The organism is Myxococcales bacterium, assembly GCA_016716835.1.
Taxonomy (GTDB): Bacteria; Myxococcota_A; Polyangia; order Haliangiales; family Haliangiaceae; genus JADJUW01.
In genome coordinates this window covers 57,672-173,014 of sequence record JADJUW010000003.1, presented here as the reverse complement: position 1 = coordinate 173,014, position 115,343 = coordinate 57,672, and the positions used below count along the sequence as shown (strand labels likewise).

The window sequence follows — 115,343 nt, the reverse complement described above, 5'->3', positions numbered from 1 at the left end:
GCCGAGGCGGTCGCGCTCGCGGGGGGCTTTACGCGTTTTGCCGATCGCAACAAGATGACGTTGATGCGGCGCGACGCCAAGTCTGGCAAGGTGCGCAATATTCCGCTCGTCTACGACTTGCTCGCGACCGGCGACCGACCCGACATGAACTTATTTTTGCTCGCCGGCGACTCGCTCTTCGTGCCGTAGCGCCCCTAAAACTCCGTCGACGTGCGCGCGCCATCTACCCCGAGCGCGCCAACGCCATCGGAGGTTTCCGTGGGCGCGGTGAGCCCCAACAACCACACCTCGCGACCTATCACGCCCGCCCCGGCTAACAACCCGGTCTCGGGATCGATGCGGTAGCGTGCGACGCCAGGCGGCGATGCCCCCAAAATGGCATCGCGCGACGCCGCCGGGGGCGACCACGCAGCCAGGCGCAGCCAAAGCGGCAAGGCGGCATGAGCGCCGTCCTGCCTCGCCGCCAACGTTTGCGCGGCATCGTCGTAGCCAATCCATACGCCGCTCGCCTCACGCTGGGTAAAGCCGAGAAACCACGCATCGGTGTTGTCGTTGGTGGTGCCGGTCTTGCCCGCGAAGACCGCGCCGTGATGGGGCACCGCGGCGGCGGTGCCGTGGGCCGCTACCGCAATCAATAGGCTTCGCATGAGAAAGGCCGTCTGGGGCGACATCACCTGGGCCCGCGATGGCGGCTGCGCCAAGGCGTCCAAGCGCCGCGAGATGGGCGTCCACGGGTCAAAGGCCGAGGTAACGTCGTGGAGGCGCTCGTCACCACGGCTGACCTCAACTACCAGGCTCGGGGTAAAGCGGGCGCCATCGCGTGCGATGGCGGCGTAGACCGCGAGCAGCTCGTGCATGCGCACGCACGACGCGCCGAGCGCCATCGGGCGCAAGGGCGAAATCTCGCTGGTTAGGCCCCAGTGCCGCGCGTAGTCAATAATGACTTGGCCGCCGACGCGGTCAAAGACGTCGATCGCGGGCGCATTAAGCGACCACGCGAACGCGTCGCGTGCCAGCGCCACGCCGCGATACGTCGAGCCCGAGGCCGGCTTCCACGCCTGCTGGGCATCGGCGTCATACGACGTAATCGGCGCGTCGCGCAGCGGCGTCGCGGGGGTGATCGCGCCGCGCTCGAGCGCCGCCGCATAGGTAACCGTTTTCCACGCGCTGCCCGGTTGGCGACACGCCATCGAGGTCCGATCGAATTCGCTGGCAGAAAAATTGGTGCCACCAATTTGCGCTTCGACATAGCCGGTCGTGAGATTCCACGCCAACGCCGCGGCCTGCGGCGGGTCGGCCTGATCGGGTTGGCGAGACGCCGCAGCGAGGCCGCGCATGTACTGCACGACCGTCTGTTGCGCGACAAGTTCGCGTGCAGGCGAAACCGAAACAATGGCCACCAGCCCGCCGCGAGCCACCGCCTCGGCGTGATTTGCCATGAGCCACTTGCGCGCAAGCTCGCTCGCCCATGGGGCCGCCTCGCCCGCCGCTCGCGGCACCAACCGCAGCCCCAGCGGCGCCGCCTGCAGCGCCATGAGTGCGTCCGACGGCAGCGTACCAAGCTCGGCCATGCGCCGCAGGACCTCGTTGCGCCTCGCCAGCGCGGCGGCGGGATGCTGCGTCGGATCGAGCCGACTTGGCGCTTGCACCAACCCCGCCAGGAGCGCCGCATCGGTCACGCTGAGCGCCGCGAGGGGCTTGTTGAAATAGGTTCGCGCCGCCGCCGCGACGCCATACGAGCGCGCGCCGAGAAACACGTAGTTGGCATACACGGCGAAGATGGTCTCCTTGCTCGCAACGCGCTCGAGGCGCCGCGCCATCAAGATTTCTTTGACCTTGCGCGCTAGGCTGCGCTCGCGCCCGAGCTCGGGGATTAGATTGCGAGCCACTTGCTGCGTGATCGTTGAGGCCCCCGAGACCACGCGCTGGGCCTGATAGTTGTCCCACCCCGCGCGCGCAATCGCGGTGAAGTCAGCGCCGCGATGGCTAAAGAAGCGCTGATCTTCGGCGGCCAATAGCGCATCGCGCAGGCTGGTTGGAATGTCCGAATAACGGACTACTGTGCGAAAGCCAATCTCCCCCGCGACATCAAATGGCAGCTCCATCAGCTCGGTCCCGTCGCGCGCGCGCAGGTGCGACGTCTGTGGCGCCTGCGCCACCCACCTCGCCAAATCGGGCGGCTGGGGCAGCTCTCGTGCCTGCCCGCGCAGCCACGCGATGGCGACCGCCGCGCTCCCCAGCGGCGCCGCCCACGACAGCCAGATGAGCAAGCAGAGCGGCACGCGCCACGCCAGGCCCAGCGCGCCCTCGGCGCGCCGATTGGCGACTCTTACATAACGCGCCATGGCTTACAAACGTAGGCTCATCTGCCACGGCGGCGCAAGCACCGTCGACGACCTCGCGCCCAACAGGCCAACGGTCGCATGTGCCGCCATGGCGCCCGCGCCGGTTAAATACAACTCGCGCGGACGCGCGCGCTCGACCATCGCGACGAGTTCATCGCGGGTTAGGGCCTCGGTCCAGCGCCAAGGCGCAGCGCCATGGCCGGTCCCTGGGCCCACATGAAACCTCGGGCGCTTGTCGTGCGCCTGGGCGCGTGAGGCCAACGCCATTGCGACTTGGGGCTGCGCGCCCGTCACCGTGCCAGGCGTTGCCAACGTCAAGCCCGACCGCCGCAACGCCTTGGGCATAACCACCGTCATCCCGAGCGCGCTCAAGCCATTTGCCACCTCGTACGCGATCAGCAACGTGGCACACACGACGACGACCTCGTGCGCGGCGCTATCTGCGATCGCCTGCGCCAAATTCGCCAAGCACGCGCCAATCGGCGGCGAGGCCACCTCCGCCAGCCCTTCGCCAACATCGAGGCACAAGGCGTCGACAGGCCGTATCTCCGCCTCCTCGCCCCACCAATTTGGCGTTGCGCGTGGTCGTCCGAGATAGAGCGCGCGGCGCGTCGGCGCGGTCGCATACAGCGCCGCGGTACCAAACCCATGACCGTTAGGCACCAGCTCTAGCTGCAGGGTGCCGAGCGTGAATCGTTTTCGATACGGCACCGCGAGGTGCCCATCGCCCAGCACCTCAGCGCCACCAAGCAAGGCCAAGGTCGTCGGCGTCGCGATGAGCTGTTGGTGCGCAGGTTGGCGGCCCACGCTCGCATGGGAGAGAAAACAGATCGCCTGCGCGCGCCGCGCGTCGCACCAAAGCGCGGTGTCCGCGAGCTGCACGCCCTTGCGCCACACAAACGCCGACGCCTCGGCGGCCGCGACCCGTCGGCTCGGGCGCGGACGCCTTTTCTCAGTAGTATTCGTCGGCAAGGCTGCCTTCGTGCAGGGCCTTTTCGACGCATGCAATCTGCGTCGGCAACACCTCGCTCGCGGCTGGCGTCGTGAGTTCGAAGCGGAGGCCCATGCCCGGTTGAGCCTCGCGTTCTGGCCGCACCACGTAGACCACGAAGGCGTCGAGGATGGCCTCGCCGCCGTCCGGAAACCGTACTTGCAGCTGGAGCTTGGTTTTTTCCGGCAACAGGCTCTGCGAATACACGAACATGCCCTCTTCGCTGATATCTCGCGAGAACGTTTCGACCAGCCCGTCGATGCCGCGAAATACCACCGGCAACCTAACCATCACACGCCGCCGCCGCCGCAGGTTGAGCAAGGCGCCACGCAAAAACGCGCGGAGGTGGCTTACCTTATCGCGATCGATGGGCGAAATTTCGAGAATCGTGTAGGTGACGGGCGCCAAGGCCTCCGCGGCGACCGCATCGCCACCCGCGGGCGCGGGCATGCCGAGCGGCGCGGTATCCGGGCTCGCGCCGTCTTGGACGATGCCGCCGACGGGATCGAGGGGAGCCTCTTCCGTCACCTCTTCGATCACAAGCCCGCGCAAAACGACCACGGTGCCGCTCGTCCCCAATTCAATGTCGAGGCGCATCGCCTGGCCAAATTGCACGGCCTCGCCGGTTTGGGCCAGGCTTGGCACACGGACGCGCTTGAGCCGTGCGTCGTACATCGCGGCCCATTGAGATTCGCGTTCGAGTCGAAGCGAGATGCGGCGCATCATCTACGAGCTTACGCGACTCGCTTTAAAAACTCTACTGGTGACGCAGATTTGCCCAGGCGCTGGGGCGCGCATACCTGAGACCACATCGGCCCGACGTGCCGGCCGCGCGCTTACATAGGTAGCAGGCATGGCGAGGCGCCACGCGAGCCGCCCATTAACCATCCTGCTGCTTGCGCGACGCGGCGCGCAGCCTCGCCTGCTGCCACTGCTCGCGATTCGCCGCCACCGCATCCACCGCGCCGTTGGCGCGCGCAAGGCGTTGTCCCGCGGCGATCAAATGCTCGCGGTGCGTTGCGCTCTCAGCCGACGCCAGGCGGCGGCCGGCCTCAGCTTGCGCCATCGCCTCGGCCGCGTGCGCGCGCGTGACGGCGGCAAGCGCTAGCTGCCAAGCGCGCGTCGCGATGGCTTGTCGCGATTTATACGCCTGCGTCGCTTGCAGCCAGGTTGTTTGCCTCCGCGCCATCACCTCGGCTTGTGCCGCGAGCGCGCCCTCTCCCCTCGTCGTGACCTCCGCTAGGTGCGCCACGCCCTGCCTTGCCTTGGCCCTCTGCGCGGTGACGCGCGCGTGCCATGCCGCCGCGGGATAGCGGGGATTTCCTGGCCCTGCAAAACTTCGGTCGGCCACGCAACGATGGTACATTATCCGCTGTTCATGGCCAATCCAGTGATGCCGCCCGGCGCCTACCAAGACCGCTACGAGGTCCAAGAATTCTTGTCCGAAGGCGGCATGGGCGCGATCTACCGCGGGGTCAAGCGCGGCGCCGGCGGCTTTGATCGCCCGGTGGTGCTAAAGCAATTGCTGCCCGAATACACCGAACAGCCCGAGTTTATTGATCTGTTTTTGCGAGAGGCCAAGCTCACCGCGGGGCTTGATCACGCCAATATTGTCCAGACCATCGACCTCGTAAACGCCGGCCGCGAATATTTCATCGTCATGGAATACGTTGCCGGCGCTGATGTGCGCACGCTGCTTAAAAAGGCCAAGCGTCGCCGCAGCCGCCTGTCGGTAGGCGCCTCGCTACAAATCGCGCGCGAGGTGCTCTCGGCGCTCGCCTATGCCCACGACAAGCGCGATCCCGAGGGCAAACCGCTCGGCATCATTCATCGCGATATCTCGCCGTCAAACATCCTCGTGTCGGCCTCAGGCGAGGTCAAGGTCACGGATTTCGGGATTGCCAAGGCGGCGTCGCACAACAGCGTGTTCTATCGCGTCAAGGGCAAGATTGGCTACATGTCGCCCGAGCAGGCGCGTTCGGCACCTATCGACCGCCGCAGCGATCTGTATGCGGTCGCGGTCTGTCTCTATGAAATGCTTGCGGGCGAGAAGCTTTTTGTCAACACCGCGCTCACCGCGAGCGTCGACGATATGTATGCGCAGCCGATTCCGCTGGTTTCGCGCAAGGCCAGCGGCCTGCCCGCCGATCTCGACAAGCTCATGCTCAAGGCGCTCAGCCTCGATCCAGATGCGAGGTTTCAGACCGCCTCGGAATTCCAAGAGGCCTTGCTCAAGGTCGCGCATCGCCATGGCTTTATGATGTCCGCGAGCGACCTCGCGCCACACCTCGAGGTAGTTTGCGGGCCGGCGGGCAAATGGCGCGATCTTAATGACAATGGCGACTTGCCCGAGAAAACCGCGGCCCATCAGTCGGGGACGGATCTCTATGCCTTTGCCGACCGCGACGATGACGACGACCGGGTGCTGCAAACCGATTCCGCGCTGATTGCCGCCCGTCCACCGCCTCGCCGCGAGGGCAATCCCTTCGCCGGCGTCGAGCTCACCTCGCTGTTGCCGTCCGATAGCGCCAAGGCGCCGCCGCGGGGCCGCGTCTCCGCACCGCCGCCCATCCCCGCGGGTGCGAGCTTCCCAATTGGGGAGGACACCGGCATCCTGATTGCGCCGCCCGCAGCGAGCAGTGGTGGTAGCCGTGGTGACGCCGCGAGCTCCGACGGCGGCCGCCATGAGCCCTCGCCCAAGGGCCCCAATCCGCGCACCACCGCGCCACCCCCAAACAGTGCCAGCGCAAGTGGCGCGCCGCGTGGCGAACCATCGAGGTCGCTCGCGGGCGTTAGCCACAGCATGATGACTGGGGCCGTCGTCGTGCGGCGTTCGATCGCGACGCGCCTTGCCTCGGCGCCGCGATGGGCGTTGGCACTGTTGGTGGCCGCGCTCTTTCTTGCGATCGCCGCCGCGATTGGGTTTTCCGGTCCAAGCTTTGACGTGCAGATTCCGACGCTGCCCAAAGCGCCTTAGCCGCGACCGCGCTCGTAGATTTGGTGCCGTTGCCGATGTAGGACAATCGGTGCAGCGCCGACGTGGCACGCTGACCACGACGCGAACGCCGAGATTCGGTGCGCACCGGCCACTATCGCCGCCCGGCGTCATGGACACGCTAAACCGGGCAACGCTAAGATGCTGAGACCAGGAGCCTATGTCAATCGAGCGAACCGAAGCGACCTCCGTCATTTTAGACGGCGACATGACGTTTACGCGCCAACACAAGGGCGGCGTGTTTTTGGTCATCAAGGGCCCCGATCGCGGCGATCAGATTCAGCTCGGGGACTCGCCGGTGACCATTGGCAAGTCCTCGGAGTGCGAGCTCGTGCTCAGCGATGAAACCGTGTCGCGCCGCCACCTCACCGCCGAGATGGTGAACGAAGAAGTCATTGTCACCGATTGCGGCTCGAGCAACGGCAGCTTTCTCAGCGGCTCGCGCATAGAAAAGATCGCTATCGGCTTTGGTGCCGAGATCAAGCTCGGCAAGACCGTGATCAAATTTCTGCCGGTCGAAGAGGCGGTCAAGCCTGAGCCTTCGGCCAAGCAGTCGTTTGGCTCGATCGTCGGCGGCGAGACCAAGATGCGCCAGATGTTTGGCCTGCTCGAAGACATCGCGCCGACCAACGCCACCGTGCTAATCGAAGGTGAGACCGGCACCGGCAAAGAGCTTATTGCCGAGGAGATCCACAATCACTCGTCGCGGAAGAATGGCCCCTTTGTGGTGTTCGACTGCGGCTCGGTGCCGCGCGAACTCATCGAGAGCATGCTCTTTGGCCACATCAAGGGCTCGTTTACCGGGGCGATTGCCGATCGCAAGGGCGCCTTCTTAGAGGCCAACGGCGGCACGATCTTTCTCGACGAAATCGGCGAGATGGCGATCGACATGCAGCCTTCCTTGCTGCGCGCGCTCGACAAGCGCCAGGTCAAAAAAGTCGGCGCCAGCACCTACGAGAAAATCGACGTGCGCGTCGTCGCGGCGACCAATCGCGACCTGCGCGCCGAGGTCATGAAGAAGCAGTTTCGCGAAGACCTCTATTACCGGCTCGCGGTGGTTAAGGTGGGCGTGCCGCCGCTGCGCGACCGCGGCGCCGACATCGAGCTCATCATCAACCATTTTATCCAGCAGATCCGCCCGGGCCTGGGGGTCGCACCCGAAGACATGGCCAAGCTCAAGCGCCACAATTGGCCGGGCAACGTGCGCGAGCTGCGCAACGCCATCGAGCGCGCGTGTTTGCTGGCGCGTGGCCCCACCATCCATGTCGATGACGAGGTGTTAAACCAAGGCGTCGCCCAGGGCGGCGGAGCCGGGGTCGGCATCCGCACCGACCTGCCGTTCAAAGAGGCCAAGGGCCAACTCGTCGAGCACTTCGAGCGCGAATACATCGAAGACCTATTTCGCCGCCATGCCGGTAACTTGTCGGCCGCGGCGCGCGAGGCTCAGATCGACCGCAAGCACTTGCGCGAGCTGCTGCGCAAATACGACTTAGTGCCGCGCGGCAAAGACGACGATTTAGAATAGCGTGCCGCCGGTGGCCGCCGCCCTACGGCGCGGGACACGGCGTTTGAAGGCCTAAGGCCCCGAGGGCTGCATCCTCGGGATCTAGCAGGTTGGCCAGCCCGTACATCGACGTGGTAAGGGTGCGACTGTCAGGAGACGAGTTGCCGCGGTCGATGGCCTCGAGCGCGCGCACGCCCTCCTTTTTATTCATGTAGAGGGGCACGTACTTGACGCCGGTAACCACGGTGCCCATCGCGGATTTGTGGATGCCCACGTAGGCCAGCAAGGTCGACTTGCGCGCCAAGGCGGTTTGCCCCGAGACAAAATTTCCTAGGGAATAGATAACAAACACCTCGCGGCCGTCGGCAGCGATGAGCTTGGCCCAGGGCTGCGTAACATGTGGGTGCGAGCCGAAGATGATCGACGCGCCAGCGTCGGCGAACTTTTTGGCCAAGCGTTTTTGCGCGGTGTTAGGGTTGGCATTGTACTCGTCGCCCCAGTGCGGCGTCACCGCCACCAAATCGATCGCGGGATCAGCGGCCAGTTCGCCAATGAGCGCCAAGACCTCGGCCTCATCGTCCCAGCAGTGCAATACCTTTTGATCGCGATCCGGGATGCCGTTGGTGCCATAGGTACACGCGAGCCAGGCAATATTGATCCCCTTGGCCGAGGTCACGGTGTGCCACGCCCCATCCGTGGTCTTGCGCGTACCGGTGTAGGGCAGGCCCACCGCGTGCAGCGCGTCGATGGTGCGATCGACGCCAAGCTCGCGCCGATCGAGCGAGTGATTATTGGCGGTTGAGACGACGTCGACGCCCGACCCCTGCAGATCGGCGAGCAGGTAGGGATGATAGTTAAATTGCGGATAGCTGGTGTAAATGGCGTTGTCGAAGACGAAGCCCGGGTCTGTGGCATTGCGGCCCGTCGCCCGCACGCCCACCGCGGTCGGTCCCTCCAAATTTGCATAGGTGATATCCGCGATCGTTAGCAAGTCTGCGATGGGTTGCCAAAGGCTAGCAAATCGCGCCTCATGGCCAACCGCTTGCACTTGCAGGGGCCCGTGCAGCAAGACGTCGCCCACCGCGGCGATCGAGATATCGACACCGGGCTCGCAAGTGCCTGTGAACACCAACGGAGCGCCTGCCTTGGCATCGTCGGCGAGCGGGATATAGGTTTCGTCGGTCGTGTCGTCGTCGTCGGTCACTGGCTCAGGTGAGTCGGCAAGACATCCAACCGCCAAGCATAGGCTGGCGCCCACCCCGAGGCTCAGCGGATAGTTATGCCTTCGCGCGGGCTTGGTCTTCATCTACAGACCTGGTGCAAGTCCTATACCTAGCCGCGGCGAACGCGGCCGTAGGTTAGGCGAGACCGGACAAGTGGCTAGCGCCGTTGCTATGGGGTCTTCTGGCGCTTGCTCGCTGCCAATGAGCCCAGGCCGTCAACCGGAGCCCGCGCAGTCCATTGGCCTGCTGAAGAAAATATGTCAGCCCGGCACGGATAATGCAGTCTTATTTTGCATGCAAAACACATCCAAACTATTCGCCTGTTTAGCCCTCGCCTCTTGCGGTCTGTTTGCCCCAGCGGAGGCCTCGAGGCGGCCAACGGGGGCGCCGGCAGCGCAAAGCTCAAAAAAGCAGGCAGCGAATGCCTCGGAGCGCATTTGGCAACGCGAAAGCACCAAGCAAGATGCTGACACGACGACCACTCACAATTTCAAAACGCCAAAGGGAGCGTCGGTCGCACTCTCGACGACAAAAAAACGTTTCATATCATCAGATGGCGCCGTCTGGCTGGTTCGAACCGAGACGTCAAAGGCGGTGCAGCAAGGCAACAAGACACTCACCACTAAAATCAGCCGCCAAGTGACCGACCCTGCGGGCGATGGCAGTTACGAGAACACCAGATTCTCGCGGCAGATTGCGCCCGGCGTGACCTATAGCGTCCACGTGATCCGTAAAAACGGCCAAGAAATCCGCCGCGAGCACACGCTTGAAGATGGCGGTTCCGGATCGATCACGATTGATCAAATGCCTGACGGACGCGTCGCTGGCATTAAGAATTACGTCCCGAGCCATGGGCCGCTAATGCAAGCCATGCCGCTGATCAAGCGCATGATGCCATCCGCGATGAAGAAGATGCTTCATCCGTACGCCTATATGTTGCCTGAATTAGCCGACTAGCAAAGCCGCGCGCCTAACGATACTGGCACGAAAAATCGAAGGCGTGAACGTCGTTGGAGTCGTCCATGTCAGGCACGCCGAGATTTGCATCGATGATGATGGGTTCTTTGCAGAAAATCCGATCATCTTCAACGTTCGCTGGGGCATCGTTGCACTCCAAATCGCCGGTTTCGTCGGCGACGATTTCACTTTCTGAGAACATGACGTAGATCAAGTCCTCGTAGCGGCGCAGCGAAATCCAATATTTGCCCAGGTAAGCCTGAACGCCTTCTTGCGGTTCGGCCCCCTCCTCGGTCATTAGCATGAGGACGTCTTGCGAGGCTGGGCCGGCCTCGGCGGCGGTGAAGATCTCCCCGTCTTCTTCGTATTGCACGGGGACGCCGGCGCGCCGGGTCAAGGTGCAAACCACCTTGGGCGCAGGCGTCAGCTGGCGCAGCAGCGCGTTGGCCGCCTCCTTGCCCGCGTTGAGATCTTGGTAGCTGCTAAAAGGTTGGCCGTACGCCAGCACGGACGAACCATCTTTGACCACGAAGTAGGTTTGACCGTTTTGCGCCTCTTGCGCCACAAATGCCGAAGAATCGACGCCCACTTCATAGAGCTTGTCGATGGCATTGTTGGCCGAGGCCTTGGTGGCGTACGCCTTGGAGCGCAACATGACGTCGCCGTAGGCGCCGACGAGTTGCGTGTAGTACTTGCCATCCAGCGCCTTAAACGTGACAAAGCGCGGCTGCATGGAGGTGAAAATTTCGGGACCATCAACCCACGCCAAGATCGCCGCAGCCGTCTTCATGCCCCGCTTGGCGTTCGACTTGCTGCTGTAGATCTCGCTGGTGGCGATGATCTTGTTGTTGCCTGCACGCAGGTTGAAATACCACTTACCGTTGGTGGTTTGCAGCAACACATACTGCTCGAGGTCGGCGCCATTGGTCTTGACCGATTCGACGCCGTTGGTCGCGCCGGCAAGCGTTTGATAGCTTTGCGAGCGGAGGACGACCTCGCCGTTGTTGGCCTTGACGTTAAAGCGATACTGGCCGCTCGCGTTGCGAATGATCTCGATCTTGGGAATGCCCTTGTCGAGGTCCGCGCCATCGATCTCGTCCTGGGCATCCTGGCTAAGACAGCCAGGGATGGCAGCTACGGTTAGGCCTGACATAAGGAGGGTTGATAAAATAGGCAAATAGGTTTTTCGCTTCATGACGCTGCGCTGTGCATGCAGCGTGCCATGCAGGCACGCCGCGCGAGGCACCTCCGCGGTTACGCGGCCGCAGACGTGATCTTCGCTCGCGCCGAGGTGACTCAAACTCATAATTTTTAAAGCCTCACCCGCATCCGAAAACGTAACGTCCACGTTACGCGCCAGGATACTTAAGCCACCACGCCCGTGGATAGTTAAGTTGTCAGGCGGCACTCACGTCCGCGAACGGCCCCAGCAACCACAAAGGGGACCCACCCTCGCCGCCATTTTGCCAAGCGGCGGGCCCAGGGGCGCTCAACTTGAGGTAAGCCTAGCGGCATGGAATGGATCGAAGTTGTCATTCCCGTCGATGTCGATCTGATCGACGACGTCGCGGCGATCATGGTCGATAGCTGCGCCGAGACCAAGTATGGCGTGCAGCTGCGTGGCGACGAAATCGTTTTTTGGGCGCCGACGCAGGAGGCCGAGCACATCGTCGCCGGCGTGCGCGCCGCGCTGACCGATATCGCGGCGCTCGGCATGGACGTCGACCCCGCGGCAGTGCGCCTTGAGCGCTCGGGCCCCGAAGAAGAATGGCGCGACGCGTGGAAGAAGCATTTTCATGTCACGCGCATCGGCCAGCGGATGGTGATCCAGCCGAGCTGGGAGCCGTTTAATCCGACCGCGAACGACATCGTCATCAAGCTCGATCCGGGCATGGCGTTTGGCACCGGGACCCATGCCTCGACGCGGCTGGTGATGCAAGAAATCGAGCGCCTCGCCGCGGCGGGCGTTGCGCCAACCCGCGTGCTCGACGTCGGCGCCGGCTCGGGCATTTTATCGATTGCCGCGGTGAAGCTGTGGCCCGGCGCCACGGCGCTGGCCATCGACAACGATCCGATCGCGGTGGACGCCTGCCGCGATAACGTCGCGGTCAATGACGCCGCGGCGCTCATCGTGTCGTCGATCGACGCCCTGCCCGCCATTGGCGAACAATTTCCGCTAGTGCTCGCCAACATCCAGGCGCACGTGCTGCTGGCGCTGAAGGACGAGCTCGTCGCCAAGGTCGCCCCCGGCGGCTGGCTGATCATGTCGGGCCTGCTCTCGACCCAGGCCGCGGGCGTCACCGAGCAATTCGTCGCGGCCGGCTTTGTCGTCGACGCCTCTCGCCCCGATAGCGAAGATCCGCAATGGACGGCGGTCGTGCTGCGGCGCGCGGCATAACCCTAGGCTTATGCTGCGCGTATTTTTTTCAACTTTGTCTGATGTCCGTGAACCGGACACAAAAGTCGTTCTGCAAGGCGAAGAGCTGCGCTATCTCATGCTGGCGCGCCGCAGCCGCGTCGGCGATGCCTGCGAGCTTTTTGACGGTGGCGGCCTGGTCGCCGCCGCCACCATGGTGGCCATCGCGCCAACCCAGGCGGAGCTGCGCGTCGCGCTGCCACGCCACACGCCCGCGCTGCGGCCGCGCCTTGTCGTGCTGCAAAGCCTGATCAAGGGCGATCGCATGGACGTCTGCCTTGAGAAGCTGGTGGAAACCGGCGCCGATGATATCTTGCTCGTCAACGCCGAGCGCGCCGTCGTCAAGATGGCCGCGGACAAGTCGGCGGCCCGGCACGGGCGATGGGCGGCGCAAGTGCTCGCGGCCGCGCGCCAAAGTGAGCGGGCGTATCTGCCCACCATCGACGGTCCGTTCGAGCTCGCCGAGGCCATCGGCAAGTTACCCACGGATGCGTTCAAGTGCGCCACCGACCCTACGGGCACGCCATGGCCCACGGCGGCGACCAACGCCGCGATCAGCGCAGCCGCCACGCTCGCCATTGCCGTCGGCCCCGAGGGCGGGTTTTCGCCACAAGAGTACGCGCAGCTCCACGCGGCGGGCTTTGTCAGCCATGCCATCTCGCCGCATATTTTGCGCGCCGAAACTGCGGGGCCGATTGCAGTCGCTTTGGCGCGCGCCACGGCGCTCCAATAGCGCAGGTCGGCGCGCCGTGCTATATGCCTAGCATGGGCACTTCTAGCGCGACCGGCAAAGTAACCCTGACAAACGACGTTCAGTTCAACGGCGTCCGCGTGTTCTCGGCGACCATGATGGCCGAGCGCGAGCAGCTCGGCGAGCGCGTCACTGATTGGCTTAGGCAACATCCCGAAGTTAAGCCCGTCGACGTGGTGGTGACGCAATCGAGCGATCAGCAGTTCCACTGCGTGGCAATTACCGTGTTTTACCGCACGCCGTAGGCCGCCGCTGGGGCTATAATATAGCTGCGTATGCCGCACTATAACTTTTCGGCCGGCCCGTCATCCCTGCCCGCGGTCGTCGCTGATCGCGTCGCCGTTTCGTTTCGCGATTTTCGCGGCACCGGCATCGGCATCGCCGAGCATTCGCACCGAGGCGCCGCCTTCGAGGGCCTGCTGCGCGAAACGGAAGGCCTCGTGCGCCGGCTCGCCGACGTGCCCAGTGACTATGCGGTGATGTTTATGCCGGGCGGCGGCTCGCTGCAGTTTTACGGCGTGCCGCTTAACTTCCTCGTGCCCGGACGAACCGCTGATTATTGCGTTACCGGCCACTGGTCCAAAAAGGCCTACTACGACGCGGTGGCGATCGGCCAAACGCATGTCGCCTGCTCCAGTGAAGACGTGCGGCACGTGCGCATCCCGGCGCAGGTGACCACCTCGGCGAACCCGGTGTATTTGCACTACTGCACCAACAACACCATCTACGGCACGCAGTGGCAGGCGCCGCCCACCGTGCCAAGTGATGTCCCCTTGGTAGCAGATATCTCGAGCGATATGTTTAGCCGGCCGCCGCGGGTCGCCGAGCACGCCATGGTCTATGCCTGCGCGCAAAAAAACCTCGGCATCGCCGGCGTTACCTTGGTCATTGCCAAGCGCGATTTTATTGCCACCGGCCGCCGCGACCTGCCGGCCATGTTGCAATACCGCACGTTTGACGAACAGGGCTCGATGCCCAACACGCCGCCGACGTTTGCCATCTACGTGATGTACGAGATGCTGACGTGGATCGCCGAGCAAGGCGGGGTTGTCGGCTTGCAGGCGCGCGCGCAGCAAAAGTCGTCGTTGCTCTACAGCTTCATCGATGCCACGCCGTTTTACACCGGCCACGCCGAAGCTGGCAGCCGCTCACAAATGAACGTGACGTTTCGTTGCGCCACGCCCGAGCTCGACGCCAAGCTTCTCGCGGAGGCGACCGCCGCCGGATTTGTGTATCTCGCAGGCCATCGCTCAGCCGGTGGCATGCGCGCCAGCATCTACAACGCCATGCCGCTCGAAACCGTAGCTACGCTGGTGCAGTTTCTCGCCGACTTTGCGCGGAAGAACTGAGGAGCGTTGGCCCGCGGCTACGCCTTAACGAGCGCGAGGACTTCGTCGTTGGTGAGCACGCGGTTGCCGCGCTTGGCCTCGGCTAAGACCGTGGCAACGAGCGCCGGTGTCGCCGCGAAGCCGCGCTTTTTGAGCCAATACACGACGTTGGATTCGCCGGAATAGTGGCCGATTTCAATTTCTTGTTCTTTGCCAAAAAGCCCGGCGGGCACGCCGGAATAGATGCGGTCGGCCAACCACGCGTCGCCCTTGGTTTCGGCCTTGATGATGGCGGCGGCATGGACGCCGGTGGCGGTGCGAAAGGCGTCGGCGCCGGCCAGTGGATATTGCGGGTGGATCGGCACATGGGTCGCCGTCGACGCCAGCTTGCACCAAAGCAGCAACTTGGAGAGATCGTGTTCCGGCAGCTCCCCGAGCAGCTTGAGGTTGAGCAGCACCTGATCGAGCGCGGCATTGCCAACGCGCTCGCCGATGCCAAGCGCAGTGCCATGGACGCGGCTCGCGCCGTACTCAATCGCAAAAATCGTATTGACCACACCGAGGCCGCGGTCGTTATGGCCGTGCCAGTCGATGCCGACGTCGCTGCGGCCCATGCCATCGAGTAAATTTTGCGTGAACTTGAGCAAATTCTTGATGCCGTCGGGCGTGGCGTGGCCGACGGTGTCACATACCACCAAGCGCGACGCGCCATGTTCGACCGCATTGGTGAACAGCTTCCCGAGCACGTCGGGCCGCGACCGCGTGGTGTCCTCGGTGACATAGCCAACCGGCAGGTTGTAGCGCCGCGCCAAATCGATGGCATCGGCCGAAAGCTTGAGCATGCGCTCAACATCCCAATTTTCCGCATACTGGCGAATTGGCGACGAGCCGATGAAGCACAAGACCTCGATCTCGATGCCCACCGCCTGCGAGATGTCGATGACGGCCTGAATGTCGTTGGCGTGGGTGCGCGCGGCGCAGGCCGGCCTCACCGCGAGCTTGGCATCTTTGATATGCTGGGCGATCACCGTGCAATCTTCGACCGCGCGTCGGCCCGCGCCGGGTAGGCCGATGTCCATAAAGTCGATGCCGAGCGCCGCGGTCAGCTCGACAAAGCGCACCTTGTCGTCGATGCTGGGATCGACCACCGAGGGCGACTGAATGCCGTCGCGCAGGGTTTCGTCGAGAAATGAAATGGTATGGCGCGGTGACAGCGACGCGTGTTTTTCCGCCGCATTCCAGTCGTAGATGAACTTGGCTTCTTCCGTGTCGGTTCCGGGGCGGCTTGATGCGGTCATAGCTAGAACACCTCGTGAAGTATGGCTAGGGCGATAAAAAAACCAAGCAGGATCCCGACCACAATTAGTACCCAGCCGAGCACCATGGCGCTGCCGGCAACGGCGAACGCGGCAACCGCAAATTGCCAACGCGGCTCGCGCCGCAAGATGGCCGCCATGCCGGCCAACACCGCCAGCGCCGCGGGCGGCGCGACGTAGCGCCAATCAGGCGACTGCCAAATGCCCGGCTGCACGATGATGGCGACCAGGAGCGCGACGAGCGCAAGGGCAAGTGCACCCGCACCCCAGCGGTTCTTGCGCAGCGCGTACCCGAGGTCAAACGCCTGGTCCCGCACGACGTCTCGCGGCAGCGGCGACGAGCCATCTCGCGGCGCCTCGGGGCTCGGTGCGTCTGGGCCGGGGACCGTCATCGCACCAACCCTAGCATACTCACGGCCCGCCACATCGTAGCCAAAAACGCACAATCTAAGACCCAAAGGGCGGAGAACAGAACGCAGTGGGTGGAGGAGATTGCGGTGCACGCCTGCAGCGATGCCGAGGCGCATCCGTCTGGATGTAACGAGGCTCGCGAAGCCGTACACCGCAAGATACCCACTCAATGCGTTTCTGTTTAGCCATCAATGCTCAGGCCGAGTTCGGCGCGCAACGCCAGGTGTTCTGGAGACAGCCAAAACTGCAACAAATCCGGCAACTCAGCCGCCGGCACCACGGCCTTGGCGACGTGGAGGTCGCCGCAGGCGATGACGCCAATGCGGTTGGCGGTGTGGCTGAGCGATTTCGACCAAGCCGACATGTTGAGGGTTTCGTTCTGAGCGATCAGGCGCGTCGCGAGGTTGCCGGCATCTCGCTGCAAGGCCGGCGCGAGCACGCCCATGGCCGTCGCCAACACCTGCGCCCGCTGCGGCGTCACGCCAAGCGCGTCGATGAGCGAGGGTTCGCCGATCAGCAGGGCGGCGATCAGCGCCTCGCGCAACACGCGACCGCTGCGCGATCCCCCCACGTGCCGCGCCGGCGAGCGGTACGAAAGCGCGCGCGCAAAGCGAAAGACCAGCTCATATCGATCGGCCTCGTCGCTGTTTGAAGCCGGCCCAACCAGCAAGGCCGGTCGATGCAGTCCAGCCATGATAATCTCGCGTCCGAGCGACGGCACGATAAATATTGGCATCGCCCCGGCGCCCATCCAGCCGGCGACGTAATCGCGCACGCGCAGCAAGTTGGCGGATAGGCCCTGCTCGGTGGCTGGCTCCGAGCCCGCGATGCCGAGATCTTTGGGGGTTAGCGGCGCCAAGGCCTCGACCACTGGCGCGAGCAGGTTCATCAACTCATCTAGCTGCAGCGTGTCGTCGCCGTGTGCCAGGCGCCGTACGTGCGACTCCCCGAGCTCCGCATTGGCGCGGATAATGTATTTCGGGCGCAGCCGCTGCAAGGCGGCCCCCACGTCGGCCTCGTCATTGCCGACCACCGAGGCCGCGGCCGCGGCAAGAAAAGTGGCATCGTGTTGCTCATGCGAGGCGGCGACCGCGACCAGGCGCTTGGCGGTGGCAGCGGCAAACCCTTGTGCGGCCCACGTCTCGCGCGCCTCGCGCCAGGTGGCGACAAACCCTGCCCCACCCTCTTTCTCGATCTGCGCGATCAGCGCCTGCGCCATGCCATGGTTGGGCACGAGCGTCAGCGCCGAGGTAAATGAGGCCCGCGCACCATCGACATCCATGCCAACATCGAGCTGCCATGAACCCAGCGCCGCCCACACCTCGGCGGCCGACACAGGCGCGCCGACCGCCAGCTGGCCCGCCAACGCGGTCAGCCGCAGCGGGATCGACGTTTTTTCAAACTGCGAGACGATGGCATGCGCAAGCCACGTCGCGGCGGGATGAAACGTCGGCGCAATAGTCAGCGAGCGCTCAAAGTGAAAAATCGAAACCAGTAAATCGCCACCGATGACCTGCAACATGCGCCCCAGCCAGGCATGGGCCCGCGCGTGATCCGGCGCGATCGAGAGCGCCTGCTCGAGGTGCGGCCGCGCCAAGGCCGCCGCGGCGCTCGACTCGCCGCCCGCTTCAAAATAGGCATGTCCGAGCTCGGCATGATAGTCCGCCTCGACCGGCGCCAGCGCGATCGCCTCGGTCAACTTCTCGATGGCCGCCGGCCACTGCCTGCGACCTATCAGCGCGATGGCGTCGCGATAGATTTGCTCGGCAGCGACCGAGGGCTTCTCGGGCGAAAACGTGCTCTGGCTGAGCTTGCCGATGTATTGCTCGCGCATGCGCGGATCGAGCAAGACCTGCTCCGCGCGGTCATAAATGCGCACCAGCGTATCGAGCTTGCCTTGATCAGCACCAAGTGGCACCGCGCGATAGCGCAGCCGCGAAAACTGCTTGCGCTTGGTTGCCAGCGCGGCCACCAGCTCGTCTTGGCTGGCGTTCCACGGCAATTCCACGACATGAAAAAAGTCCAGGCCCGCGGTGCGGCGCACCTCTTCGTGCAGCTCGCGCCGCATTTGTTCGTCGGCCAGCGCCGAACGCTTGGCGGTGGGCTCCGCATGGATGACGCCGGCCTCTTCGCTGCCCAGGCGGACATTAAGCGTGGACTGGTTGTCTTCCCAGCCCTTGTCGACCGCATCGTTGGGCGCGGTTATCTTGGGCAACGTGCGCCCTGGGACGCTGCTCGGCGGATTAAACGCCTGCGGCGACGCCACCATCAGCGGCGGATCACTATGCGCGCGCGTGCGTCCGGCGCTGGCGGCAAGCGAGCGCAAGGCCATCAGCTCCAGCGGCTGCGCCACTTGCAAGCCATCGACCATGACCAAGGCATCGATCGCCTGCGCGCCTGGCTCGCCACGCTTGGCAAGCACCTCGCCAATCACGAACGGCTTGGCCAAGGCATCGGCGAGCGCAAAGCCAAACGTGCCGCCGATTTCAGACAAGAGGCTTCGCCCGCGTTCATTGATGTCGCAGGCGACGTTGGCTTTTTGCGACATGCGTTCCAGCACGCCGCTGGCCGTGTCGCGCAAGGCGCGCATCACCGCGCCCGCCAAGCCAACGCGCATGCCATCGCCATCGTCGACCGGGGCATTGGCGTCAAAGCGCCATTGTGCCTGCGGCCAGCGCATAACCTGGGCCAGCTTGAAATGCAATTGTTGTAGGAGCTGGTCGGTCAGCTGCTCGAGGCTAAGGATGCCGAGCGCGACCAACACCTCACCGGCGCGCCGCTGCGTCTTGGCGATGTCGGCGAGCGTCTTTTTGTATTGCGTCTCGTTGATGACGTTGCGGTCGAGCAAGAACTGGCCAAGCGTCTCCTCCCGCGACGAGGAGTGAATCGCGACGATCTGCCCGCCCGAAAGATCGATGCTCTTGACTTGCGCGCCCCGCCGCAGCGACAACCTGCCGGTGGCCTTGCGGTCCGAGAGATCGAGTAAGATGCTCGGCAGGCCGCGATCCGAAAGATCGCCCGAGCTCACGTCTTTGTCCTTGGTCGAGCGCGCGGCGGCGGCGGCGGCGGCGATCACCGCCGGCGAGGCGCGCCCTACCATGGTGGGCGGCTGCATCGCATGCATCACGGCCGGTGAGGCGGACGCCGGCTTGGAGCCGCTGGCGCCCCCGGCAGCGCCGCGACTCGCCACACCATGAAAGCGAGTCGCCGCCTCAAGCACGGCCTTGGTCAGCTCACGCAGCTCGGCCGGCTTGGCAAAAAATGATGCCTGATAATCTCGGTTTACCTTTTCGCGCACCGCATTGGTACGGTAAATGCCGGACACCGCGAACAGCTCGATCTCGGCACCGCTCGACATCGCGCGCAGCCCCTTGCAAACGCGAAAGCCATCGAAGCGCGGCATCAGCAAGTCAGTGATAACGATGTGCGGCGGTTCCTCGGCCGCGGCGGCTAGGCCCGCCTCGCCGTCGGTAAATGCGCGCAAGACGTGGCTGATGTTGGCGCTCGCCAGCGCCTCTGCGAGCAAATCCTTGAGCGCGTCGAGGCTCGCCACCTCATCGTCAATGACGTAAATACGGACGCTCACTTAGCTATTTTAGCCTAAATCACCTCACGGCATTAGCGCGCGACGTGACAAGCGACCGCGTGTTTGCCCTCAATGAGCCGCAGCGGAGGTACTACATTGTAGCACTCGGGCGGCTTGTTCGGCACCTGGCATCGCGGGTGGAACGGGCATCCAGGCGGTGGCGCCAAGGGACTCGGCACGTCGCCACCCAGCACCACGCGCTGACGCTTGCTAGCCACATCAATAACTGGCACCGCCGACAGCAGGGCCTGCGTATAGGGGTGCAGTGGCGCGCCATAGAGCGCCTTGGCGTCGGCGAGCTCGACGATGCGGCCGAGATACATCACCGCGACGCGATCGGAGATGTGCTGCACAATCTTGAGATCATGCGAGATGAACAAATACGTCAGATGCTCGCTGCGCTGCAGGTCGACCAAAAGGTTGACGATCTGCGCCTGAATCGAGACATCCAGCGCCGAGATGGGCTCATCGCAGACGATAAACTTGGGGCCCAGCGCTAGCGCGCGGGCGATGCCAATGCGTTGGCGTTGACCACCCGAAAACTCGTGTGGATACCGACTCGCCGCGTCCGGACGCAGCCCCACCTTGGTCAGCAGCTCGACAACTTTTTCGCGCCGCGCCTTGGCGCCGGGCACAACGCCATGAATGAGCAGCGGCTCGCCGATGGCGTCACCCACCGTCATCCGCGGATTGAGCGAGGCATACGGATCTTGAAATACGATTTGCATCTCGCGGCGCAAAGGCCGCAGCTCCGCCGCGGAGGCGCGCGTGATGTCGCGACCGGCAAACTGCAGCGTGCCGGCGGTTGGCGCCAGCAGCCGCACCACCGCGCGGCCCAACGTTGATTTGCCGCAACCTGATTCGCCAACGAGCCCAAGCGTCTCCCCGGGCATGATCGAGAGGGTGACGCCGTCGACCGCAAACACCTTGGCGGCGCGGCGCGAAAATTGGCGCTTTACCCACCCCAGCGCGCCTGGCGTCTCGGCGGGCTTCCACGCCACTTGGGCGGGAAAATGCATCTTGAGATCGACCATGCTGACCAGCGCCTCGGCAGACGGCGGCGGGGTGTCGACGGCTTGGCTCATGATGGGACTCCTGCGTCGGTGCGCTCGGCGGTGGGGCCGGCGGCGGAACTCGTGACGTTGGCGGGAAAGTGACACCTCACCGTGCGCTCGACGCCGATAGCCACGAGGGCAGGTTCCCCCACCCGACACACCTCTTGCACGGCCGGGCAACGATCGGCAAATTTGCAGCCGACCGGCAGATCCCATAGCGGCGGCACCATGCCGACGATTTCTTGCAAGCGGCCTTTGTGCGCGGTACCGGCGCTGCCATCAGCGCTATAGCGCGGCACGCTGCGCACGAGGCCCGCCGTATAGTGATGGTGCGGCGCCGCGAATAACGCCGCCGCCGGCGCGGTCTCGACGACGCGGCCGGCATACATGACGATGACGCGCTCGCAGGTTTCTGCCACCACGCCAAGGTCATGCGTAATCAGCATGATGCTCATCCCTAGCTCCGCCTGCAGCGAACGCAGCAGCTCGAGAATCTGCGCTTGGATCGTTACGTCGAGCGCGGTGGTCGGTTCGTCGGCAATCAAGATATCTGGCTTGCACGCCAGCGCCATCGCGATCATCACCCGTTGCCGCATGCCGCCAGATAGCTCGTGCGGGTATTGCCGCGCCCGCTCACGGGGTGCCGGGATGCCGACTTTTTGCAGCATCTCGATGGCGCGCTCCATGGCCGCTTTACGCCCAAGTTTTTGGTGCAGGCGCACCGATTCGGCCACCTGCTCGCCAACCGTGATCACGGGGTTAAGCGCCGTCATGGGCTCTTGAAAAATCATCGCGATGCGGTTGCCGCGCAGGCCCTGCATTTCGTGCTCAGGCAGCGCCAAGATGTCCTTGGCCGCCGCGCCCTGGCCATACATGATTTTGCCCGCCGCGACCCGCCCCGGCGGATTGGCCACCAGGCGCATGATCGAGAGCGCGGTGACCGACTTACCGCAGCCCGACTCGCCGACGATGCCGAGCGTCTGGCCCGCCTGCAGCGAAAATGACACGTCGTCTACCGCGCGCACCGTGCCGCGATCGGTGCGAAATTCGGTTACCAGCCCGTCAACGGTAAGAAGGTCGCCAGCCACGCCCCACGCTAACGTTGCGGCGGCCGCTTAGACAAGCCAATTCCTCAAGTCATTTCGCAGGGGTCGACGGCCCGGCTGCGGTGCCGCACATGGGCACGTCGGGGATCTCGAACGTGAACTTGTCGTCGGGAATTTCCACGTTCACCTGGCGGCTCTCCCATTGAATCAGGAGATCAGACTTTTCACTCGGCGCGCGAAACCAGCTCTTGGCGGGGACATAAAACGTTTGCGAACCCGCCGTCAGCTTCGAGAAGTCTTTGTTGTCGAGCCGCCATTGCAGCTTGCCTGCGGCGTCACTGACCTCGGTGCGCACGACCGCCCAGCCATGCGCCCGGCCGCCAAGCCATACCGTTTGCTTGGTGGTTGGTGATGTCAATTCAAGCCGTTCGGCGCCCTGCTTGCCATCCCACGGCGAAACCGCGGTGGCATCCGCCACCTCGCCCAGAATCGGCGCGCCACCGGTCGCGACGTCAATAAACGCATCGGGCTCAATCGCGATGCGGAAAAATTGCTCGACCGACGTGGCGTCGCACGGACCGGTTAGCTGGCAGTCCTTGATGAAGTCGACCATCTGAAAATTTGTGCCATCGCAGGCAAAATCCATCGCCGGGCTGTCGCCGGCAGGGTTAAGCGCGTTGATGCGCATTTTTTTGCCGCGCTCGGCCATGATCTTGACGGTGCCTTTTTGGCGGTCATCGCCCAGCCAATAGTCCATCACCGTCTCGGCGCGAAACGATTGTGCCCGCCCTTGCAACCCCTGCAGCACCGTAAACATCTCTCCCTCGGTAGGCGCCTCGTAGCCGCGCCGCACCCGCTTTTTGTCACAGCCTGCACCGAGGCTTGCCGCGACCAACGCCGCGAGCACCACATACCTAACCAGAAACGCATAGTCTAAGATCCAAAAGAGCGGAGAACAGAACGCAGTGAGTGGCGGAAATTGGGGTGCACGCCTGCAGCGATGCCGGGGCGCATCCGTCTGGATGTAACGAGGCTCGCGAAGCCGTACACCCCAAGATCCCCACCCAATGCGTTTCTGTTTAGCGCGGCGCAAGCTGGCTCCAAAAAAATGCAAGCGTATCGGCGCTGCGCTCAACCTTTGACTTCACCATATCAGCGCCACCATGGCCCGAGTTGGCCTCGACGCGCAAGATGGCCGGCGCATTCGAGGTAGAGGCTGCCTGCACGGCCGCAATAAATTTGCGTGCGTGCATCGGGTCGACGCGATCGTCGCTATCGGCGGCGTCCATCAGCAGCGCGGGATACTTGGCGCCTTGGCGCACGTTGGTGTACGGCGAGTAAGCCACGATCGCAGCAAATTGCGCCGCATCCTCGACGCTGCCGTACTCGGGCACCCAGGTCTTGCCCGAGCCGAACAGGTGATAGCGGACCATATCGAGCAAGGGCACCGCGCACACCACGGCGTTAAAGAGCTCGGGTGCCTGCACCATGGCCGCGCCAACCAGCAGCCCGCCATTGGAGCCGCCTTGAATGCCGAGATGGCGTGGCGACGTCCATTTTTCGGCGATCAGATATTTCGCCGCCCAAATGAAATCGTCAAAGACGTTTTGCTTTTGCAGCAACATGCCGGCCTTGTGCCATTCCTCGCCGTACTCGCCGCCGCCGCGCAGGTTCGGAATTGCGAGCATGCCGCCTTTTTCGAGCCACGCGATGCGGGCGCCTGAAAACTCCGGCGTCAGGCTGACGCTAAAGCCGACGTACCCATACAAAATGGTCGGCGTGGTGCCATCGCGCTTGGCATCGCGGCGATGGATAAGAAACATCGTAATTAGCGTGCCATCCTTGGATGGGTAGCTCACTTGCTCCGCCACCACATCGCCGAGCTCGACGGGCAAACTTACGCGCGCCCATTCGTTGGTCGCGCCGGATTTCACTGAGGTCTTGAAAATAACGTTGGGCTCGGTAAACGACGTAAAGCTAAAATACGCCTCGTCTTCGTCGGGGTTGCCGGTAAGGCCGTCCGTGGTGCCAATGCCCGGCAGCGCCACCTTGCGCACCACGGCACCTTCTAAGGTGCGTACCTCGACATCGCTCGCGGCCTTCCGCAAGTACGTCAAGGCCAGATGCCCACCGACGATCCGCATGCTCTCGAGCGTCGCCTCGCCCTGTGGTACAAGCTCTTGCCACTGCTCGCGCGCGAGGTGCCCAGGCCGGACCTTGAAGATGCGAAAGCGCGGCGCGCCGTCGTTCGTTTGAACATAAAAGGCATCGCGCCATGCGACGACGTCGTAGTTATGCGGTGTTCCGGCCACCAGCGTCTGCCATGGCGCACCCGCTTTTTTCGCGTCGCGCACGTAGACATCGGTGGAATTCCACCCGTGCGAAACCGTCGCGATGAGCCACTTGCCATCGTGCGAAATGCCGCCGCTGAGAAAGGTCGCGGCATCGCCGGTTGCAGGGCGCACCACCTCATCGCGCGCAGGGTCGGCGCCGAGCACGTGATAGCGCAGCTCGGCAAAGCCAGGGCGATTTGCCACCGTCACCGCGCCACCAACCGGCGGCAGCCACGTGTAGTAAAATCCTTTGCCATCGGGCCGCCATGAGATGTTGGCGTATTTTGTGCCGGCAATCACATCCGGCAGCTTGCGGCCGGAAGCGACCTCCACAAGGTGGGTCGTCGACTCATCTGAATTGTTTTCGCTCACCTGATAGGCGAGCAGCTTGCCATCATAGGACGCCTTCACGGCCTTGAGCCCCACCGAGCCATCGGTGCTCCAGCCATTGGGATCGAGCAGCACCTGCTCCTCGCCAAAGGCGCCCTGTTTCCACAGCAGGCGCGACTTCTCGAGCTTGGCGGACTTGCGCCAAAAGAAGTACCTGCCCTTGCGATGCACTGGCGCCGAGATGCTGTCGTAGTAAAACAGCTCCGTCAGGCGCGCCGCGAAGGCGTCGCGTTCGGGCAGGCCGGCTAGATGCTGGCGCGCGAACTCATCTTGCTGCTGCGTCCACGTCTTGACCTCCGGCACGCTGGGATCTTCGAGCCAACGATACGGGTCGGGTACCACCACGCCGTGCAGCGTGTCGCTGGCGTCGACCTGTCGCGTGGCGGGATAGTTCCATACCGTGAGAACCGCGCTCGAAGACGCGGCCGCGGTACCTGCTGATGAGGGGGTGTTGGCCATTGGTGTTCCTTCGCGCTTGGCGCAGCTTGCCGCGAGCAACGCGAACGCGCTGGCGCCCAGCCACGGCAATATATTTTTCCGACGATGAGCCATGCGGCGACGCTACCGCGGTCGGCGCGGCGTTGCCAGCCCCTGCTAGCCGTGTCTTTGATCGCGGCGTCGGCGCGCGAGCACCATCACAAGCGCAAACGACAGCAACCAACCAAAGGCCCAGCCATCCGCGGCCTGCTCGCCGCCGACGGCGCATCCCGCTGCGTCGTCGCCCGGTTCCACGCCTGGATCGGTCGGGCAGCCATTGCCTTGGCACGGTTGGCCGGTGCAATCGGCGTCGGCCGGCAGGTCAAAATCTTCGCAGAAGCCATTGCACACGCCATCGGCATCGCACTGCCACGCCGCCAACTCGCCATCGATGAAGGCGAGCTCGGAGGCCACCTCGGCATCAATGCTGTAGTACTCGCACGTCGCGTCGCTTTGCGAGGCAACGCCAATGATCGTCAGGGCGCCGGCGACGTCGACGAGGGTTGGCCCGCCGCTATCGCCGCGACACTTGCCAATGCCTTCGAGCCGCTCCCAACACACAAAGCTCGCCTCGGCATAACTCGCCACCGCGCCGCCCGTCACCTCGGCGATGATTTCTTCAACCCGATCGCAGGTTGCGATGGGACGGTCGTAGGCGGCGCGCAGCACCCCCGAGGTGCCTTCGATGTTGGGTCGGCCATAGCCGACCATGGTGCCAGTCTCGGCCGGGGTAGCCAGTTCCGCCGCGCGGGCAAGCGCGACGGGCGTGACGCCTGGCACGGGTGTTGTTAAAAACACCAACGCCACGTCATGCGCGATCGAAAAGCTGGTTAGTTGATAATTTGGGTGAACCACCCAATGGTCGATCTCAAAGGTGTCGCCGCCGCTGACCGCCGAGTTTGTAACGCCGACGCGCACCTCGACGTTGTTGGAGAGGTAGTCGTCAAAGCAATGACCCGCCGTCAGCACGACGTCCGGCGCGATCAGCGTGCCGGTGCACATCTGGGAGACGTCGAGCAGGCGCACCAAGACCACCGCAGGGAATTCCGAGCTATTTACCTCGACGCCGCCGGTAATGGCCTGCGCGGTGCGTTCCAAGGTCGCGCCCGAGGGCGCCTCGGTGCACGCTAGCAAGAGGCCAGGCAGGATGGCCGCGATGCACGCGACTGGGGTGGTGAGGTTGTGGGGCACCGGGGCACGCTAAACAATTGTTCCGGCAAGCTCAACACCTTCTTGTCGGGACGGCGCCAGGTGGCCTGCACCTCCGGCGAACATAAGTGATTTACATGGCGAACTAAGGGGCGGGCACCGCAGGGGTTGGCTGCCCTGCCGCAGCCAAAAACGCCCCATACTGCGCCTTGAGGTCGGCGCGTTGGCGCCAGATATAATGGGCATCGAGCAGGCCATCGCTGGTGTACTGCACCACGACGCCGGTATAGGCTTCGCCTCGGCGATTTGTCCGATTGCCGGACAATGGCAGGGCGGCAACGTCATCAAGGCCAGCCAAGGCGAGCGCCGCGGTCATGCTGTCCCACACCGGCGTGCCGGCGAGCTGATTGCCGTAGGCCAGCGCCGCGGCATCGTAGATATCTGGCGAAAAAAACGAATCGTCATAACCCACGGGCTCAAAGATGTGGCGCACCGGCATTTGCGGCAGCGGATCGTAGGCCACCCGCGCCATGTAGGCCATCGGCTCGACCCGGGCCCAACTCAGCGCCAACAGGCCCATGGCGGGATGCAAGAACGACAAGAACTCCGGCTGGGTGCGAATGACGTTGGCGAGCAACGCGCGGCCGCCGGGAATTTCTTGCGACTGCAGCGCCATCTTATGCCACAAACCACCGGCCCCGGTTGGCACGATCGCGACGATGCGCTCGTCGACCGCGGCGAGCATGTTGGTGTAAACGCCACCCATCGACTGCCCACCCGCCGTTAGGTGCGCAGCGTCAAAGCCGTGGGTCGTCACGCCAAGTGGCAAGGCCACGCCGTCACAAGCGGCCACGAGCTTCGGGGACAATTGCAACGCCACGATCGCGTCGAGCAAGAGGCCCTGCTCAAACACCCCTTGCGCAAACACGCTCGGCATGGCCGCGAGATTCGACAGATTCAGATATTCATAGTCGCTGGCGCCTGGCAAGCGCTCGGGATTCAGCGGCAGCGCCGTGCCAAGCGCCGCCATGCCGTGCAGCCCCACCACATAACTTGGGCCCTTGCCCGCCACCGGCTCGCCATCGGCGGTTAGCGAGGGCCCCGCATCGATCACCGCGGTGCTGCGGCTGCCCGAGCCGTGCATAAAATGCTGCAGCGGCCAGCCCGCCTCGGGCATGGTTTGCTTGGGCAAGGTAAGCGTAAAGGGCGCGTCCTGGGTGCCGGTTTGTATCGGCATGCCCGCGGCGTCGAGGGCGACGTCCCCTTCGCTCGAGAACGGCGGCGTGCCATTTTGAAACTGCGGCAGCCGCACCATACCGACCAATTCGCAGATGCCGTCGTGACCCGCGCCATCGGCGGCGACCTCAAGCGAGAGGATTTCTGCCGTAAAATGTTGGCGCACGTGCGCGTGTTGCGCCGCCAATTCGCCCACCACATCGCCTGTCTTAAATACGGTGGCGACGACGACGTCGCCGCGATCGATCTGTTTGGCCGCAAGCGCCGGCCACAGCGGCGCCAAGGCGTCCGCGATCGCCGGCGGCGGCTTGCGAAACGACGCGGCCGCGTCGAGGCCGCCAATGGATCGGAGCACCGCCACCGCATAGGTGGTGTCGGCAAGCAGGACGATGCCGGGGGCCGGCGCCACCGCCAACACGAAATCGGGCGCAAAGTTGTCGCGCGGCAAGACCATCGCCACGCTTGGCACGACGCGCCCCAACTCGGGCGAGGCGGCATCGACATTGATAAAGACGATCGGCGCGGCCGTCGTGGTCATCACCGGCGAGAGCTCATTTTGCGTCGCCAGCGCGTCCGCCGTCGGCATCGCCTGCAAGCGAAAATACACATTGGCGATGACCGGCACGCCGCGCAGGGCGCTCACGTTTTGCGCCAGATTTGCCAATGCGTCGGAGCCACCTAGCGGATACCCTGTGAGGTCAGGCGTGCCCGCTTCGGTCATGCGCCACGCCGCGGGGAATGGCGCGTTCCAAAACGTTGCGGGCGTCGCGTGATCGGCGGCCTCGGTGGCGAAATAGGCGACCGGACCGGGCGCGCCGTCATCACATCCGGCGCTGCAGCCTAGCGCCGCGGCAAGCGCTCCATACGTGACCGCCACTTTGAAAGTCTTCCCTAACGCCGCCATCGTGGCGCGGACTATAGGGCCATCGCCCTAGCTTGCCAATGGCGCTAGCGTTTAGCAACGTCGCTATCGCTCGCGGCCTGGCGCGACGTCGTGCGCAGAAACGCCGCCAGCCGCTTTTTTGCAATATCGTGCCCCAGCGCGCGCACGCACTCGGCGGTGGCCTGGGCCCGCGTGCCCGTCGAATCGATCTTCGCGGAGCCCGTGATGCGCGCCGTATCCGACGCGCTCCACCGCTCCTGCGCGGCGACGCCATACCACGGCGCGACGGCCATCGACACCGAGCACTGCAAGGAGACGCCCCCGCGCGTGCCCTTGCGCACATCGATGCGGGCGGCGGCGACATCGACGCGATAGGCGCGGCGCGACTTGCGCGCGGCATCGGCTTGCTGCGGCGTCTTGGACGCCCAGTCGACCGAAAACATCGACGAGGATTCGGCGAGCCCCGCGCCGATCGCGGACACCAACTGCGCGTGCTCCGAGGTCCGCGTGGTCATGGGAATATAGACATAGAGTCCTGCGCTCAGCGGTGCGGTTGGCGGGTTGGCGGGCGCGCGCGCCGCGGTCAAGGCGAGCTTCTTAACCTTTTTATCTTCGTCTCGCCGCGCCACAATCAGCGCGTCGCAGGCGGCGGTTTGGGTGCGCGGGCTAAGACCTTGTGACGCACATGCCTTGGCCACCGCGATCACCGCGATCCGGCGGACCACGGCCTCCTTATCGGAGATGAGCGCGAGCGTCAGCGCGGCGGTATTTTCCTCCGTGAGATTGCGGCTAAGCGAGATCGCCGCCGCGACGCGCAACTTAAAGCCGCGTTCGTTGCCTAGCACCTGCCGCTGCTTGGCGTCACGCGCCGCGGCGTCCCCGGCGTCGCGTGCCTGGGCGATCGCCTGCATCGGTGCAACGAACGCAAGCGCGAAAGCGGCAACGCAAATCACGCCACACGCGATCGCAACGCGAGGCGGCGCTGCCGAAGTCGTCACGTTTAATTGTGGAACGCGTGGTGGTCCCATTGCCTCTCCCGCTTTAAGGGTAACATGGCGCGCGATCACGCCGCGGCTATTTGTCGGAGGGCGCGCGCGTTTTGTCGCGAATTAAGTGCGCACATCGCGAGCCGCTCACATACGCTAACTACATGGACGAAAATCGCTCACCGAGCCAGGCTGTCGCTGCGGCGCTGCGCTCCATGCGCATCATCGGCTCGATGGGTCGCGTGACCGCCAAGATACTCGCAGACTTAGCGCGCCACGGCGACGTGGCCCGCGCCGAGGTCGATGCGCAAGCGCGGTGGTTTGCCACGCGCTTGATCCGTGAGTTAGATATCGACCTACATGTAACCGGCCGCGAACAGCTCGAGGCCGCTTCGCCACAAACCTACCTTTTCGTCGGCAACCACCAAAGCCTGCTCGATCCGCCGATCGTGTATGCGGCGCTGCCTGACATGACCTTGCGCATGGTTGGCAAGCGCGAGCTGTTTGCGATCCCTCTATGGGGGCGTGCGCTGCGCGCCGCGGAATATATTGAGATCAACCGTTCCAATCATGCACAGGCCCGCGCCTCGATCGAGCGCGCCGCCACGCTCTTGCGCAGCGGCGTCAATATCTTTATGGCACCGGAGGGCACCCGCTCGCGCGATGGGCGGATTGGCCCGCTAAAGAAAGGCGCGTTTCACCTCGCCAAAGATACGGTTACCTCGGTGGTGCCGATCGCGATCGACGGCACCGGGGCCATTCTGCCACGCGATGGGTTTCTGATGCAGCAACATCGTACGGTGCGCATCACCATCGGTCGGCCCTTGCCGCCGCCTACCGATGCCACCATGGCGACATGCATGCAAAGCGTGCGAGATTTCTTTATCGCGCATGTGCCACCTCACTTGCCGGCGGCTTGAAGGCCAAGCGTAAGGCACGCAGCGGCAAGTGAACCCAAAACGGCGCCGGTGGGGCGCCTCGCGGGGCGTTGCCTTAGCTTGGGTTGGTGCCTGGATCGGTCACGCCGGTAGCGATCCACTGAAAGTTATCGATGACGACGCTCGAGTCAAGGACGTGATCCGTGACGTCACCGATGATGAAGTCGATCACGATGATTTCGCCGGCCACCGCAGGGGCCTGCGTGCGTAGCCATCCGGTGCCGCCGTCTTGCTCAAACCCTGTGCCCGCGAGATTGCTGGCATCGCCACACGAGGCGCGCACGTTGTCGACCCACCCGGACTGGTCGCCCGAGGTCGAACACTCGCTCATAAACGCCGCATTGACCGAAATCGGATTATTCTCGGCGTCGAACGAGACGTTGCCGTTAAACGCCTGCGACGTCAGATTCACCATGAAGCGGTCGTTGAATTCCGAGCCGACATAATAGGCAAACTCGACGGTGAAAAACGAGAAGTCAAACGAGAAGCCGCTGGCGTTGACCGGCACCTTGAGCGTCAGCCGCAAGACGACCGGGTCGTTCACGTTGTCGCCATGGACCTCGTCGTAGCCGGGATAGGTAATGTTGCCACCGGCGGTAAAGCCTTGCAGCGGCGCGGTCGCCAACCCGCTCGATAGCAGCACCATCTTGTCGCCGTTGGCCGGGCTGTAGTAGCTGCCAAATGTGCTGGTGATGCTGCGCTGGCCGGCGGTGCCCGCTAGCCATTCGGCGGCTTGTACCCACTGACAGAGCTCGAGCGCCTTTGCGAAATCCATGGCGCTGTCGCCCGAGAGCGCGTTGTCGCACGGCTCGGTGCCTTCATCGATCTGACCGTCGCAGTCATTATCGACGCCCTCGGGCACAAGATTGCCCTCAGCGTCGGCTATCAAATTAACTTCGGCGGCGTCAGGACCGATGAGCGGGTTTTGGTCATCGCAATCGCCTTGCGCGCCCGAGTAGCCATCGCCATCGTTGTCTATGTTGTACAAATTATTGTCGACGATGCCGTCGCAATCGTTGTCGACGCCATCCTCATACTCGGGCGCGTCGGGGTAGATTTGCGGATTGCTATCGTCGCAATCGCCTTGCGCTGGGGTGCGGCCATCGCCGTCGGCATCGACAAAGTCGTTCGCGCCGCCGGGTCCGCACGCGCCGGCGCCCAATAACGCGAGCGCCGAAGCGACCGCAAACACATTTCGAAACGTCGATTTCACTTGATTTGCCACGCGAGACCTCACTATTGGGGGTAGTGGTAACGCGAGCCTCGCGCTAGGTGCAACTCTAATCGCCACCTGGAATTTCGTTCAGCAAGAGCACCCCCTGTGACGTCATCCTCGCCGCTCCCCGTGCATGCCGTCTTGGCGGACGTTATGGCTGCGCAGGCCACAGGCGCCGTGGTGGTCGTCGCGCCGCCGGGATCGGGCAAGACAACCGTGATCCCGCGCGCGCTCGCCGAGCACTACGAACGTCGCGAGGGCGCGCGGGACGTCGTGGTCTTGCAGCCGCGACGTTTGGCGGCACGGCTGACGGCGACCTACGTCGCGCAGCAGCGCGGCGAGGCGATTGGCGAATTTGTCGGCTACGAGGTGCGCTTTGATCGCGCCGTGAGCGAGCGCACACGCCTGCGCTTTATCACCGAGGGCGTCCTGTCGCGGCGCCTGCTGCGAGACCCTCAATTGCGCGGGACGGCGTGCATTGTGCTCGATGAGTTTCACGAGCGCCACGTCCACGGCGACGTCGCGCTCGCCCACGTGCGCCGCCTGCAGGCCACGACGCGGCCCGATCTGGTGGTGGTGGTGATGTCCGCCACGCTCGATCCTGGACCCCTGGCGGCCTATCTCGGGGGCGCGCCGATCATTACCTCGCACGGCCGCGCCTACCCGGTCGAGATCGAGCATTTGCCTCCGCCCGACGATCGGCCGCTGGGACGGCAGGTGGCCGCGGCGGTGCATGCGCTCATGCGCCGTGAGGTGAAGGGTGACACCTTGGTCTTCTTGCCGGGCATGGCCGAGATCTCGCGCGCGGCTGGCGACCTAAAAGAGCTCGCGGCGCGGCATGATTTGCGCGTGCTGCCGCTGCATGGCGAGCTGACCGTTGCGCAACAAAACGCCGCGATTGGCAAATCGGCGCAGCGCAAGATCATCCTGTCCACCAACGTCGCCGAAACGTCTATCACGATTGACGGCGTCGTCGCGGTCATTGACAGCGGCCTAGCGCGCATCCTGCGCCAACGCAGCGATGGCATGAGCTCGCTGCTGGTAGAGCCCATCAGCCAGGCAAGCGCGGTGCAACGCGCAGGCCGCGCTGGGCGAACGCAGCCTGGCGTCTGCATTCGGCTTTACAGCGCGCACGATTTCCAAATGCGGCGGGCCTTCGAGGCGCCCGAGATTGCACGCGTCGACTTGGCAGAGTTGGTGCTCGAACTGGCGGGCATGGGTCTGAGCGTCAATTCGCTGCCATGGTTTGAGGCGCCGCCGGCTGCGAGCGTGCAAGCGGCGATCGAGCTGCTGACGCGGCTGGGAGCGGTGCAGGCCGCCGCCGGCACGCCGGATGAGGTGTCGCTTACCACGCTGGGCAACGAGATGCTGCCCCTGCCCGCTCATCCACGCCAATCGCGTTTGGCCATTGCGGCGCAGGGCGCAGGGCTAGCCGCGCAAGGCGCGATGCTGGCGGCGCTGCTCGGTGCGCGCGATTTGCGGCGCGAACGCGGGCGGGCGCAGGTGGCGTCGAATTCTGATCTGCTCGATGATCTCGACGTCGTCGAATTTGCCGGCGGACGCGATGCGCACGCCGCCGCGCGGCAAACCGGCGTCGATGCGATGGCGCTCGCGGCAGTCATGAAAGCCGCGCGCCAGCTACAAAACGCGCTCGGCGGTGGCGACGGCTCGCGAGCCCGCGCACGGCTAACGCCCGAGGCACGAGACGAGGCCTTGCGCCGGGCGATCTTTGTCGCCTACCCCGACCGCGTCGCCAAACGGCGAGGCACCACGCGCGAGTACTTGCTCGCCGGCGGCGGCTCGGCGACGCTTGCCGAGGGCAGCCGCGTCGCAGGCTGCGAATTTATCGTCGCCATCGATCTGCAGCGCCGCACCACCGGCGGCAGCGTGATCCATCGCGGCAGCGGCATCGACCCGGCGTGGCTGCTCGACGATCTGGCCAATGTCCGCGAATCGGACGAGATGGTTTGGCACCGCGAGCGCCTGCGCGTCGAACGCCGCGAGACGCTCGCCTATGACGCCCTTGTCATCAGCGAGACGCAAACGTCAGAGGGCGCACGCCGCAACCCGGCGGCCGCCAGCCGCGTCCTTGCCGAACAGGCACTCGCCGTCGGCCTGCCGCGGTTTGTCGACAAGGCCGCGCTTGACGGCTTCCTTGGCCGCGTCGCCTTCGCCGCCGCGCATGCGCCGCAAATCGCCGCGCCTACACCTGAGGTGCTCGCCGCCGCGCTCGCACAAGCGTGTGAAGGGCTGATCTCGTTTGCCGAGCTCGAGCGCGCCGACGTGCTTGGCCTGCTGCGCGGCGCGTGGGCCGAGCACCTAGCGCTCATCGACAAGCTAGCGCCAACCCACCTGCCACTACCGGGTCGGCAACGCACGCCAATTCACTACGAGCAGGATGGCCGGCCGCCGTGGGTGGCCTCGCGCCTGCAAGATTTCTTTGGCCTCAGCGAGCCGCCGCGTGTGGCAAGCGGTCGCGTGCCGCTGGTGGTGCAGCTGCTTGCGCCCAACTATCGCCCGGTGCAAATTACGCAGGACCTGCCCGGCTTTTTGGCAGCGCCACTATCCCGCCATTCGCAAAGAGCTCATGCGCAAATACCCGCGCCACAAATGGCCCGAGAACCCCATGCTGCGCGTCGAAGACGACGCCAAGAAATGAAGCTACATGACCCAGCCCAGTGATGCCGACGAATCAGACGCCCCCACCTGCCCCGCCTGCGCCATGGCCAACGTCTATCCCGATGGCGACAGCTTTATATGCGCCGACTGCGCGCATGAGTGGCCGCAGGCGGCGGCCGAGGTCGCGAACGCCGAGCATGCCGACGACGGCGTGATCCGCGACGTCAACGGCGCCCCGCTTGCCGACGGCGATGATGTGGTGCTGATCAAAAGCCTCAAGGTCAAGGGTTCATCGGCCGTGCTCAAGCAGGGCACCAAGATTCGCAATATTCGCCTCGTCGGCGGCGATCACGAGGTCGACTGCAAGGTCGACGGCACCGGCATGCTGCTCAAGGCCTGCTACCTGCGCAAGTCGTAGGCGTAGCGCGCGGCGCCGGCTGTGCTAGCGTTGCGGCATGACCGCAACCTTGACCCCACTCGCCTCCGACGATGAGGCAACCGTCAGCGATGCCACTAGCGTGAACGCCGCGAGCGACGCCATCGAGGCCGCCGCGTTTCGCCGCCTGGTGCAGCACCTGCGCGAACGCACCGACGTGCAAAACCTCGATCTCATGAACCTCGCCGGCTTTTGCCGCAATTGCTTGTCAAAATGGTATCGCGCCGCCGCGCAGGAGCGCGGCCTTGCGATCAGCGACGCCGCGGCGCGCGAGCACATCTACGGCATGCCTTACGACGATTGGAAGGCTGCGCATCAGAAATAGCCTCAACCCGCACGCCTGGCTCTCCAAGCCAACGCTAGAGGTCGCCGACCTGGACGTTGGAGAACGCCTCAGCCGCGAGATACGTCGCCGCGACGCGCTTGAGGTCAGCCAGGGTGACGGCCTTGATCTTCGCTTGTTGCGCCTTGTCCCATGCCAGCGTGCGGCCATTAAAGGCCAGGCCGGTGAGGCGATATAGCAGGGCCCCATCGTCGCGCAAGGCGAGGTCATCGGCGCCGAGCATCGATTTGACGGTGTCATCGAGGTCTTGTTGAGTGATCGAGCCGGCGACCACCGCGCTCATTTCCTCGACCACGGCCTTGCTGGCCGCGGCCATATTTTTGGGAGCGACGATGCCATAGCAAAACACGCCACCGGCCGCGTCGTAAGCGTCGAGCTGCAGGCCGCAACCCACGCCATACGACAGCCCGTCTTTTTCGCGAATGCGCCGCCACAACCGAGAGGTTTGGTCGCCGCCGAGCAATTGCACCGCGACCTGCAATGCCGCCGCATCCGCGTGGTCGTCCTTAATCGCGACCTCGCGCGCAAAGATGAACATCGCGTTGGCCTTGTCGGGCGTCTTGACGGTTTTCTGGGCCGGCGCGACGCCAAATGCCTTGTCCACGACCCGCGCGTATTTCTTCTTGGGCACAAAGCCCGCGAGCTCCTTGCGCATCATGGCGGCGATCGCGTCGGGCTCAAAGGCGCCAATCACCGCGGCCTCGGCGGTGCCAACGCCGACAAAATCGCGATAAAAGGCCTGCACCTCGCCTATTGTCGCCTGCTTGAGCGCGGTAATTTTTTCGTCCGGGGTCATGACGTACTTGGGATGATCCACCGCGCGAGGCGAGAGCATGCGCGAGATCTCGACGAACGAGAGCTGCATCGGCTCGCTGCGATCCGCCTCGGCCTTGGCAATCGCCTCGGCGCGCACGATTTCAAACTCGCTGGCGGCAAGCGCGGGCTGCCGCGCCATCTCGATCGCGAGCGCAATGGCCGCCTCGAGGTTGGCCCGCGTGGTGCTGACCGACAAGTTTAGGCCAGTGGCATCTGCCGAAACCCTAATGTCGGCGCGCAATTTGTCTTCGGCATCGCGCAGCTGGGCGTAGGACTTGGTCTTGGTGCCGCGCGACATGAGCGCTCCAAGAAGCTCGGCGGCGACTTGCTTGCCGCGGAGGTCTAGCTCGTTGCCGTAGTGCATGGCCAGGCGAAAGGAAACCTTGTTGCCGCGCGTTGCCTTGGGCAAGAACTGCACCTTGACGCCTTCGATATCGGTGGTCACCAGGCGCGCCTGCAGCGTGTCGAAGGTTGCGACGAATTCTTCGCCTTTGACGGCGCCGCCGCTATCTTTGACCGCTTCTACGATCTTCGCGACATCCGGCGCCTCGCTCGCGGGCGCGCGCTTGGGCGTCTTGGTCGGCACGAACAAGCCCGACGTGCGATTGTCTGAGACCAAGTACGCCGCCGCCACGCGCGCAACATCGGCCGCGGTGACGCGCTGCACTTGCTCGCGCCACGCATAGAGCAGGCGCCAGTCGCCGCGCGAGGCCCATTCCGAAATGTTGATCGCGATTTGTTCGCTGTCGGCGAGTGCTAGCTCTAGCCCCTTGAGCTCAGAGGCCCGCCAGCGCTCGACTTCTTGGTCGGTGATTGGTTTGCCCGCGAGCCCTTCGACCACTTCGATCATCTTGGCCAAAACCTTTGGGCCATCAGCTGCCACGCGCGCCTCGGCGAAGATGCCGAGCTGCGACGGATCGCGAAAGCCCCAGGCGCTTGGCGACACCGAGCTGGCCAGCTTGGTCGGCACCAGCGCCTGATAAAGGCGCCCGCTCGGCTCACGCGTAAGCACGCTGGCGAGCGCCTCGACCGCGGCAAAGTCGGGATGCGAGCCGGCCACCACATGATACTGCAAGCCCGCGACCGCGACGTCGCCGGCGCGGCGCAGCACCACGTGCCGCTCGCCGTCTTGCACGGGCTCCTGCGTATAGGTCTGCGGCAAGGCGCGCGCCGGGCGGGGATGCTACCGAAGGTCGCCGCGATGTGCGTCAGCGCCTCTTTGCCGTCGAACTTGCCCGAGACCATGAGCATGGCGTTGTCGGGTTGATAGTAGGTGTCGTAAAAAGCGCGCAGGCGGTCCGACTTAACCTTTTCAATGTCGCTCTTGGCGCCAATGGTCGACTTGCCGTAATTGTGCCAAAGGTAGGCCGTCGAGGTCATGCGCTCGGAGAGGATGGCCGAAGGATTGTTCTCGCCCATCTCGAACTCGCTGCGCACCACCGAAAACTCGGTATCTAGGTCGCTTTGCAAGATCGTCGCGTTGCGCATGCGATCGGCCTCCATGCCGAGTGCCCACGCCAGGTTGTCATCCTTGGCCGGCAGCGTCTCGTAGTAGTTGGTGCGATCGTTCCACGTCGTGCCGTTGAGCCAGCCGCCGCGTTTTTGCACCAGCGACAGCACCTCGCGGTTATCTTTGGTGCCTTTAAACAGCATGTGCTCAAGCAAGTGCGCCATGCCGGTCTCGCCATAGCCTTCGTGCAGCGAGCCGACAAAATAGGTGATGTTGACGGTAACGTTTTCGACCGAATCGTCGGGGAAGAGCAGCACCTTCATGCCGTTGGGCAACACGTATTCGTCAATGCCCTCGAACGAGCGCACCTTGACGATGTCGGTCACGGCGATGGGTTTGGCAGGAGCCGCGGCCGCCCCGCCGGACGAGCCATCCGGCCAGCTGGTTGGCTTTTTCTTGGCCGGTGCACAGCCCGCGCCGCCAAGCGCGGCGGCACAGGCCATCGCGACCAGCGCGGTTCGCCAGGCCTTTGCTGCAACTGCGATACGTGGATGATTTTGCGATAGGTACTTCACGCCGGGGTTCTAGCATAGGCCCAGGCACGCTGCAGCCCGCCGCCGGTTGGCTCGCCGAAAACCGCGGCGGCGAGTCGACCTCGCGGCGCGCAAGCGCTAATGATCTGGCGTTGTTATTGGCATCTTTAGACCCGTGCGCGGCGCCCGATTTTCTTGCGGCGCATGGCCCAATTCTCGATGTCCGCACCCCTGCGGAGTTCGCCGCCGGACATATTCCCGGGGCGCACAACCTGCCGTTGTTTTCAAATGCCGAGCGAGCCGAGGTCGGCACCATCTACAAGAAGCAATCGCGCGCCGCCGCAATCGAGCTCGGGCTGGCGTTGGTCGGCCCTAAGTTGGCCTCGCTGGTTGCACAGGCTAAGGCCATTGCGGGCGGCGGCGACGCGACCGCCGCGCGCGTGCATTGCTGGCGTGGCGGCATGCGCTCGGCGAGCATGGCGTGGCTGCTCCGCCTGGCAGGGCTGCAGACCACCGTCTTGGCCGGCGGCTACAAGGCGTATCGAGCCCACATGCGCGCGCAATGGGAGGCGAGCGAGCGGCCGATGCGACTCATGGTGCTTGGCGGCAAAACAGGGGCGGGCAAGACCAAGGTGCTCGCGGCAATGGCGGCGCTGGGCGAGGCGGTGATCGACCTCGAAGGCCTGGCGCGCCACCGCGGCTCAGCGTTTGGCGGCTTTGCCGATAAGCCGCAACCAACCGTCGAACAATTCGAAAATGAGCTTGGCATGGCGCTGCGCAACCATGCGGGCGCGCGCCGTATTTGGGTTGAAAACGAAAGCCGCCGCATTGACTGCGCGACGCTGCCCGATCCATTTTGGGCGCAGATGGCGGCGGCGCCTTTGATCGTGCTCGACGTCCCCTATGAGGATCGTCTCGCCGCGACGCAACTCGATTACGCCGACGTCGCCCCGGCCGAGCTCGTGCGATGTTTCGCCGCGATCGAAAAACGCCTCGGCGGCCTGGTCACGGGGAGGGCGTGCGCGGCGGTGCGCGCCGGCGACCTTGTCATCGCCGCCGACATCGCGCTGCGCTACTACGACGCCAGCTACGACCACAGCGCGGCGACCAGGCAACAACGAATTATCGCGACGGTTGCCGCCCGCGGGAGCGACCCCGCGCGTGAAATCGCCGCGCGCGTGCTGCGCGCCGTCGACGAGCGCGCCTAAACCGACTACAACTCGCGGCGTGACGACACCGCAAATTCGCCTCACGCAATACAGCCACGGCGCGGGCTGCGGCTGCAAGATCAGCCCCGCCGTGCTCGATCGAATTCTCGGCGGCCACGGGGCGGTCCACGGCGATGCCGCCGGCGCCTTTGCCAAATTATGGGTTGGCAACGCCGAACGCGACGATGCCGCGGTGTTCGATCTCGACGACGGCACCGGCATCGTTTCGACCACCGATTTTTTTATGCCCATCGTCGACGATCCGCGCGATTTTGGCCGCATCGCCTCGGTCAATGCGATTAGCGACGTCTACGCTATGGGTGGCACACCGCTGGTGGCCATCGCGATTCTAGGTTGGCCGACGGACAAGTTGTCGCCGGAGATCGCGGGCGAGGTCGTCGCTGGCAGCCGCGAAATATGCCAGGCAGCCGGCATTCCCCTCGCCGGCGGTCATTCGATCGATTGCCCCGAACCAATTTTCGGCCTTGCCGTCACCGGGCGCGTTGCGCGCACGCATCTCAAGCGCAATGGTGGCGCGGCGCCAGGCGATTTGCTCTATCTCACCAAACCTCTCGGCATCGGCGTCATCACGACCGCCGAAAAACGAGGCGTCGTGTTGCCGGCGCATCGCGAGCTCGCCACGAAAACCATGTTGCAGCTCAATTCAATAGGCGCGATCTACGGCGGCCTAGCCTATGTTTCCGCGATGACGGATGTCACGGGTTTTGGCCTCTTTGGCCATCTGCGCGAGATGTGCGCCGCCTCGGGCACCGGTGCCGTCATCGAGACCGCGCGCGTGCCCTTGCTCGATGAGGCGGCGCTGCGCAGTTACATCGAACAAGGTTGCGTGCCCGGCGGCGCGACGCGCAATTGGGAGAGCTATGGCGCGCAGGTGAGGCCACTGTCGCAGCCATGGCAGACCATCTTTTCTGATCCGCAAACCAGCGGCGGCCTCTTGGTCGCGGTTGCCGCGGAACAGCGCGCGGCGTTTGAGGCGTGCAGCACAAGTCACCATATAAACGCGGTGTGTATTGGCAGCATGGTTGCGCGCGCATCACAAACCCACACCATCTGTTGTGACTAAAAGCCCCCGCGTGCCGCGGCACTAGAACCGCAAGTGTTCCGCAAAAAAACGCCCTCGCAGCGCCGCCGTCGAGCCAAATTGACTGGTCGTCGTCGCAAAGTAGGCGGTGATCGTCGGCATGCGGCGATAGACGCAGGCCTCGGCCATCAGCTCGCGCGCCTCCCACGCCATGATCGCACAATAGGGGCGAATCGGTAGATAACGAATCCCGCCATCGTCAACGATCTCCGCGCCGGCCTGCTCGGCAATGTTGCCCAGAGCCATCAACACCGCCTCGTCGCTAAATGCCCTAGAGTCGATGGGTTCGACGGCTATTGACAGGTCGACGGGCGTGCCCCCCCACATGCCGACATAGCGGTCTGTGCCCGCGGCCAGCGGCGGCGCGGTCGAAATCGTCGACGGCAGCGACACGACATAGCCGGGGCGGCGAAACACGGCCAAGTCTTCGCCAAGATCGCGCCCCTTGGCGCCCCACGGATCGTGCGCGACCTCGTCGTCGGCATCGTCGCTGCCCTTGGGCGACCCTCCAGCCCACGGATCGGTGTGCGTACCGGTATTTTGTGGCACCGCCTGCGCGGATGATGCGGCCGGCTCCTCCTCCCAAAAATACATGCCAACGCCAATGACGCCAAGCACGGCAATTGCAACAGGCGCCAACCACGTTGGAAGCGACGGCGATGGCCGCGGCGATGGTGCTCGCGACCGCACGATATTTACAGGCGTCGCCGCCGCCGTCGCGGCGTAGCCACTTGGTGAGCTCGCGGCCACGGGAGGTGTAAGCGACGCACCGCTAAAGACAGCGACGGGCATGCACGTGGTCGCCAGCGCGTGCGCAAACGCCCCCATATCGCCAAACCGCTGCGTCGGCTCCTTGTGCATGCCCACGGCGATCACGTGGTCGAGCGCCGCACCATGCGCCAGCCCAGCAACACGTTGAGACGGGCGCGGCACGGCCTCGGTCAAGTGTTTAGCCATGATCGCCGTCGCGGTCGGGCCCGTAAACGGCAACTCGCCGGTGATTAGTTCAAACAACACGGCGGTCAGCGAATATACGTCGGTACGCGCATCGACCGGCTCACCCCGAATCTGTTCCGGCGCCATGTAGAGCGGCGTGCCGATCATGTCGCCGACGCGCGTCATCGGCTGCACCGTGGTGCCATCGGTGCCGCGCAGCTTGGCGATGCCAAAATCGAGCACCACCGCTTGGACCGACTCGCCGCGCGGCGCCAGCACGATGTTGTCGGGCTTGAGGTCGCGATGGATCACGCCCGCCTTGTTGGCGTACGCCACGGCGCGCGCCACCTGCATCACATACTCGACGGCTTGCGCCACCGGCAGCGATTTTTGTTCGGCAAGCACATGGCGCAGCGATCGCCCCGGCAAAAACTCCATCACCAAATAGAGACTCCCATCGGGCTCGGTGCCGAAATCGTAGAGCGTCACGATGTTGGGATGATTGAGCCGTGCCACGGTCTCGGCTTCGGCCAGGAAGCGCGCCACAATGCTTGGATTGCGGCATAGGTCGTGATTCACCAACTTCACGGCAACCGGCCGCTTCAAGGCAATTTGCTCGCCGCGATACACGGTGCCCATCCCGCCGACACCAAGCACGGCGTCGAGTCGATACCGCCCGGCTATGAGTTGTCCGAGTCGAGGCGGTGGCGACGTGGCCGCTCCCGGGGGCGCGGCAAGGCCTGCCGTATCGGCATGCGCGATGACTTCAGTGCGACTGCCGCAGGCTGGGCAAAATTGCGCACCTCGCGCCTCGGGCTCCAGCAGCACCGCACAGTGCCGACACGCCAACGCCAAGTCCGCCACGCCCAACCTTTACCACACTTTTCTGTGGGCGTAGGGGTCCGGTTTCGCAGCGAGGGACCAGCTCAAAACAACTGGTCCGTGACACTTCCTTAGAGATGAGTTGCTACAACTGTACTCGCGGCGGCGAGCGAGTTTATGCGATACATTCGTTGCCTTTTGTTTTCCACCGCGTGCAATACGGGCCTTGCCATGTGTCTCCAGCGACTTGCGGCGCCGGGCCAGCGTCGGTTTCGGTTGCGCCTGCAATTACGGCGAGCTGTCTCGTCACGAGCTTGAGTTTGCGAACGGTTGGTTTCTTCATATGGTTAGCGAGAGGCTACATCACACGCCGCAGCGACCACAAGCACCGGGTTTGCGTGGTAGGTCGCGCCAGCGCGCATACCAGCGGCAATTTGTCACGTGAGTGCAATTCAACTTTCGTGTCGCGACAAAGCGTGGTAGCCAGCCGGCGGGCGCATCGTGTGCCTGCTTACGCACTATGACGGCATCGCCTCAAGTCCTCGAAACCGCCGCGCCAGCGGGGTCGGCCTCGCGTGCCGCTCGCGCCAGCCGTCCGCGCTCGACCGGATTTATGGCGGTCGTCGAGCTCGTCAAGCCGCGCATCATGATGATGGCGCTGCTCACCGCGGCGGGTGGCCTTGTGCTCGCGCCAGGCGCACCCACCGGCAGCTCAATGTTTTGGCTCATGCTGGGCACCGGCCTCATCGTCGGCGCCGCCAACACGCTCAACATGTATCTCGAGCGCGAAACCGACTGCAAAATGGTGCGCACGCAAACCCGCCCGTTGCCCGAGGCGCGGCTGCACCCACGCATCGCCTTGATCGTCGGCATCGCGCTGACCATCGTCGCGCTGCCGGTGATGGCCATGGGCTCAAACTTCTTAACCGCGGTGCTTGGCGTCGTCGCCTTTGTCTCGTATGTCGGCATCTACACGCCGCTTAAGCCGCGCACGCACCTCGCCACGTGGGTGGGCGCGGTGCCCGGCGCGATGCCGGCGCTCATGGGCTACACCGCCGCCAGCGGTCGCATCGATGTGGCGGGCCTCTCGGTGTTCGGCTTGCTGTTTATCTGGCAAATCCCGCACTTCCACGCCATCGGCTATTATCGCATGCACGAGTACGCCGCGGCGGGGCTCAAGACGCTGGCCAACGTGCGCGGCATCGGCGCGGTGCGCTTTGAAATTGCGGCCTACATCATCGTTCAAGTGGCGGCGAGCTTTGCGATTGTCGCAACCGGCGTCGCCGGCGGCATCTATACGGCAGCGGCCGTGATCGGTGGCATCGCCGTGCTCGCGCAAGCGCTGCCCGGGGCGCTTAGCCGCGATGCCGCCGACCCACTATGGGCGCGCCGCTTATTCTTGCTTTCGATCATTTATTTGCCGGTCATGTTCATCGCGCTTGTGCTCGGCGGCCGAGCCTAGGTTGGTGAGCGCATGCCGGCCGACCTCCACCCCCTGCTCAACGCCTGCCTCAACGCCACCAGCGCGGTGCTTTTGTATCTCGGGTGGCGCGCGATTAGGCGCGGCCAGCGCTCGCGTCACCGCACGCTCATGATCGCGGCCTTCGCGTCGTCTTCCGTTTTCTTGGCGTCGTATCTGCTCCGCTTTGCCATCAGCGGCACCACCAAATACGTCGGCAGCGGCGGCGACAAGGTAGCCTATCTCGTCATCCTCTTTTCGCACATGGTGCTGGCGATGGCGGTGGTGCCCATGGCGCTGCGCGGCCTTTGGCTGGCGCACACCCAACAGTTCGATCGCCACCGACGCCTCATGCGGGTCGCCTGGCCGATCTGGATGTACGTCTCGGTCACCGGGGTCGTCGTCTATCTAATGCTCTATCACGTGGGCCCGGCTCTGCAGTAACTTGCCAAGCCTGGGCCCGACCTTTATAACCGGGGGGTGGAGCTGGCGGCCAACTCAGAGGGCAACGACGTCGCCGCCGCGCGTCCGCGATCACAAGCGCCGACCGTCTATGTCGTTGGATTTTGGCGCCGCCTCGCCGCCATGGTGATCGACATGGCCCTCGTGGCGCCCGTCGCCGCCGTGGTGATTTTTATCGCCAGCCGCGCCACCGGCATTGGGCTGCCAACCGCCCGGCTGGGCAACCTGGACTTTCTCCTCGATATCTTGCTCGGCAGCGACCCGGCCTTCGCCATGACCGCGGGCCTCTACCTCGCCGCGCTAGTCACCTATCTCTTTATCATGCAGCTTACGCTGGGCCAGACCTACGGCATGCGCGTGCTTGGCATGCGCGTGATCGACCAATATGGTGGCCCACCGGATGTCACCCGCTGTATTCGCCGCGCGCTGGGTTATTTGCTCGGGTTTGGCACGTTGGGGCTGGGGTTTTTGTGGAGTGGCTTTGACAGCGAGAAACGCGGCTTGCACGACTATCTTGCCGGCACGCTGGTGATCGCTACCAAGCCACCGGGGCGTCGCAGTGAATCATGAAGTCGGCCCTCGGCGCGCTGCTCCTGCGCAATAACGCGATCTCGCCGCAGATGCTCGAAAAGGCCGAGGAGCGCCAATTGGTGTATGGCGGCACGCTCGATACCGCGCTGCTTGAGACCGAGGTGGTCACCGAGGCGGTGATGCTGCGATTTTTGCCGCGCGCCAACCAGGTGCCGCTGGCGCTGCCCGAGGAGCTCATCGACACCGATCAAGTCTCGCTGCAGCTATGCAGCCGCGACCTGGCCGAGCAATATGCGATCGTGCCGCTGCGCGTGGTCGCCGAGACCCTGCGCGTGCTCGTCGTCGACCCGGTTGATTTAGAGGCCTTGGCGACGCTCGCGGACGAACTCTCGCTCGCCATCGAACCGGTGATCGTGCCGGAATATCGCTGGCAGGTCGCGTTTGCCGCGCGTTTTGGCACCGAGCTGGCGCCGCGCTACGTCACCCTGGCTCAACCCGCTAAGCAACCCATCGCGCCGCATGGCCTGGCGACGGCGACCGACGAAACGCTCGACGCGCTGAGCCGCACCCGCACGGGCCGCAACACGCAGCCTGGCACCGGCGCCGCACTAACCCGCGCGATCACGACCAAAACGCCAAGCAGTGGCGAACCGACGGCCGCCGAGCGCCAGGCCGCCTTGGCGGGCGCCCTGGGCGCGCCTACCCCGATTTCGGTCAATGACGCAATTCGCGCCCTGGGCCGGGTCGACGAGCGCGACGACATCATTGAACTCGTCCTGCGCGCCATGCGCTCGCGTGCCGAATGGGCCGGGCTCATGACCGTGCGCGACCACGTTGCGTCTGGCCGCAGCGCGCTGGCAGCGGTCGGGTTTGACAACGAAAGCATTGCGTACGCCAGCCTGCCGCTCGATGTGCCGTCGTCGCTGGCCTCCGCCGTGCAGTCGCGAAGTCCGGTGTCGGGCCCCTTGGCCGCGAACTCGCCGGTGTTTGACGCGCAGCTTTCGCGCTTTGGCGGCACCGATTCAACCAACGCCCTATTTATGCCCATCGCGCTGCGCGACCGCGTGATGGCGGTGTTTGTCGCCCACCGCGGCGAACGCGAATTGTCAGCCAGCGATGTGCTCGAGCTGTTGCCCTTGGGCCCGGCCGCCGCGCACGCCTTTGAGCGCGCGATTGCCAAGAAGCGCCCGAGTCCACGCATGAGCAAGCAACCTCGCACCGTGCCGATCGAGCCGGTGGCGCTGGCGGAGATCACGGCGGACGCCAAGCTCGGCATGGCCACCCAGGCCGACGGCGCGCGATCGACCAATGTGCACACCGTCCCCTCGCGCACCGGCACCACGTCACCACCGGCGCTCGCCGCGGTCGCCGCGGCGCCGCTGCGGTCGGCACTAGGCGTCGAGGAGGCCGAGGCAATCCTGCGCGCGCTTGAGACCGCCTCGCCGCTCGAACAACAGGCCGAAATCGCCACCCTGGGCGTTGCCGCGGCCTCGCTTGTGCCACATCTTTTGCGCTTATTTCCGGGCGCGCTGCGGGCGTCACGGCTCGAAGTTCCCGGAAACCGATTTGCGCGCGTCGACGTATGGCGGCTTGGTGACGGTGCTCGCCGCCATGGGTGCGGACGCCGCCGAGCCGATCGCGCAGTTGTTAGTCGACGGCAACCGCGATCGGCGCTTCTTTGCCGCCCTCGCCGCGATTGAGGCGCGGCCGAGCGATTGCATAGACCTGTTGGCGGATCGACTTTTTGACCAAGATCACGGCGTGCGCGCGGCCGCCGCGGCGGCGTTGCAAGGGTTCTCCCCCCGCGCCACCGACGTCGCGCTGATCCGCGTGCGCCACGCGCTGCACCATGGCGATCTCGAGATGATGCGCGCGGCCTGCGATGCAACCGCCCGGCTTGGCGACGCGCTGGCCGTGCCCGACCTCATCGAGCTCTTTGGTCGCGGCCAGCGCCAAGGCGAGCTGGCGCGCAGCGCCTTGATCGCGATTACCCGCCACGATTTTGGTGACGACGTCGGGCCATGGCGCGCGTGGTGGGCCGAAAACGAAAAGCGGCATCGCGTCGATTGGCTGATCGACGCTATTGAGCGCACAGACTTGCCGCTGCGCAACGCCGCCGCCCAGGACTTGCGACAGCTCGCGACGCGCCATCCAGAGGTCGCGCCGCCCGATGGCAGCTTTCTCTATTCGCCGCTGGCATGGAAGATGTGGTGGGCGACCATCACCGGCGCCGGGGCGCGCGTCCGCGTCTCAACGGCACCGCCTTTTGGCCGCCAAAAAACCAGTCCGTAGTCGCCGCAAGCGTCGTCCAAGCTGGCCAGATCGGGGCCAACCGACACCAGGTATGGGACTAGGGCACACCAGACCACACCTGTATTTTCAAATAATTTCAGAAAGATAGGCTTGGCAAGGTTTTCGCATATCACCGCCGTATGACGAACTCTTTAAAGCTATTAGTCCCATCCCTCTTCCTCTTTGCCTCGGCCTGTTCCAAGTCGAGCGTCGACGGCCCGACCGGCACGCCCGAAGAATGCGCCGGCCTCGATAACTCCGGCTCGAAAATCGGCGAGTCATGCGAAGTCGCCAGTGACTGCGGCAGCGATTTTCTCTTCTGCCATGTTGGCCTGTGCGCGGCGCCAGACGATCCATCGCTCTTATGCGACGGTGGCAGCTCGCCGCTGGAAGGCTATGAGTGCGGCCCGCTGGGCTACCTCGTGCCCTCGAACCTGAACTGCGATTCCGACCTCGACTGCGCGGGTGGCTATAGCTGCACCGGCGGCACCGGCACCACCTGCGTCGCCGATGCGGATGCCTGCCCTGACCGCGACGAACCCATGAACCTGCGCGGCAACTGGACGGTCGACACCACGCTGCATCTGCGCGAGGCCCTCGGCAAAACCGGCGGCACGATTGGCGACATCGCCGAAATCATTCGCGACATCAAGAATGGCAATCTCGACTCCGACAAGCTCGAAAACCTGATTCCCGGCGACATCCTGCGCGCGAGCGTGGTTTCGCTGGTAAACAGCCTCGGTTCCCAGGCGCTCGAGCAATACGTCAGCGCAGATGCGCTTAAGATTGCCGACATTCTCGGCGCGGTCTCGGACGTCATGGACGACGCCAAGGTCACCATGAAGATCGACATCGGCGGCAAGGCTTGCGACTACAGCTATCGCGGCAAGGCCACCTGGGAGAAGATCAAATTTGAACTCGCCGGCGAGCCATACGAATTTATTCCCTCGAGCGTCGCCGCGGTTGGCAAGATTGAATCCGAAGACTTCACGGTGATGAACGCCTGCGGCATGACCTACTTTGACCAAGCGCGCTACTACAACGTGGTGTCCAAGGTGCCTTCGGCGATTGTCGAATTCGCGGTTCGCGAGCTGACCAGCTACGACGACATCGACGACGCGCTCAACAACCTCATCGATTGCGAAGGCATCGCCACCAACAACCAAGGCGAACTCAACGTCATCAAGAAGGCGACCTGCGACGCGCTGGTCTCGGCAGTGGTCGAATACGGCAAAACCAAGCTCAACGACCTCGGCGAAGACCTCAAGGTGCTGACGCTTAAGGGCTATGCGGAGCCACAAAATGGCAAGCTCTTCACCGACGGCGTGTGGCGCGGTACGGTGGTTGGCGCCGGCTTCACCGGTGAATTTAGCGGCAAGAAGAACTAAGCCGTCGCGCGAATTTTGAACCCCGCCTTGCCCGGCCGCACATGACCTCGGTTACGTGATGTCGGGCATAGCTTTAGCCGGTGAACACCTACCGTGTTCTAACTGACCTAGGGTTCGTCATAATCCCTCTGGCCATGGTGGTCAGATGAGGACAGCAAGCTGGCTAGATGGGACGCCGGTGGCAACGAAAGGAGCCGCCGGCGTTTGGCGTTTCGGGCGACGCGGGTTCCGGATTGAATGAGGTTAAGCGCTCAAGATTACAGGGTTGCCATCAATTTCATCGGCTTTGACGTACCGCGTAAGCTGCTTGAAAACATTGCTTGTAATGCTGGCCCGATTTTGGCATAGACCCCATACAGCCATGTTGAAGAACACACTAATCACCTGCATCTTTCTCGGAATTGCAGCCTTGGGCTGCTCAAACTCGGAAGGTCGCCCGCCAGGGAACCAACCCAATCCCGTGCCAGAGCCTGCGGCCTGCGTCGGCCCCACCGACGTAGGTCGTACCTGCTCGGTCTCCACCGACTGCTCGACGTCCTCGGTGTGCCTCAATAACGTCTGCGTCTATCCCAATGACCCGTCGGTTACCTGCCGTCCCGGCCACAACGAAGACTGCGACGGCGGCGCGTTCGAAGGCGCCCAGTGTTCGCCCGGTGGCTTCTGCGTCGTGTTGCCAAACACCTGCGCCACCAATAGCGAGTGCCCAACCGGCTTTGCCTGCGAAGACATCCTCGAAGGCAACGGCTCGTGCGAGCCAAGCAATGAATCGGTCTGTGACGACAAGGGATCGGGTCCGTTTCTGCACGGCATCTGGAAGGTCAACAACAACTTGCACCTGCGCGCCGGCATCTCGGATGGCATCAGCGATTTCCTCAACGTCACCGAAGTCATCAACGATTTTGCCCAGGGCACCGTGGACTTCGACAATATCCCAAGCTGGGTTGAAGCCGCCATCAACTCGTTTGCCCCGGCCATCATCGCTGAAATCACCCCCCCTTGGCTGTCCGACATCGTCGCCGGCATCTCGAACCTCTCCGACGTCCTTGACGATATGAAGGTCAAGATGACGTGGGATCTCGATGGCCGCTCATGCAAAGGCAACTACCGCGGCGTCGCCACGTGGGACACGCTGACGTTCGAATACAACGGCGCCACCGTGACCCGCGCGCCGTCTGACTTTCCTGAAATCGGCGAAATCGTCTCGGAAGAATTCCAGGCCAACTATGCCTGCGGCTTTCTCTATATCGATCGCCACCGCGTCTACAACGAGCTCTCCAAGCTCCCTACCGCGCTTATTAACGAAATCGTGCGCGACCGCACAGAGTACGACAACTGGCAAGACGCCCTCGTCGGCGCCATCGACTGCGCGCGCATCGGCGACCAAGTCAACAATGAATGGGAAGAGACCGGCAGCAACGTCGACATCGACGGCATCATCGAAGCCGCGTGCGTCGAACTCCGCGACCAAGGCATCGACGCCATTGAAGACCAAATCGCGGCGCTCGAAGCCAAGCTCAACGTGATTACCCTCCAGGGTTCGGCCGAAGCCAAGAACGACCGCCAGCTGACCAACGGTCACTGGTACGGCTCGCTCGTTGGCAGCGACTTCCCAGGAGAATTCGCCGGCGCCCGGCAATAAGCTAGGGCCCGAACATAAGCGTTCTCACCGCGCTTGCGTCATGGTGGCGCAAACCGTGGTGCGTAACATGGCGACGGCGTCCCGCAAGGGACGCCGTTTTTTATTGGGGTCACTCCCCACTCCCAAAACACATTCAATTTCGACGACTTGCCTACCCTACTGCGTAGTTACCAAATCGATCAACCGCACGCGAGTTGTCACAAATCTTCATTTGCATATCGCATCGATAGGGCCTACGTAGAGCGAATGAAGACGAACTATGTGGGGACGTTTGCACTCGCGCTGGCAACGTTGATCAGCGCGACCGGTTGCCTCTCGCCACTAGGCGATGACGAGTCCAACAACGATGGCGTGCTGCCTCCTGATCTCAACAAGGCTGGGTCACTGGTCATGCGCGGCACGCTGCGCCTTGATGAATCTGTGCTCGGAGAGTTCACCAAGAGCTATCAACTCGACGGCTATGAACTCTCGGTCGCGCAAGACGCCACGGTGCGCGTCGAGGTGACGCAAGCCGGTAGCAAGCGCGGGCTCGACACCGTGATGTTTGTCTACGGTCCTAAACTTGACGGCGAGTATCCAAGCGAGCCGCTGCTAATCGACAATGACAGCGGCTGGGGCAAGCTGTCGCGGATTACCGCGCAGGTGCCAACGTCTGGCACATATCTGGTGGTCGTCGGCACCAAGAAGGTCACGGGCGCCACCGCGCGCGGCAAGTACCGCTTGCTGGCGACGTGCCGTTCGGGCGATGCGGCCTCCTGCGCGTGGGCGCCGCCGGTGACGGTGATTCCGCTTGGCCAGTGCCCACAGGCGCTGCAAACGCCGATCGCCGCCTGCGTCGAAAACTGGCAAGCCGATGGCTATGAAGGCTCTTGGCTCGATCTGGTCGACCAATGCAGCGACGCGGAAATCTTGGCGCCCGCCTACGACGCGACATGTGCTGGCGGTGGGGCAGAGGCTTGGTGTTTGGGTTCGCTCGAGGCGACATATCTTACGTATGCAGCGCCATGCGCGCGCGATGTTAAGAACTCGATGTTGGACGTCGCCTGCGCGTTAGGCACGACCTACAACGAGCTTAAAAACACGCCGCATATGGTGCAATTGCACCGCAGGGTCATCACCAGCCCTTCGGGTTTTTCGACGATCGAGAAGAATCAAATCATCAGCGCCATGCACGCGTCGTCGCACACCGACGTAACCACCGTCGCCGAAGCGCTCGCCGCGGCTGACAGCGGTGAAATCATCCGCATCATTTGGTGGGACGTTTCAAACCGCAGCACGTACGTTTCGTATGAATACGGCGCCGGCGACAACTCCTATGGCCGCGTGTTTTTCTACGGCGCCACCACCGCGGTGGCGACCATCAAGGATGGTGACTTGTACGACTGCACCACGTACGTCGGAGCGGAGGGACGCAGTTGCACCGCTACCTACGATTGCGCCAGCGGCACGCAGTGTGTTGGAATCGCCGAGCCCACGGGCTTTGGCGTCTGCATCGCAAATGGCGCTGACAACTCGCCGCAAGAAGGTGCGACTTGCTCGGCGACCTCGTTCTGCAGCTTCACCTCGGGCCTTGCCTGCGCCGGTCTCTCGCGCGGCAGCGAAGGCATGTGCCTCCCCGCATGGATGCGGCGCGCCGTCAGCGGCACCTTTGACACGCCAATTCCCGACAACAATGCGACCGGCGCCACCGCGCAGCTCGTAATGAGTGGCATCGCCACCGTCGACATGGACGTGTGGTTGCACCTCGAAATCGCCCATGCGCGGCGCTCGGACCTAAAGGTCTACCTGCGCAACCCCGCTGGCACCGAGGCCTTAGTCATCGCGCCAACCGACGCGGGCGAAGACATCTGGATCGACACCGCCGTGCTCGGCTTCTCCGGCGACGAGAGCGTCAACGGCATCTGGACCATCCGCGTCGTCGACAACAAATCGAGCCGCACCGGCACCATCCACGCCGCCACGCTCACCGTCGGCAGCCGCTGGGATTAAGCCCCGCCGCGGGCCGCGGCGTGCGCATGTTTCGTTTACGGCCCCACGGCTGCTCGCAGGGCTCGCGACGCCTCTCACTCGGTCGCGCTATTTTCGAAACACCAGCGACCGAATAGAACCTCGTGACGGGTCCGAAACGAACATGCGCCCACCGCTTGCTCGCACCGTGTCTACACGCTGCCAGACAACTTTACTGGCAAATGCTGAGCATCTGCTCCTGGTCTTGGCTGCAGTCGCACGCAGAGTTTGATGACGTCGCGGAAGGCACATCGTTGAGGCAGATGAGCCAGTCGTCGATGGCTTCGATGCAGGAAGTTGAACCCGCGGCTTTAATTTCCCGGCACGCCTGGTTCATTTCCCCTTCGCTATACTCATAATCGGTCTGAAGATCGTAGAACGAGCATCCCGCTTCATAGTAGTGACTGAATGCTTGCTGGCAACTTGGCGGCTCGTCTTTAGCGCATGCGGCCAGCAGGCTCGTCGTCACTAGAACGGCTTTACAAAGTATCGATATGCGACTGGTCATGATTATCTTTCTCGGCACAATGCCGGGTCAATGATGTGCTTGCGACCGCGCTATGGCCGTGATTGCTTTAGCGGCGCTCGGTCAGAATTTTAGTACGAGCTGCTGTCTTCCTCTGAAGCACCGACGGCCGTGCCCAATACCACGACGGCAATTAGCAGCCCCCAACCTATAATGCGGCCGGTCTTCACCTTGGAGTTGTGCGCATCTCGAGTGACGGCCATGCGCGCGCAAGCCCCCGAGGCCACATCTTGCTGATACGTCGGATGCTGAGGGTGACAAGCCTCCGGCGGATATTCTTCGCACGTAGAACTTCCGCTCGCGAACGTTCCATATTTCGTCGATCTTGCGTAGCCACCGCTGCTGCAATCCGTTCGATAGCCACGCGGCGCGGGGATATAGGAACCGCATCCTAAACCCATCATCGCCAACGTCGTCGCAATAACCAATTTCGCCGAAGCGAAGCGACCAGCCATGCCTATCGTCTTTTTCGATTTCTTTGTCGATGCTTGCATATTCGTCATCCCCACCTTCCGTTCACTTAACAATACTAAGCAACTTTCAACGATATACCTATATTTGACGTATGATTAAATGACGTATTACTATGTAGTTATTGAGATTACCTTCATCCGATGGCGGCGACGCTATCGAGCAAATTTGGCAAGCGCTGCAAGGCGCTGCGCAACCACGCTGGTCTGTCGCAGCTCGACATGGTGCGCCACCACGACTTCTCGCTGTCGCACTATCAAAAAATCGAACGCGGCGACTTAGATCCACGGCTGTCCACCATCACCAAGATTGCCAAGGCCTTCGGCGTTTCCCTCGCCGAGCTTATGCGCGAGCTGGAGTGATCACATCGCACAGGCGGGTGATCCTGCATTTTGGGGCATACTGCCCGGCGCAACCACAAATGAGCGAACATTTGTCACGAGCGGCGCGCTAAATCTTCGTTTCGGACCCGTCACGAGGTTCTGTAACGTGGCCAATGTTTCGTAAATGCCGCGACCGAGTGAGAGGCGTCGCGAGCCCTGCGAGCAGCCGTGGGGCCGTAAACGAAGGATTTAGAGCGACGCGACGCGAAAAATAATAAGCGAGAAAACCTACGGGGACTTGCTCGGCGTCCACAGCGGCTCGGGCTCGCCGTCTTTCATGGCGCACCAGCGGCCGAAAACGAAGAGCGCATCAGAGAGGCGGTTGAGATACGGCAGCGCGAGCGGGCCGAGGTCGTAGCCGGCGCCGACTTCGACGACGATGCGCTCGGCGCGGCGGCACACGGTGCGTGCGAGATGAAAATACGACGATGCCCAACCGCCGCCCGGCAGCACAAAGCTCTTGAGCGGCGGCAACGCGTCGTTGAGCGCGTCGATGTCGGCCTCGAGCTGGTCTATATTGCTCTGCTGCACGCACGGCAGCTTCTTGCGAAATTCTGGATCCGGCGTGGCGAGCTCGGCGCCAAGGTTAAATAGCTCGTTCTGAATGCGTTGGATGATCGGCAGCAAATGATCCCCCGCGGCCGAGGCGCCAAGCGACGTGCGAACCAAACCGAGCACGGCGTTGAGCTCGTCGACGGTGCCATAGCACTCGATGCGCGGCTCGTTTTTTGGCACGCGGTCGCCGCCAATCAGCGAGGTTTGTCCCTCGTCGCCGCCCTTGGTATAGACCTTGTCGATGCGCATGCCTTACACCGCGTCCGACTTGGCGCCTGGCCTTGACACGGGTGCCATCGGCAAGCGTGGCCGCGCGGGCGTATGCTTCATGGCGTCCGGATCGGCCTCCATGACCTCGCCGCCGACCATCTCGATGACAAAGCCAGCATCTTTAATCATCTGGTGATCGGCCACGACGCTAGCCCCGTCGGTGGTGAGGTAGCCCTGGGTAAACAGCGAGTTCGCGGGATATAGGGCCATCACGCCAAGGCTGCGCAGCACCGTCTCGCGGCCACCTGCGATGCGCAAATCTGCCTTGGGATGGACAAAGCGAAACATGCACAAGGCGAGCAAGGCGCGCACTGGATCGAGCCGCTCCATATGTTCGAGCGGTGTGCCGGGTCGCGGATCGAGCAAATTAATCGGCATCGAGTCGACGCCCAAATCGCGAAGCGCAAAGGCAAGGTCGAGCACGTCGTCTTGCGATTCGCCTAGGCCAACAATCCCGCCACAACACGTCTCCATGCCGGCCTTGCGCGCGATCTGCACCGTCGCGACGCGGTCTTGCCAGCTATGCGTGCTGACCATCTTGTCGTAGTAGCGCTCGCTGGTTTCAAGATTGTGATTAAACCGATCGACGCCGGATGCCACCAAGCGCTCAGCCTTGGCCTCTGTGAGCAGGCCGAGCGAGGCGCAAATATCAATTTTCATCTCGGCTTTGATCTGCCGGGTCGCCTCGCAGATGGTGTCCAAATCGCGCTGCGACGGCCCTCGCGTCGCGGTGACCATGCAGTAGCGCTTGGCCTTGGCGGCGTGCGCACGCCGGGCTCCGGCCACCAACGCTTCGACGCTCTTCATCGGTGCCTCGCCGCCGGGGCTGCCATTCTTAGACGACTGCGAGCAAAAGCCGCAATCCTCAGGGCAGGCACCGAGCTTGGCGTTTTCTAAGACGTGAATGTGCACGCGCCGATCAAAGTAGGCACGGCGCACGGTGAACGCGGCGTCGATCACCGCCAGCAATTCGTCCGCGGGTGCGTTCAGCACGGCCTGCGCTTCGGCTCGCGAAATCGTGCCGTCAGCCAGCGTTCGTTGCGCTAGCGCCATCCAAGTTTGCGTCATTTGACGCGACGTTAGCGCCGGCCCGACAGATCGGCAATGGCGCTTTGCATCTTGAATTTACGATGCTGATTGTTTTGCGTGCCTTCGAGCGTGCTGTGCAGCGTGTACCGGGTACCGCTTGACGCAGGCACGATCGCCGGCACCTCAATAAAGATCGATGCGCCCGGCAAGATGGTCCGCGTGCTCGTCACCGACATGAGCTGCGAGAAAAACGTGTCTGGCTCGCCGCGATCAGGCGCCGCTTCCAGCACGGCATTTTCCGACTCGATGCGATACGACAGCTTGCTGAGAATCAGCGGGACGCTGGTTGGATTGGCGACTTCGAGAAAAAGGGTGATGGGCTCCATTGGCGCCGAGCTGCCCTCCACGCCGACGACGGCCATGCGTGGTTCACGCACGGCGCTGACACATGCACCCACAGCCATCGCGACGACCATCGCCAAGGCGAGGGGCCGGAGGGAGGATGTACGAGCGTGCGCAGCAGTCATGGTTAGTTGGTCCTTATTGCGAAAGTTGTGCCGCGGCGCAAGACGTTTGACGACCTGATTGAGCGGAGATCTAAGCGTTTGATTCTCTTGTAAATAGTCTAAAATTACGGAATCCAGAAGCCAATTCACTTTTGCCCCATCGGCGTTTCGTTCACACCCGTTGGAAAATTGTGTGAATCGGGGGTCACATATAAGTGACGGATTGCCTTCAAGACGAAGGCTGTAAGGTAGCACCATCGTCTCAAAACGCCAGTTTTTGGCCGCGTCACGTTGCCACCATGTCGGACCACCGCCCACGCCGCGCGCTGGGGCCGGCGTAAGGCTTGACGAGAATTCATTCGCCGCGGCGCCGCCGTGGACGCGCCCTTCGCGGATGCGGTAGCGTGAGCCGGTGAAGATTGAAAAAGGGAAGCGCGTGCGCATGCGGGTCCACCTCTCGGTGGTTGGCGGCGACACGCTTGAAAAGGCGACCGTCGAGTACGTCCAGGGGAGCGGCAAGATGCTGCCGGGGCTTGAGCGAGAAGTCGTGGGCCTATCCGCGGGCGGTAAAAAAACCGGGGTGATCACCGCGGCCAACGGGTTTGGCGATCCCGCGCACAGCCCACAGAAAAAAATGAACAAGTCGGACTTCCCTGCCGGCACCGAATTTTCCGTGGGGTCTCGCTTTACCGCCAAGGGCGAGGGCAATGGCGCCGACATTGTGCTGCAGGTCATGCGCGTCACCACGACGGATGTCGAGGTGCGCCTGATGCATCCGCTGGCGGATAAAGATCTCCATTTTGATATCGAGGTGCTCGCGGTCGGCGAGCCTAGCGCACCGCCGCCACCCATGCCCGCTGCGGCCATCAAGCTCGAAGACGCGTAGGCGCTGGTGGGTATGCGGCACCCGCGACGCATCTACGCCCACCGCGGCGCGTCGCGAGCGCTGCCCGAGAACACCCTGCCCGCGTTTGCGCGCGCGCTTGCGGCCGGCGTCGATGCGCTTGAAACCGACGCCCACCTAACCCGCGACGGCGTGGTGGTGTTGCATCACGATCCTTCGGCCTTGCGCATGGCTGGCGTTGCGGCGCGGTGGCGCGAGGTTGATCTTGCCACCGCGCGATCGTTCAACGTCGGCGCCAAGTTTCGCGATGCCGAGGGCCAGCCGCTGGCAGAGGAGTTTTCGATCCCGACGCTGCAAGAAGCGCTCGCGGCGTTTCCGACCACGCGCCTTAACATTGATCTAAAGCAGCACGACCACGCGATGGTGGCGGCCGTGCTGGCGACGGTGCGGGCGGCGCACGCTGAAGATCGCGTGACCCTGGCGAGCTTTCATTGGCGCACATTGCTCGCGGCGCGACGCGCTGGCTTTGCGGGCGAGACGGCCTTGGCGTCGGCCGAGGTGGTGCTCGCCAAGCTCTTGCCAGGCGCGCTATGGCGGCGCCTGCCCTACGTTGCCACCGCGGCACAAATTCCGCGTCGGCAAGGTCCGCTGCCAATCGCGACGCCCGGGTTTATCGCGAAGTGCCACGCGCTTGGCATGCGCGTCGACATCTGGACCGTCAACGATGCCGCCGAGGCCACGGCGCTGTTCGCGCTCGGCGCCGACGGCGTGATGACCGACGTGCCGGAAATGCTGATGCCGGCGCTGCGCCGCGCGGAACCAAGCTAATACGAGCCCGAAATGGCAATAATCGTCGCGCGATGATGATCGCCCGCATCCGGCACGACGTCTACGGCGGTAACGCGCGGGCCTGTGCGCGATGCCGTGCGCCCATGCAGCAAATACGTGAGCCCGACGCCAATGGCGGTGCCAACCGCGGCGCCAGTGAGTACATCCGTGGCGTAATGTTTATCGGCAGCCAGGCGCAAATAGCCTGTGGTGCCCGCCACGGCGAGCCCGGTCCACATCCACGGCGCGGCCTTGTAGCCGCGCAAGGTTGCGATGGTGGCCGCCGACGCCGCGATGCTAAAGCTCGTCGACGCGTGGCCGGAAAAGAATGACAGCGTGCCGTCCGGTGAATCTGCCACGGCGTCGGGGCCTTGCGCGTGCACGAAGGGGCGGTGCCGCCGCGCCGACACCTTGACCAGCTGAGTGACGGCGCGCGTAACGGCGACCGCCTGCCCCATGATGACCACGTCGTGCCACGATTGCGAAGCGGTCGCGCCCTGCAGCTGGCCAAGCCATACCAACGCGCCCCCAGCGAGCAGCGGGATCGCCGCTTGCGATACATCGCTGAGGGTCGCGGCGCGTGCGGTATTGCGCCAGCGCAGCCCACGCCCAGCGCGATCGAAGCCATTTAGCGTATCGACGCGGTTGCCATCGGCGTCGGTGCCGTAGTCGCACCAACGACACGGCGGCGTGCGCTGCGCCAAGGTGTATTCAAGACCCAGGTCGACCGCAACCGCCGCGGCGAGCAGGGTCCAGTCACGTGCCGGGGCAAAGGCCAATTCGTAGGGTGCCCCCGGCGCCGAATCAGCGACCGCGTCCGCCAGCCCGCGCGGCGTCACCACGCTCGCCACGCTCATCACTGATGCCAGCGCGATCGCAAGCGACGTGAGGCGTCGGCGCGGCATGTTCATTTCGCGGGGCCGTCGATGTAGCTGACGTACGCCGGGCACTGCATCGCCATCAAGCTCGTCAGCGACTCGTCTTCGGCATAGATAAACGAGCACTCGTCGACGCACACGCTGCGCGCCATGGCGCCGCCGCAGGCAATGTACTTGTCGCAGGCATTTTGGCAAAGGCCGCGCGAGCTGCCCGCCGCCGCCGTATCGCCACCGCCGCTGCCGCTGGTGCGCCTTGCGGAGCCGCCCGCGCGACACCCGAGATTGGCGGTAGCTAGCAACAATAGCGCGGCCACCGCGCCGAGCAGCGAAGGCAAGATTCGTCGGTTCACCGGCAAATTCTAACGCAGGCCTGCCGCAATTACCCCAAGGCTCGGCAAATTCGCACTACCATCGCGCCATGGAGCCTACTGAGTCGGACCTGCGGCGGTTGTTCGCCCACGCGCCGATCGGCATTTATCGCAGCACCATCGACGGGCGCTTTCTCTACGCCAACGATGCGCTGGCCGCCATGCTCGGCTACGCAAACGCGGCGGAATTGCTTGCGCTGCGCATGCAGGCCGATCTCTACGTGGATCCGCGCCAACGCGGCCCGCTCGTCGAACGCTACCTGAGCGCCGGCCGCGTCGATGGCGTCGACGTCCGCTGGAAGACAAAATCCGGCGAGGCGATTGATGTCCGCGTATTTGGCATCTCGGTCACCGACGACGAGGGCCTCGGCTTTGACGGCTACGCCATCGACATCACGGCGCAACGGCGCGCCGAAGAGGCCTTGCGCGCCTCCCGCGTCGAGGCAAACCGCAAAGACACCGTGCTCGACCTGTTGCTCAGTGAACTGCCCGCGCTAATCTGGGTGATCGATGCCGAGCTGGTCATCACCTCGGCCAGCGGCCGCGGCGTGTGGGAGCTAGAGGCAAACTCGCGCTATGGCTATCGCGAAACCGGGCACAGCAATCCCGCGTTGGCGATTAACGCGAGCGCGAATTCAAGCGGCAGCCTGCGCGCCTTCGTGCCGGGGCAGCTGGACGGCAAACATGTCGGCGCGACGTCGCTTTTTGGCGACAAGGCCGTCGAGCATCACAAGGCGGCGCTCGCTGGCGCCGTGGTCCCATTTGAGATCGTGCACGGGGACGCGATCTATGCCGCCACGCTGGCGCCACATCGAGACGATCACGGCGACATCGTCGGCGCCATTGGCACCGCGGTCGATGTGACGAGCATGCGCCAGCTCGAGCGCAAGATGGAGCACGCTCAACGCGCCGAGAGCCTGGGGCTGCTCGCCGGCGGGGTCGCTCATGACTTTAACAATCTCTTGGTTGCCATGCTCGGCAACGCCGACTTGGCACTGCGGGAGCTGCCGGCCGAGGTGGCGGGCCGCGGCGCGGTCGCGAACATTCAAATCGCGGCCTTGCGCGCCGCTGATCTGACGTCGCAGCTCTTGGCGTTTGCGGGCGGCGGCAGCGGCCAACGCACGAGCGTCGAGGTCACGGCCGTGGTCGAGGAGCTTGCCGCGCTGCTCCGCGGCGCCATGCCACCTTCGATTGAGATCTCGGTGCGCACCGAGGCCGGGGCCTTGCCCGTGCTCGCCGATGCCTCGCAGCTGCGTCAAGTCGTGCTGAATTTGGTGACCAATGCGCGCGACGCCATGGTCGATGCGCGCACCCCCGGCACCATCGCCATCACCGTGCGCTCGGTAGCGCTCAGCGACGCCGCGCATGCCGATGACGTGATTAGTCCGATTATCGGACAATATACCTGCATCGAGGTTGCCGATAATGGGCCCGGCATGAGCCCCGCGGTCAAGCAACGCATCTTCGAACCCTTTTTCACCACGAAGTCACAAGGGCATGGCCTTGGCCTGGCGGCCATGCTGGGCATCGTGCGTGATCATGGGGGTGGCATTCGCGTGCGCAGCGCCCCCGGCAAGGGCAGCCAACTTGCCGTATTTTGGCCGGTGGCAATGCCCCCGACCTCGGCGCAAACATCGCGAGCGGCGACCATTCTAATTGTCGACGACGATCCTATGGTCGCCGATGTACTGGCCAGCATGTTGCACGAGCTTGGCCACCGCGCGGTCGTGATCAATGACGGCACCGCCGCGATCGCGTACGTGGCGAACGCGGCCAACGAATTTGCCTGTATCATTGTTGACCTCACAATGCCCGGCATGTCGGGGCGACAGGTCATCGATCAAGCGCGCGCGCTGCGCCCCAAGCTGCCGATCATTGTATGTAGCGGGTACGACCGCGATCACGGCGCACCGCTTGAGGCGTATGGCTATCTTCGCAAGCCGTTTCGCATGGCGCAGCTGGAGGCGGTCTTGGCGCCCATCGTGGCCCGGCTTGGCCTGGACGCGGCCGAGTAGGCCAAGCCGGACGCCGGCGGCGAGACGTAAAGGTCCGATTGCAGGGCGCGCGCGTTGGCCGCGACCTTGCAACACCTCGCGCATGAGCCCCTCAGCGCATTGTGTTGCGAATCCTAAGGCGTCATCAATCTTGGCGCTCGTCGACGACGATGATCGTGCCGCCGCCCTGCATTTTGTGGCGCACGCCAAATTGGGGCGATGGCGCACCATTAGACGCCGCGCGCTGATCAAGCAGTATGGCCTCTCGGAGGCGTCAGCGCGTCGCATCGAGGCGGCGATGCACCTGGCGCGCGAATTAATGGCGACGCAGAAACCGCCGGCGTTGCATAGCGCCGCGGACGTCGCCGCGCTGATTACGCCGCTCTTGTTTGGCGACGAACTTGAGGCGGTCTGGATCATCGGGGTCGATGCCGGGGGGCACCCCATTGAGACCACCTGCGTCGCGCTCGGCACCGCCAATGCGGTCGCGGTCCTGCCCAAAGACGTCTTTTCCGTGCTGCTGCGGGTTGGCGCGACGGCAGGCTTTCTGGTCCACACCCATCCCTTTGGCGAGGCGCACGCCAGCCCAGCCGATTTGCTTGCCCTTCGCCAGCTAGTTGCCGTAGGCGATCTGATCGGCATCCCTATTTCGGACATGGTCGTCGTCGCGCCGGATGGCTACTGCTCGGCGCTCGAGCAGTGGATGGAGCGCGCCGAAATTGACGAATTGGCACAAGAGGTGCCCTAGCGGTCGCACTGCGAACGCGACGCGCGTGCCGGATTTTTTGGGCAGGTTTCTTGCCCCGATCGGCCGAGCTTGGGACATTGGGGCCATGTTCGATTTACGGGTAGCTTGCGATGATCGCGCCTCGGTTGGTGGGAGAGCCTCGGGCATGGGCGCTCCGCGTTCGCGCGCCGCCGGCGCATGGCTGGCGCTTAGTGTGGTGGGTTTGACGCTGGGCGCCGCTACCTCAGTCGTGGCCGATCCCGTGTTTGCTCGCGCCTCAGCCCGCGACCTCGCGCTGGGCGAATCGCTACGTGCCGCGGCGGTGGGCACGATGTCGCCCGAATTAAATCCCTCGGGCGTGGCCTTGACCAATGAGCTGACCGTCCAAGTCGACTACGGCTATTTTAAGGACGCAAAAGGATCGGCCTTTCGTGGCGCCGTCTGCGACTCGACGACGCCGATCGCCGGCTGTGTGTATTATCGCTATGGCGCCGGCGATCTGCCGGGCGAGCTTTCGCACAGCGCCCATACGTCGGGCGTGACGCTTGCCAAGCGCTTTGGCTTGGCCTCGATCGGGATCGCGGGGAAGCGCATTTGGTACAGCGGGGGCAACGCGAGCGGCGATTTCAAGGCGCTCACCATGGACGCCGGGATCACGCTCGCGCCAACGCCGGTGCTCGCGGTTGCCGGCTATGGCTACAATCTCGCCGGCAACAATAACCTGCTCCAGCGCGAGGTCGGCGGCGGCTTGGCTATTAAGCCAAACGACATGTTCACGCTCGCCGGCGATGCGCGGTGGAACGTCGACGATCACAGCGGCGACGGCACCTTCGGCGGCGGCGCGGAGGTGTTTTTGGCCAGCAGCGACAAGGCCTCGGGCTACGCGCTGCGCGGCGGCATGCTGCACGTGCAACAGGAATCCACGACCTATTTCACCGGCGGCATCGGGTTTGCCAACCTCAAAATGGGCATCGACCTCGCGCTGCGCAAGGCGACCTCCGGGGGCGAGGCCAGCACCGGCGAAGACCTGCAAGTGATGATAAGCATTCGCATCTACGGCCCGCGCGGGGACGCCTCGGAGGGCGGGGGAACCTAAGGCACCTCACGGGTGTCAGCAAAGCCTCAAGCCATGAGCCAAGAGCGTACCGACGCGCCCGCGGGCGACGACCCAGATACGGCGCTCGTGGCCCAGCTGTTGCGCCGCGACGAGCAGGCTTTTCGCGCGCTCATCGCCCGCTATCGCGACCGGCTCTACAACGTCGCGCTGCGCATGCTCGGCGACACCGCCGAGGCTGAAGACCTGACGCAAGAGGTATTCATTACCGTGTTCAAGAGCATCGACACCTTTCGCGGCGAGGCCAAGTTGTCGACCTGGCTGTACCGCCTGACGATCAATCATGCCAAGAATCGCGTCAAGTACCTGGCGCGTCGCCATGATCGCCAACATGATCAAATCGACGATGCCCATGCCTCGCTGCCGGCGCACGGCGCGGCCTCGCCGGACCAAGTCTTGGAGCGTGCGCGCATGGACGTTCGGCTCGAACAAGCCGTGCGCCGGCTCGACGACGATCAACGCCTGCTCGTGATCTTGCGCGACGTTGAGGAGCTGTCGATCGAAGAGATTCGGCAGATTACGGGCCTGGTAGATGGCACGATCAAATCCCGCCTGCATCGGGCGCGGCTGGCCCTGCGCAAATATTTGGAGGACTATCATGAGCCAAAATAACGGCGAGGCCCTAACGCACGAGGACGTCGAGCTGCGCTACGACGACTACGACGAGGGCACCTTGCCGCCGCACGAGCGCGCCCGCGTCGACGCCCACTTGGCGGGGTGCGGCGTTTGCGCCGCCCTCTATCGCGATCTGGGCGCCACGGCCGCTGCCTTGGGCGCGCTGAAGTCATCTGCGCCGACGACGATCGGTACCGCGATCGAGCAATCACTTCACGATCGATCCGGCGGCCGATTTTTTTCGGCGCGAGCCGATGGGCCCTTGGCGCGTTGGTTCTTCGGTGGACCGGGCCTCATCGTGGCGCTCGTCATTATGCTGGCGATCGCAGCCCTCGTGTATTGGCTGTCGGCCTCGCCAACCGGCACGCTGGCACCGCCACGCCGAGCGCCCGCGGTGGCACCGGCCGAGCGGATTGTACCGGCCGCGCAAGATTGACATCGAACCTCATTCTCGCGACCTTTATGGCGTGACCCTCGGGGCGTTTCTGTTGCGGCGGTTGGCGCTGGGGACGATATCCGTGCTCGGGGTCAGCCTGCTGGTATTTTTGTTCTTGCACCTCGTTCCCGGCGATCCGGTCGATCAGTTGGCCGGGGGCGAGGCCACGGTCGATCAACGCAAGCGCATTGAAGACTGCATGGGCCTGAAACTCAGCATGCCGCGCCAATTTGCGCGGTTTGTCGGCCACGTCGCGGACGGTTCGCTCGGCAATCAGTGCCGCAACATCCCGGGTGATACGACGGTTGGGGCGCGCATCGCCGAGGTCTTGCCCTACACGATGGAGCTCGCGTTTGCCGGGCTGCTCGTGGCCCTGGTGCTCGCGCTGCCACTTGGCATCATCGCGGCGATTTCGCGCGGCACGTGGATCGATACGCTGGCCTCGGTCACGTCGCTCGTTGGGATCTCCTTGCCGATGATGTTGCTGGCGCCGCTGCTGCTGTATTGGTTTTTTGTCGAGTTTGGCGTGGCGCCGGGCCCCAGCGAAACCGGGCTGGCAGCGCTCGTCTTGCCAGCCTGCGCGGTGGGGCTGCAGCTCATGGCGATGCTGTCGCGCATGACGAGATCGTCGATGATCGAGGTGCTCGGCGAAGACTATGTTCGCACCGCCAAGGCCAAGGGCCTAAGCCGCGGCGCCGTGCTTGGACGTCACGCCCTGCGCAATGCCATCACGCCGGTGCTGACCGTGGCAGGCTTGCAATTTGGCGCGCTGCTCTCGGGATCGATCATTGTCGAGCAAGTCTTTGCGCGGCCTGGCCTTGGCACCTTGCTCCTCGACGGCATTAATGAACGCAACTATCCGGTGGTGCAGGGCTGCGTCTTGGTGATTGCCTGCATCTACGTCGGGGTAAACATCTTGGTCGACATGAGTTACGGCCTGGTCGATCCGAGGATTCGGCGCGCATGACCGCCCCTGCTAGCATCGCGCTCCCCACGCCGGGCTCGACCTTGACGACGCGCTTGTCCCCCAGCGGTTGGCTAGGGCTTGGCATGCTCTTAACATTTGTCCTGGCGGGGATCTGGGGCCCATGGATCGCGCCGTACTCGCCGACGGCGATCGCGCTCGAGGCGAGGTTCTTGCCGCCATCCGCGGCGCATTGGCTCGGCACTGATAAAAATGGCATCGACACGCTTTCGCAGCTCTTGTGGGGCGCGCGCAGCGCCTTGCTCATCAGTGGCATCGTCGTGATCTGCTGCGCGGCAATTGGCGTGACCATGGGCGCGATGGCCGGATATTTTCGCGGGTGGGTCGACGACGTCATCATGCGCGTCGTCGATATCTTGCTGGCGTTTCCTGGCATCTTGCTTAACATTGCCCTGGTGGCCGCGGTGGCCAAGCCAGGGCTTTGGATGGTCATCGGCGTGCTGATCGTCAATGGCTGGGTCGGCTATGCCCGCGTGGTGCGTGGCCAAACGCTGAGTGTCCGCGAACGCGACTACGTGGCGGCGGCGCAAGCCATCGGCGCCACGCCGGCGCGCGTGATTGGGAGGCACATCGTGCCGAATCTGCTCGCGCCGGTGCTGGTGCAGATGACGTTTGGCTTTGGTGGCGTCATCTTGGTCGAGGCCGCGCTGTCGTTTTTGGGGCTCGGGCCGCAGGTTGACTACACGTGGGGCGCCATGCTCGACCAAGGACGCACCTTTTTATGGCGCGAGGGATTTTTGCACTACATCTTGGCGCCCGGGCTCGCGATCACGTGGGTGGTCGTCGGCGCCAACTTACTAGGGGATGGTCTGCGCGACTGGCTAGACCCACGAAGTGATCGGCGCGCCTGACGCGATGCCGCGCTTACCTACGCCATCATGATGAAACCCGCCTATTTCGCGCCCCTGACCGCGTTTGATCGCGACGACCAAGTCGTACGGTTTATCGCGGAGCTCGGGGTCCGCGTCTTGGTCGCGCGTGCCGACGGTCAATGGTACGCCTGCGTCGCGCGCTGTCCACATGGCGACGTCGAACTCGGCGACCAACCCTTGCGTGGCACCAACTTAACCTGCGGCGGCCACAAGTACCAGTTTGATCTTCGCACGGGCATGTGCACGCATACCCGGCATTTGCGCCTAACCATGCTGCAGGCCCTGATCGACGGCGATTCTATCTTTGTCCGGTTTGCGCCACATGCTAGCGTTGCGCCGTAATGGCAACGTCTGCGACGGCTCGGCCGCCCTCCGCACGCTGGGACGCCTCACTCGCGATCGTAGCGCTCGCGCTTGGCGTTGCCAACATCGCTTGCGGCGTGCGCGCGCCCGCCGGCGTGCACGGCTCGGCGCGCCGCATAGAGGCGACCGCGCCGGCGTATTCGCTAATTTCGTTCCGTGTAGACGCGTACCACGTGCGCCTGGACCTCGATCCGCAGGCGACAAGCTTTGGTGGCGAGATCGAAGTGCTCGCCACGATCGCCGGCGGCGGCGATACGTTTGAGCTGCACGGCGACCAACTTGAAATTGTCAGCGGCAAGCTCGACGCGGGCGAGGCCACGTGGCGGCTCACCCCGCTCGCACCGGGGCCACCGGCGCGCGAAGCAATGGTTCGGCTACGCCTCGTGGCCGAAGCAAACGCCGCCGGCGAACCCGCGGCGCTCCCCGCGCACCTCGTCGGTCAGCAGGTGGTGCTTCGCCTCGCTTATCGTGGCGCCTATCGCACCGACGATGGACTTTTCACGCGGCGCCTTGGCCATGATGCCTTCGTTTTTTCCGATCTGGAGCCGCGGGGCGCGCGGCGCATGATGCCAATTGTCGATCGACCCGACGTCAAGGTGCCGTGGACCGTCGAGCTCGACGTGCCACCTGGGATGCCAGCCTACGGCAATGCTCCCGAGCGATCGCGCACGCGCTTGGCGAATGGTCGAGATCGTGTGGCGTTTGATCCGACGGCGCCGTTGCCCAGCTACCTCTTCGCGGTCGCGGTAGGCCCTTTCGTCGAGGTGCCCGTGCCAAACGCGCCGCGGCCGACGCGATTTCTATTGCCCGCGGACCACGCAGGGAAGGTCGCGGCAGCCGTCACCGTGCTGCCCGAGATCATACGGGCGGCCGAGCAGTTCGTCGGCATGCCCCTGCCGTATCCCAAGCTTGATTTTATCGGCGTCCCCGATTTTAACGGCAGCGCGATGGAAAACCCAGGCCTCGTAACGTTTGACGTATCGGCGCTCGCGCCCACAGGTGACGGCGCGATGCCTCCGCGCGAACCCATCTCGCAACACGTCGGCATCATCTTGGCGCACGAAGTGGCCCATCTGTGGTTTGGCGATCTGGCAACCCCACGTGATTGGCGAGATTTGTGGTTCAATGAGGGGTTTGCAACCTACGTATCTTATCGCGTGCTCGATGCCGTATTCCCGGCGTGGGAAATAGGGCGCGACAAAATCGCGGCGCGGCGCGCCCCTGAAGCGATCGACCAGCTGATCGGCGCTCAACCCGTGCGGCCCGCGTCCGTAGCCACCCCCGAGCTGCTGTTTACGCCGATCACGTACCTCAAGGGCGGCGCCATCATTGAAACAATTGCCGCCGCTGCGGGCCATGAGGCATTTATGACCGCCATGCGCGAGGTGCTCCTGGCCCATGAGCATCGCAACGTGCACGGCGACGATGTCTTGCTCGCGATGGCGCGTGTGCTGCCCCCTTTGTTTGGCGACGAGGCCGCGCGCGTCGCCATGGTCACCGAACTCTTTGAAAAATCGGGGCTCACCGAAATCGCCATCTCCACGCGCTGCACCGCCGCCAACGACAACGCCGTCATCGTCGAGTCTACCAAACAGGTCGTTGCGCGCTTCCCGCTATGCCTGCGCATCGGCGACGCCTCCGGTAGCTCGCGCACGTGCCTTGCGCTTACCCAGCGCGTCGAAATCCCCACCAAGGGCTGCGCCCGCTACGCGTTGCCCGCAGGCGGCGAGGGCTACCTCCGCTTCACGCTGTCGCCTAAACTGCGCCAAACCACGACGTTAGCGCTCACCGAGCTAACCCCGCGCGAACAATTCACCGTCGACCACGCCGCACACAATTAGCGCAATCCCTCGCACCATGTCGCGCCGGGCCACCGGCCTTTATGGGGCCGTGGCCGGCGCATGGACTGAGTGTTTCCCGTTGTGCCAACCGCAACCACAAACGCCCCCTCCCAGAGCGGTTCGCGAAACATGCTCAATCGCAAATCGCAGAGCGTTGCCTGCCACATGTTCGGATCAGAGCGTTTCGCGAGGGCAAAGCAGTTGCTTGCGCAAGGCACGATGTCCCTCCCGAGCGCAAGGCGTCGTGAGCAGAGCGAATAGCTCGTGCGCCGCCCCAAGCGTTTCGCGGTTGGATGCGAAGGGCTGAGTGTGCAGCCCGGGGGCGCGAGGAGGGAGGTTGGTGGTTCCAACTGACCGACGAGCAACGCCGGGATGCGCGCTCAGAACCAGCAGCCAGCCGCGAGTTGCTTGGGACGGCACACGACAGCGATGAGACGAAGCATGTGGTCGGGTGCCGCGACCATGCCCGAAGCATGTGTCGCGCACCGCGACCTTACTCGTACGACGGTTCGACGAATTTCATATCGGTGATGCCAGCGCCCTTAAACGCTGCCTCAAGCGTCGCCTTGTCGGCGAGCAGCACGATGACTTCGTGCTCTCGCTTGAGATCGCTCACGATCAATGCCTTGACCTGCGCGGGTGACATGGCCGCCACCTGCTGCAGGTAAGTATTGTAGTAGCCGACGCCGAGGTTGAAGCGTGAAACAAAGCCTAGGCGCCCCAGCAACACGGAAGACACCGTCGACTCCGACAGCAGGCCATTGATCAGCTCGCGTCGCGCGCGAACAAATTCAACGTCGAAATTTTCGCCGCGGCGCAAGGAGTCAACGGCGTCCCGCATCGCCGCGAGTGATTCGCCACCGCGCGCCGCATCCACCGTGCCACCCATAAAGTAGGCGGTCGGCCCAATCGCGGTCGCCTTGTAGCCGTAAACGCCATAGGTTGAACCAAGGCGGGTACGAATATCGCCGAGGCGATTATTGATCATGCGAGCCAACACGGCGCGCGCCGCGCCAAGGCCATCGACACCCGCGGGCGCTGGGTAGGCAATGTTGACCGTCAGCTGCGGCGACTCCTTGCCAATCACGCCGACGAACTCGGGCGCGGTGCGCGTGCGCATAGTCGGCGCGATGGGCGCATCTTTGCCGCCCGTGCCCCAGCGCTTAAACGCCTTGGAAATGATGCGCTTGGCCTGCTTGGGCTCAAAGCGGCCGGTCACGATGAGCGTGGCATTGGCCGCGGTGTAGTGCCTTTCTTTGAACTTCATCAGCGAGGTCTTGTCGATTCCCGAGAGATTTTTGGGCATGACCACGCCGTTCACCGTGTACGGATGCTCGGCTCCGTAGAGGGCCGTAAATAGCTGGCGCTGCATTTCGGTTTCCTCTTGCGTTGAGGCCCGGGTAAACGAGTCGCGCCGGCTCTTGAGCGCGCGATCGATGCTCTCTTGGTTGTACTCCCCCGCCTTGACGATGCGCTCGAGGCCATTGATGATCACGTCGAGGTAGATATTGATCCCCCCCGAGCGGCACACCGTGTGATCACCATCCGATTCGCAACCGATGTCGATGCCGGCCGCATAAATCGCCTCGGCGTCCATCGGCAGGCGCAGGAAGCGCGCGGCCGAATCCGCCAACAGCGGTGCCGCATGCGCGTCGCCGACATCAAACGTCAAGCTCGCCGACACCACCGGCATCGCCTCAACTGGCAGCAGCACCACGCGCATGCCGTTTTTTAGCGTAAAGCGCTCGGCGCCGGCCAAGAGCTTGAGCTCGGTCGCAACCTTGATCGGGCGCTTGGCTTCGGCGGGATCGTAGTCGGTGACCACGCGCTTGTCGTGCGACTTGGTGGTGAACTTTAGCTCCGAGCGCTTGTCGCCCTTGAGGCCCTCTTTGGTCGCTTCGAACACCACGACCTTCATCTTGTCGGGGTCGAGGTATTTCTTGATCGCCGAGGCCACGCGGCCGCCGTCGAAGCGCTCGATGCGCTTGAACTCATCGAACAGATATTCCTCGGTCGAGCCGAAGTTGATTTGCTTGTTGAACTGGATGATTTCGGCCACTGTGTTGGTGCGGCTACCCAGCTCTTCCAGATTTTGCACGACGCCCGCTTTGGCGCGGGCTTTCATGTCTTGGATTTGCTGCCAGGAGCCTTCGTCGAAGCCGCGATAGGCCGACGCCGCCGCCTTGCGCGCGAACTCCGTGGCTTCGCCGAGGCGCCCGGCGCTCTTGAGCTCGACGACGATCGCGAACATAGGCGCCAACTTGCCGCCAAGGAACATCGGGTAGACGCCCGATGCAAAGTCGTACTCTTGTGCCTTGCGTGCCACGCCAAAGAACGCGCTGTTGATACCAAACATGACGTCCTCGCCCTCGGCGGTGGTGCCGTTGGGCAGAGGCCACGCAAAGGCGACGAGGTTGCGCTCGGTGTCGAGCTTGTGAGTCACCTTGCCCGGCGAGGCAGCCACGACGGGCACCGCAATCGGCGGCGCCGGCTTGCGCGCGGGAATCTTTTCGAAGTACTTGCGGATAAAGCCCACCGTCTCGTCAACATCGACGTTGCCCGCGATGACGATCGTCGCGTTGGACGGAGTATAATATTTCTCCATGAACTCGCACACGGCGGGCATGGTGATGTTTGTAAGCTGCGCGTCGTTGCCGCCGATTGATTCGCGATACGGGTGGCCCTCGGGATAGATGGCCGCAAGCGTCAGCGGCATGATGAGCCCTTCGGGCGAGCCGCCGCGTTGGCGAATTTCGTTGCGCACGACCTCGCGCTCGCGCTCGAACTCCTCAACCGAGGTGGTCTTGCAGCCCCAGTACAGGCGCAGCGCTTCGATTTTGAGCAAGGCCGAGACCAGCTCCTTGCGGCCCTGGGTCATGTAGTGGGTAGTGTCCCAGTTGGTGTAGGCGTTAAAGCCCGACGACAACGTGGCAATGGACTGAAACAGCGGCGGCGAATCTGCGCCATCGGGGCGCGTCTGAAACATCATGTGCTCGACGAGGTGTGCCAGGCCCGCCATGCCCTTGGGGTCGTTGCGCGAGCCGACGTCATAACGGACGTCTACCTCGACCAACTCGGTGGTCTTGTCGGGGATGATGACAAAGCGCAGGCCGTTGCTCTCGAGCACGCCGCGCTTTTCGGCGTAGGTAAACGTGAACTTTGGATTGCTAGGGGCGCACGAACCGACCGCCACCGCGGTCGCCAGCAAGATGGCAACGCCTGCGACACGAGGCTGCCCATGGCGCCGAAAAAAGGGTTTCTTCATGGGCGCGATATTGACCGAGCAGGGCCTGCTTGCAAGGCAAAGGCAAAATATTCTGCTGACAGGAGATGGCGCCGTGCGGCCCGAGGTCGCGCGGGGCCTAAGCCTACGAAATGAATTTAGCTCAGGCTCATTTCATGGTAACCGAGGCCATGCGCGGATTTGCCATGCCAGCCGAATGGACCAGGCACGACGCGGTCTGGACGGCCTGGCCCTACGCCGACGAGCAATGGGGCGAAGGCCTCGCTGCGCCGCAGCGTGCGCTGATGGAAATGTGCCGCGCCATTGTCGATATGGATGCAGGCGGGCAGCCGCGCGGCGAGCGCGTCGAGCTGCTGGTGCGCCATGCCGACGATGAACACGCGGCGCGCGCCCTGCTCGGCAACGCTGCCCTCGGGGTGCGTTTTCATCATTGGGCCTATGGCGACGTGTGGCTGCGCGACACCAGTGCCATCTTTTTGCAGGCGCGCGGCGCCGGCGGCATCGAGCAACTGGCGGCGCGCTTTCGCTTTGACGGCTGGGGCGGCAAGTACGTCATGCCTGGTGATGCCGAGGTGTCGGCCGCCGTCGCGCAGGCGTCGGGTTACGAGGCGGTGCAATTTGATTTCGTGCTCGAAGGCGGCGCGGTCGAGGTCGATGGCGTCGGAAACATCATGACGACCAGGCAATGCCTGCTGGATGGCGGCCGCAACCATCGCGGGCTGGGCATGCCGCTCGGCGAGGCGGCCCTCAATGCGCGCCTTTGCTATGCCCTGGGCGGCGACAACGTGATCTGGCTCGGCGACGGCCTGCTAAACGATCACACCGATGGCCACATCGACACCATCGCGCGCTTCGTCGCGCCGGGCGTCGTGGCGTGCATGGAACCGGCCGACGACGATCCGAACCGCGACGCCCTGCGCGCGATCATCGCCGCGCTGCGCGTGGCAACCGATACCCACGGGCGCAAGCTCGAGGTGCTCACGGTGCCGTCGCCCGGCGCCGTGCGCGATGCCGCGGGCGCGCTGCTGCCCGCGAGCTACATGAACTTCTACGTCGCCAACACCGTGGTCGTGATGCCGACCTATGAGTCGCGTCACGACGACGCCGCGGTTGCCGCGATCGGTGCGATGTTCAAGACCCGTCGCGTCGTCGCGCTGCCTTGCAAGCCGGTAGTCATCGGCGGCGGCGGCTTTCATTGCACGACGCAACAGCAACCCTCTATCAGCGAGAGCCGCCCATGACCACGCAACCCACCGTCGCCAAGACCTCCGGCACCGTCGGCGTCGCCGCGCTGCAACTCGCCCTTGGCGATGAGCTCGGCGAGAATATCGCCAACGTCACCGCGCTGGCGAGGAGGGCGCATGCGCAGGGCGCGCAGATCATCTTGCCACCCGAACTCTTCGAAGGCCTCTATTTCTGCCGAGGCCAGCGCGAGGAAGACTTTCTGCGCGCGCGTCCGGTGGACGGACATCCGACCATCGCCCACTTTCAGGCGCTCTGCCGCGAGCTCGGCATCGTGATGCCAATTTCGTTTTTTGAAAAAGATGGGCCGGCCTATTACAATTCGGTCGCGGTGATCGATGCCGACGGGGCGCTGCTTGGCGTCTATCGCAAGAGCCACATTCCCGACGGGCCTGGCTATCAGGAGAAGTTCTTCTTTCGTCCCGGCAACACCGGGTTTATGGCGTTTGCCACCCGCTACGCCACCATCGGCGTCGGCATCTGCTGGGACCAGTGGTTCCCCGAGTGCGCGCGCGCCATGGCGCTGCTCGGCGCCGACCTCCTATTTTACCCAACCGCCATCGGCAGCGAGCCGGAAGAGCCCGACTTCGATAGCCAGGCGAGCTGGCAGCGCGTGATGCAGGGCCACGCCGTCGCGAACCAGGTCGGCGTCATCGCGGCAAATCGCATTGGCGTCGAGGGCGAGGCCGGAAATAGCATCGGTTTTTACGGCAGCTCGTTTGTGTGCAACCAACGCGGCGACATGCTCAGCGAGCTAGGCCGTGAGGCGCCGGGCGTCGCGCTGGCAACATTTGACCTCGCGGCGCTGCAGCGCGCCCGCGCCAGCATGGGTTTTTTCCGCGATCGCCGCGGCGAGCTGTACCAACCTTTAACGCGTTAGCACGCCCCCGCGCGCCGCCGATTGCCTCATCATGGAAACCGACGCTGCGCCCAACCAAGTCACGCTGGAAGGCACGATCGCCAAGATCGTGTATCGCAACGAGGACTCGCAGTTCGCGGTGGCGCGCCTGCTGCCCGCGCCGCAGAGCACGAAAACCGGACAACTCGCCAGTGGCCTGGTGACCATCGTCGGCCAGCTCGTCGGCATGACCGAGGGCTCGAGCTGGCTGGTGCGCGGCGAATGGATCACGGACAAGAAATTCGGCCGACAACTCAAGGTCGGGAGCGCCCACCCGCGCGCGCCCGAAACCCTTGACGGCATCGAAAAGTTTCTCGGCTCGGGGCTGATCCCAGGTATCGGCGGCGAGATGGCGCGTCGTCTGGTGGAGGCCTTTGGCTTTCAGACGCTCGAGGTCATCGGCAACCAGCCAGCGCGGCTGACCGAGGTTTCGGGGATTGGCGCGGCGCGCGCGGCGAGCATTGCCGAGGCCTGGCAGACTCACCACCACGTGCAAGACGTCATGGTGTTTTTGCGCGGCCACGGCGTGTCGGCGGCGTTTGCCGGCCGCATCATCAAGCAATACGGCCGCGAGGCAATGGCGATCGTGCGCGCCAATCCGTATCGGCTGGCGATCGACATCTGGGGCATTGGCTTTCGCACCGCGGATGGCATCGCGCAAAAGATGGGACTTGCCAAGGACGCGCCGGCCCGCCTCGAGGCGGGGCTCTTGCACGTGGTCGGCGAATCGCTCGAGGATGGCCATGCGCACCTGCCGCGCGCCGAGTTGCTCGAGCGCGGCCGCGAGCTGCTGGTGGTGGACGTCGACAAATTGATGCCGGCCATGCAAACGCTCGTGGCGACTAAGCTGCTCGTCGAGGAGCTGCTGGGCGATCGGGGTTGGTGCGTGTCACTGCCCGCCGCGCACGAGGCCGAGGTCGCGGCTGCGCAGGCGGTGGCGGTCCTCGCGAATACCGCGACGAGTCGCAAGCCCGTGGATGCCGCCGAGGCCATCGCCGCCTTTGAAGCGGCCGCGGGGGTGCAGCTTGCCGGCCAACAGCGCCGGGCGGTGGAGGCGGCCTCCAACGAAAAGCTTGTCGTAATCACCGGCGGCCCTGGCGTTGGCAAGACGACGATCGTCAAGGCAATTTGCCACCTCGCGACCAAGCAGTTTCGCCGCCTCGCGCTGGGCGCGCCAACCGGGCGCGCGGCCTTGCGGCTTTCCGAGAGCACGGGCCAAACCGCCGCGACCTTGCATCGCCTGCTCGAATACACGCCGCAGAACGGCAGCTTTGCCCGCAACAAGGACCGCCCGCTCGAGGCCGACGTGGTGATCGTCGACGAGGCGAGCATGATCGATATTTTTGTGTTCGCCGGACTGCTCGCCGCCATCCCGCCCGCGGCGCAGCTCATCTTGGTCGGCGACATCGACCAGCTGCCCTCGGTCGGGCCCGGCGCCATCTTGGCCGATGTCATTGCCAGCGAGGCAGCGGTAGTGGTGCGGCTCACCGAGATTTTTCGCCAGGCCGCCGCGAGCCAAATCGTCGCCAACGCCCACCGCGTCAACGGCGGCCAAATGCCTGAATTTGTCGACCCGCAGACCCCGGGCAACGACATGTATTTTATTAATCGTCCCGAGCCCGCCGCGGTGCTCGACACCATCGTCGAATTGGTCACGCAGCGCATTCCCGGCAAGTTTGGCTTCTCGCCGACCGCCGACATCCAGGTGCTGACGCCCATGCACCGGGGCGAGGTCGGCACCGCGGCGCTCAACAAGGCGCTCCAGACCACGCTCAACCCGGCCGCCACGGCCAAGGCCGAGCTGGTCCGCGGCGACACCACGTTGCGCACCGGCGACAAGGTGATGCAGCTCAAGAACGACTACGACAAGGGTGTCTTCAACGGCGACATCGGCTACATCGATCGCATCGACGCCGATGCCGGCCAGGCACGCGTCATCTTTACCGACGGCCGCATCGCCGACTACGATCGCGCCGAGCTCGACCAGCTCGCGCTGGCCTATGCGGTCAGCGTGCATAAGAGCCAGGGCTCGGAATATCCGGCCGTTGTCATGCCCGTGGTGACGCAGCATTTCATGATGCTGAGCAAGAGCCTGCTCTACACCGCGATGACTCGCGGCAAGCAACTGGTCATCTTGGTTGGCACCGGCAAGGCGATTTCGCTCGCGGTGCGCAACGCGCAAGCGCGGCCACGACATACGTATCTTGCGCCGCGCATCGCGCAGGCGGCTGCGGCCCTGTTAGCAACTGGCAGCCACCTTTGCGATGCCGAGGTCGCGCCTTAGTTCTTTCAGGAAGTTGGCCCAGTCCCGAGATAATTCGTTGACGTGGTTTTCTCGGCGATGCTAGTGTCCCGCGCATTATGAAACAGACCTCGAAGAAGCTCGCGCTCAAACGTCTTTCGATCACAACCTTGGCAAAATTTTCGGGAGCCGCTGATTCGACCCTTAGCCCGTGCATTAACGGCACATCTGCTTGCACCATTGGGTGCCCTACCTACGCTCGGTGCGTCACGGTTACCTGCCCCTATGAGCCATGCACGTGCGATGACTGCCCGGAAACTGTCTAGCAAACGCTTTGTTGCGGTGACGTACCAACCTGGCTGACGCGTAGGGGAAAAGGCGCGGATCCTAGACGATCGTGACAAGCGCAGGATCGAGCGCGCCGACGCCGGCGACTTCTTTGTAATACCGCAGGAACTTGGTCGCCTTGGCCTCGGCCGAATCGAGGTTGTAGTAGGCGTCAAAATTGAGGCCGCGGATCGGCATCATCAAATTGCGGATACACCAGGCGTCGACGGCAACTGGGTCGGTGCCCGCGACGATGGTCTTGGTGTGGTGCGCGCTGAGCTCGGCATGGCGCAGGTCCTCGCTGTCTGGCCAGCCCTTCGCCGGCATCGCGGCGGTCCATTCCGAGACCGTAATGTAAAGGTCCGGTTTCCGGACAGATGCACAGAACGCGGCGAGCGGCCCCGCCATGCGCCAGCTGGGCCGCCGCTTGCCGAACGAGCCAAAGTAGTGCACCGACTGATAGCCTTGCGCGAGCGGATGCGTGCCGAGCGCGCCGGCGCTCATGTCGACCAGCCCCATCGCCGACTTCACCGCGCCGGTGTAGCCAGTCGAGCCGTGCTCGTTGCCCGTCGTCATGTTGATAAAGGTCAGCTTGCGATCGACCTTGACCAATTTGCCGCCCTCGCGACGAAACACGCCGTCGCGCAGATCGATCGTGAGGCCGCTGCGGGCGTCCGTGAAGCGCGGCCACGTCAGCGGCGTCTGCGCGTCGTCGACCAGGCTGCGCCTCAGGCGAAACACCTGCGAGAAATCCCAAAAGTAGCCGTCACGCGCATCGCCCGTCGTCAGCGGCCCGCGGCCATCGCCGCCGTAGTGCCCGTGCGCATGCGCGGCGTCGTGCCAGGTGTCATCTTGGAGCGAGGATAGGCCCGCATCGACGAGGCCGACAAAGCCCACGCGGGCGTTAAGCGCCGAAAAGTGGGGATCAAATCTCCCAGCGAGCTCCAGCCATTAACGTCGACGTTGCGCACGCTTGGATGCGTCCACGCCCGCGTCAGGCCGCGCGCAGGGTCGTCATCGGCGCGATCGAGGAAACGAAAATGTGTGTTCTCGAACACGATTACGTCGCCGCGAAAGCCCGGAATTTCCAGCACGTGCTCAATCGCGCGCCTTACCGCCGCGACATTGGTCATGCCCTGGTTCCACCACTGCGCGGCAACCTTGATGATGACGACGTCATCGACCCCAACCAACGCCGCCGCGCCGCCCAGCTTGGCAAAGACGCCATCGATGCGCTCGGCGGGGCTGCCACCGCCCTGCGCCACATACAGCTTGGTGGCATCGCGCGCCGCATCGTGCACGGGCGCGGCCGGCGTCGCCGCAAACGACGAAGCCTCGGTATAGCGCGCCAGCTTAGACGTAATTTTGCGCCGCAGCGACCACGCCGCGCCCCCCGCCACCACGGCGCCGGCGCCCAGGCCGCCTAGAATGATCTTGCGTCGGCTCATGCGCGTGTCTGACATCAGCGCATCATAGCGCGTGTTGGAGGCGAAGGTACATCGGCAGCAAGACGGTTACAAATAGGGCCGCTACCACGGCAACGGCGAGCCACTCACCCAGGCGCAGGCGTGGCGAGAACGTCGGCACATGCGCCACGACGGCGCCGTGCCATGCGGCAACTAGGCCGAGGTAAAGCCACATAACCGAGTGATAAGCGAACGAGAGCGTGCCGATCTGGAACACCAGCCCGAGACCACCGGCGAGCAAGGCGAGCGCCCACACCCGCGGCACCTCGGCGCCTGCGATGCCGCCCAGCTCGCGATATCCAACAAAGACGATCTTAAGCGCCTGCGCGAGCAAGGCCAAGAATAAGACCAGGCCGAGAAACCCCAACTCGCCCGCCGCGAGCACGTACGAGTTGTGCGCCGTCATATAATGATGCTCGCCAAATTGGCGATGCCCGACGCCGACCAAGGGGCTGCCGCGCATCATGCCCAGGCCCGCCGCCCACGCCTCATAGCGCAAGGCCGTCGACATCGCGGCCGACTCGGTATCGCGTCCCGCGGTAGCAGCTCGCATGATCAAGAACGCCAACGGCGCTATCACCAGGCCTGCGGAGATCGCCCACCGCCCCCACCGCGCAATGGCAAAGGTGCCGGCAATGATCACCACGACCAACAGTCCACCGCGCGATTGCGTGAAGTAGATACATGCCAAGCACAGCCCCATCGCGATGGCGAGGGCGGCGTCGCGAGGACCTCGCCGCACGCCAGGCACGTGGCCAAACCACAGCCCCAGGCCCAGCGCGATGCCTCCGAGCCCAAGCCACAGCGCGAGCTCGTTGGGATCGTGCAATTCGCCGCGATAGCGCACACGCCCTTCGATCGAAAACGTTTGAAACAGGCCGACACGTTCACAGCGAAAATCATCGCCGCTGCCGTCGATGCACATCACTGCGGTGTCGCACGGGCGACCATCCGGCGCGCCCTCGGCGGTATAGACCGGATCAACCGCGACGCAGCCATACGGCGCAAATCGCTGCTCAATGCCGACGATGGCGAGGAAAGCGCAAAGCGCGACGACGATACCGGCAAACCAGCGAAACGATCGCAGGCGCTGGATGCCACCCGCCATCAGGGTAAACAACACGCCCAGGATGACGAGCTCGGTGAGGCGTTGCGGCAGGCTCTCACCGCCGGCGGCCAGATCGCAGACGCCCGCCCACGCCAAGAACGCAAATCCAACCCATAGCAGCGGCGACCATTGCGGCCGCAAGCGGCCGATGCGAACGTCGAGCACATAGCCGAGCAGCGCGGCCACGGCCGCCAGGTGCAGCAGCGGCACACCTGCGAGCAGCGGCACAAATTCTTGCGGGCGCGTGATCAGGACGATCACCAAGAGCCCAAGGCCCGGCAAAACAAACACACACCACGTTACCGCGAAAACTTGGGCAACACGTTGGCGCGCGGCTGCTCAATGCGAAACAAAAACCAGGCTAGCCGATCGGGGCAATACTGGCCGCGATCATCGCAAATGGTCTCCGCGGTGAACCCGGCGCGACCGAGCACGCCCGCCGCCAGATCGCCCGCGTTGTTGAGCTTGCGCCGGCTGGTGAAGAGCAGCTCGAAGCCGAGGTCGTGTGCTTGCTCTACCAGGGCTTCGGTGTGCGCGCCGTGGGGAAACGACATCGCGCGCGGGTACTGGCCGGTTACACGAAATAGACGCTGCCGCGATTCATTGAGCTCACCGCCTGGATTGGCGACGTCGGTTAGCGGCGTGTGGCTGTGGCCGTGGCCGCCGAGCGCCATGCCCTGCCCTGGCAGCTCCGCCAACTTGGCCTGCGTAATCATCTGCGGCGTCGGATCGGCGAGCACGGCATAGAGGCGCGCGAGCACCGCCTGCCGGCGATCGCTTGGCTGGCGCTCCAAATGCGAGATGACGGCGCGCAGAGGCTCGAGGTCGGCACGCGCGGCAGCGTGGCGTCTCGCCTGCGCGGCGTGCACCGGCTCACCGAGTTCATCCCACACCTGTGCCAGCCGCTCGGCGCCCAGGCGTCCGCTTCGCCACGCGCCGACCATTTGCTCCTGCCAAAATGCATCCGGTCGCCCCACCACATCGGTGGCGACAAACAACAGCGATGGGCAGCGATACTTGGAAAGCAGCGGCGCCGCGAAGTCAGCGGTATCGGCCCAGCCATCGTCGAACGTGATGAGCAGAGGCACCTCGGGCAGGCTACCTGGCCGGGCGCGGGCGCGCGCGATGTCATCGAGCGTCACCAGATTATAGTGGCGGCGAAAAAAAATGAGCGTCTGCTCGAAGAGCTCCGTGGAAAGCGAATATTCCGGATCGCAGCGCAGCCACCGCACATCACCCGGGTCGATGATCCGGTGATACATGATCACGGTCAGCGCCTGGCGATTGCGGCGGCGATGCCAAAGATCGAGCATGCCGCTGCGGTAGGCGCGACGCACCAGCCTGGTTTTGACGGCGCTGCGCAATCCCGACACGGCGCTAATTGTAGTGCAGTTTACGCGCCCAGGGCACGCCGCTGGCGTAGAATTGGCGCATGCGGCCACTGGTGAGCGTCATCATCCCCAGCTTCAACCGCGCCGGGTTATTGCGACGCGCGCTGGCCTCAGTGGCGGCGCAGACCTATCCCCACGAGCTCATCGAGACCATCGTGGTCGACGATGGCTCAACCGATGACACGCGTGCCGTCGTCGCGCGCGAGTTTCCGGGCGTGCGCTACGTTCATCAGGCCAATGCGGGAGTGTCGGCGGCGCGCAATCGAGGGCTTGGCGAGGCCTCCGGCAGCGTGCTGACGTTCTTGGATTCCGATGATCTTTGGTTGCCCGAGAAGACCGCGGCGCAGGTCGACAAGCTCACCGACCACCCCGAGCTCGGCATGGTCGTCACCGACGTCTTGCGCCGCAACATTAACGGTGCGCAGGACACGCTGCGGCGACGAGATACCATTCCCAGCGATGGGTTTGCGCTGCACACCATCGCACAGCATCCGGCGATGGTGCCGTCGTCGGTGGCGATGCGGCGTTGCGTCTACGAAGAGCTCGGCGGTTTTGATTCTCAGCTGCGCACGGCCGAAGACATCGACTACATGCTGCGCGTCGCGCGCCTCTATCCAATCGGCGTAATCGAGGCGCCGCTCACCGTCGCCGCGCGGGGCCTCGAAGATGGGCTCAACGCGGTGGCCGGCACGTACAAGGATTACTTATTCGTCATGGAACGTTTTTTTGATGAGTATCGCGACGAGCTACCTGCCGCCGTGCGCCACTGTGCGCTCGCCCGCGCCCGCGCCCGTTTTGCGCGAGGCCTCGCGGGTGGTGGCGAGGTGCGCACCGCCGCCGAGCACTGGGCGTGGAGCTTGTATCACACGCGGCGTCCGCGCGACGTCGCGTTCGCCCTGCGCGCTGGCGCCGCGGTGGCGAAGGCTGCGGTGCGCAAGGTCATTCCCAAGCGCGCGCCTTAACAGTGATCGTCTCAAGCGCCCGCCAACGGGGCCTGGCAATCGTTGGCAAGGCGTGGCAAGTACCGCACACCGCCAGGTGTTTCAGCTAGCCTGCTAACATGGCTAGCCGCATCGTAGCAGGGTTGCTGTTATTCCACGGGATAGCCGGGTGCGGCAAAGAATGCGAATTTGAAATCATTCGAACCGCAAACCCCGCCGCCGGCAGTCAATTAGTCGACGGGGTGTCGAGTTCGTTTGAATCAGAGGTCGGCTATTGGGCTGACGGTGACGACACAGACCATCAATCGATGACCTACTACATTCGCGCCGATGGTGCACCGCTCGACCTAATGTACAGGTTTCGTTCAGGCTGGAAGCCTGGCGTCTTTTCTTACCCGCTTGGGTACGCTTCCGTGACGCTCTGCAATTCGGACATTCGCGCGTATTGCGAAGAGATCTGGTCAGTTGATGCCGCCGCCTCCACAACCATTTACGCGTTTGCAGTGCAGGAAGGTGAGACCTTCTATGATGGCGCGCCCGTAACGTACCGCGCGTTTGACATTGTGGGCGCCGTGGAACTGGCGGCGGTCTCGCCGGCCGGGCAGCTTGAAGCCACGATCGAATTCGAGTTTGACGAGGACTTGATCAAAGGCGAGTGTCGGCCCTGCAACAATGGCATCGAAGGGTGTACCTATTAGCTTGTCGCGCGCGTCCGACGTGCCGGCGCCGCGGCGGGCCAGCGGAGTGTGCCCACGTCGCGCGACGCGCTTGCGCGGGATCACTTCCACACCGCCATAGGAAAAACCGCGCAAATGCCGTAGAATGAGGCGATGCGAATTCGCGCGGCGCTGTCGACGCTTATGGGGCAGCGGCCGATCGCGCAGTCGCTCATGGACGCGCGCGAACGCCTACCGTGGTCGAAACTGCCGTGGTCGCCGCTGACGGTCCTCACCTATCACCACGTCGAACAGCCGGACGCCGACTATCGCTTTGATCCAGACGTCGCCGACGCTACCACCGACATGTTTGATAGCCAGATGGCGTGGGTCGCGGCTAACTTCTCGGTCGTGCGGCTGGCCGATTTGGCGCGAGCGGCGCGCGGCGAGGGCGCGCTACCCGCCAACGCGCTGCTCATCACGTTTGATGATGGCTACAAGTCGTGCCTGACCCGCGCCTTGCCCGTGTTGGCGCGGCATCAGCTGCCGGCGACGTTTTTTGTGCCAACTGGGTACATCGACGACCGGCGCCTGTTTTGGTGGGAACAAATCGCCTGGATGCTACGCGAACGCCAAGGCACGGCGTTTGCGATGACCTACCCCACGGCGCGTCGCTTCATCGCCAATGAGACCGGCCGCCACGCGCTGCTGCGCCTAGTCAAGGACAGCGCTAATCTCGACCTGCCGCGTTTTATGCGTGAGCTCGCCGCCGCGCTGCAAATCGACTGGACGCCCGAGCTCGAGCGGCGGCTCGCCGATGAGCTCATCATGACGTGGGACGATCTGCGCGCGCTGCGCGACGCCGGCATGGACATTGCCTCGCATGGCGTCACCCATCGCGTGCTGCAGCAGATTGCGCTTGGCGAAGTCGCCACCGAGCTGCGCCACAGCAAGCGGCGCCTCGAAGAAGAACTTGGGCGCCCCACCCTCGCCATTGCCTATCCTACCGGCCGCAGCGTCGCCAGCGACCGCACGCTGCACCAAGCGGTGCGCGATGCGGGCTATACGCTGGGCTTTGCCAACGCGAATGGCATGTCGTTGCGACGGCGCCGCGACTGGCTGGATCTGCCGCGCTACGCGCTCGATCGTCAGCTATCGCTTGATGAGTTTCGCGGTCAGCTCGCCGTGCCGTGGTTGTCGTATCGCGCGCAGCTGGCGCCAGCAGGCGCAGGCCTGCCGCCGCCAGGGTCGACGCCCACGGCCGCACCAAACCACCCGGACGCGCCCCCCGAGGCGTCGACGCTTCGCGCGGCCCTGCGCGAACAATGGATTCGCCGCACCATGAAAGGCATCGCGCGCCGCGACGCGCACAAGCGCATCGACTTTGCCTACCGCGTCGCCGATCCTTGGCATATGGCGAGTGCCAAGGAGCAATTTCGCTTCGCCGCCACCAACAAGATCCTGCGCGAGCAGTTTGGCGATATCGACACCTTGCTCGAGCTTGGCTGCGGCGAAGGCCACCAAACCGAGCACCTGGCCCAGCTCGCGCGCCAGGTCACCGGCCTCGATATTTCCGCCACCGCGATCGCCCGCGCGCAAGCACGCGTGCCGGGCGCGGCATTCGAAACCGGGCTGGTCACCGACGAACGCTGGGAGGGGGGCCGCTTCGACGTCGTCGTCGCCTGCGAGGTCCTCTACTATATTAAAGACCTCGCCGCGACGCTGGCCCGCCTCGATGCGCTGGCGACGCGTGGTTGGCTCATCACTTACTTTGACGGCGCCGAGCGCGTCCTCGCCGACGACCTCGCGCGTTTTGCGGCGACGCGCCAGCCGGTGCAACGCAACACCTTTCGCTATCAAGACGTCACGTGGAACGTCATGTGGCACGTTAAGCGTTAGCGCTCACCATGCCCGAAACCTCGATGCGGCTGTGGTTGTTTGCCTTGGGCTATTTTGCCGCCTACGTGCCATATGCCGCGCTCACCAAGGCCATGTCGTCGGGTGCTTTCTCCGGGCCCGTGGTCTCGGGGCTTGCCCTGTTGCCGCTGAGCCTCATGGCCTCCGTGCTGTCGATGCTCGCGGTTTTTTCGTTCGGCGGCTATTGGCGCTTCGCGAGCACGCGTCGCCTCCTTGGCCGTGATGTGCCGATGCCGAGCCGCACCACGCTCCTTGCCGGCACCGCCACCGCCGCGATCATCGTGACCACCACGCTGTCGTACGCGTTTGTCGGCGTCAATATCTCGCTGATGAGCCTGCTCATGCGCGGCGGCGTGCTGCTGCTGGCGCCGCTCGTCGATGCGATCACCGGACGCAAGGTGTGGTGGTATTCGTGGGTAGCGCTGGCGCTGGGCCTAGTTGCGGTGCTTGGGCTTTCTGGGCAGGCGAAGGCCAATCTGCCGTGGCTCGCCGCGCTCGACATCGCGTGCTACCTCGGCGCATATCTTATCCGCCTGCTCATCATGAGCCGAGCCGGCAAGCAGGTGACGCAGCGCGAGCGCATGCGCTACTTCGTCGAGGAACAACTCGTCGCATCGCCGATGGCGCTGCTGCTCGTCGCCGCCCTCGCGGCCTTGCCCGTGCTTGGCATCGACGCCGCCGCGCTAACGCGGTTGCAAGACGGCTTTACCGAGCTATGGCGCCACCCGCAGGCCTGGCTCATCTTGCTCATGGGCGTGCTGTCGCAGGCCACCGGTTTTTTTGGCGGCCTGGTGTTGCTGGCGCCGCAAGAGCACAGCTACAGCGTGCCGCTCAATCGCTCAGGCAGCATCTTGGCGGGTATTGTGGCGACGTCGCTACTCGCCGCATTTGGCGTTTCTGGTGCGCCCAGCGCCTCAGAATGGCTCGCGGCCTCGTTGCTCATTATCTCGGTCATTGTCTTATGGCGCGGGCCCATGCGATCAGCGCGCTAGGGCGCCCCGGTATAACGCCTCATACTCCGTCGCCATCGTCGCGAGCGAAAACTGCGCGACCGCGCGCGCCCGCGCCAGGGCGCCAAGCGTGGCGCGCAACTCATCACCCGCGATCAAGCGCGCCAGCTCCACCGTCAGCGCCGGCGCGTCTTCGGAGGTCACCAAGGCCCCGCAGTCGCCCACGACATCACGCATACCACCGACATCGGTGCCCACAATCGGCAGTCCGCAAGCCATGGCCTCGGCCACCGCGAGTGGCAAGCCCTCACTGCGCGACGTCAGCGCGAAGAGATCGGCCGCCGCAAGCAGCTCGGCCACGTCATCGCGTCGCCCCATCAGCCGCACGCGGTCCGCAAGGCCGAGCGCCAAAGCCTGCGCCGCGAGCGCGTCATGCAACGGGCCCTCACCGATGATCATCACGCGCACCCGCGCCGCCACCTCAGCCGGCAACGCCGCCACGGCGGCCAAGAGCATCGCATGATGCTTGTTCTCGTCGAGCCGCCCGACAGAAATCACGACACAAACATCGGCCGCGGCGTCCACCGGCCCCCACGCCGCGCGCCACTTCATGCGCGCCGCCGGATCGGGCACAAACCGCGTCACGTCGATGCCATTGACGATGGTCGTTAGCTTGCCGGTTGCGCACTCGCGCGCAAGCCGGGCCTGCGCCGCCGTCCCCTCCGACACCGCGACGAACGCCTCCACCGCCGCTGCCGCCGTGCGCCTTGCGATCAAGTTTGCCCCGACCGCGGGATTCTTGCCGTGCTTGGTATGAATCACGCGCGCCCCCGCCAGGCGTGCCGGCCACGCCGCATAGATGAGTGGCAACGGGTTGTGTGTGTGCACGATTTTTGGACGTAGCGTGCGCAGCAAGCGCGCCAGCCGCACCGGCAGCGCGACGTCAAGGCCAGCCTGCTTGGCTACCACATGTACCGGGACGCCTGCCGTGGCAAACGCGTCTGCTAGCGCCGGGGCCGCGGTTGCCAGCGACACCACGCGCACGTCCCACCCCTGCGCACGCTGCGCCGCCGCGAGCCGCAGCACCAGCATTTCCTGCCCGCCCATGCCCAGCGACGACAGCACATGCACGACCGACAACACGCACCATGGTAACATGCGGGCATGGAGGCCGTCTCGGAATGCGCGGTGTCGGTGGCGCGCCGCATCGTCGCCGCGGGCGCGCTTACGGTTGGTATCATTGAGTTGCCTGCGGCTCGCCGCGCGGCGCGGGCGCGACGCCCCGCGAGGCTCGCCGCGTTTATGCAAGATCTCGGCGCGGCCCTCTATGCGTTAACCGCGGTGCCATCGGCAACATGGGCAGCCACCAGCGCCGGCGATGAGCAAGCGCGCGCACAAAGCCCGCTGCTGGATCTCGCGCAGGCCGCAACCGCCACCGCGGAATATTTGCTGTGCGACCTCGGAGGGTTGCAGGCGCGTGGCGAACACGGTGCGGCCGCCGGCACCTTGCACGCCGTCCTCGTGCTCGCCGAGATTGGATGTGACGACCGCGCGTTACGCGACCTCGTGCGCGAATTGCCGCGCGAACGCATGCTTGGCGTCGTGCTTATGGAGGCCCCATGACGTGGCGCGAGCCGCGACAATTCGACGCGTTTTGAGCCGGCACGTGTTGACGTCTGTCGCCGTTCCACGGACCATGCGAGGCAGGTTGGCTTATGAGCGCGCGTGGCTACGACTTACTCTGTGAGAAATTGGTCAACGAACCTCGGCGCTGGCTGGTGACCGGCGTCGCGGGCTTTATCGGCTCCGCGCTGATGGAGCGCTTGCTCGACCTTGGCCAGAGCGTCGTCGGCGTCGATAACTTCATCACAGGCCATCAAAAAAATCTCGACGACGTCCTCTCGATCAATCCCGATCAAAAATACCAGTTCAAATTCATCGAGGGTGATCTCTGTGATCCCGCGGTTGCCAAGCGGGCCGTGCGCGACGTCGACATCATCTTGCATCAGGCCGCGCTCGGTTCAGTGCCGAGGTCGATCGAAGAGCCCCTACCATCTAACGCCAACAACGTCGTGGCTTTTCTCAACCTGCTTGAGGCCGCGCGCCACGCGGGCATCACGCGCATCGTCTATGCCAGCTCAAGCTCGGTCTACGGCGATCACGAAGACTTGCCCAAGCGCGAGGAAACCATTGGCAAGTGCTTGTCGCCCTACGCCGCCACCAAGCGGTGCGATGAGATCTACGCCGACGTCTTTTCGTCGTGCTATGGCCTCAACCTCGTCGGCCTGCGCTACTTCAATGTCTTTGGTCGCCGCCAAGATCCAAACGGGGCCTACGCCGCCGTGGTGCCGCGGTGGATCGACACGCTGCTGGCGGGCAAGACCTGCCAAGTCTACGGCGACGGCACCGCCAGCCGCGATTTTTGCTACATCGACAATGTCGTGCAAGCGAACATCTTGGCCGCCATCCATCATTGGGATGCGCCTTTGCACCGCGTCTACAACGTTGGCTGCAACGAACGCACCACGGTCAAAGAACTCTTCGAAATGATCCGCGACGGCCTCGTGCGCGTTGATTCAGACATCGCCGAGGCGCAGCTCGAATACGCGCCCGCGCGGCCGGGCGATATCCCGCATTCGCAGGCGTCCATCGATCGCATCACGAGCGAACTTGGATACCACCCCAGCCATACCGTGGCCGAGGGCATGAGCGAAACCGTCGCGTGGTTTGCCGACGCCCGCTCCTCGAGCACTTAATAGTCCGAACAATATTTCTATACGGAATGCATCCGTATGGAGGAAGTTTGCGCGCACGCCTGCAGCGAGAGAGGGAGCATACGCTTGGTATGTGACCGACCGAGCGAAGCCGTACGCGCAAAATTTCCCATACGGTGCGTTCCGGGTCTAGTTCCAGCTGCCGTCGATCCACACGTAGACGCTGCCGCGCAGCTCCCAGCGGCCAGGCGTCCATGTCTTGCTAGCTTGCGATTTCTGCCAGCTGCCAGCGCGCCACGAATATTGGCCGTCTTGCCAAACGTAGCGCCCTGGTTGCCAAAAATAGCCCGGTCGCGCGGTGCCTGGTCTTTCGGCCACGGGCGCTGGTGGCGGCGCGGTTGGACCGCTGACAACTGGAGGTTGTGGTTGTGGCGCAGGCTGCGGTTGCGGCGGTTGTTGATGATGCGGCTGCTGATGCGTCGCCGGTTGCGGCGGCGGCACCAGCGTCGGCGTTGGCGCCGGAGCGGCGGCTTCCCACGCACCAGGAACCCATACCCAACGGCCATTTTGGTTTTCCCAACGGCCATCACGCCATTGCTTGCCGCGTTGCTCGCGCTGCCAGCGACCAGGCGTCCATTTCCATTCGCCAAACTTCCATTCCCATTTACCGGCGACCCAAACCTGGCCGCGAGCACCGCGCGCTGGGCGCGTATCGCGCGGCGGCGGGGGTGCTACATTGGGCTCGGCGGGCAAGGCGGTCCAGGTGCCCGGCACCCACGTCCACGTGTTGCCGCGTTGCTCCCAACGGCCTTCTGTCCAAACGGAACCGCGGCGTTCGCGCTCCCAGCGGCCTGGCGTCCATTCCCACTGGCCATATTTCCATTCCCATTTACCGGCGACCCACACCTTGTTGCCACGACGCAGCTCGGTTGGCGCGGGATCACGCGGCGCAGGCGGCGCTATGTTTGGTTCCTTGGGCAATTCTTCCCAACGGCCATCGACCCACGCCCACGAGGCGCCGCGTTGCTCCCAGCGACCGTCGACCCACCGGTAGCCGCGTTTGACATCTTGCCACCGACCGGGGTTCCACGACCACTCGCCATTTTTCCATTCCCAGCGACCCGAAAACCACACTTTGCCCGCGAGTACTTGCGCCGGCGTTGGGTCTTTTGGCGGAGGCGGCGCAACGTTTGGCTCGCGCAGCACTTGCTGCCAACGGCCCGGGATCCACACCCATTGGCCGTTTTGGTTTTCCCAACGTCCTTCGACGAATCGTTGATCTGGAACGACGCGCTCCCATCGACCGGCGGTCCAGGTCCACCGACCGTTTTGCCACGACCAATTGCCTGGGACCCAAATGTGCCCCTTGCGCTTGGCGCCGCGAACTCGTTCCGCCTGCGGTGCCGGCGGCGCGGTGGTTGGATACGTTGCCGCCTGTGGCGGAGCTACCAAAGTTGGCGCCGGCGGAACCTGCGACGACTGCGGCGACGGGCTCCCTCCGGGCGGTGGAGGTGGCGGCGAGCGCCGGCCTCCTGGTTGCGCCGAGACGTGGCCAACCACGGTCGAACCGACGAGCAAAGCGGTGGCTAAAAAGCGTGCTGTGAACCTGGAAATATGCGTAATCACAATCTTCCTCCTGATAACGGACTTGAGCTTACTGCCTGTCAGACGGTGAAGTCCGAGGCTTTGTTCATTGAATTGCTTGACGCATTGCATAAGTGGCATCATAAAATGAATGAGTATTCATTCAACGTTCATTTTAACGCCAGATTGCCGCAGCGAACCATCGAGGACCCATGTCGCAAAACGTCAACTTTTATAAGGCAAGCCTTCGCGAATTCCGCTTCGTGCTCTTTGAACAATTTAAGCTCGGCGAACTCCTCAGCAAGGCGCCGTATGCCAATTGGGGCAAGGACGAAGTCACCAGCGTGCTCGATGAAGCTTACGCGTGGTGTTGCAAGGTGCTCGGGCCGCTCAACGGCGCCGCCGACAAGATCGGTTGTAAATATGAAAACGGCAAGGTGACGACGCCAAACGGCTTCACCGCGGCGTGGAAATCGCTTTACGAGGTCGGCTGGCGCAGCATCGCGGTTGAAGAACAATTTGGTGGCCAAGCGGGCCCCCTTACCTTGTCGATGGCCGTCGAGGAAATGATGTGCGGCGCCAACACCTCGTTCAACATGTATCCCGCGCTCACCACCGGCGCCGCCGATACCATCGCCGAGTTTGGCACGCCCGATCAACAACAGCGCTGGGCAGCCAAGATGCACGCCGGCGAATATGCGGGCACCATGTGCCTGACCGAGCCCCAGGCCGGCTCCGACGTCGGCGCCGCGACGACGACCGCGATCAAGCAGCCCGACGGCAGCTATAAGATCAAGGGCAACAAGATCTTTATCTCGGGCGGCGATCAAGACCTTTCTGGCAACATCGTGCACCTCGTGCTCGCGCGCACCCCCGAGGCACCGGCCGGCACCAAGGGCCTTTCGCTCTTCATCGTGCCCAAGCTGCGCGCCGACGGAAGCAGCAACGACGTGATCTGTACCGGCATCGAGCACAAGATGGGCATCAAGGCGTCATCGACCGCCAGCCTCTCCTTTGGCGAGAGCGACAATTGCCTCGGTGAGCTCGTCGGCACCACGGAACAAAAGGGCATGAGCCAAATGTTCCACATGATGAACTTCGCCCGCATTGGGGTCGGCATCCAAGGCCTCGCCGTCATGAGCTCGGCCTACCTCAACGCGCTCGAATACGCCAAGGATCGCAAGCAGGGCTCGAATATGGCGCACTTCAAAGACGCCAACGCGCCCCGCGCCGCCATCATCGAGCATCCCGACGTTCGCCGCATGCTGCTCGACATGAAGGCGCGCGTCGAGGGCGTGCGAGCGTTAGCGATCAAGCTCACCATGCACGTCGATCGCAAGGCCGCCGCCACCGACGACGCGGGACGCGACTATCACCAAGGCCAGGTCGATTTGCTCGTGCCACTGGTGAAGGCCTATGGCTCAGATCAGGCGTTCCAGGTCTGCGCCACCGCGATCCAAACCTATGGCGGCGCCGGCTACCTTAAAGACTGGCCGGTCGAACAGTATGCGCGCGATGCCAAGATTTTTTCGATCTACGAGGGCACCAACCATATCCAAGCGCTCGACCTCGTCGGCCGCAAGCTGGGGCAAAAGGGTGGCGCCAACTTCCAGTCGTTCGCCAAAGATGTCGGCGCGTTTATTGCCGCCAACAAGGGCCATGCGACGCTCGGCGATGGCATCGCGGAATTGGCCAAGGCGCTCGAGGCCGTCACCAGCTCGGCGATGCGCTTTCTCGGCTGGTCGACCGGCGGCAAGATGGAGATGGTGCCGCTGTCGGCTAATCGCTTCCTAGAAATGATGTCGGAGCTGACGGTTGGCTGGCTCCTGCTCGACCAGGCCGTGATCGCCGAGGCCGCCGTGGCCTCGCTCGCCGCCGACGCGCCCGACCGCGCGTTCTACGAAGGCAAGCGCGCCGCCGCGCTGTACTTTGCGCACAACGTGCTGCCGACGGTGGCCGGCAAGGCCGCGCTCATCGCCAAAGAAGACCGCTCACCGCTCACCATCAGCGACGCGGCATTTTAGCCCCCGCGCTTCGCGCCGCACTGCGCAGAAAAATGGCGAGCATCGTGAATATTTTGGCGTGTTGGGCGTTCAGATGACAACATGACGAATGACCAACGACATCTTGGCTTTCTAAAAAACATGCGGCGGTGGACGGAGGGGGTTGGCCTTTTCCTGATGCTCGCGGCGCTGCTGCCAGCCGAGGCGGCGGCCGACCGGCAAGGCAGGCGTCCTGCGGGGTGCTATGCGGCCTATGGACAGACGGCGTGCGGCTACGATTGCACGGCGGGCTACGGCCAATTGAAATGCGCGCAGACGCCGACTGGTACCTGCACCGCGGCATATGGCAGCGTTACGTGCTGGGACCCCGCGCCAGCCAAAGCGTCGCGGCGACGTTCGGAGCACGGAGGTCGCGAGCGGCGTGGACGTGATCACGAACCGGCAGGTGTTCACGACGCCCCGACCTGCTTGTCGAACTACGGCCAAACCGCGTGCGGCTATGGCTGCGTCGCGCAATACGGCAGGGTGCAGTGCGCGACGACCCCAGGCGCACAATGCATTGCGCAATATGGTCAGATCGCGTGCGGCTATGGCTGCGTCGCCCAGTACGGCCAAGTTCGCTGCGCGCAAGGTCCGCATGGGCAATGCCACGCCGCCAGTGGCAGCATATCCTGCTTTGATCCGTAGCGTCGATGGACGCGTCTGCCATGCTAGGCTGGCGCGATGACCGCCGCCACAACACCGTCTGGTCGCACCGAGCCGGTGCGCATCGACAAGCCCTGGGGCTACGAATTGTTGTGGGCTCACACCGAGCGCTACGTCGGCAAGATTCTAGTTATTCACGCCGGCCATGCACTTTCGCTGCAGTATCATCAACGCAAAGAGGAGACGTTGATGGTGCTTTCCGGTGAGGTATCGATCGAATTCTTCGCCGAAAGCGAGCCGCCGAGCATTGAGCAGTTTACGCGGCACCAAATTCTCCACGTGCCCGCGGGCCTGCGCCACCGCCTGACCGCGCTGACCGACGCCGAGCTCGCCGAGGTTTCCACGCCAGAGCTCGACGATGTGGTGCGAATCACAGATAGATACGGCCGCGGCGCTGCACCCTGAGCCGGCGTTATGCTACGTCCCTGCTCACGATGCACAAGTTCGCAAGTTGCCTCCTACTATTTGTCCCAGCCCTCGCGTTTGCGCAGCCCACGCCGCCTCCGGCTCCACCTGCTCCGCCCGCACCTGTGGTGGTGAATGAAGAAGTTGTCGAAACACACGACGGCGATGATGCTGACAACGATGACGGCGACGATGACGGCGACAAGCACGGCCGCGGTCTCCACGCTGGCGAACACCGTGGACGGCACCACGGCAAGCGCATGCGCCGCGTGACGGTCATCGAGACGAACGGCGACGAGGCGCCATCCGAAATTGACATACTCCGCCACACGCGTCCGGCGGGCTTCTCCATCGGTATTGGCGTCGGCTGGGCCCTGGCGCCGATGGGAAACACGCAAACCGACCTCACGGTGCTCAATACCACCAGCGTTCGCGCCAGGTTCGCCTCCGGCGTGCAGTTCGAGGCCATGCTGCGCGCCGCGGCCGACAGCGATAAAATCGACGATGGCAACGACAAGTCCACCGATCGCCAATCCGAATTCGCGCTCGGCGCACAGCTGCTCGTGCCGGTCATGAGACGCCCCAAGACCGACCTCCACGCGGTTGGCCTCGCGCAACTACACACCAACAAGGTCAATCCGGATGGCGACGGCAACTCGACCACAATGTCGGGCATTGGGCTTGGCTACGGCGTCGAGGTGCAGTACTGGGCACGTAAGCACGTCTCGCTTAGCATGCAGGCGAGCAATTTGTTGCTAGCCACCGACAAGACCACAACCGAGCAAGGCAATGGCCTCGAGATCAAGGTCACCGAGTCGACGTATGGCATTATTTGGGATCCCGCCGTGCGCCTGATGTTTCACCTCTATTTTTGAATTACGCGCCGGCATTGCCGCGCCGACTAACTCTTTTTTAAGAACGAAAAATAGCGCTCGGGCAGCTCGTCCATCATGAGCTCGCCGCCGCACGCCTCGCAGCGAAAGACGGGCGCACTGCCACCCGCGGCGAGCAACGCGGCCGAATGCAAAAGCCGCTCCTCCCCATGGCCACAGGCCGCGCAAAGGTACGGCGCAAACAGGGACGAAATGGTGCCGGTGCCGAGCATGCCCGTCACGCGCGAGGCCTGCAGCATAAACGGCACGCTGCAGGTGTGAAACTCGTAACCTTGCAAGGGCGCGGCCTCGAGGAATTCACACCAACGCGCGACGCCAAGCGAGTTGATATAGCGCACCTGCGACATGTCAAAATCGACGCGGCCGACCACAATGTCGAGCAGCGACGCAAATGACGTCGCCTCGGTGATGTGACCCTTCATCACGACGCGCGTGCGATTGGTCTCGTCAATAATCTCCCATTGTGTCAGCCGGGCGAGCAGCTCGGTGGTGCGCTCATCGAGGAAGGCAAAGCCGGCGCCGGCGATGTGTTGGCCGTCGCGCGGCTGCGTCCAAATGACGGTCGCGGCGATCGCGACGTCCGCCTCGCCAGGCTGGGAGATCACGACCTCGAGCTTTGTCCCCTCGCTAATGTTATCGCGGGTTAGGAACCGTACGCCATCGGTCGAGATGTTGGTCGCCTCGCCGAGCTCGACCCCGGCCCTGACGATGGCCACGCGTGCCGCTCGCGTGCCGTGGCGCGGCAGGCGCAAATGCACGCAAAGCACATCGTAGAGCTCGTCGGTGGTGATTGGGGCTACCAACACCTCGTCGCAACCGCTGGCGGCAATCTGAGCCAGCTGCGCACTTGCCAGCCGGCCCGAGCTTACGAGCACCACCCGCGTTGCGGGTGACGTGGCCTTGACCCGCGCGATCTCTTCGAACAACGCGGCGTTGTCGGCGTGGAGCTCGATGGCGGCCAGCGCGCAGGGCACGGCCAAGGCCAACTCAGTCCAGCTCGGCCCGTCGCCCTCGACGACGGCCAAGGTCAAGGCAAAGTCGCCGCACAACTTGGTGATCAGCGGCGACCGCAGGTGCCGCATCAGGGTTTGGTTGGGACCAACCACAATCCGTGTCACGCTGGCAATTTAGCACGGTGCCCCAAGCGCACCCTTACGTCACCACCAGAATCAGCGTCACCAGCGCAAACAGCACCACCAGCGCGGCACACCACGCGATAATGCCGCGATAAAATGTCGGCCTGTCGTAGCCATCGCGTTGATTGCCAAGGTGTTCGATCTCGCCGGCATGCGCGGAGATCATCGACTTGAGCCGATCGACGCGCGCAAATAATTCTTCGGTATCAGGCGCCGGCAGGCGGTGCAAATTCATCAAGGTGCCGAGCGTGACCAGCCGCCGCTGAATCTCGCCATCGGCCTGCGAAAAAGCGGCGGTGTTGCGCGCCTGTTCGGCATCGAGCTCAACCAGGCGCTGGCGATGGCCTTCGCGCGCATCACGCAGATTGGCCTTGGCGCTATCGAGCTCCGCCCGCGCGACCCGCACCGCGTCGCGTGCCTGCCCCAGCGGCGTCTCGATCACCGCCAACTTGCGATCGATTTCTTGGTGCTCGCTATGCAAGATGCCCGCCTCACGGCGATGCTGCTCCACCGTGTGCCGAAGCTGCGTCGCGGCGTCCGACGCGCCGAGGCGGGCCGCCTCCTGCTCGCGTTTGGTCGCCGATTTCTCGTAGGCTGCGGCGCGGCTGCCAAGCTCCTTGGCGTGGTCGCGCAGCTTGCGCCGTTCGCCGTCGAGCCGCTCATATTCGCGTTCGGCGGCGGCCAGGCGCCGCTCCGCATCGCTCACCTGGGTCAAGCGTTCATGCTCAACCTCGGACGAGCGCGCCATTTCATCATTGCGCCGGGTCGTGATCTCGACCGATTTCTGGCCGTGCGTCTCGCGGGCCTGCTCGGCGCGCGTGATCGCGTTGTTCTCCTCGTCGAGCGCCTTGTTTGAGACGCCCGCGGCGCGCGCGGCGCGGCCTAAATCGCCGAGCACGAGCTCAAGCGCGGTGGTCTCTTGCACCACGCCCAGCTCGAGCTGGGCGATCGCCTTGCGTCGCACGCGCCGCGCGCGTAGCACCGCCACCGTATAGCGCGCCTGTGCCACAAGTCCGGAATGTGGACATTTCGGCATGGCCGTCACATCCGGCGGCGTGAACACGCGCGTGGGAAATGTCGGTCGCCGCAAGCGCCACTGCGTCCGCAGCTGATCGGCACCCTCGGCAAGCGCCTTGGTCGACAGCTCGGCTACTTCGGGCGCAGGCCGCGGTGGCGCCGCCACCGTTGCCTCGGTGCCAGACACGATGGACTCGCCATCGCTGCGCGCCGCGAATGCCTGCTCGAGCCCAGCATCAGGCGCCGTGTCGCGCGCTTGCTGCCGAGGTGGTGGCAACGGCACGCGCCCCGATGGCCGCCGCGGTGGCTCGCCCGCCGCGGGCAGGGGCACGATTGGTTGCGCAAGCTGCGGCAAATGCGCCGATGATGGCACGGCTGGTGTCGTCATCGCCGGCACAGGCGGCACCGGCATGGACGCGCTGCTGCGCGTCGGCAACGGCTGCAGCGCGCGCGCGCACGCCGCGCAACTCGCGGCGTCTAACGCGTTCTCGGCGCTACAATGAGGACAAAATCGCATGGCTTGGGGCTCGGCCTAATAATGATCGCAGGTATTGCCGCGGTTTTCGACGAGGCTTATGTGGGCAGCTATCCCACGCGTGCCGCCCCACCTTTGGCATTGCGCCAGGGACGCTTTCGCGTCACGCTTAAATGGAGGATTTATGGGCGTAAAGCACAGCATCGAGACGGCAATTGGCAAGGCAGGCGAATGGGTCGCGGCGGTCGTTGACTCGCTCACGCTGCCGGCAGCAAAGCCCGTGCTGGTCCCGGTCCCCGTGCGCGAGCCAGCCTCAGGCGGCCGCGGCCGCCACCGCCGCTAGCGTCAATTTACCGTTGGCGCGCGCCGCGGAACGGCAACCGAAATAGTGGCGGTGCCGCGCGGCCTCGGCTACAAACGGCCCACGCGGGCCTGCCCCGCCAGGAGTTCTTATGGCTTACGTTGTCGCTGATCCTTGCGTGAAATGTAAATACACCGACTGCGTCGCGGTGTGTCCCGTCGACTGCTTCTACGAGGGCAAGAATTCACTCGCGATTAACCCCGACGAGTGTATCGACTGCGGCGCCTGCGAGCCCGAGTGCCCAACCACCGCAATCTTCGAAGAGAGCGAGCTGCCCGCAAAGTGGGCCATCTACAAGGACATCAACGCCGTGGTATCGGGCGCCAAGAAGGCATCCGAGATTGACGCGAGCAAGCTACCTCCGGCCCTGGCCGCGAAGCTGCCAACCGTCACTACGTGGGCCAACATCACGGAGCAAAAAGCTGCGATGCCTGGCGCCGACGAGGCCGCCAAAGAAGACGCCAAGCTCGCCGCGCTAGAACTTTAAGCGTTCACGTTGCACGACGCCTGGGTGCGTCGGATCGCCTCGCTCATCGCGGCGCGCGAAGGGCGCCGACGACGTGAGCGCACGCTTACGGGCGCGCGTTATCGTAGCAATTGCCGCCGTTGCCTTCGTCTTCCGGATCGAGGCTAACCATGAGCAGGCCAACGTCTTTGATTTCGTTGCCGTAAGCAAATCCGAGATACGGGCTGCCTGGGTCGTTGATACAACCACCGATTCCGACCGCGTTATCCGAAGCGTCGGAGCCGATCACGTTGAGCTCGGTGACGTTAAACGGCATTGGCTCGGTGTAGAACACGGCCGGCGCCTCGCCAACGATGCAATCATAGCTGCCGTCTTCCCATAACGAACTCGCGCTGTTTGCATCCAAATACGTCGCGAACAACGAGACCATTGAGAAATCTACGAATTGGTCTTCGACCTGCGCACACGTAAGGTCTTCCATGACAGCTTCGGTCGTGGCGAAAAAGCCCCAATTGAGCTGATAGAAGCCGTAGTCGAGCTGCGTGCTAAACGCAACCGCGGCGACATTATTGGCGTCAATGCGCTCCGTCTTCGAACGCGCGTAGAGCGTTTGGCTGGCGTCGAGCAGTTCGACCCAGACATCGACCTGACCCTCGACGAACGCTGAGTAACCGCCGCCTTCGGTGCAGTTATACGCAACGCCTTCGACGGCCGATTCAGAGGCGCCGACCGGCCAGGTGTAGACGACGACGGTGAAATCGCCAGCTGGACAGCTTACGGGCGCGTCGATATTTACGAAGCTCCACGACACGTCTAGCTCGCGACCTTGGTCGTCTTCGCCCGAGGTGAAGATACAACCCGTCGCCCCGAGCGCCAAGCTCATCGCGGCCGCGGCCATACCATTTGAAAATTTGCTCATTGTTCTACTTGTCATTGCGGTTTTCATAACTCTCCTTCAAACGGACGGGTACGGACGATCAACTTGGACCCCACCCCTTACAGTACGGGGCAAAGTATCTAACTGTCTGTGATGTTGCGCAACTAGTGGTGATGCCAGAGTGACGAATACCGGACGACGACAATACCGTCGCTAACGACAGATACAGGCATGGTCGACACAAAAACTGGCAGGACTTGCCGCCACCGGTGTGATGACATGCACAACGACGGCATCGAGCCGCACCACTTCGCCGTTGTGGATTTCGCGGCTGATGGGAGCAGGTGCGATAAACGTGCCATACACGGCCTCCTCGGCCGTAGCGCATTCGGGGGCCATCGATAGCTCCACCTTGCCCGCAGGCACCTCGAAACGCGTGACGCCATGCCCGTCGGTGCAGGGCCAGCTTGCAAAGGCCGGCGCCTCGCCATCGTCCCACCATAGGCGCATGCGCTCGATCTGAGCGCTGGCGCACGACACACCCGCGCCGAGTGGAACTTGCAGCGACCAGCTTACTTCGACTGCGCCCCCAGAAATTTCTGTGCAGGCGGCCGCGGCCAGACTCACCAGCGCGGTCAGGATTGTGCCCGCCCCGCGCGACGCAGCGCGACACGCGAGGGGCAGCAAGCGAGCGCGGTCCGCGGGCACGCATTGCATCTTGCCACGAGATAACTCGCCAAAACATGCGCACCACGCATTTCACCATCAACACGCTGGTTCGACGCCACATGTGCCCGACTATTCATCCTCGGGGCCGCCAAAACGCCCGGGCTGAGTTGACCCAGCGAAGCGAGGCGTGCCATGTTTCCATTTGTAACATGCTGAATATGTTAGATTCTTTATCGGCGGTGCCGGCGGCCGGGGCGGCGCGACAGACTGATATCGTGTCGATTCTCGCGCACGCGCACTGGATCGTGCTTTCGGTCATGGTGCTACTAGCCGCGATGTTTTTCATCAGCGTCTACATCATGATTTTTAAGTGGCTGTATATGCGGCAAGCGGCCCAGCAATCGACCTCATTCCTCGAGTCGTTTTGGAAGTCGCGCGACATCGAGCAAATTTACCAGCGCGCCCAGGGCCTCGACCGTAGCCCCATTTCACAGATGTTTACCGCCGGCTATACCGAGCTGGCCAAGATCACCGCCGACGACCGCATGCGCAGCGATCGCGAAGGCAACTTAGATAACATACATCGCTCGCTACGCCGCGCGCAAACCGCGGCCACCACGCGCATGGAATCGATGGTGCCGTTTTTGGCCACGACTGGCTCGGCGGCGCCGTTCATCGGCCTGTTTGGCACCGTCGTCGGCATTATGCTGTCGTTTCAAGAAATTGGCCGCACCGGCAGCGCGACCCTGCAGAGCGTCGGTCCCCACATCGCCGAGGCCTTGCTAGCGACCGCTATCGGCCTGGTCGCGGCCATCCCGGCGGTCATGGCCTACAATTTTTTTGCGCGCCGCATCAAGGTCATGCGCTCCGAGATGGAGACGTTTGAGCAAGACTATCTAAATATTATTAAGCGCCATTTCCTCGCCTAGCGCGTCTAACACCCCATAGAGCAACCCCATGTCGATGAACCTAGGTGGCGACAACGAGCTAAACGCGGAGATCAACGTCACCCCTATGGTCGACGTGATGCTGGTGCTCCTCGTCATCTTCATGGTGACGGCGCCCATGATGAACACCGGCGTCGATGTCGACTTGCCGCCGGTGAGCGCGCAGCCGCTTGATGACCCGCAGGGCAAGCTGGTGCTCAGCATCGACCGCACGAACAAGCTCATGCTCGGCAAGACGCCGATTGTGTGGGCGGACTTACCCGCCAAGCTATCGACCAACGAGCGGCTAAAGCGCGAGGGCGCGCTTTATATCGAGGCCGATAAGACCCTGCCATACGGCGTGGTGGTCACGGCAATGGCGGTTGCGCGAGGCGCCGGCGTGGCCAAGGTCATGATGCTCACCGATCCCGGCAATCAAATCGATTTGGCGCAGCTCGACTTAGGCGTGCCCGCGGGGGCGCCACAATGAGTCGCGGCGCGAGCATGCCTCGCCACGCGCAATCGCCGCGCGCGATGAAAAATATTTCACTCATGGGGACCGTCGTGGTCGCGATGATGTTCGGCGGGGGCGTCTATGCCTCCCATCTGCCCACGCGCGACGAAGGCCCCGCGATCGAACAGTTCGAGGCGATCGAGGCCGCCCTCGCCATCAAGTCAGATAATGCGCCGACCAAGCAGCCGCAAAAAGATGTCGCGCCGCCGCCGCTTACGGAGCCTCCGCCTGGCGTATCGCGCGATGCGGATGCCAAGGTGCCGATCGAACCTCTCAAAGATGCCAAACCGGTCGCCAAACCAGATCTAGCCTCACAGTACGACCAATTTCGCCGCGCTAGCGACGACGCCGGCCCCGCCAGCGACCCAAGCGCGATTGGCTCTACTGACGGCAGCGACAAAGGGTGGGCGGTCGCGAATAAGGGCGATCCGTACAATCGCGAGATTGCGGGCGCGGCGATGGAGTTTTGGGAGTATCCGAAGATTTTAGCTGGCGCCGATGCGGGTGCGCCCGCGGGCTGCGTCGTGCAGGGTGCCGATGGCGCGATCAGCAAACGTCGCCTCGCCGAAACGACCGGCAACGACACGCTCGACGATGCCGCCGCGCGCGCACTCGAACAATTTGTGACTAAATGGAATGAAGCGCCCAAGCCGGTGCCAGCGCACCTGCTTGGCGGAAAAGCCTCGAGGGAGATATGCATACGATATACGCTGTAACTCGTCATTCACCGCGTGCATTGCCCTGGTTGGCCATCTGTGGCCTTGCCTGGTGTGTCACCTTGGTGCCGCATGCGACGGCGCAACCGGCGCCACCCGCCGGTGTCATCATCGACGTCGCCGGCGCCAAACACACCGCCTACCCCATCGCCGTGCCGCAGGGCGTGGCAAGCGACCTCGCGGCGTCGCGCGAGATCGCTGAGGTGTTGTCGAAAAATCTAGCGATCGCCGGCTATTTTAAGGTGCTCGATCCAAAGTCGTTTCTTGCCGACTTAGCGGTAGAGAGCATGGGAATTGACCCGGCTAAATGGCGCGACGTTGGCGCCTACGGGGTGGTGAAGTATCGCGCCACCACCACGGGCGACCGCATCGCCCTTGAGTTTCGTTTTTACGAGGTCGCCAAGGGCGCCGACGTTCGGCTGACGCGCACCTATAGCGGCAAAAAGGCCGACGTCCGAGGCTTTGCTCACCAATGGAGCAATGAGCTGGTGAAATACCTAACGGGCGAGCCCGGCTTTTTTGGCTCGCGCCTGGCGTTTGTCACGAAAAAGGGCACGTCGAGCCAGGTTTTTGCGATTGATTGCGATGGCGCGAACGCCACCGCCATCACCCGCAACACGTCGACCAACATCTTGCCGGCGTGGTCGCGCAGCGGCGCCCTGGTCGCCTTTACGTCGTACATGCGCAACAATCCCGACTTGTACGTGGTGGGCGCCGGTGGCGGTCGGCCGCGCAAGGTCGCCTCGTACAAGGGCATGAATACCGGGGCGTCGTTCTCGCCCGATGGCTCGCAGCTCGCGGTGACGCTGTCGAAAGACGGCAATGCAGAAATTTATATCATCAATGTGAGCGATGGCAGCATCGTGCGTCGCATCACCAACGACCGCGGCATCGACACCTCGCCGGCGTGGTCGTCCGATGGCCGCGAGCTGGCGTTTGTGTCGGATCGCGACGGCAGCCCACAAATTTACGTGGTGAGCGCCAGCGGAGGCACGCCCAAGCGGGTGTCGCAAAATGGCAACTACAACACCACGCCAACGTGGTCGCCGCGCGGCCGCGTGCTGGCGTACACCACGCGCGATGGCGGGCGCTACGACATCGTTACGCTCGACCTGACCACAAAGGTCATGGCCCGCATCACGCAAAATGAAGGCAACAACGAGGAGCCGAGCTTTGCGCCCAATGGCCGCGCCATCGCCTTTGCCAGCACCCGCCCGGGCGGCGCCGGCATTTACATCGCGCCGGCCGACGGCCAAGGCACGGCCGTAAAAATCTGGTCCGGCGCAGCGACCGGCATTGATTGGGGCCCGTAGCTGCAAGCCCTAGCGCGCGCCGAGCGCGAACGCCGCGCCCGCGCCAAGCGAAAATAACAGTAGATGCAGCGCGAGCGCGGCGAGCCCTGCCATGCGGGCGGCACCCGCGACGCCGAGCACCGCCGAAAGGCGCTGCATCTTGACGTCGCGATTGTTCACGCGCGCGTAGTCAAGCGCGGCAAGCACCACGCCGGCAACCGTCGCCACCGCCCAGCGCGGCCAGCCTAACCACGGTGCGGCCAAGACGGCGCCTATGCCGATGGCCAGCCACAACCCGCGCATTGGAAAGCGTCGCCGCAACACCATAAACGTGACGCGCCAAAGCGGCCCATGAGCGCCAGGCCACAGCCGGCACCACAGCGCCTCGATTGGCGATACTGGCTGAATTTCGACATGCGCAAGCGATTGCCGATCGAGCGCAACGACCTCGGTGAGCGCGCGCGAAAAATGCTGCGCGCTTGCGGCGCGCGCTACCAACACGAGAACGATCGACGCGAGCACCGTCGCAATGGCGCCGAGCAGCAAGGGTGTACGCGCGACGCCGCCACCCAGCAGCCAGACCGCCGCCAAGGCGACGCCGCCCACCACCGCGGGCAAGGCGCCGAGCCACACCACACGTGGCGGGCGAAATTCGCCGGCCATGGTGTCGACCAGCGCGTGCGTCTTGTCGCTAGCAACAAGCAGGCCGCCCAAAAAAACCGCCGCCGTGCCCGCGCCGGTTACCCAAGCGTAGGCCGCAAGCGTCGCGAGCAGCGGCGCAAATGGCTGCCTTTGCAGAGCGGCGAGCAAGACCACCGGCGCAAACAACCACGCGTTGCGCCGAGCCTGGTGAAGCAACGCGACGTCGAACATGCCGCGCTGGGGCAAGGCCAACCGTTGCCACAGCCGCGCGTCACGCCGCCAAAACATCGCAAAGGGCGCGGCCACCACCGCGCCGACGATCGCAATCGCCAGCGCGCCCCATGGCACGAGCCACATCGTCTGGCGCGCCGCGTACGCCGCCAGCGCGCCGCCACCACCGACCCAGGCGATGAGCCACCACGACCAAACGCCACGCCGCCGCGCGTGGTGCTCTAGACGCATCCAGCGGCGAAAGGCGGATGATGCCATCGTGGCCACCGCGGGGCCCGCGACACGCACCTGCAAGCCCGCGTCGCTCACGCCTCGCGCGCCTTGCCGTCGGCGACATGCGCGACGTACGCCGCGCGCAAATTTCCGTACGTGAGCTGCCACGTCTCGCGCGACATGTCCGCAATCAGCTTGCCGTCTTCCATCATGATGGCGCGCGTGCAAATTTCTTCGGCCAGCTCGAGCATATGCGTCGAAAAAATGAGCGCGGTGTCGGGCGCCGAGGCCTGGCGCATCACCGCGTGCAGGGCGCGCTTCATCGCGTGCGGATCGAGGCCGTTGACGCTTTCATCAAGCAACAGCAGCTTGACCGGACCAACCAATGCCGCCGCGAGCGAGACGCGCTGGCGAAGCCCGAAAGAAAGCTCGCGGCACGGGCGATGCGCGTACGGCTCAATCCCGAGATCGGCGAGCAGTGCGGCCACGACCTGCGTGGTTTCGCTATTGTCGGGCAGGCCCCTGGTTTCGGCGACAAATCGCACGTGCTCGGTGACGGTCAAAAATTCGTAAAGCGATGGCGGCTGGTCAGCAAACCCGACGTGGGCGAGATGCCGCACGCTGGTGGCGGCGCGGCCGCGGCCGGCCATCTCGCCTCCCATGACGTTGACGGTGCCCGCCGAGGGCGCCACGCCGCCGGTCAAGGCGAGCAGCGTCGTGGTCTTGCCCGCGCCATTGGCGCCAAGCAGCGCGATCCGCTCGCCGCCGCAAATCCGCAGCGAGAGCTGGTCGACCGCGAGGCGGCGGCCGTAGTGCACGACGACGCCATCGAGTGTGGCCAAGGTTGGCGCCGCCGGATGCTCGGTCGCCATGCCTTAGCCGCGTCCCTGGGCGCTACCCGCGGTGTGCGTCACGATGACATTGGTCGCGATGCCGCCGCGCACCCAGAACTTGCCGGTGACGGTGACGCTGCGTGGCGCGATGGCGGCGACGATGTCGTCGCAAATCTTGTTGGTCACGGCCTCGTGAAACGCGCCCTGGTCGCGATAGCTCCACAGATAGAGCTTGAGCGACTTGAGCTCGATGCACAGGGCGTCGGGCACATAGTCGATGGCGATCGTCGCAAAATCCGGCTGTCCGGTAAGCGGACAAAGACAAGTAAACTCCGGGCAATCAAACACGATGTGGTAATCGCGCGTCGCTTTGGGGTTGGGAAAGGTTTCAAGCGAGGCTTGCGGCCTGGTGGACATGCGCTCTCCTACCACAAAGTGCCACACCTGGGCGCACGCACCTACCTAACCGTTTGGAATCTTTGTTGATTATGTAATCTTGCGAACCGCAGATCGCGTGCCATATACTTGAGATGCACCATGTGGTTGCCGGCGGCACTAAGCGGATGGGTTAATGATGATTCACGTGATGACGTGCCGTCGCCACGGGCCGATGCGCCCAATGTGAAGGCCTGGTTGTGGGAGCCGCGACATTTTGCGCGGGCCGCCGCCAGGCTCTGGCCATTTGCTAGAGGAGGAAGACGCAACATGCACTGTAAACAGAACGTACGTCAATCGGAAGTACTCGTGTCGGAGGGCATTTTCTAACTTCCTCCTAACCGCGCCGTAAGGCGCAAGAGTCTTCGCAAGGGCGGCCGCAAGGTCGCCCTTTTTTTATGCGCGCGCTTACGACGGTATATGCTTGGTGCCCCTCATGACGTCACCGCGCAACACGTTTTCGGAAGCCTCGGCGTCGTACGCGCGGGCGCGACCGAGATACCCCGAGCCGCTGTTCCATTGGCTCGCCTCACAGTGTAGCCGCAAGGTAGCCGCATGGGATTGCGCCACCGGAAATGGCCAGGCAGCGGTTGGCATAGCGCCGTACTTTGAGCGCGTCATCGCGACAGATGTTAGTGCGGCCCAAATTGAACAAGCGGCGCAGCTCGCAAACGTTGAGTACCGCGTCGCCAGTGCCGAGGCGTGTGGCCTCCCCGCGCATCAAACAGATCTCATTGTGGTCGCGCAGGCACTGCATTGGTTTGCTACGAATGCGTTCTGGCAAGAGGTCAGGCGCGTTGCCGCACCGGGCGCCTTTTTTTGCGCCTTCGGTTATGCCTGGCCGCACGTTTCGCCAGCCATCGATAAAGCGCTAGTCGCGCCATTTCGCGCGCTGGTTGAACCCTACTGGGCAGAAAATAATCGCCTGTTGTGGGACGGCTATCAATCAGCCGCCGTCGGCTGCCCGTTCCCACACGTAAGCGCGCCGGCCTTCGCGATCGAACTAGAGTTGTCGTCGCAACAACTCGCCGAGTATTTAATGACGTGGTCGGCCTATAAAGTGAGCCGCCAAAACGCGGATGTCTCGGCCGCTGTCGATGACCTACTCGCACGAGCGGTTGCCAAAATCGACGAGAACGAACCCATCTCGGTTCGCATGCCGCTTGCTATCTTGTCGGGGCGCGTCTGCTAGCGACGGAGCGCTATTGCAAATCCCGCACTTTGCAGTGCAACTACTCGATTTTTTTTAACTAAAAAGGGTGGTGAGTGACCCTAAGTACGCTCGGGCTTGGCGCCGGCCATGGGGGTGAAGGAGACCTTGCGCTTCATTTCGCGGCGCGTGCGCTTCTTGGCTTCGCGCGATTTACGCTTCTTTTTGACGCTCGGTTTTTCGTAAAACCGGCGGCGCTTGATTTCTTGCAAGACGCCTTCTTTAGACATCTTTTGCTTGAGGATCTTCATCGCCTTTTCAAGGCTATCGCGAACCTCAACTTCAACTGGTTTTCCGAATCCGTTGTCCATAAATAGACTGAGGTAGGTACTCTATTGCCCAGGCGAGATCAAATAGATCGGGAAGCCAATTAGAGCCAGCAGGTGCCCACCCGGTCTCCTAAGCCGCTTTTTGTCTGTAAAACAGCGTAATCGTTAAACAATGAAACTCTGAATCTGACGATTGCGTCACGATTTTGTCGAAAATTTCAACATCTGGGTGAGTTGCGATCCATTCGGTTATGTATTCGCCCAGAACCTCGCGTTCCTTCGCTTTGGTGGCTGAGAAAACCTTAACGCCGATGGGACCTGACGCTGAAATTGAATTAGATGCTGACTGTTGAATGGCTGCCACGACGCCTCCTCCTTGCCCAATCTCCTAGCGAATTCGCCAAGATCCCAGAGCCTTCTTTGTAGCGCATTTTGTATTTCCGTCAAGGGCCATAAATACAGTGCAGCGAGAACTGTCTTGTAATAATTAAGGATAGTTACGATATATTGCGCCGGAGATCGACAAAAGCACCCAGCCCGTGTCGCGACCCCACTGGGCGGGCGGTAGGGTGCCGCGCATCTATGCCAACTCGCCTTGGATGCCAAGTACTGTTCGCCGCGTCAATCATGGTGGCGTCCACCACCGCCACAGGAACGCGCTTGGCGCTTGCCGATGTGGCGCTGCCTAGCGCCGAGGTTCAAACCGCCGAGCTGCCCAATGGCCTGCAGGTGGTCGTGGTGACGCGCACGAGCGCACCGCTCGTCGCCGTCCAGATTTGGTACAAGGTCGGCTCAAAGGACGAGTCCAAAACGCGGCGCGGTACCGCCCACATGTTTGAGCATCTCATGTTCATGGGCTCGACGGGCGTGCGTCCCGACGATCACGCGCGCATGCTCAATCGCGTCGGTGGCTACGTCGGCGCCACGACCACCGAGGACGCAACCTATTTCCAAAACGTCGTGCCTAAGGCGTATCTCGCGACGGTGCTGCAGCTCGAGGCCGACCGCATGCGCGGGCTCGTGTTTCAGCCTGAGGCGCTTGCGGCCGCGCGCGGCGCGATGCAGCGCGAGCTTCGCCAGTTGCTGGCAGCGCCGGTGACCAAGGGCCTGCTCACCTTTTTGGCCACCGCCTTTCGCAGCCATCCTTATGCGTGGACGGCCGACGGTAGCGCCGCCGATGTCGACGCGATTGACGAGGCGACCTTGCGCGCGTTTTACGACGCGTACTATCAACCTAACAACGCGCTGCTCGTGGTCGTCGGCGACACGACGCTCGCCGAGGTGGTTGCCGGCGCGACGAAATTTTTTGGTCCGATCGCGGCGGCAGGCCAGCCTCCGCGTCCCGCTGACGCCGCCCTCGAGCCGGCGCAAACGGCGCCGCGCACCGTCACTGCCGAGGCCAGCGCGGTGGGCATGATCATGGTTGGATTTCCCATTCCGCGCGGAGGTCACGCCGACATTGCGCCGCTGCGCGTAATCTCGGCGCTGCTCGGCGATGGGCCGGCTTCGCGACTTGCGCGCCGCATGAGCCGGGCCGATGGCGCGACCAAAGGGCCGTTGGCGTTTCAAACCTCATCGCCTATCTTGGTGCGCGAACACCCAAGCCAGCTCATCGCCTTTGCCGCCTTTCTCGATCCTGCGAGCCGCGAGGCGGTGCAGGCCGCGATCTTAGACGAGGTGGCTCGCTTGGCCTCGCGTGACGTCGACGAGAAGGACCTTGCCTTGGTGAAGGCGCGGCTAATCGATGGCGCGATGCGACAGCTCGAACGCAGCAGCGACCTGGCCCAGCTGCTTGGCAATAGCTGGATCGTCAACGGCGACCCCGCGGCGTTCGCGACGCAGCTCACCCAAATGGCGCGGGTCAGCGCCGCCGACATTCGGCGCGTGGCGGCGACGCACCTCGACGCCCAGCGCGCGACGATTGCCTATGTTCCGCCGTCGACCTCGCCCGCTGCGGCTGTCACCCCCCTCTCAACGCCGAAGAAGGCTACGCCATGAAACGATCGCCCAACCATAATAATTTGCGCGCCTCGATCGCGCTGCTCGCTTGCGGCGCCGCGGCCTTGCTGTTTGTAGCGTGTGCCAAACCCGTCGCCTCAAAAGGGCTCAGCCTGCCGAGCGTGGGCGTGAGCGATGCCGTCGCGGTTGCGGCCGATGACCCATGGGCGGGGCGTGAAGATCTAATCAAGCCACCCGAGTTCGCACCGCTAGCCGCGGTGGCATTGCCGCCAATCACGCAGTTTAAGCTGCCAAACGGCATGAAGGTCCTGATCGTCGCCAAGGCGGATGCGCCGGTGCTCAGCGTCCAGTTGGCGATTGCCAATGGCTGGAGCGCCGACCCCGCAGATCAACCAGGCCTCGCCGCGTTCGTCGCGCAAATGTTGCTGCGCGGTACGACCAAGCGAGACGCGGCGGCCTTCGCGCGCGCGATTGCGGCGACGGGAGGTTCGCTGGCCAGCGATGCCAGCTACGAGGCAACAGTTTTAAAATGCGACGCGCAGGCCGCCCACCTCGCGACCTGCCTCTCGTTGATGCATGAGGCCCTCGCCGCGCCCGCGTTTGCGCCGGCGGAAATGCCGTCCGTTGGCGAGCGCCTCGCGGGCCAAGTGCAGGCGACCGAGGAGAGTGCCGCGGCGATGGCCGCCGTGCATGCTCAGAATCTCTTGTGGAGCAACGATCATCCCCGCGGGCGCGTGATGAGCATGGCGAGCCTGCGCAGCATTTCGCAGGGCGACTTGCGCGCGTGGCATGCCGCCGCCAATCGCCCGGAGCGTGCGACGCTGGTCGTGGTCGGCAATGTCGCCGCGCCCTCGGCTAAGCGCACCATCACCGCACAATTCGCTGGATGGCGAGGCCAAGGCCGCGCGGTAGCGCCAGCAACTGCGGCGAGCCCCATTGCGAACCGCACCCTGCGACTAATCGACATGCCAGGTCAGGCGCAGGCACAAATCGCCGTGGCGCTACCCGGCATCGCGCACCAGGATTCTCGCTTCTTTGACACCTTGGTGTGGAACCACGTGCTCGGCGGTGGCGCGGGCGCACGCCTGATCCGCAGCCTGCGCAGTGACGGCGCCGGCGGCGGCGCACCCTCCGCAACAACGACCTTCGATCGCAACCGCGAGCGCGGCGCGTGGGTTGCAACCGCGGCGACCCGCACCAGCGAGGCAGCGGCCACGCTAACCATGTTGCTTCGCGAGATCAAGAAGATGCAGAGCGAGGGCCCAAGCGCAGGAGAGGTGGACGAGGCCGTCGCCTACCTCGGTGGCAGCTATGGACTACGCTTTGAGACCGCGAGCGCCATTGCCAGCAGCCTGCTCGCCGCGGAGTTGCATGACTTCGATGCCGCGTATGTCGAAAATTTTCCCGTGGTGCTCGACAAGTCGGATCAAGCCAGCGTCGCCGGCGCGGCGGCCGAGCTCCTTGGTACCACCAGCATCGCGATCGCGATTGTCGGCGATGCCGCGAAGATCGCGCCGCAGCTCGATAAGCTAAAGCTCACTTACGAGCGCGCCTCCATCCGCGATGTCGTAACGCCGGTAGCGAGGCGTGAGCTGCCCGAAGACCCCAAGCTCGCCGCCAAGGCGCGGGCCCTGCTCGACGCGGCGCTCGCCAAGAAAGGCGGCCGCGCCGCGCTGGCCGCGCGCAAATCCCTGCGCCTGACCGCCAGCGGCGCGATGAAGCGATCGTCGCAGGTGGTCGACGTCGACATCACCCGCCTGTGGTCGCTGCCGAGCGACTCGCGCGTCGACCTCGTGCTCAACAAGTCGATTCGCATCAGCTATGCGATGGGCGCCGGCGGCGCGTGGCAAGATACGCCCAAGGGCCTGGTCGACGTCGCGGCGATCGACGCCGACACGGTCGAACGCGAGCGTTGGCTTGATCCCGATTTCATCTTGCTGCGCCATCTCGCGCCGGGGGCGCAGGTGCGCTGGGTTGGCCAAGAAAAGGTCGACGGCACGACGCTGACCAAGGTCAACGTCACCTCACCCGACAAGCGCTTCACCGCGACCCTGTTTGTCGACGACAAGACCAAGCTCGTCACCATGGTCGCATTTCCCGAGGGCGCCGGCGTTGGCACGATTAGCCTTGAGGACTATAAGCCAATAGGCGGCATCCTGGTCGCGCACAAGCGCACCACGCTGGGCGGCGACGAGACGGTGACACTGGTGATTTCCAAGTTCGAGTGGAACGTCGCGGTTGATCCCGCGCAGTTTAAGAAGCCGGCGGTCAGCGCCAATGCCAGCCCGGCGATGGGCCGCGACGCCGACACCACGAAAGAGACGCCGGGGCCATGACTCGCCTGCGCTGCCTGCCCCCGTCGGGACGCTTATGGTACGCCGCTGCGCTCGCGCTCGGCTTTGCGATCGCAACCGCCACGACCGCGCTTGGCCAGCCGCGGCAGCTGCGCGCCGCCGACTACAACGGGCAAATTCCACCCAGCGCCGAGCCACCGCGGGTTGACCTCTACACCTTCGAGCGCGGCCCGGTGATTTTTGAAAAGTATGGCCACGCCGCCTTGTGCCTGCACTATGAACACGCCCCCGGCGACGTTTGTTTAAACTACGGCGTCACTGATTTTGCCAACGCCAAGGGGCTGGTGTGGGGCTTCTTGCGCGGCACGACAAAATTTTGGGTCGAACCCGCGGCGCTGGAAGAAACCCTTCGCTTCTACACTTGGGAAGACCGCACCATTTGGCGCCAGATCTTGCCAACCACGCCAGCGCAGGCGCGCGCGCTCGAGGCCAAGCTGTGGGGCGACCTCCATGAAAGCCGCCGCTACTACGAATACGATCACTTCTTTGACAACTGCACGACGCGGCTGCGCGACATGATCGACGACACCTTTGCCGGCGCGCTGCGCGCGGACGCAGCTAAGCCCGATCCTGCCGACCTCCGCACCTTTCGCGAGCTCGGCTACAGCGGGCTGGCCGAGTTTCCTCCGCTGCTCGCGATTTCCGATTTCGCCGTCGGGCGCGACATCGATGTGCCGCCGACGCTCTACGAAAAAATGTTTCTCCCTGACGAAGTGCGCATCAACGTCGCGACTCGGCTCGGCGTCGTGCCCGAACTAATCTATCAGCGTCGCGGGCCCCCGTTTCCCTCTGAGGGGAGCAAGGGTCGCGAGGTCGTGGCGTTGATTGGCCTCGGCGCCGCCGCGCTGATCGCGCTCGCGCTGTGGCGGCGACGCCTTACGCGCACGGCGCTCGCCATCGCGATGGTGCCAACGCTTTTCATGGGGCTTGTGATCTGGACGCTCGTCGCGATCAGCGCGATTCCCAGCCTGCGCATCAATGAGGTGGCCTTGATGTATTGGCCCATTGATGTCGCTATCCTTTTCCTCGCGTGGCCGCGCAAGCAACTCTACGCGCGCATCAAGGTTGGCGTATTGGCGGCGGTCGCATGGCTGGCCGTGGTCGGCGTGCTGCGGCAGCCTGTGGGCGCCAATGGCCATGATTGGTCTGCCTTTTCTGGTGCTCGCGCTGATGGGGCATCGAGGCGGTGCCAACGCCGGTCGTCCGGACAAAGTGCAGCTACCCAAGCGTCCCAGCGGCGTGATCGCGCGCGGCGCCGCGAAGCGCTAGGGCCACGCCTCCCCACTATCGGCGGGTCAACTGGCCACCACGGTGCGGCCATCGCTCGCAAATTCGTATACTTGCGTCCGCTCGACATTGGTCTGTTATTTGCTTAGTAAGTCGGACAATATGAAATCAATCCGACAAATCATCACCGCCACCGCAATTCTGCTTGCCCTCGGCGCACCAGGCGACTCCGCCGAAGCCGGCTCGCGAAAACAGATCGCCAGCAAGCCTGCGCGCGCGCCGATCTCCACGCGCGCAACGACCCTCATTGGCGCCAAGCTAAAACAACGCGTCAAAGCCACGGGTCACCAAAGCGGTCGCCTTAAGCTAAACCAGTCCGAGATCGCCGGAATCTCGGACGCCGAGCTTGCCGCTGCCGAGCCCGAGTTTGCGCGCGCGGGAATCAAACTCTCCAATCGCACCACCGTGGTTCACGTCGACGGTTCCGGGCCGACACAGGCGACCTGGTATTTTCGCGCGTTAAACCAACGCGCCAAACCTGGCGCCGTCAAGCCGAGTGGCAAGACGCTGCGCCGGATCGGCCGGCCCAAGGCGGCCGCCACCTATGCCGAAATTAAGACCTTTATCGCGGAACAAGGCCAAGCAAGTGGCGAGCTTTTCTATCACGTTGGCAATGACGCCGAGCTCGGCATGGACACGATGACTTATATTGAAGATCAGGTCGCGCCCTTGCTGCGCAACGACAACATTCGAATCTTTACGACGCTGATCGAGGCAGGTAGCAAGGCCGTGCGCGTTCGCTATCAACTGACCACGCCGTAGCGTCGCGCGCGAAGGCCCCGAGCCTAGGCGGGGCTAAGCGCCGCTCGACGACCTTGCGACGCGCCGCCTGAACATGCCAAAGAAGAGCGCCGCCAGCGCTACAATCAGCCCCGCCGGCTCGCCGCCGCTGCAGCCAGCACAGCCGCCGTCACCACCCACGGCGGCAACGCACTCGCCGCCCGTCGCCGCCGCGGCCAGATCGCACGATGCATCGCCAGGACACACCTCGTCATTTTCGCACGGCAACGTGCAAAGCCCCGCGGCGCCGCAATAAGCCGAGGCGCAATCGTCGTCGCCGACGCATGCGTCACCAAATTCCCCCGGGGCCAATTCTTCGCACATGCCGGCGGGGCTGCACTCAAAACGCCCGAAGAGAGGCGCGCAGTCTTCATCTACGTCGCAGCCGCAGTCAATGTCTACGCCGCCTGTGCAGTCCTCGTTGCAGACCCCGTCGACTTGGCATAACAGCTGAGGCGCCTCGTCGGCAAAAAAAGCAAGCGCGCGATGAGGGACTGCATACATGCCATAGGTCGAACAAAACTCGTCACCGACAAAGGAGGCGATGCCCGTTACGGTCGCGGTACCATTCAGGTTGACGAAGGCCGGCCCGCCGCTATCGCCAAAGCAAACGCCGGTCTCGTCAATCATGTTCGTGCAGACAAACATCTCGTCGAACGTGCGACCAGCTAAGATGGCCTCAATATCTTCATCCGTGGCGCCCTGGTCGCGAAAGGCGTCCCACAGCACCTCACACGAAATGGTGGGTTCGGTGGATAGGTAGCGCAACGTACCTGCGGTGCCGCTATCGGAGGGATCGGAGGTGCCAAACCCCACCGCCTGCAGCGGCGATTGTACCGGTAACGGCGGCAACCATATTGGCGAGGGCGCGCGGTCATCGACCTCCTCTTGCAAAAAGAGCAAGGCCACGTCGACCCCCAGGGTATACTCCACGTCGTAGCTCGCATCGCGGACCGAGTGGGCGACGGCGATCGCGCGGCCTTGGCTGGCCTGCGGCGTTAGGCCATCCACGATCACCCAGATCGTTTCGTACTGGTCGTCGAGCTCTTGGCAATGTGCCGCGGTCAAGACGATGTCGGGCGCCACCAGGGTGCCGGTGCAGAAGGTCTGAAAGACCTCGGGACCGCTTTCGATGGCCAGCGCCACCACCGTCGGAAATTGACCGGCCGTCGCAACGCTGCCACCGATGATGGGATCTGTCCGCGGCGCGAGGGAGGGCCCACCATTACCACATGCCACGGCGCTCGCGAGTGCCCCAGCCAACGACGCGGCATATTTCATGATCGATGCGTATCACAGGTCCCGGGCAAGTCGACCACAATTTCTTCGCGCCGGCCTAACATGGCGTGAATTAGCCGCTACAGTCATTTCATGGCAGACAAGCTGGGGGCGCTAATCGAGTTGCTGTCGCTCGAACGCATCGAAGACAACGTCTTTCGCGGCGAAAGCCAAGACTTGGGCTGGGGCGCGGTGTTTGGCGGCCAGGTGCTGGGCCAGGCCCTCTCGGCGGCGGGACAGACCGTGGCGCCGGGGCGGCTCGCCCACTCGTTGCACGCGTATTTCTTGCGCCGCGGCGACGTCACGCAGCCTATCCTTTATCAGGTCGAGCGCCTGCGCGATGGCGGCTCGTTTAGCGCCCGCCGCGTCGCGGCGATCCAACACGGCGAGCATATCCTACATATGACCGCGTCATTTCAGGAGCACGAAGCCGGGTTCGAGCACCAAGATCCGTTTCCCGACGGGCCGGTGCCAGCGCCCGAGTCGCTGCCGACGGAGGCCGCACGGCTCGCCAAATTCGGCCATGTCCTGCCACGCCCCTTGGTCGAACGCTTAAGCGCGCTTGGCGCGTTCGACTTGCGTACCGATGACCCCGAAGAGTCGCCCATCGCGCCCACGCCACGTCTCCCCCGGCGGCAGATCTGGATGAAGGCCAATGGCGTCGTTTCGGCCAATCCGGCGCTGCAACGGTGTTTGCTGGCGTATGTCTCAGATTTTACATTTATGACCACGTCGCTCATGCCACACGGCAAGGCGGTGCTATCGCCGGGCCTGCAAGCCGCCTCGATCGATCACGCCATGTGGTTTCACCGCCCATTTGCGATCGACGAGTGGCTGCTGCACACCGTAGAAAGCCCGACCGCGCAGGGTGCTCGCGGTCTCGCACGAGGTCGCATTTTCTCGCGCGATGGTCGCCTGGTTACCACCACCGCCCAAGAGGGCCTCATTCGCATGCGATAGTGCCGCAGACGTGGCACTAGCGCGCGCAGGCTGATACGATCAGGCACCGAATGCGCGTACTCAAATTTGGTGGGTCCTCGGTCGCGAATGCCGGACGCATCGCGAGCGTCATCGAAATCGTCAAGCGCGCCAACCACGCGGAGGCGCCACTCACCGTCGTCGTCTCGGCGTTCTCGGGCGTCACCGATGCCTTGCTGGGCATGGTTCGGCAGGCCGCCGTGGGCGACGAGGCCTATCTCGCGCGCGCCGACGCGTTACGCGAGCAGCATCGCGCGGCGGCGGGCGAGTTGTGCGGCACGCTCGGCGGCGAGTTCGCCGCGGGCCTGGAGGCGATGCATGCCGATCTGGTCAAGCTGCTGCAAGGCGCCGCGCTGCTGCGCGAAGCCTCGGCGCAAACGCTCGATCAGGTCGCTGGCTTTGGCGAGCGCAACTCGGCGTTTATCATTGCGCACGCGATGTGCGCTAAGGGGCTGCCTGCGCAGTTTCTCGACGCCCGCCGCGTGATCCGCACCGACGCGCACTTTGGCGCCGCGCACGTCGACGTCGCGGCTACCGATGCCGCCGTCGCCGCGCATTACGCGTCGCATGCAATCTTGCAGGTGGTGACTGGTTTTATCGGCAGCACCAAGGATAACCAGACCACCACGCTTGGCCGCGGCGGCAGCGACTACACCGCGGCGATCTTGGCGGCTTCGCTGCGCGCCTCAGTCGTCGAGATCTGGACCGACGTCGACGGCGTGATGACCGCAGATCCGCGCAAGGTTGCGCGCGCCTTCTCGATTCCCAAGATGACCTATGCCGAGGCGCTCGAGATGTCGCACTTTGGCGCCAAGGTGATCTACCCGCCAACCATCCTGCCCGCACTCAAAAACAACATCCCGCTGCTGATCAAGAACACCTTCAACCCCGCGCATCCCGGCACGCTGGTGTCGCACGAGAGCCCCGAGGCCGGCACCGCGGTGCGCGGCATCTCATCGGTGTCACACGTCGCGCTACTCACGCTGCAAGGCAGCGGCATGGTCGGCGTGCCAGGCACCGCCGCGCGCCTGTTCGCAGGGCTCGCGCAGCACGACGTCAACGTGATCTTGATTACCCAGGGCTCGAGCGAGCACAGCATCACGTTCGCCGTTACCCCCGAGGCGGCGGCAATTGCCAAGCATGCGGTTCAAGCTGCCTTTGCGCTCGAATTGGCGAGCAAGCTCGTCGAGCCGGTGCGCGTCGAAACCGACATGGCGGTTGTCGCCGTCATCGGCGAGGGCATGCGAACGCGGCCCGGGGTCGCGGGACGCTTATTCTCGGCGCTTGGCGCCAACGGCATCAACACCGTCGCCATCACGCAGGGCAGCTCCGAACTCAACATTTCGGTGGTGATTCCGCGACTTGACGAGGGCAAGGCGCTCGCGGCGCTGCACGAGGCGTTCTTTCTTTCCAAGACCAAGGAGCTCAATCTTTTTCTCATCGGCACCGGCGTGGTCGGAAAAACCCTATTGGCGCAGATCGACATGCACGCCGACTTTTTGCGTCAGCACCGCGGCGTGCAGGTCAATGTTATCGCGATTGCCGATAGCAAGCGCATGGTGTTTGACCGGCAGGGTCTGCCACTTGCGAACTGGACGCAGCGGTTAGCTGCCGACGGCCGCCCCACCTCGCTGCCTGCCTTTGTCGACGAGATGATCGCTTGCCGCCTTCCGAGCAGCATCTTCATTGATTGCACGGCAAGCGAGGCCGTGCCGGCCTTATACAGCGACATCTTACAGGCGAGCATTTCGATCTCGACCCCGAACAAGATCGCCATGTCGTCCGACTTGGCGCGTAGTCGCGAGCTCAAGGCCCTCGCCGAGCGCCGTGGCGTGATCTTGGGTTATGAAACCAATGTCGGCGCAGGGCTGCCGGTGATTACGACGCTCAATGACTTGCTGCAAAGCGGCGATCGCATCATCAAGCTTGAGGGCGTGCTTTCGGGTTCGCTTTCGTACGTGTTTAATCACTGGAAACCGGGCACGCCTTTTAGCGCGCTGGTCGCGCAGGCCAAATCGCTGGGCTATACCGAGCCCGATCCGCGGCAAGACCTAAGCGGCCACGATGTACGGCGCAAGCTGCTCATCTTGGGGCGCGAGTGCGGCCTGCCGCTGCTGCAAGACAACGTCACCATCGATAATTTCATCGTCAATGGTGCGGGGCACGGCGCCGCCGCGTTTGCCGCCCCCGATGCCGCGACGTTTATGAACGAACTCGCCGCATGCGATGACGCGCTTGGCGAAAAATTAGCGGAGGCAACGGCTAGTGACCGCGTGCTTCGCTTTGCCGCGAGCTTAGACCACGGCCGCGCCCGCATCGGCGTGCAGGCCTTCGAGCGCGAACATCCCTTTGCCTCGCTCGGCGGTAGCGAAAACATGCTGGTCTTCACCACCGAGCGCTACAAAGATCGCCCGCTCGTCATCCGCGGCCCCGGCGCCGGCGCCGACGTCACGGCGGCCGGCGTCTTCGCCGAGGTGTTGCGCATTGGCGCCACGTTGTTTTCTGGGCGGAGCAATTCCTGGTGAGCCGCGCAAGCGGGCGTAGCGCGCGGCTGCAGCG

At 63.9% G+C, this 115,343-nt stretch carries 103 protein-coding genes and 1 pseudogene (2 of these 104 cut by a window edge); 61 read left to right on the top strand and 43 right to left on the bottom strand.

Annotated features, from left to right (window positions below; translation table 11 throughout):
* A protein-coding gene (locus IPL79_19485; GenBank protein ID MBK9073158.1) for a polysaccharide biosynthesis/export family protein crosses the window boundary here: on the top strand, nt 1-189 show its final stretch. The gene continues 435 nt to the left of window position 1, outside the view; only the last 189 of its 624 coding nucleotides appear in the window; its start codon lies beyond the left edge, outside the window; the stop codon is at nt 187-189.
* A gap of 5 nt (nt 190-194) precedes the next feature.
* Here the strand turns inward: IPL79_19485 and IPL79_19480 are convergent, their stop codons facing one another.
* From IPL79_19480 to IPL79_19465, 4 genes are all read right to left on the bottom strand, one after another.
* Nucleotides 195-2,345, bottom strand: coding sequence for a transglycosylase domain-containing protein (locus IPL79_19480; protein ID MBK9073157.1), 2,151 nt, complete (start codon nt 2,343-2,345; stop codon nt 195-197).
* A gap of 3 nt (nt 2,346-2,348) precedes the next feature.
* Nucleotides 2,349-3,242 carry a hypothetical protein gene (locus IPL79_19475; GenBank protein MBK9073156.1) on the bottom strand — a complete coding sequence of 298 codons (894 nt, stop codon included), beginning with the start codon at nt 3,240-3,242 and terminating at the stop codon, nt 2,349-2,351.
* A gap of 55 nt (nt 3,243-3,297) precedes the next feature.
* Nucleotides 3,298-4,062: a PilZ domain-containing protein gene (locus IPL79_19470; protein MBK9073155.1), complete on the bottom strand. Its 765-nt coding sequence runs from the start codon at nt 4,060-4,062 to the stop codon at nt 3,298-3,300.
* A gap of 154 nt (nt 4,063-4,216) precedes the next feature.
* Entirely contained in the window at nt 4,217-4,687 is a 471-nt protein-coding gene (locus IPL79_19465) for a hypothetical protein (GenBank protein MBK9073154.1), read from the bottom strand.
* 27 nt (nt 4,688-4,714) lie between these two features.
* Between IPL79_19465 and IPL79_19460 the strand changes: the two genes are divergently transcribed.
* On the top strand, nt 4,715-6,313 hold the full coding sequence (locus IPL79_19460) for a protein kinase (protein MBK9073153.1): 1,599 nt from the start codon (nt 4,715-4,717) through the stop codon (nt 6,311-6,313).
* Between the two features lie 178 nt (nt 6,314-6,491).
* Nucleotides 6,492-7,856 carry a sigma 54-dependent Fis family transcriptional regulator gene (locus IPL79_19455; protein MBK9073152.1) on the top strand — a complete coding sequence of 455 codons (1,365 nt, stop codon included), beginning with the start codon at nt 6,492-6,494 and terminating at the stop codon, nt 7,854-7,856.
* A gap of 22 nt (nt 7,857-7,878) precedes the next feature.
* Here IPL79_19455 and IPL79_19450 read toward each other — a convergent pair whose 3' ends face one another.
* On the bottom strand, nt 7,879-9,141 hold the full coding sequence (locus tag IPL79_19450) for a CapA family protein (GenBank protein MBK9073151.1): 1,263 nt from the start codon (nt 9,139-9,141) through the stop codon (nt 7,879-7,881).
* Between the two features lie 118 nt (nt 9,142-9,259).
* Here IPL79_19450 and IPL79_19445 point away from each other — a divergent pair, with 118 nt between their 5' ends.
* On the top strand, nt 9,260-10,015 hold the full coding sequence (locus IPL79_19445) for a hypothetical protein (protein ID MBK9073150.1): 756 nt from the start codon (nt 9,260-9,262) through the stop codon (nt 10,013-10,015).
* Nucleotides 10,016-10,028: 13 nt separating this feature from the next.
* Here IPL79_19445 and IPL79_19440 read toward each other — a convergent pair whose 3' ends face one another.
* Nucleotides 10,029-11,321, bottom strand: a complete 1,293-nt coding sequence (locus tag IPL79_19440; GenBank protein MBK9073149.1) for a DUF1508 domain-containing protein — start codon at nt 11,319-11,321, stop codon at nt 10,029-10,031.
* Nucleotides 11,322-11,528: 207 nt separating this feature from the next.
* Here IPL79_19440 and IPL79_19435 point away from each other — a divergent pair, with 207 nt between their 5' ends.
* From IPL79_19435 to serC, 4 genes are read left to right on the top strand one after another with little or no spacing between them, the layout of a single operon-like run.
* Nucleotides 11,529-12,413, top strand: coding sequence for a 50S ribosomal protein L11 methyltransferase (locus IPL79_19435; protein MBK9073148.1), 885 nt, complete (start codon nt 11,529-11,531; stop codon nt 12,411-12,413).
* A 10-nt stretch (nt 12,414-12,423) separates the two neighbouring features.
* The gene (locus IPL79_19430; protein MBK9073147.1) at nt 12,424-13,164 is read left to right on the top strand and encodes a 16S rRNA (uracil(1498)-N(3))-methyltransferase; all 741 of its coding nucleotides are present in this window, start codon (nt 12,424-12,426) and stop codon (nt 13,162-13,164) included.
* A 32-nt stretch (nt 13,165-13,196) separates the two neighbouring features.
* A complete protein-coding gene (locus IPL79_19425; GenBank protein MBK9073146.1) occupies nt 13,197-13,427 on the top strand; it encodes a hypothetical protein in 231 nt (76 codons plus the stop codon).
* A gap of 30 nt (nt 13,428-13,457) precedes the next feature.
* Nucleotides 13,458-14,531 (top strand): 3-phosphoserine/phosphohydroxythreonine transaminase, encoded by a 1,074-nt coding sequence (gene serC / locus IPL79_19420; protein MBK9073145.1) that lies wholly within the window; start codon nt 13,458-13,460, stop codon nt 14,529-14,531.
* A gap of 17 nt (nt 14,532-14,548) precedes the next feature.
* Here the strand turns inward: serC and IPL79_19415 are convergent, their stop codons facing one another.
* The 10 genes from IPL79_19415 to IPL79_19370 all read right to left on the bottom strand — a co-directional run bounded on the left by IPL79_19415 (nt 14,549) and on the right by IPL79_19370 (nt 29,390).
* Nucleotides 14,549-15,808 carry a 2-isopropylmalate synthase gene (locus IPL79_19415; protein ID MBK9073144.1) on the bottom strand — a complete coding sequence of 420 codons (1,260 nt, stop codon included), beginning with the start codon at nt 15,806-15,808 and terminating at the stop codon, nt 14,549-14,551.
* A gap of 2 nt (nt 15,809-15,810) precedes the next feature.
* Nucleotides 15,811-16,218 carry a hypothetical protein gene (locus IPL79_19410; protein MBK9073143.1) on the bottom strand — a complete coding sequence of 136 codons (408 nt, stop codon included), beginning with the start codon at nt 16,216-16,218 and terminating at the stop codon, nt 15,811-15,813.
* Nucleotides 16,219-16,418: 200 nt separating this feature from the next.
* Complete coding sequence (locus tag IPL79_19405) at nt 16,419-19,823, bottom strand: response regulator (GenBank protein ID MBK9073142.1); 3,405 nt, start codon at nt 19,821-19,823, stop codon at nt 16,419-16,421.
* A 32-nt stretch (nt 19,824-19,855) separates the two neighbouring features.
* A complete protein-coding gene (locus IPL79_19400; GenBank protein MBK9073141.1) occupies nt 19,856-20,842 on the bottom strand; it encodes an ATP-binding cassette domain-containing protein in 987 nt (328 codons plus the stop codon).
* 62 nt (nt 20,843-20,904) lie between these two features.
* Nucleotides 20,905-21,966 (bottom strand): ABC transporter ATP-binding protein, encoded by a 1,062-nt coding sequence (locus tag IPL79_19395; GenBank protein MBK9073140.1) that lies wholly within the window; start codon nt 21,964-21,966, stop codon nt 20,905-20,907.
* A 49-nt stretch (nt 21,967-22,015) separates the two neighbouring features.
* Nucleotides 22,016-22,831, bottom strand: a complete 816-nt coding sequence (locus tag IPL79_19390; GenBank protein ID MBK9073139.1) for a DUF4292 domain-containing protein — start codon at nt 22,829-22,831, stop codon at nt 22,016-22,018.
* A 172-nt stretch (nt 22,832-23,003) separates the two neighbouring features.
* A complete protein-coding gene (locus tag IPL79_19385; protein MBK9073138.1) occupies nt 23,004-25,106 on the bottom strand; it encodes a S9 family peptidase in 2,103 nt (700 codons plus the stop codon).
* A 135-nt stretch (nt 25,107-25,241) separates the two neighbouring features.
* Nucleotides 25,242-26,315 (bottom strand): trypsin-like serine protease, encoded by a 1,074-nt coding sequence (locus tag IPL79_19380; protein MBK9073137.1) that lies wholly within the window; start codon nt 26,313-26,315, stop codon nt 25,242-25,244.
* Between the two features lie 103 nt (nt 26,316-26,418).
* Nucleotides 26,419-28,413 (bottom strand): hypothetical protein, encoded by a 1,995-nt coding sequence (locus tag IPL79_19375; GenBank protein ID MBK9073136.1) that lies wholly within the window; start codon nt 28,411-28,413, stop codon nt 26,419-26,421.
* A gap of 44 nt (nt 28,414-28,457) precedes the next feature.
* Nucleotides 28,458-29,390, bottom strand: coding sequence for a hypothetical protein (locus IPL79_19370; protein MBK9073135.1), 933 nt, complete (start codon nt 29,388-29,390; stop codon nt 28,458-28,460).
* Nucleotides 29,391-29,542: 152 nt separating this feature from the next.
* Here IPL79_19370 and IPL79_19365 point away from each other — a divergent pair, with 152 nt between their 5' ends.
* The gene (locus tag IPL79_19365; protein MBK9073134.1) at nt 29,543-30,298 is read left to right on the top strand and encodes a 1-acyl-sn-glycerol-3-phosphate acyltransferase; all 756 of its coding nucleotides are present in this window, start codon (nt 29,543-29,545) and stop codon (nt 30,296-30,298) included.
* 73 nt (nt 30,299-30,371) lie between these two features.
* Here IPL79_19365 and IPL79_19360 read toward each other — a convergent pair whose 3' ends face one another.
* Entirely contained in the window at nt 30,372-31,541 is a 1,170-nt protein-coding gene (locus IPL79_19360) for a putative metal-binding motif-containing protein (GenBank protein ID MBK9073133.1), read from the bottom strand.
* A gap of 144 nt (nt 31,542-31,685) precedes the next feature.
* Between IPL79_19360 and hrpB the strand changes: the two are divergent.
* The 3 genes and pseudogenes from hrpB to IPL79_19345 all read left to right on the top strand — a co-directional run bounded on the left by hrpB (nt 31,686) and on the right by IPL79_19345 (nt 34,912).
* Nucleotides 31,686-34,191: pseudogene (gene hrpB, locus IPL79_19355) on the top strand (ATP-dependent helicase HrpB).
* Between the two features lie 6 nt (nt 34,192-34,197).
* Complete coding sequence (locus tag IPL79_19350) at nt 34,198-34,569, top strand: alkylphosphonate utilization protein (protein ID MBK9073132.1); 372 nt, start codon at nt 34,198-34,200, stop codon at nt 34,567-34,569.
* Nucleotides 34,570-34,606: 37 nt separating this feature from the next.
* Complete coding sequence (locus IPL79_19345; protein MBK9073131.1) at nt 34,607-34,912, top strand: DUF1244 domain-containing protein; 306 nt, start codon at nt 34,607-34,609, stop codon at nt 34,910-34,912.
* A 1,680-nt stretch (nt 34,913-36,592) separates the two neighbouring features.
* Here the strand turns inward: IPL79_19345 and IPL79_19340 are convergent.
* Complete coding sequence (locus IPL79_19340; protein ID MBK9073130.1) at nt 36,593-37,771, bottom strand: insulinase family protein; 1,179 nt, start codon at nt 37,769-37,771, stop codon at nt 36,593-36,595.
* Nucleotides 37,772-37,887: 116 nt separating this feature from the next.
* Here IPL79_19340 and selU point away from each other — a divergent pair, with 116 nt between their 5' ends.
* Both selU and selD read left to right on the top strand, forming a co-directional pair.
* Entirely contained in the window at nt 37,888-38,937 is a 1,050-nt protein-coding gene (gene selU, locus IPL79_19335) for a tRNA 2-selenouridine(34) synthase MnmH (protein ID MBK9073129.1), read from the top strand.
* Nucleotides 38,938-38,956: 19 nt separating this feature from the next.
* Nucleotides 38,957-40,021 carry a selenide, water dikinase SelD gene (gene selD, locus IPL79_19330; protein MBK9073128.1) on the top strand — a complete coding sequence of 355 codons (1,065 nt, stop codon included), beginning with the start codon at nt 38,957-38,959 and terminating at the stop codon, nt 40,019-40,021.
* A gap of 21 nt (nt 40,022-40,042) precedes the next feature.
* Here the strand turns inward: selD and IPL79_19325 are convergent, their stop codons facing one another.
* Nucleotides 40,043-41,839: a serine/threonine protein kinase gene (locus tag IPL79_19325; protein ID MBK9073127.1), complete on the bottom strand. Its 1,797-nt coding sequence runs from the start codon at nt 41,837-41,839 to the stop codon at nt 40,043-40,045.
* A 478-nt stretch (nt 41,840-42,317) separates the two neighbouring features.
* Here IPL79_19325 and cyoE point away from each other — a divergent pair, with 478 nt between their 5' ends.
* From cyoE to IPL79_19285, 8 genes are all read left to right on the top strand, one after another.
* Complete coding sequence (gene cyoE, locus IPL79_19320) at nt 42,318-43,259, top strand: protoheme IX farnesyltransferase (GenBank protein MBK9073126.1); 942 nt, start codon at nt 42,318-42,320, stop codon at nt 43,257-43,259.
* A 12-nt stretch (nt 43,260-43,271) separates the two neighbouring features.
* The gene (locus IPL79_19315) at nt 43,272-43,700 is read left to right on the top strand and encodes a DUF420 domain-containing protein (GenBank protein ID MBK9073125.1); all 429 of its coding nucleotides are present in this window, start codon (nt 43,272-43,274) and stop codon (nt 43,698-43,700) included.
* A gap of 36 nt (nt 43,701-43,736) precedes the next feature.
* Nucleotides 43,737-44,288: an RDD family protein gene (locus tag IPL79_19310; protein ID MBK9073124.1), complete on the top strand. Its 552-nt coding sequence runs from the start codon at nt 43,737-43,739 to the stop codon at nt 44,286-44,288.
* A complete protein-coding gene (locus tag IPL79_19305) occupies nt 44,285-45,949 on the top strand; it encodes a hypothetical protein (GenBank protein ID MBK9073123.1) in 1,665 nt (554 codons plus the stop codon). Before IPL79_19310 ends, IPL79_19305 begins: the two co-directional genes overlap by 4 nt.
* Nucleotides 45,843-46,541 (top strand): hypothetical protein, encoded by a 699-nt coding sequence (locus IPL79_19300; protein ID MBK9073122.1) that lies wholly within the window; start codon nt 45,843-45,845, stop codon nt 46,539-46,541. The genes IPL79_19305 and IPL79_19300 overlap by 107 nt, the downstream gene beginning before the upstream one ends.
* 140 nt (nt 46,542-46,681) lie before the next feature.
* Nucleotides 46,682-47,929, top strand: a complete 1,248-nt coding sequence (locus IPL79_19295; protein ID MBK9073121.1) for a hypothetical protein — start codon at nt 46,682-46,684, stop codon at nt 47,927-47,929.
* A gap of 361 nt (nt 47,930-48,290) precedes the next feature.
* Nucleotides 48,291-49,568: a hypothetical protein gene (locus IPL79_19290; GenBank protein MBK9073120.1), complete on the top strand. Its 1,278-nt coding sequence runs from the start codon at nt 48,291-48,293 to the stop codon at nt 49,566-49,568.
* Nucleotides 49,569-49,814: 246 nt separating this feature from the next.
* Nucleotides 49,815-51,557 (top strand): proprotein convertase P-domain-containing protein, encoded by a 1,743-nt coding sequence (locus IPL79_19285; protein ID MBK9073119.1) that lies wholly within the window; start codon nt 49,815-49,817, stop codon nt 51,555-51,557.
* Nucleotides 51,558-51,747: 190 nt separating this feature from the next.
* Here IPL79_19285 and IPL79_19280 read toward each other — a convergent pair whose 3' ends face one another.
* Nucleotides 51,748-52,044 (bottom strand): hypothetical protein, encoded by a 297-nt coding sequence (locus IPL79_19280; protein MBK9073118.1) that lies wholly within the window; start codon nt 52,042-52,044, stop codon nt 51,748-51,750.
* Between the two features lie 128 nt (nt 52,045-52,172).
* Complete coding sequence (locus IPL79_19275) at nt 52,173-52,604, bottom strand: hypothetical protein (protein MBK9073117.1); 432 nt, start codon at nt 52,602-52,604, stop codon at nt 52,173-52,175.
* Between the two features lie 111 nt (nt 52,605-52,715).
* Here IPL79_19275 and IPL79_19270 point away from each other — a divergent pair, with 111 nt between their 5' ends.
* Nucleotides 52,716-52,934: a helix-turn-helix transcriptional regulator gene (locus tag IPL79_19270; GenBank protein MBK9073116.1), complete on the top strand. Its 219-nt coding sequence runs from the start codon at nt 52,716-52,718 to the stop codon at nt 52,932-52,934.
* Between the two features lie 249 nt (nt 52,935-53,183).
* On the opposite strand, the gene IPL79_19265 is transcribed toward IPL79_19270, so the two are convergent.
* The 3 genes from IPL79_19265 to IPL79_19255 are packed head-to-tail and all read right to left on the bottom strand — an operon-like array spanning nt 53,184 to nt 55,759.
* Nucleotides 53,184-53,759, bottom strand: a complete 576-nt coding sequence (locus IPL79_19265; GenBank protein ID MBK9073115.1) for a cob(I)yrinic acid a,c-diamide adenosyltransferase — start codon at nt 53,757-53,759, stop codon at nt 53,184-53,186.
* Nucleotides 53,760-53,762: 3 nt separating this feature from the next.
* Nucleotides 53,763-54,848, bottom strand: coding sequence for a biotin synthase BioB (gene bioB / locus IPL79_19260; GenBank protein ID MBK9073114.1), 1,086 nt, complete (start codon nt 54,846-54,848; stop codon nt 53,763-53,765).
* Between the two features lie 11 nt (nt 54,849-54,859).
* Nucleotides 54,860-55,759 (bottom strand): hypothetical protein, encoded by a 900-nt coding sequence (locus tag IPL79_19255; protein ID MBK9073113.1) that lies wholly within the window; start codon nt 55,757-55,759, stop codon nt 54,860-54,862.
* Here IPL79_19255 and IPL79_19250 point away from each other — a divergent pair.
* Together IPL79_19250 and IPL79_19245 are read left to right on the top strand one after the other, a co-directional pair.
* Nucleotides 55,728-56,201, top strand: a complete 474-nt coding sequence (locus tag IPL79_19250) for an FKBP-type peptidyl-prolyl cis-trans isomerase (protein ID MBK9073112.1) — start codon at nt 55,728-55,730, stop codon at nt 56,199-56,201. The two genes, IPL79_19255 and IPL79_19250, sit on opposite strands and share 32 nt — an antisense overlap.
* 12 nt (nt 56,202-56,213) lie before the next feature.
* The gene (locus tag IPL79_19245) at nt 56,214-56,987 is read left to right on the top strand and encodes a glycerophosphodiester phosphodiesterase (protein MBK9073111.1); all 774 of its coding nucleotides are present in this window, start codon (nt 56,214-56,216) and stop codon (nt 56,985-56,987) included.
* Here IPL79_19245 and IPL79_19240 read toward each other — a convergent pair.
* Entirely contained in the window at nt 56,984-57,892 is a 909-nt protein-coding gene (locus tag IPL79_19240; protein MBK9073110.1) for a phosphatase PAP2 family protein, read from the bottom strand. The genes IPL79_19245 and IPL79_19240 overlap by 4 nt on opposite strands.
* Before the next feature lie 2 nt (nt 57,893-57,894).
* A complete protein-coding gene (locus tag IPL79_19235; protein MBK9073109.1) occupies nt 57,895-58,215 on the bottom strand; it encodes a hypothetical protein in 321 nt (106 codons plus the stop codon).
* Between the two features lie 68 nt (nt 58,216-58,283).
* Between IPL79_19235 and IPL79_19230 the strand changes: the two genes are divergently transcribed.
* The 9 genes from IPL79_19230 (at nt 58,284) to IPL79_19190 (ending at nt 67,180) form a co-directional block, all read left to right on the top strand.
* Nucleotides 58,284-60,248 carry a response regulator gene (locus IPL79_19230; GenBank protein ID MBK9073108.1) on the top strand — a complete coding sequence of 655 codons (1,965 nt, stop codon included), beginning with the start codon at nt 58,284-58,286 and terminating at the stop codon, nt 60,246-60,248.
* 82 nt (nt 60,249-60,330) lie between these two features.
* Complete coding sequence (locus IPL79_19225; protein ID MBK9073107.1) at nt 60,331-60,975, top strand: hypothetical protein; 645 nt, start codon at nt 60,331-60,333, stop codon at nt 60,973-60,975.
* Nucleotides 60,976-61,060: 85 nt separating this feature from the next.
* A complete protein-coding gene (locus IPL79_19220) occupies nt 61,061-62,050 on the top strand; it encodes a hypothetical protein (GenBank protein ID MBK9073106.1) in 990 nt (329 codons plus the stop codon).
* Between the two features lie 33 nt (nt 62,051-62,083).
* Entirely contained in the window at nt 62,084-62,680 is a 597-nt protein-coding gene (locus IPL79_19215) for a sigma-70 family RNA polymerase sigma factor (GenBank protein MBK9073105.1), read from the top strand.
* The gene (locus IPL79_19210; GenBank protein ID MBK9073104.1) at nt 62,667-63,119 is read left to right on the top strand and encodes a zf-HC2 domain-containing protein; all 453 of its coding nucleotides are present in this window, start codon (nt 62,667-62,669) and stop codon (nt 63,117-63,119) included. Before IPL79_19215 ends, IPL79_19210 begins: the two co-directional genes overlap by 14 nt.
* Nucleotides 63,120-63,150: 31 nt before the next feature.
* Nucleotides 63,151-64,086: an ABC transporter permease gene (locus IPL79_19205; GenBank protein ID MBK9073103.1), complete on the top strand. Its 936-nt coding sequence runs from the start codon at nt 63,151-63,153 to the stop codon at nt 64,084-64,086.
* The gene (locus tag IPL79_19200; GenBank protein MBK9073102.1) at nt 64,083-64,955 is read left to right on the top strand and encodes an ABC transporter permease; all 873 of its coding nucleotides are present in this window, start codon (nt 64,083-64,085) and stop codon (nt 64,953-64,955) included. Before IPL79_19205 ends, IPL79_19200 begins: the two co-directional genes overlap by 4 nt.
* Nucleotides 64,956-64,982: 27 nt before the next feature.
* Nucleotides 64,983-65,318 carry a Rieske (2Fe-2S) protein gene (locus IPL79_19195; GenBank protein MBK9073101.1) on the top strand — a complete coding sequence of 112 codons (336 nt, stop codon included), beginning with the start codon at nt 64,983-64,985 and terminating at the stop codon, nt 65,316-65,318.
* On the top strand, nt 65,318-67,180 hold the full coding sequence (locus IPL79_19190) for a hypothetical protein (GenBank protein ID MBK9073100.1): 1,863 nt from the start codon (nt 65,318-65,320) through the stop codon (nt 67,178-67,180). Before IPL79_19195 ends, IPL79_19190 begins: the two co-directional genes overlap by 1 nt.
* A 493-nt stretch (nt 67,181-67,673) precedes the next feature.
* On the opposite strand, the gene IPL79_19185 is transcribed toward IPL79_19190, so the two are convergent.
* Nucleotides 67,674-70,445 carry an insulinase family protein gene (locus IPL79_19185; GenBank protein MBK9073099.1) on the bottom strand — a complete coding sequence of 924 codons (2,772 nt, stop codon included), beginning with the start codon at nt 70,443-70,445 and terminating at the stop codon, nt 67,674-67,676.
* Between the two features lie 149 nt (nt 70,446-70,594).
* Here IPL79_19185 and IPL79_19180 point away from each other — a divergent pair, with 149 nt between their 5' ends.
* From IPL79_19180 to IPL79_19170, 3 genes are read left to right on the top strand one after another with little or no spacing between them, the layout of a single operon-like run.
* A complete protein-coding gene (locus IPL79_19180) occupies nt 70,595-71,665 on the top strand; it encodes an agmatine deiminase family protein (protein MBK9073098.1) in 1,071 nt (356 codons plus the stop codon).
* Nucleotides 71,662-72,546, top strand: a complete 885-nt coding sequence (gene aguB / locus IPL79_19175; protein MBK9073097.1) for an N-carbamoylputrescine amidase — start codon at nt 71,662-71,664, stop codon at nt 72,544-72,546. Before IPL79_19180 ends, aguB begins: the two co-directional genes overlap by 4 nt.
* A gap of 31 nt (nt 72,547-72,577) precedes the next feature.
* Nucleotides 72,578-74,848 (top strand): ATP-dependent RecD-like DNA helicase, encoded by a 2,271-nt coding sequence (locus tag IPL79_19170; protein ID MBK9073096.1) that lies wholly within the window; start codon nt 72,578-72,580, stop codon nt 74,846-74,848.
* 345 nt (nt 74,849-75,193) lie between these two features.
* Here the strand turns inward: IPL79_19170 and IPL79_19165 are convergent, their stop codons facing one another.
* From IPL79_19165 to IPL79_19150, 4 genes are read right to left on the bottom strand one after another with little or no spacing between them, the layout of a single operon-like run.
* Entirely contained in the window at nt 75,194-76,030 is an 837-nt protein-coding gene (locus IPL79_19165) for a DUF362 domain-containing protein (protein MBK9073095.1), read from the bottom strand.
* Nucleotides 75,919-76,596, bottom strand: coding sequence for a hypothetical protein (locus IPL79_19160; GenBank protein ID MBK9073094.1), 678 nt, complete (start codon nt 76,594-76,596; stop codon nt 75,919-75,921). The genes IPL79_19165 and IPL79_19160 overlap by 112 nt, the downstream gene beginning before the upstream one ends.
* A 7-nt stretch (nt 76,597-76,603) precedes the next feature.
* The gene (locus tag IPL79_19155; protein MBK9073093.1) at nt 76,604-77,998 is read right to left on the bottom strand and encodes an O-antigen ligase family protein; all 1,395 of its coding nucleotides are present in this window, start codon (nt 77,996-77,998) and stop codon (nt 76,604-76,606) included.
* A gap of 8 nt (nt 77,999-78,006) precedes the next feature.
* Nucleotides 78,007-79,080 (bottom strand): polysaccharide deacetylase family protein, encoded by a 1,074-nt coding sequence (locus tag IPL79_19150; GenBank protein MBK9073092.1) that lies wholly within the window; start codon nt 79,078-79,080, stop codon nt 78,007-78,009.
* Nucleotides 79,081-79,139: 59 nt separating this feature from the next.
* On the opposite strand from IPL79_19150, the gene IPL79_19145 reads away from it, so the two are divergent.
* The 4 genes from IPL79_19145 to IPL79_19130 all read left to right on the top strand — a co-directional run bounded on the left by IPL79_19145 (nt 79,140) and on the right by IPL79_19130 (nt 83,604).
* Nucleotides 79,140-80,060 (top strand): glycosyltransferase, encoded by a 921-nt coding sequence (locus IPL79_19145; GenBank protein ID MBK9073091.1) that lies wholly within the window; start codon nt 79,140-79,142, stop codon nt 80,058-80,060.
* A 98-nt stretch (nt 80,061-80,158) separates the two neighbouring features.
* Nucleotides 80,159-80,737 carry a hypothetical protein gene (locus IPL79_19140; GenBank protein MBK9073090.1) on the top strand — a complete coding sequence of 193 codons (579 nt, stop codon included), beginning with the start codon at nt 80,159-80,161 and terminating at the stop codon, nt 80,735-80,737.
* Between the two features lie 132 nt (nt 80,738-80,869).
* Complete coding sequence (locus IPL79_19135; protein ID MBK9073089.1) at nt 80,870-82,594, top strand: polysaccharide deacetylase family protein; 1,725 nt, start codon at nt 80,870-80,872, stop codon at nt 82,592-82,594.
* Nucleotides 82,595-82,602: 8 nt separating this feature from the next.
* Entirely contained in the window at nt 82,603-83,604 is a 1,002-nt protein-coding gene (locus IPL79_19130) for a hypothetical protein (protein ID MBK9073088.1), read from the top strand.
* Here IPL79_19130 and IPL79_19125 read toward each other — a convergent pair.
* Nucleotides 83,593-84,705, bottom strand: coding sequence for a glycosyltransferase (locus IPL79_19125; GenBank protein ID MBK9073087.1), 1,113 nt, complete (start codon nt 84,703-84,705; stop codon nt 83,593-83,595). The two genes, IPL79_19130 and IPL79_19125, sit on opposite strands and share 12 nt — an antisense overlap.
* 21 nt (nt 84,706-84,726) lie before the next feature.
* On the opposite strand from IPL79_19125, the gene IPL79_19120 reads away from it, so the two are divergent.
* Both IPL79_19120 and IPL79_19115 read left to right on the top strand, forming a co-directional pair.
* Complete coding sequence (locus IPL79_19120; GenBank protein MBK9073086.1) at nt 84,727-85,185, top strand: hypothetical protein; 459 nt, start codon at nt 84,727-84,729, stop codon at nt 85,183-85,185.
* Nucleotides 85,186-85,277: 92 nt separating this feature from the next.
* A complete protein-coding gene (locus IPL79_19115; protein ID MBK9073085.1) occupies nt 85,278-86,318 on the top strand; it encodes an SDR family oxidoreductase in 1,041 nt (346 codons plus the stop codon).
* A gap of 147 nt (nt 86,319-86,465) precedes the next feature.
* Here IPL79_19115 and IPL79_19110 read toward each other — a convergent pair whose 3' ends face one another.
* Nucleotides 86,466-87,854 (bottom strand): YXWGXW repeat-containing protein, encoded by a 1,389-nt coding sequence (locus IPL79_19110; GenBank protein ID MBK9073084.1) that lies wholly within the window; start codon nt 87,852-87,854, stop codon nt 86,466-86,468.
* A 218-nt stretch (nt 87,855-88,072) separates the two neighbouring features.
* Here IPL79_19110 and IPL79_19105 point away from each other — a divergent pair, with 218 nt between their 5' ends.
* The 4 genes from IPL79_19105 to IPL79_19090 all read left to right on the top strand — a co-directional run bounded on the left by IPL79_19105 (nt 88,073) and on the right by IPL79_19090 (nt 91,848).
* Nucleotides 88,073-89,884, top strand: a complete 1,812-nt coding sequence (locus IPL79_19105; GenBank protein ID MBK9073083.1) for an acyl-CoA dehydrogenase — start codon at nt 88,073-88,075, stop codon at nt 89,882-89,884.
* Nucleotides 89,885-89,965: 81 nt separating this feature from the next.
* Nucleotides 89,966-90,550: a hypothetical protein gene (locus IPL79_19100; protein ID MBK9073082.1), complete on the top strand. Its 585-nt coding sequence runs from the start codon at nt 89,966-89,968 to the stop codon at nt 90,548-90,550.
* Between the two features lie 36 nt (nt 90,551-90,586).
* Entirely contained in the window at nt 90,587-90,973 is a 387-nt protein-coding gene (locus tag IPL79_19095; GenBank protein MBK9073081.1) for a cupin, read from the top strand.
* Nucleotides 90,974-91,002: 29 nt separating this feature from the next.
* A complete protein-coding gene (locus IPL79_19090; GenBank protein MBK9073080.1) occupies nt 91,003-91,848 on the top strand; it encodes an outer membrane beta-barrel protein in 846 nt (281 codons plus the stop codon).
* Between the two features lie 26 nt (nt 91,849-91,874).
* Here the strand turns inward: IPL79_19090 and IPL79_19085 are convergent, their stop codons facing one another.
* Both IPL79_19085 and IPL79_19080 read right to left on the bottom strand, forming a co-directional pair.
* Nucleotides 91,875-92,984: a PilZ domain-containing protein gene (locus tag IPL79_19085; protein ID MBK9073079.1), complete on the bottom strand. Its 1,110-nt coding sequence runs from the start codon at nt 92,982-92,984 to the stop codon at nt 91,875-91,877.
* Between the two features lie 34 nt (nt 92,985-93,018).
* On the bottom strand, nt 93,019-94,431 hold the full coding sequence (locus tag IPL79_19080; protein ID MBK9073078.1) for a hypothetical protein: 1,413 nt from the start codon (nt 94,429-94,431) through the stop codon (nt 93,019-93,021).
* A gap of 247 nt (nt 94,432-94,678) precedes the next feature.
* Here IPL79_19080 and IPL79_19075 point away from each other — a divergent pair, with 247 nt between their 5' ends.
* Nucleotides 94,679-94,837 carry a hypothetical protein gene (locus IPL79_19075; protein MBK9073077.1) on the top strand — a complete coding sequence of 53 codons (159 nt, stop codon included), beginning with the start codon at nt 94,679-94,681 and terminating at the stop codon, nt 94,835-94,837.
* Between the two features lie 109 nt (nt 94,838-94,946).
* The gene (locus tag IPL79_19070) at nt 94,947-95,342 is read left to right on the top strand and encodes a ferredoxin family protein (GenBank protein MBK9073076.1); all 396 of its coding nucleotides are present in this window, start codon (nt 94,947-94,949) and stop codon (nt 95,340-95,342) included.
* A gap of 85 nt (nt 95,343-95,427) precedes the next feature.
* Here IPL79_19070 and IPL79_19065 read toward each other — a convergent pair whose 3' ends face one another.
* Together IPL79_19065 and IPL79_19060 are read right to left on the bottom strand one after the other, a co-directional pair.
* Nucleotides 95,428-96,240: a hypothetical protein gene (locus IPL79_19065; GenBank protein ID MBK9073075.1), complete on the bottom strand. Its 813-nt coding sequence runs from the start codon at nt 96,238-96,240 to the stop codon at nt 95,428-95,430.
* A gap of 171 nt (nt 96,241-96,411) precedes the next feature.
* The gene (locus IPL79_19060) at nt 96,412-96,825 is read right to left on the bottom strand and encodes a hypothetical protein (protein MBK9073074.1); all 414 of its coding nucleotides are present in this window, start codon (nt 96,823-96,825) and stop codon (nt 96,412-96,414) included.
* A 260-nt stretch (nt 96,826-97,085) separates the two neighbouring features.
* Here IPL79_19060 and IPL79_19055 point away from each other — a divergent pair, with 260 nt between their 5' ends.
* The 4 genes from IPL79_19055 to tolB are packed head-to-tail and all read left to right on the top strand — an operon-like array spanning nt 97,086 to nt 100,336.
* The gene (locus IPL79_19055) at nt 97,086-97,796 is read left to right on the top strand and encodes a MotA/TolQ/ExbB proton channel family protein (protein ID MBK9073073.1); all 711 of its coding nucleotides are present in this window, start codon (nt 97,086-97,088) and stop codon (nt 97,794-97,796) included.
* 28 nt (nt 97,797-97,824) lie between these two features.
* Nucleotides 97,825-98,283 carry a biopolymer transporter ExbD gene (locus IPL79_19050; protein MBK9073072.1) on the top strand — a complete coding sequence of 153 codons (459 nt, stop codon included), beginning with the start codon at nt 97,825-97,827 and terminating at the stop codon, nt 98,281-98,283.
* A gap of 44 nt (nt 98,284-98,327) precedes the next feature.
* The gene (locus IPL79_19045; protein ID MBK9073071.1) at nt 98,328-99,023 is read left to right on the top strand and encodes a hypothetical protein; all 696 of its coding nucleotides are present in this window, start codon (nt 98,328-98,330) and stop codon (nt 99,021-99,023) included.
* 29 nt (nt 99,024-99,052) lie between these two features.
* Complete coding sequence (gene tolB / locus IPL79_19040) at nt 99,053-100,336, top strand: Tol-Pal system beta propeller repeat protein TolB (GenBank protein MBK9073070.1); 1,284 nt, start codon at nt 99,053-99,055, stop codon at nt 100,334-100,336.
* 9 nt (nt 100,337-100,345) lie between these two features.
* On the opposite strand, the gene IPL79_19035 is transcribed toward tolB, so the two are convergent.
* The 3 genes from IPL79_19035 to queF are packed head-to-tail and all read right to left on the bottom strand — an operon-like array spanning nt 100,346 to nt 102,651.
* Nucleotides 100,346-101,497, bottom strand: a complete 1,152-nt coding sequence (locus tag IPL79_19035; GenBank protein MBK9073069.1) for a hypothetical protein — start codon at nt 101,495-101,497, stop codon at nt 100,346-100,348.
* Nucleotides 101,494-102,273 (bottom strand): ABC transporter ATP-binding protein, encoded by a 780-nt coding sequence (locus tag IPL79_19030; protein MBK9073068.1) that lies wholly within the window; start codon nt 102,271-102,273, stop codon nt 101,494-101,496. The genes IPL79_19035 and IPL79_19030 overlap by 4 nt, the downstream gene beginning before the upstream one ends.
* A gap of 3 nt (nt 102,274-102,276) precedes the next feature.
* Entirely contained in the window at nt 102,277-102,651 is a 375-nt protein-coding gene (queF, locus tag IPL79_19025; protein ID MBK9073067.1) for an NADPH-dependent 7-cyano-7-deazaguanine reductase QueF, read from the bottom strand.
* Nucleotides 102,652-103,105: 454 nt separating this feature from the next.
* On the opposite strand from queF, the gene IPL79_19020 reads away from it, so the two are divergent.
* Nucleotides 103,106-103,861 (top strand): class I SAM-dependent methyltransferase, encoded by a 756-nt coding sequence (locus IPL79_19020; protein MBK9073066.1) that lies wholly within the window; start codon nt 103,106-103,108, stop codon nt 103,859-103,861.
* Between the two features lie 80 nt (nt 103,862-103,941).
* Here the strand turns inward: IPL79_19020 and rpsU are convergent, their stop codons facing one another.
* Nucleotides 103,942-104,190: a 30S ribosomal protein S21 gene (gene rpsU, locus IPL79_19015; GenBank protein MBK9073065.1), complete on the bottom strand. Its 249-nt coding sequence runs from the start codon at nt 104,188-104,190 to the stop codon at nt 103,942-103,944.
* Between the two features lie 88 nt (nt 104,191-104,278).
* Nucleotides 104,279-104,461: a hypothetical protein gene (locus IPL79_19010; GenBank protein ID MBK9073064.1), complete on the bottom strand. Its 183-nt coding sequence runs from the start codon at nt 104,459-104,461 to the stop codon at nt 104,279-104,281.
* 269 nt (nt 104,462-104,730) lie between these two features.
* Here IPL79_19010 and IPL79_19005 point away from each other — a divergent pair, with 269 nt between their 5' ends.
* Genes IPL79_19005 through IPL79_18990 form a run of 4 tightly spaced genes read left to right on the top strand, consistent with a single transcriptional unit; the run spans nt 104,731 to nt 110,510 of the window.
* On the top strand, nt 104,731-106,146 hold the full coding sequence (locus IPL79_19005) for an insulinase family protein (GenBank protein ID MBK9073063.1): 1,416 nt from the start codon (nt 104,731-104,733) through the stop codon (nt 106,144-106,146).
* On the top strand, nt 106,143-108,443 hold the full coding sequence (locus tag IPL79_19000) for an insulinase family protein (GenBank protein ID MBK9073062.1): 2,301 nt from the start codon (nt 106,143-106,145) through the stop codon (nt 108,441-108,443). The genes IPL79_19005 and IPL79_19000 overlap by 4 nt, the downstream gene beginning before the upstream one ends.
* A complete protein-coding gene (locus IPL79_18995; GenBank protein ID MBK9073061.1) occupies nt 108,440-109,837 on the top strand; it encodes a DUF4105 domain-containing protein in 1,398 nt (465 codons plus the stop codon). Before IPL79_19000 ends, IPL79_18995 begins: the two co-directional genes overlap by 4 nt.
* A gap of 13 nt (nt 109,838-109,850) precedes the next feature.
* Nucleotides 109,851-110,510: a hypothetical protein gene (locus tag IPL79_18990; protein MBK9073060.1), complete on the top strand. Its 660-nt coding sequence runs from the start codon at nt 109,851-109,853 to the stop codon at nt 110,508-110,510.
* Nucleotides 110,511-110,543: 33 nt separating this feature from the next.
* Here IPL79_18990 and IPL79_18985 read toward each other — a convergent pair whose 3' ends face one another.
* Nucleotides 110,544-111,809 carry a trypsin-like serine protease gene (locus IPL79_18985; protein MBK9073059.1) on the bottom strand — a complete coding sequence of 422 codons (1,266 nt, stop codon included), beginning with the start codon at nt 111,807-111,809 and terminating at the stop codon, nt 110,544-110,546.
* Nucleotides 111,810-111,899: 90 nt separating this feature from the next.
* Between IPL79_18985 and IPL79_18980 the strand changes: the two genes are divergently transcribed.
* The 3 genes in view from IPL79_18980 to IPL79_18970 are tightly spaced (at most 50 nt apart) and all read left to right on the top strand, a layout consistent with a single transcriptional unit that may run on beyond the window.
* Complete coding sequence (locus IPL79_18980) at nt 111,900-112,766, top strand: acyl-CoA thioesterase II (GenBank protein MBK9073058.1); 867 nt, start codon at nt 111,900-111,902, stop codon at nt 112,764-112,766.
* 50 nt (nt 112,767-112,816) lie between these two features.
* Nucleotides 112,817-115,309 (top strand): bifunctional aspartate kinase/homoserine dehydrogenase I, encoded by a 2,493-nt coding sequence (thrA, locus tag IPL79_18975; protein MBK9073057.1) that lies wholly within the window; start codon nt 112,817-112,819, stop codon nt 115,307-115,309.
* A 26-nt stretch (nt 115,310-115,335) separates the two neighbouring features.
* Nucleotides 115,336-115,343 carry the 5' end (the start) of a homoserine kinase gene (locus IPL79_18970; protein ID MBK9073056.1) on the top strand. It continues 928 nt past the right edge of the window, so 8 of the gene's 936 nt are visible here — the first part of the coding sequence; it begins with the start codon at nt 115,336-115,338; its stop codon lies beyond the right edge, outside the window.

What these genes read in the sequence shown, in the direction of transcription:
- IPL79_19480 (MBK9073157.1), bottom strand. Translation starts at nt 2,345, where the DNA reads ATGGCGCGTTATGTAAGAGTCGCCAATCGGCGCGCCGAGGGCGCGCTG.
- IPL79_19470 (MBK9073155.1), bottom strand. Translation starts at nt 4,062, where the DNA reads ATGATGCGCCGCATCTCGCTTCGACTCGAACGCGAATCTCAATGGGCC.
- IPL79_19460 (MBK9073153.1), top strand. Translation starts at nt 4,715, where the DNA reads ATGGCCAATCCAGTGATGCCGCCCGGCGCCTACCAAGACCGCTACGAG.
- IPL79_19455 (MBK9073152.1), top strand. Translation starts at nt 6,492, where the DNA reads ATGTCAATCGAGCGAACCGAAGCGACCTCCGTCATTTTAGACGGCGAC.
- IPL79_19450 (MBK9073151.1), bottom strand. Translation starts at nt 9,141, where the DNA reads ATGAAGACCAAGCCCGCGCGAAGGCATAACTATCCGCTGAGCCTCGGG.
- IPL79_19445 (MBK9073150.1), top strand. Translation starts at nt 9,260, where the DNA reads ATGAGCCCAGGCCGTCAACCGGAGCCCGCGCAGTCCATTGGCCTGCTG.
- IPL79_19440 (MBK9073149.1), bottom strand. Translation starts at nt 11,321, where the DNA reads ATGAGTTTGAGTCACCTCGGCGCGAGCGAAGATCACGTCTGCGGCCGC.
- IPL79_19435 (MBK9073148.1), top strand. Translation starts at nt 11,529, where the DNA reads ATGGAATGGATCGAAGTTGTCATTCCCGTCGATGTCGATCTGATCGAC.
- IPL79_19430 (MBK9073147.1), top strand. Translation starts at nt 12,424, where the DNA reads ATGCTGCGCGTATTTTTTTCAACTTTGTCTGATGTCCGTGAACCGGAC.
- IPL79_19425 (MBK9073146.1), top strand. Translation starts at nt 13,197, where the DNA reads ATGGGCACTTCTAGCGCGACCGGCAAAGTAACCCTGACAAACGACGTT.
- serC (MBK9073145.1), top strand. Translation starts at nt 13,458, where the DNA reads ATGCCGCACTATAACTTTTCGGCCGGCCCGTCATCCCTGCCCGCGGTC.
- IPL79_19415 (MBK9073144.1), bottom strand. Translation starts at nt 15,808, where the DNA reads ATGACCGCATCAAGCCGCCCCGGAACCGACACGGAAGAAGCCAAGTTC.
- IPL79_19410 (MBK9073143.1), bottom strand. Translation starts at nt 16,218, where the DNA reads ATGACGGTCCCCGGCCCAGACGCACCGAGCCCCGAGGCGCCGCGAGAT.
- IPL79_19400 (MBK9073141.1), bottom strand. Translation starts at nt 20,842, where the DNA reads ATGCATTTTCCCGCCCAAGTGGCGTGGAAGCCCGCCGAGACGCCAGGC.
- IPL79_19385 (MBK9073138.1), bottom strand. Translation starts at nt 25,106, where the DNA reads ATGGCCAACACCCCCTCATCAGCAGGTACCGCGGCCGCGTCTTCGAGC.
- IPL79_19375 (MBK9073136.1), bottom strand. Translation starts at nt 28,413, where the DNA reads ATGGCGGCGTTAGGGAAGACTTTCAAAGTGGCGGTCACGTATGGAGCG.
- IPL79_19365 (MBK9073134.1), top strand. Translation starts at nt 29,543, where the DNA reads ATGGACGAAAATCGCTCACCGAGCCAGGCTGTCGCTGCGGCGCTGCGC.
- IPL79_19350 (MBK9073132.1), top strand. Translation starts at nt 34,198, where the DNA reads ATGACCCAGCCCAGTGATGCCGACGAATCAGACGCCCCCACCTGCCCC.
- IPL79_19345 (MBK9073131.1), top strand. Translation starts at nt 34,607, where the DNA reads ATGACCGCAACCTTGACCCCACTCGCCTCCGACGATGAGGCAACCGTC.
- cyoE (MBK9073126.1), top strand. Translation starts at nt 42,318, where the DNA reads ATGACGGCATCGCCTCAAGTCCTCGAAACCGCCGCGCCAGCGGGGTCG.
- IPL79_19315 (MBK9073125.1), top strand. Translation starts at nt 43,272, where the DNA reads ATGCCGGCCGACCTCCACCCCCTGCTCAACGCCTGCCTCAACGCCACC.
- IPL79_19305 (MBK9073123.1), top strand. Translation starts at nt 44,285, where the DNA reads ATGAAGTCGGCCCTCGGCGCGCTGCTCCTGCGCAATAACGCGATCTCG.
- IPL79_19295 (MBK9073121.1), top strand. Translation starts at nt 46,682, where the DNA reads ATGACGAACTCTTTAAAGCTATTAGTCCCATCCCTCTTCCTCTTTGCC.
- IPL79_19290 (MBK9073120.1), top strand. Translation starts at nt 48,291, where the DNA reads ATGTTGAAGAACACACTAATCACCTGCATCTTTCTCGGAATTGCAGCC.
- IPL79_19285 (MBK9073119.1), top strand. Translation starts at nt 49,815, where the DNA reads ATGAAGACGAACTATGTGGGGACGTTTGCACTCGCGCTGGCAACGTTG.
- IPL79_19275 (MBK9073117.1), bottom strand. Translation starts at nt 52,604, where the DNA reads ATGACGAATATGCAAGCATCGACAAAGAAATCGAAAAAGACGATAGGC.
- IPL79_19270 (MBK9073116.1), top strand. Translation starts at nt 52,716, where the DNA reads ATGGCGGCGACGCTATCGAGCAAATTTGGCAAGCGCTGCAAGGCGCTG.
- IPL79_19265 (MBK9073115.1), bottom strand. Translation starts at nt 53,759, where the DNA reads ATGCGCATCGACAAGGTCTATACCAAGGGCGGCGACGAGGGACAAACC.
- bioB (MBK9073114.1), bottom strand. Translation starts at nt 54,848, where the DNA reads ATGACGCAAACTTGGATGGCGCTAGCGCAACGAACGCTGGCTGACGGC.
- IPL79_19255 (MBK9073113.1), bottom strand. Translation starts at nt 55,759, where the DNA reads ATGCGCACGCGCTTCCCTTTTTCAATCTTCACCGGCTCACGCTACCGC.
- IPL79_19245 (MBK9073111.1), top strand. Translation starts at nt 56,214, where the DNA reads ATGCGGCACCCGCGACGCATCTACGCCCACCGCGGCGCGTCGCGAGCG.
- IPL79_19240 (MBK9073110.1), bottom strand. Translation starts at nt 57,892, where the DNA reads ATGCCGCGCCGACGCCTCACGTCGCTTGCGATCGCGCTGGCATCAGTG.
- IPL79_19230 (MBK9073108.1), top strand. Translation starts at nt 58,284, where the DNA reads ATGGAGCCTACTGAGTCGGACCTGCGGCGGTTGTTCGCCCACGCGCCG.
- IPL79_19225 (MBK9073107.1), top strand. Translation starts at nt 60,331, where the DNA reads ATGAGCCCCTCAGCGCATTGTGTTGCGAATCCTAAGGCGTCATCAATC.
- IPL79_19220 (MBK9073106.1), top strand. Translation starts at nt 61,061, where the DNA reads ATGTTCGATTTACGGGTAGCTTGCGATGATCGCGCCTCGGTTGGTGGG.
- IPL79_19215 (MBK9073105.1), top strand. Translation starts at nt 62,084, where the DNA reads ATGAGCCAAGAGCGTACCGACGCGCCCGCGGGCGACGACCCAGATACG.
- IPL79_19210 (MBK9073104.1), top strand. Translation starts at nt 62,667, where the DNA reads ATGAGCCAAAATAACGGCGAGGCCCTAACGCACGAGGACGTCGAGCTG.
- IPL79_19200 (MBK9073102.1), top strand. Translation starts at nt 64,083, where the DNA reads ATGACCGCCCCTGCTAGCATCGCGCTCCCCACGCCGGGCTCGACCTTG.
- IPL79_19195 (MBK9073101.1), top strand. Translation starts at nt 64,983, where the DNA reads ATGATGAAACCCGCCTATTTCGCGCCCCTGACCGCGTTTGATCGCGAC.
- IPL79_19190 (MBK9073100.1), top strand. Translation starts at nt 65,318, where the DNA reads ATGGCAACGTCTGCGACGGCTCGGCCGCCCTCCGCACGCTGGGACGCC.
- IPL79_19185 (MBK9073099.1), bottom strand. Translation starts at nt 70,445, where the DNA reads ATGAAGAAACCCTTTTTTCGGCGCCATGGGCAGCCTCGTGTCGCAGGC.
- IPL79_19180 (MBK9073098.1), top strand. Translation starts at nt 70,595, where the DNA reads ATGCGCGGATTTGCCATGCCAGCCGAATGGACCAGGCACGACGCGGTC.
- aguB (MBK9073097.1), top strand. Translation starts at nt 71,662, where the DNA reads ATGACCACGCAACCCACCGTCGCCAAGACCTCCGGCACCGTCGGCGTC.
- IPL79_19170 (MBK9073096.1), top strand. Translation starts at nt 72,578, where the DNA reads ATGGAAACCGACGCTGCGCCCAACCAAGTCACGCTGGAAGGCACGATC.
- IPL79_19160 (MBK9073094.1), bottom strand. Translation starts at nt 76,596, where the DNA reads ATGTCAGACACGCGCATGAGCCGACGCAAGATCATTCTAGGCGGCCTG.
- IPL79_19145 (MBK9073091.1), top strand. Translation starts at nt 79,140, where the DNA reads ATGCGGCCACTGGTGAGCGTCATCATCCCCAGCTTCAACCGCGCCGGG.
- IPL79_19140 (MBK9073090.1), top strand. Translation starts at nt 80,159, where the DNA reads ATGGCTAGCCGCATCGTAGCAGGGTTGCTGTTATTCCACGGGATAGCC.
- IPL79_19135 (MBK9073089.1), top strand. Translation starts at nt 80,870, where the DNA reads ATGCGAATTCGCGCGGCGCTGTCGACGCTTATGGGGCAGCGGCCGATC.
- IPL79_19130 (MBK9073088.1), top strand. Translation starts at nt 82,603, where the DNA reads ATGCCCGAAACCTCGATGCGGCTGTGGTTGTTTGCCTTGGGCTATTTT.
- IPL79_19120 (MBK9073086.1), top strand. Translation starts at nt 84,727, where the DNA reads ATGGAGGCCGTCTCGGAATGCGCGGTGTCGGTGGCGCGCCGCATCGTC.
- IPL79_19115 (MBK9073085.1), top strand. Translation starts at nt 85,278, where the DNA reads ATGAGCGCGCGTGGCTACGACTTACTCTGTGAGAAATTGGTCAACGAA.
- IPL79_19105 (MBK9073083.1), top strand. Translation starts at nt 88,073, where the DNA reads ATGTCGCAAAACGTCAACTTTTATAAGGCAAGCCTTCGCGAATTCCGC.
- IPL79_19100 (MBK9073082.1), top strand. Translation starts at nt 89,966, where the DNA reads ATGACGAATGACCAACGACATCTTGGCTTTCTAAAAAACATGCGGCGG.
- IPL79_19095 (MBK9073081.1), top strand. Translation starts at nt 90,587, where the DNA reads ATGACCGCCGCCACAACACCGTCTGGTCGCACCGAGCCGGTGCGCATC.
- IPL79_19090 (MBK9073080.1), top strand. Translation starts at nt 91,003, where the DNA reads ATGCACAAGTTCGCAAGTTGCCTCCTACTATTTGTCCCAGCCCTCGCG.
- IPL79_19080 (MBK9073078.1), bottom strand. Translation starts at nt 94,431, where the DNA reads ATGCCGGTGCCGCCTGTGCCGGCGATGACGACACCAGCCGTGCCATCA.
- IPL79_19075 (MBK9073077.1), top strand. Translation starts at nt 94,679, where the DNA reads ATGGGCGTAAAGCACAGCATCGAGACGGCAATTGGCAAGGCAGGCGAA.
- IPL79_19070 (MBK9073076.1), top strand. Translation starts at nt 94,947, where the DNA reads ATGGCTTACGTTGTCGCTGATCCTTGCGTGAAATGTAAATACACCGAC.
- IPL79_19065 (MBK9073075.1), bottom strand. Translation starts at nt 96,240, where the DNA reads ATGAGCAAATTTTCAAATGGTATGGCCGCGGCCGCGATGAGCTTGGCG.
- IPL79_19055 (MBK9073073.1), top strand. Translation starts at nt 97,086, where the DNA reads ATGTTAGATTCTTTATCGGCGGTGCCGGCGGCCGGGGCGGCGCGACAG.
- IPL79_19050 (MBK9073072.1), top strand. Translation starts at nt 97,825, where the DNA reads ATGTCGATGAACCTAGGTGGCGACAACGAGCTAAACGCGGAGATCAAC.
- IPL79_19045 (MBK9073071.1), top strand. Translation starts at nt 98,328, where the DNA reads ATGAAAAATATTTCACTCATGGGGACCGTCGTGGTCGCGATGATGTTC.
- IPL79_19030 (MBK9073068.1), bottom strand. Translation starts at nt 102,273, where the DNA reads ATGGCGACCGAGCATCCGGCGGCGCCAACCTTGGCCACACTCGATGGC.
- queF (MBK9073067.1), bottom strand. Translation starts at nt 102,651, where the DNA reads ATGTCCACCAGGCCGCAAGCCTCGCTTGAAACCTTTCCCAACCCCAAA.
- IPL79_19020 (MBK9073066.1), top strand. Translation starts at nt 103,106, where the DNA reads ATGACGTCACCGCGCAACACGTTTTCGGAAGCCTCGGCGTCGTACGCG.
- rpsU (MBK9073065.1), bottom strand. Translation starts at nt 104,190, where the DNA reads ATGGACAACGGATTCGGAAAACCAGTTGAAGTTGAGGTTCGCGATAGC.
- IPL79_19005 (MBK9073063.1), top strand. Translation starts at nt 104,731, where the DNA reads ATGCCAACTCGCCTTGGATGCCAAGTACTGTTCGCCGCGTCAATCATG.
- IPL79_19000 (MBK9073062.1), top strand. Translation starts at nt 106,143, where the DNA reads ATGAAACGATCGCCCAACCATAATAATTTGCGCGCCTCGATCGCGCTG.
- IPL79_18995 (MBK9073061.1), top strand. Translation starts at nt 108,440, where the DNA reads ATGACTCGCCTGCGCTGCCTGCCCCCGTCGGGACGCTTATGGTACGCC.
- IPL79_18990 (MBK9073060.1), top strand. Translation starts at nt 109,851, where the DNA reads ATGAAATCAATCCGACAAATCATCACCGCCACCGCAATTCTGCTTGCC.
- IPL79_18985 (MBK9073059.1), bottom strand. Translation starts at nt 111,809, where the DNA reads ATGAAATATGCCGCGTCGTTGGCTGGGGCACTCGCGAGCGCCGTGGCA.
- IPL79_18980 (MBK9073058.1), top strand. Translation starts at nt 111,900, where the DNA reads ATGGCAGACAAGCTGGGGGCGCTAATCGAGTTGCTGTCGCTCGAACGC.
- thrA (MBK9073057.1), top strand. Translation starts at nt 112,817, where the DNA reads ATGCGCGTACTCAAATTTGGTGGGTCCTCGGTCGCGAATGCCGGACGC.